103 protein-coding genes and 10 pseudogenes (2 of these 113 only partly in view) are annotated in these 115343 nt (G+C 64.8%); 67 read left to right on the top strand and 46 right to left on the bottom strand.

The genetic code is table 11. The annotated features are described in order from the left end of the window. On the bottom strand, positions 1-342 hold the 5' portion of the coding sequence (locus G4G93_RS26475) for a methyl-accepting chemotaxis protein (protein WP_048445550.1). 1356 nt of this gene lie to the left of the window's left edge; the window shows 342 of its 1698 coding nt (coding positions 1-342); the start codon lies at positions 340-342; its stop codon lies off the left edge, out of view. A 406-nt stretch (positions 343-748) separates the two neighbouring features. On the opposite strand from G4G93_RS26475, the pseudogene G4G93_RS26470 reads away from it, so the two are divergent. After that, a pseudogene (locus tag G4G93_RS26470) lies at positions 749-1849 on the top strand (IS3 family transposase). A 185-nt stretch (positions 1850-2034) separates the two neighbouring features. Here G4G93_RS26470 and G4G93_RS26465 read toward each other — a convergent pair. Continuing rightward, positions 2035-2487, bottom strand: a complete 453-nt coding sequence (locus tag G4G93_RS26465; protein ID WP_048445551.1) for a BLUF domain-containing protein — start codon at positions 2485-2487, stop codon at positions 2035-2037. 227 nt (positions 2488-2714) lie between these two features. Between G4G93_RS26465 and G4G93_RS26460 the strand changes: the two genes are divergently transcribed. Continuing rightward, positions 2715-3188, top strand: coding sequence for a PAS domain-containing protein (locus G4G93_RS26460; protein WP_048445552.1), 474 nt, complete (start codon positions 2715-2717; stop codon positions 3186-3188). 32 nt (positions 3189-3220) lie between these two features. Here G4G93_RS26460 and G4G93_RS26455 read toward each other — a convergent pair whose 3' ends face one another. Beyond that, on the bottom strand, positions 3221-4009 hold the full coding sequence (locus G4G93_RS26455) for an EAL domain-containing protein (protein ID WP_048445553.1): 789 nt from the start codon (positions 4007-4009) through the stop codon (positions 3221-3223). A 169-nt stretch (positions 4010-4178) separates the two neighbouring features. Beyond that, positions 4179-5651, bottom strand: a complete 1473-nt coding sequence (locus tag G4G93_RS26450) for a methyl-accepting chemotaxis protein (RefSeq protein ID WP_048445554.1) — start codon at positions 5649-5651, stop codon at positions 4179-4181. Between the two features lie 1567 nt (positions 5652-7218). Here G4G93_RS26450 and G4G93_RS26445 point away from each other — a divergent pair. From G4G93_RS26445 to G4G93_RS26425, 5 genes are all read left to right on the top strand, one after another. Then, a complete protein-coding gene (locus tag G4G93_RS26445) occupies positions 7219-9879 on the top strand; it encodes an MHYT domain-containing protein (RefSeq protein WP_048445556.1) in 2661 nt (886 codons plus the stop codon). 442 nt (positions 9880-10321) lie between these two features. Then, a complete protein-coding gene (locus G4G93_RS26440; RefSeq protein WP_232389506.1) occupies positions 10322-11068 on the top strand; it encodes a TadE/TadG family type IV pilus assembly protein in 747 nt (248 codons plus the stop codon). Continuing rightward, the gene (locus G4G93_RS26435; RefSeq protein ID WP_269154016.1) at positions 11062-11688 is read left to right on the top strand and encodes a TadE/TadG family type IV pilus assembly protein; all 627 of its coding nucleotides are present in this window, start codon (positions 11062-11064) and stop codon (positions 11686-11688) included. Before G4G93_RS26440 ends, G4G93_RS26435 begins: the two co-directional genes overlap by 7 nt. Continuing rightward, complete coding sequence (locus tag G4G93_RS26430) at positions 11672-13375, top strand: TadE/TadG family type IV pilus assembly protein (RefSeq protein ID WP_083469289.1); 1704 nt, start codon at positions 11672-11674, stop codon at positions 13373-13375. Before G4G93_RS26435 ends, G4G93_RS26430 begins: the two co-directional genes overlap by 17 nt. A 246-nt stretch (positions 13376-13621) precedes the next feature. Next, positions 13622-14041 carry a hypothetical protein gene (locus G4G93_RS26425; protein ID WP_157080681.1) on the top strand — a complete coding sequence of 140 codons (420 nt, stop codon included), beginning with the start codon at positions 13622-13624 and terminating at the stop codon, positions 14039-14041. Positions 14042-14099: 58 nt separating this feature from the next. On the opposite strand, the gene mobF is transcribed toward G4G93_RS26425, so the two are convergent. From mobF to G4G93_RS26400, 4 genes and pseudogenes are all read right to left on the bottom strand, one after another. Then, positions 14100-16997 (bottom strand): MobF family relaxase, encoded by a 2898-nt coding sequence (mobF, locus tag G4G93_RS26420; protein ID WP_053080423.1) that lies wholly within the window; start codon positions 16995-16997, stop codon positions 14100-14102. Then, complete coding sequence (locus G4G93_RS36140) at positions 16994-17140, bottom strand: hypothetical protein (protein WP_232389507.1); 147 nt, start codon at positions 17138-17140, stop codon at positions 16994-16996. Before G4G93_RS36140 ends, mobF begins: the two co-directional genes overlap by 4 nt. Before the next feature lie 191 nt (positions 17141-17331). Further along, a pseudogene (locus tag G4G93_RS36805) lies at positions 17332-17721 on the bottom strand (type IV secretory system conjugative DNA transfer family protein); the annotation flags it as partial. A 574-nt stretch (positions 17722-18295) separates the two neighbouring features. After that, a complete protein-coding gene (locus tag G4G93_RS26400; protein ID WP_157080682.1) occupies positions 18296-18523 on the bottom strand; it encodes a hypothetical protein in 228 nt (75 codons plus the stop codon). 282 nt (positions 18524-18805) lie between these two features. On the opposite strand from G4G93_RS26400, the pseudogene G4G93_RS36130 reads away from it, so the two are divergent. The 3 genes and pseudogenes from G4G93_RS36130 (at position 18806) to G4G93_RS26385 (ending at position 20120) form a co-directional block, all read left to right on the top strand. Then, a pseudogene (locus tag G4G93_RS36130) lies at positions 18806-19270 on the top strand (hypothetical protein). Positions 19271-19482: 212 nt separating this feature from the next. Beyond that, positions 19483-19842: pseudogene (locus G4G93_RS26390) on the top strand (putative toxin-antitoxin system toxin component, PIN family); the annotation flags it as partial. Beyond that, positions 19839-20120, top strand: coding sequence for a toxin-antitoxin system HicB family antitoxin (locus tag G4G93_RS26385; protein WP_048445558.1), 282 nt, complete (start codon positions 19839-19841; stop codon positions 20118-20120). The pseudogene G4G93_RS26390 and the gene G4G93_RS26385, both read left to right, overlap by 4 nt. 158 nt (positions 20121-20278) lie before the next feature. Here G4G93_RS26385 and G4G93_RS26380 read toward each other — a convergent pair whose 3' ends face one another. Next, positions 20279-20902, bottom strand: coding sequence for a recombinase family protein (locus G4G93_RS26380; RefSeq protein ID WP_083469290.1), 624 nt, complete (start codon positions 20900-20902; stop codon positions 20279-20281). A gap of 184 nt (positions 20903-21086) precedes the next feature. Here G4G93_RS26380 and G4G93_RS26375 point away from each other — a divergent pair, with 184 nt between their 5' ends. From G4G93_RS26375 to G4G93_RS26330, 10 genes are all read left to right on the top strand, one after another. Further along, complete coding sequence (locus tag G4G93_RS26375; protein WP_048445559.1) at positions 21087-21569, top strand: toll/interleukin-1 receptor domain-containing protein; 483 nt, start codon at positions 21087-21089, stop codon at positions 21567-21569. Positions 21570-21594: 25 nt separating this feature from the next. Next, entirely contained in the window at positions 21595-21966 is a 372-nt protein-coding gene (locus G4G93_RS26370) for a TIR domain-containing protein (RefSeq protein WP_048445560.1), read from the top strand. A 7-nt stretch (positions 21967-21973) separates the two neighbouring features. Next, positions 21974-22957, top strand: a complete 984-nt coding sequence (locus G4G93_RS26365) for a caspase domain-containing protein (protein ID WP_048445570.1) — start codon at positions 21974-21976, stop codon at positions 22955-22957. A gap of 16 nt (positions 22958-22973) precedes the next feature. After that, the gene (locus G4G93_RS26360) at positions 22974-23258 is read left to right on the top strand and encodes a hypothetical protein (RefSeq protein WP_048445561.1); all 285 of its coding nucleotides are present in this window, start codon (positions 22974-22976) and stop codon (positions 23256-23258) included. 5 nt (positions 23259-23263) lie between these two features. After that, positions 23264-24640 (top strand): metallophosphoesterase family protein, encoded by a 1377-nt coding sequence (locus G4G93_RS26355; RefSeq protein WP_048445571.1) that lies wholly within the window; start codon positions 23264-23266, stop codon positions 24638-24640. A 137-nt stretch (positions 24641-24777) separates the two neighbouring features. Further along, positions 24778-26331 carry an adenylate/guanylate cyclase domain-containing protein gene (locus tag G4G93_RS26350; protein ID WP_048445562.1) on the top strand — a complete coding sequence of 518 codons (1554 nt, stop codon included), beginning with the start codon at positions 24778-24780 and terminating at the stop codon, positions 26329-26331. Then, a complete protein-coding gene (locus G4G93_RS26345) occupies positions 26328-27119 on the top strand; it encodes an E2 domain-containing protein (protein WP_053080424.1) in 792 nt (263 codons plus the stop codon). The genes G4G93_RS26350 and G4G93_RS26345 overlap by 4 nt, the downstream gene beginning before the upstream one ends. Before the next feature lie 59 nt (positions 27120-27178). Then, positions 27179-28090 (top strand): TIR domain-containing protein, encoded by a 912-nt coding sequence (locus tag G4G93_RS26340; protein ID WP_165088702.1) that lies wholly within the window; start codon positions 27179-27181, stop codon positions 28088-28090. 537 nt (positions 28091-28627) lie between these two features. Next, positions 28628-29911: an IS66 family transposase gene (gene tnpC / locus G4G93_RS26335; RefSeq protein ID WP_165088700.1), complete on the top strand. Its 1284-nt coding sequence runs from the start codon at positions 28628-28630 to the stop codon at positions 29909-29911. Positions 29912-30764: 853 nt separating this feature from the next. After that, positions 30765-31652: a manganese catalase family protein gene (locus G4G93_RS26330; protein ID WP_048443128.1), complete on the top strand. Its 888-nt coding sequence runs from the start codon at positions 30765-30767 to the stop codon at positions 31650-31652. A 296-nt stretch (positions 31653-31948) separates the two neighbouring features. Here the strand turns inward: G4G93_RS26330 and G4G93_RS26325 are convergent, their stop codons facing one another. Beyond that, complete coding sequence (locus G4G93_RS26325) at positions 31949-32857, bottom strand: tetratricopeptide repeat protein (protein WP_083469068.1); 909 nt, start codon at positions 32855-32857, stop codon at positions 31949-31951. A 236-nt stretch (positions 32858-33093) separates the two neighbouring features. Between G4G93_RS26325 and G4G93_RS26320 the strand changes: the two genes are divergently transcribed. From G4G93_RS26320 to G4G93_RS26290, 7 genes are all read left to right on the top strand, one after another. Further along, positions 33094-35376, top strand: a complete 2283-nt coding sequence (locus G4G93_RS26320) for a TonB-dependent receptor (RefSeq protein WP_048443127.1) — start codon at positions 33094-33096, stop codon at positions 35374-35376. A 1-nt stretch (position 35377) separates the two neighbouring features. After that, positions 35378-36061 (top strand): Fe2+-dependent dioxygenase, encoded by a 684-nt coding sequence (locus G4G93_RS26315; protein ID WP_048443126.1) that lies wholly within the window; start codon positions 35378-35380, stop codon positions 36059-36061. Next, a complete protein-coding gene (locus G4G93_RS26310; RefSeq protein WP_245239631.1) occupies positions 36058-36750 on the top strand; it encodes a PepSY-associated TM helix domain-containing protein in 693 nt (230 codons plus the stop codon). Before G4G93_RS26315 ends, G4G93_RS26310 begins: the two co-directional genes overlap by 4 nt. A gap of 10 nt (positions 36751-36760) precedes the next feature. After that, positions 36761-37273, top strand: coding sequence for a DUF2271 domain-containing protein (locus G4G93_RS26305; RefSeq protein ID WP_048443125.1), 513 nt, complete (start codon positions 36761-36763; stop codon positions 37271-37273). A gap of 24 nt (positions 37274-37297) precedes the next feature. Continuing rightward, positions 37298-38119, top strand: a complete 822-nt coding sequence (locus tag G4G93_RS26300; protein WP_048443124.1) for a DUF4198 domain-containing protein — start codon at positions 37298-37300, stop codon at positions 38117-38119. Positions 38120-38123: 4 nt separating this feature from the next. Further along, the gene (locus G4G93_RS26295; RefSeq protein ID WP_083469067.1) at positions 38124-39122 is read left to right on the top strand and encodes an FAD:protein FMN transferase; all 999 of its coding nucleotides are present in this window, start codon (positions 38124-38126) and stop codon (positions 39120-39122) included. A gap of 490 nt (positions 39123-39612) precedes the next feature. Beyond that, complete coding sequence (locus G4G93_RS26290) at positions 39613-39861, top strand: hypothetical protein (protein ID WP_157080509.1); 249 nt, start codon at positions 39613-39615, stop codon at positions 39859-39861. 439 nt (positions 39862-40300) lie between these two features. On the opposite strand, the pseudogene G4G93_RS26285 reads toward G4G93_RS26290, so the two are convergent. Next, positions 40301-40915 (bottom strand): annotated as a pseudogene (locus G4G93_RS26285) (IS3 family transposase); the annotation flags it as partial. Positions 40916-40920: 5 nt separating this feature from the next. Here G4G93_RS26285 and hemA point away from each other — a divergent pair. The 12 genes and pseudogenes from hemA to ccmE form a co-directional block, all read left to right on the top strand. Continuing rightward, positions 40921-41632 (top strand): annotated as a pseudogene (hemA, locus tag G4G93_RS26280) (5-aminolevulinate synthase); the annotation flags it as partial. A gap of 191 nt (positions 41633-41823) precedes the next feature. Next, positions 41824-42075 carry a hypothetical protein gene (locus tag G4G93_RS26275; protein ID WP_048443121.1) on the top strand — a complete coding sequence of 84 codons (252 nt, stop codon included), beginning with the start codon at positions 41824-41826 and terminating at the stop codon, positions 42073-42075. Between the two features lie 781 nt (positions 42076-42856). Beyond that, a complete protein-coding gene (ccoN, locus tag G4G93_RS26270) occupies positions 42857-44536 on the top strand; it encodes a cytochrome-c oxidase, cbb3-type subunit I (RefSeq protein ID WP_048443120.1) in 1680 nt (559 codons plus the stop codon). 71 nt (positions 44537-44607) lie between these two features. After that, the gene (gene ccoO / locus G4G93_RS26265) at positions 44608-45354 is read left to right on the top strand and encodes a cytochrome-c oxidase, cbb3-type subunit II (RefSeq protein ID WP_048443119.1); all 747 of its coding nucleotides are present in this window, start codon (positions 44608-44610) and stop codon (positions 45352-45354) included. A gap of 5 nt (positions 45355-45359) precedes the next feature. After that, positions 45360-45509, top strand: a complete 150-nt coding sequence (locus tag G4G93_RS26260; protein ID WP_048443118.1) for a cbb3-type cytochrome c oxidase subunit 3 — start codon at positions 45360-45362, stop codon at positions 45507-45509. 3 nt (positions 45510-45512) lie between these two features. Beyond that, positions 45513-46391, top strand: coding sequence for a cytochrome-c oxidase, cbb3-type subunit III (ccoP, locus tag G4G93_RS26255; protein ID WP_048443117.1), 879 nt, complete (start codon positions 45513-45515; stop codon positions 46389-46391). Positions 46392-46574: 183 nt separating this feature from the next. After that, a complete protein-coding gene (gene ccoG, locus G4G93_RS26250) occupies positions 46575-48074 on the top strand; it encodes a cytochrome c oxidase accessory protein CcoG (protein WP_083469066.1) in 1500 nt (499 codons plus the stop codon). 2 nt (positions 48075-48076) lie between these two features. Further along, positions 48077-48592, top strand: a complete 516-nt coding sequence (locus tag G4G93_RS26245) for a FixH family protein (RefSeq protein ID WP_048443137.1) — start codon at positions 48077-48079, stop codon at positions 48590-48592. Positions 48593-48603: 11 nt separating this feature from the next. After that, complete coding sequence (locus G4G93_RS26240) at positions 48604-50919, top strand: heavy metal translocating P-type ATPase (protein WP_048443115.1); 2316 nt, start codon at positions 48604-48606, stop codon at positions 50917-50919. Between the two features lie 7 nt (positions 50920-50926). Beyond that, positions 50927-51064, top strand: a complete 138-nt coding sequence (gene ccoS, locus G4G93_RS26235; RefSeq protein WP_063838467.1) for a cbb3-type cytochrome oxidase assembly protein CcoS — start codon at positions 50927-50929, stop codon at positions 51062-51064. Further along, positions 51057-52346: an MFS transporter gene (locus G4G93_RS26230; RefSeq protein ID WP_048443114.1), complete on the top strand. Its 1290-nt coding sequence runs from the start codon at positions 51057-51059 to the stop codon at positions 52344-52346. The genes ccoS and G4G93_RS26230 overlap by 8 nt, the downstream gene beginning before the upstream one ends. Further along, positions 52343-52792 (top strand): cytochrome c maturation protein CcmE, encoded by a 450-nt coding sequence (ccmE, locus tag G4G93_RS26225; RefSeq protein ID WP_048443113.1) that lies wholly within the window; start codon positions 52343-52345, stop codon positions 52790-52792. The genes G4G93_RS26230 and ccmE overlap by 4 nt, the downstream gene beginning before the upstream one ends. 19 nt (positions 52793-52811) lie before the next feature. On the opposite strand, the gene G4G93_RS26220 is transcribed toward ccmE, so the two are convergent. Continuing rightward, a complete protein-coding gene (locus G4G93_RS26220) occupies positions 52812-53012 on the bottom strand; it encodes a hypothetical protein (RefSeq protein ID WP_157080507.1) in 201 nt (66 codons plus the stop codon). A gap of 218 nt (positions 53013-53230) precedes the next feature. Here G4G93_RS26220 and hemN point away from each other — a divergent pair, with 218 nt between their 5' ends. Beyond that, positions 53231-54583: an oxygen-independent coproporphyrinogen III oxidase gene (gene hemN / locus G4G93_RS26215; RefSeq protein WP_048443111.1), complete on the top strand. Its 1353-nt coding sequence runs from the start codon at positions 53231-53233 to the stop codon at positions 54581-54583. 67 nt (positions 54584-54650) lie between these two features. Here hemN and G4G93_RS26210 read toward each other — a convergent pair whose 3' ends face one another. Then, positions 54651-54839: a hypothetical protein gene (locus G4G93_RS26210; protein WP_048443110.1), complete on the bottom strand. Its 189-nt coding sequence runs from the start codon at positions 54837-54839 to the stop codon at positions 54651-54653. Positions 54840-55193: 354 nt separating this feature from the next. Between G4G93_RS26210 and G4G93_RS26205 the strand changes: the two are divergent. After that, positions 55194-56165, top strand: a pseudogene (locus G4G93_RS26205) (histone deacetylase family protein). A gap of 22 nt (positions 56166-56187) precedes the next feature. Here the strand turns inward: G4G93_RS26205 and G4G93_RS26200 are convergent. Then, the gene (locus G4G93_RS26200) at positions 56188-56874 is read right to left on the bottom strand and encodes an OmpW/AlkL family protein (protein WP_048443109.1); all 687 of its coding nucleotides are present in this window, start codon (positions 56872-56874) and stop codon (positions 56188-56190) included. Between the two features lie 219 nt (positions 56875-57093). On the opposite strand from G4G93_RS26200, the gene G4G93_RS26195 reads away from it, so the two are divergent. Together G4G93_RS26195 and G4G93_RS26190 are read left to right on the top strand one after the other, a co-directional pair. Further along, positions 57094-57906 (top strand): universal stress protein, encoded by an 813-nt coding sequence (locus G4G93_RS26195; RefSeq protein ID WP_048443108.1) that lies wholly within the window; start codon positions 57094-57096, stop codon positions 57904-57906. Beyond that, on the top strand, positions 57906-58235 hold the full coding sequence (locus G4G93_RS26190; protein ID WP_048443107.1) for a c-type cytochrome: 330 nt from the start codon (positions 57906-57908) through the stop codon (positions 58233-58235). The genes G4G93_RS26195 and G4G93_RS26190 overlap by 1 nt, the downstream gene beginning before the upstream one ends. Positions 58236-58242: 7 nt before the next feature. Here the strand turns inward: G4G93_RS26190 and G4G93_RS26185 are convergent, their stop codons facing one another. Further along, entirely contained in the window at positions 58243-58983 is a 741-nt protein-coding gene (locus G4G93_RS26185; protein WP_048443106.1) for a helix-turn-helix domain-containing protein, read from the bottom strand. Between the two features lie 287 nt (positions 58984-59270). Between G4G93_RS26185 and G4G93_RS26180 the strand changes: the two genes are divergently transcribed. Both G4G93_RS26180 and G4G93_RS26175 read left to right on the top strand, forming a co-directional pair. Continuing rightward, positions 59271-59492 (top strand): hypothetical protein, encoded by a 222-nt coding sequence (locus tag G4G93_RS26180; RefSeq protein WP_157080506.1) that lies wholly within the window; start codon positions 59271-59273, stop codon positions 59490-59492. A gap of 39 nt (positions 59493-59531) precedes the next feature. Beyond that, positions 59532-59783, top strand: a complete 252-nt coding sequence (locus tag G4G93_RS26175; protein ID WP_048443105.1) for a hypothetical protein — start codon at positions 59532-59534, stop codon at positions 59781-59783. Positions 59784-59845: 62 nt separating this feature from the next. Here the strand turns inward: G4G93_RS26175 and ppk2 are convergent, their stop codons facing one another. Beyond that, positions 59846-60889 carry a polyphosphate kinase 2 gene (gene ppk2, locus G4G93_RS26170; RefSeq protein WP_232389511.1) on the bottom strand — a complete coding sequence of 348 codons (1044 nt, stop codon included), beginning with the start codon at positions 60887-60889 and terminating at the stop codon, positions 59846-59848. Positions 60890-60945: 56 nt separating this feature from the next. Next, entirely contained in the window at positions 60946-61191 is a 246-nt protein-coding gene (locus tag G4G93_RS26165) for a YdcH family protein (RefSeq protein WP_048443104.1), read from the bottom strand. Positions 61192-61939: 748 nt separating this feature from the next. On the opposite strand from G4G93_RS26165, the gene G4G93_RS26160 reads away from it, so the two are divergent. From G4G93_RS26160 to G4G93_RS26140, 5 genes are all read left to right on the top strand, one after another. After that, complete coding sequence (locus tag G4G93_RS26160; RefSeq protein ID WP_048443103.1) at positions 61940-62155, top strand: hypothetical protein; 216 nt, start codon at positions 61940-61942, stop codon at positions 62153-62155. Between the two features lie 10 nt (positions 62156-62165). Further along, positions 62166-62423: a hypothetical protein gene (locus G4G93_RS26155; protein WP_048443102.1), complete on the top strand. Its 258-nt coding sequence runs from the start codon at positions 62166-62168 to the stop codon at positions 62421-62423. Beyond that, the gene (locus tag G4G93_RS26150) at positions 62420-63754 is read left to right on the top strand and encodes an NRAMP family divalent metal transporter (RefSeq protein WP_048443101.1); all 1335 of its coding nucleotides are present in this window, start codon (positions 62420-62422) and stop codon (positions 63752-63754) included. The genes G4G93_RS26155 and G4G93_RS26150 overlap by 4 nt, the downstream gene beginning before the upstream one ends. Before the next feature lie 151 nt (positions 63755-63905). Beyond that, the gene (locus tag G4G93_RS26145) at positions 63906-64043 is read left to right on the top strand and encodes a hypothetical protein (RefSeq protein ID WP_157080505.1); all 138 of its coding nucleotides are present in this window, start codon (positions 63906-63908) and stop codon (positions 64041-64043) included. Positions 64044-64143: 100 nt separating this feature from the next. Beyond that, positions 64144-64533 carry a hypothetical protein gene (locus G4G93_RS26140; protein WP_048443100.1) on the top strand — a complete coding sequence of 130 codons (390 nt, stop codon included), beginning with the start codon at positions 64144-64146 and terminating at the stop codon, positions 64531-64533. On the opposite strand, the gene G4G93_RS36120 is transcribed toward G4G93_RS26140, so the two are convergent. From G4G93_RS36120 to G4G93_RS26110, 7 genes are all read right to left on the bottom strand, one after another. Next, on the bottom strand, positions 64479-65402 hold the full coding sequence (locus G4G93_RS36120; RefSeq protein WP_053080242.1) for an HD-GYP domain-containing protein: 924 nt from the start codon (positions 65400-65402) through the stop codon (positions 64479-64481). The two genes, G4G93_RS26140 and G4G93_RS36120, sit on opposite strands and share 55 nt — an antisense overlap. A 29-nt stretch (positions 65403-65431) precedes the next feature. Further along, positions 65432-65932, bottom strand: a complete 501-nt coding sequence (locus G4G93_RS36115) for a hypothetical protein (RefSeq protein ID WP_053080241.1) — start codon at positions 65930-65932, stop codon at positions 65432-65434. 249 nt (positions 65933-66181) lie between these two features. After that, positions 66182-66862: a helix-turn-helix domain-containing protein gene (locus tag G4G93_RS26130; RefSeq protein ID WP_048443099.1), complete on the bottom strand. Its 681-nt coding sequence runs from the start codon at positions 66860-66862 to the stop codon at positions 66182-66184. A 119-nt stretch (positions 66863-66981) separates the two neighbouring features. Beyond that, the gene (locus G4G93_RS26125; RefSeq protein WP_409513830.1) at positions 66982-67338 is read right to left on the bottom strand and encodes a response regulator transcription factor; all 357 of its coding nucleotides are present in this window, start codon (positions 67336-67338) and stop codon (positions 66982-66984) included. Positions 67339-67461: 123 nt separating this feature from the next. Further along, the gene (fixJ, locus tag G4G93_RS26120; protein ID WP_048443097.1) at positions 67462-68082 is read right to left on the bottom strand and encodes a response regulator FixJ; all 621 of its coding nucleotides are present in this window, start codon (positions 68080-68082) and stop codon (positions 67462-67464) included. Next, positions 68072-69598 (bottom strand): PAS domain S-box protein, encoded by a 1527-nt coding sequence (locus tag G4G93_RS26115; RefSeq protein WP_232389512.1) that lies wholly within the window; start codon positions 69596-69598, stop codon positions 68072-68074. Before G4G93_RS26115 ends, fixJ begins: the two co-directional genes overlap by 11 nt. Positions 69599-69704: 106 nt before the next feature. Beyond that, positions 69705-70868: a GSU2403 family nucleotidyltransferase fold protein gene (locus tag G4G93_RS26110; protein WP_053080240.1), complete on the bottom strand. Its 1164-nt coding sequence runs from the start codon at positions 70866-70868 to the stop codon at positions 69705-69707. Between the two features lie 266 nt (positions 70869-71134). Here G4G93_RS26110 and G4G93_RS26105 point away from each other — a divergent pair. Both G4G93_RS26105 and G4G93_RS26100 read left to right on the top strand, forming a co-directional pair. Then, a pseudogene (locus tag G4G93_RS26105) lies at positions 71135-72316 on the top strand (IS3 family transposase). A gap of 277 nt (positions 72317-72593) precedes the next feature. After that, positions 72594-73298, top strand: a complete 705-nt coding sequence (locus G4G93_RS26100) for a Crp/Fnr family transcriptional regulator (protein WP_048443094.1) — start codon at positions 72594-72596, stop codon at positions 73296-73298. A gap of 3 nt (positions 73299-73301) precedes the next feature. Here G4G93_RS26100 and G4G93_RS26095 read toward each other — a convergent pair whose 3' ends face one another. The 5 genes from G4G93_RS26095 to cyoA form a co-directional block, all read right to left on the bottom strand. Next, complete coding sequence (locus G4G93_RS26095; protein ID WP_157080503.1) at positions 73302-73847, bottom strand: hypothetical protein; 546 nt, start codon at positions 73845-73847, stop codon at positions 73302-73304. Positions 73848-73993: 146 nt separating this feature from the next. After that, on the bottom strand, positions 73994-74338 hold the full coding sequence (gene cyoD, locus G4G93_RS26090) for a cytochrome o ubiquinol oxidase subunit IV (protein WP_048443092.1): 345 nt from the start codon (positions 74336-74338) through the stop codon (positions 73994-73996). After that, positions 74335-74967, bottom strand: coding sequence for a cytochrome o ubiquinol oxidase subunit III (cyoC, locus tag G4G93_RS26085; RefSeq protein ID WP_048443091.1), 633 nt, complete (start codon positions 74965-74967; stop codon positions 74335-74337). The genes cyoD and cyoC overlap by 4 nt, the downstream gene beginning before the upstream one ends. A gap of 1 nt (position 74968) precedes the next feature. Further along, positions 74969-76966, bottom strand: a complete 1998-nt coding sequence (gene cyoB, locus G4G93_RS26080; protein ID WP_048443090.1) for a cytochrome o ubiquinol oxidase subunit I — start codon at positions 76964-76966, stop codon at positions 74969-74971. A 21-nt stretch (positions 76967-76987) separates the two neighbouring features. Continuing rightward, positions 76988-78142: a ubiquinol oxidase subunit II gene (gene cyoA / locus G4G93_RS26075; protein WP_048443089.1), complete on the bottom strand. Its 1155-nt coding sequence runs from the start codon at positions 78140-78142 to the stop codon at positions 76988-76990. 151 nt (positions 78143-78293) lie between these two features. Here cyoA and G4G93_RS26070 point away from each other — a divergent pair, with 151 nt between their 5' ends. The 4 genes and pseudogenes from G4G93_RS26070 to G4G93_RS26050 all read left to right on the top strand — a co-directional run bounded on the left by G4G93_RS26070 (position 78294) and on the right by G4G93_RS26050 (position 82350). Beyond that, positions 78294-79616 carry an MFS transporter gene (locus tag G4G93_RS26070; RefSeq protein ID WP_048443088.1) on the top strand — a complete coding sequence of 441 codons (1323 nt, stop codon included), beginning with the start codon at positions 78294-78296 and terminating at the stop codon, positions 79614-79616. A gap of 102 nt (positions 79617-79718) precedes the next feature. Further along, positions 79719-80032 (top strand): annotated as a pseudogene (locus G4G93_RS26065) (transposase); the annotation flags it as partial. Positions 80033-80483: 451 nt separating this feature from the next. Next, a pseudogene (locus G4G93_RS26055) lies at positions 80484-82016 on the top strand (methyl-accepting chemotaxis protein). Beyond that, complete coding sequence (locus G4G93_RS26050) at positions 81976-82350, top strand: hypothetical protein (RefSeq protein WP_157080502.1); 375 nt, start codon at positions 81976-81978, stop codon at positions 82348-82350. The pseudogene G4G93_RS26055 and the gene G4G93_RS26050 overlap by 41 nt, the downstream one beginning before the upstream one ends. 385 nt (positions 82351-82735) lie before the next feature. On the opposite strand, the gene G4G93_RS26045 is transcribed toward G4G93_RS26050, so the two are convergent. Next, a complete protein-coding gene (locus tag G4G93_RS26045) occupies positions 82736-85672 on the bottom strand; it encodes an EAL domain-containing protein (RefSeq protein WP_053080239.1) in 2937 nt (978 codons plus the stop codon). A gap of 3 nt (positions 85673-85675) precedes the next feature. Further along, positions 85676-87451 (bottom strand): cache domain-containing protein, encoded by a 1776-nt coding sequence (locus G4G93_RS26035; protein ID WP_165088694.1) that lies wholly within the window; start codon positions 87449-87451, stop codon positions 85676-85678. A 751-nt stretch (positions 87452-88202) separates the two neighbouring features. Here G4G93_RS26035 and G4G93_RS26030 point away from each other — a divergent pair. The 3 genes from G4G93_RS26030 to G4G93_RS26020 all read left to right on the top strand — a co-directional run bounded on the left by G4G93_RS26030 (position 88203) and on the right by G4G93_RS26020 (position 91982). Continuing rightward, on the top strand, positions 88203-88715 hold the full coding sequence (locus G4G93_RS26030) for a recombinase family protein (protein ID WP_048443086.1): 513 nt from the start codon (positions 88203-88205) through the stop codon (positions 88713-88715). Between the two features lie 71 nt (positions 88716-88786). After that, a complete protein-coding gene (locus G4G93_RS26025; protein WP_157080501.1) occupies positions 88787-89218 on the top strand; it encodes a hypothetical protein in 432 nt (143 codons plus the stop codon). A 1015-nt stretch (positions 89219-90233) separates the two neighbouring features. Then, positions 90234-91982 (top strand): methyl-accepting chemotaxis protein, encoded by a 1749-nt coding sequence (locus tag G4G93_RS26020; protein ID WP_048443085.1) that lies wholly within the window; start codon positions 90234-90236, stop codon positions 91980-91982. A 150-nt stretch (positions 91983-92132) separates the two neighbouring features. Here G4G93_RS26020 and G4G93_RS26015 read toward each other — a convergent pair whose 3' ends face one another. Next, entirely contained in the window at positions 92133-92678 is a 546-nt protein-coding gene (locus tag G4G93_RS26015) for a PAS domain-containing protein (RefSeq protein ID WP_048443084.1), read from the bottom strand. Between the two features lie 247 nt (positions 92679-92925). Between G4G93_RS26015 and G4G93_RS26010 the strand changes: the two genes are divergently transcribed. Together G4G93_RS26010 and G4G93_RS26005 are read left to right on the top strand one after the other, a co-directional pair. Continuing rightward, entirely contained in the window at positions 92926-93135 is a 210-nt protein-coding gene (locus G4G93_RS26010; RefSeq protein WP_063838466.1) for a type II toxin-antitoxin system ParD family antitoxin, read from the top strand. Between the two features lie 41 nt (positions 93136-93176). Beyond that, entirely contained in the window at positions 93177-95966 is a 2790-nt protein-coding gene (locus tag G4G93_RS26005; RefSeq protein WP_053080244.1) for a PAS domain-containing sensor histidine kinase, read from the top strand. A 17-nt stretch (positions 95967-95983) separates the two neighbouring features. Here G4G93_RS26005 and G4G93_RS26000 read toward each other — a convergent pair whose 3' ends face one another. After that, entirely contained in the window at positions 95984-96196 is a 213-nt protein-coding gene (locus G4G93_RS26000; protein WP_157080500.1) for a hypothetical protein, read from the bottom strand. Between the two features lie 1310 nt (positions 96197-97506). Between G4G93_RS26000 and G4G93_RS25995 the strand changes: the two genes are divergently transcribed. Next, positions 97507-98106: a PAS domain-containing protein gene (locus G4G93_RS25995; protein WP_048443082.1), complete on the top strand. Its 600-nt coding sequence runs from the start codon at positions 97507-97509 to the stop codon at positions 98104-98106. A gap of 248 nt (positions 98107-98354) precedes the next feature. On the opposite strand, the gene G4G93_RS25990 is transcribed toward G4G93_RS25995, so the two are convergent. The 4 genes from G4G93_RS25990 to G4G93_RS25980 form a co-directional block, all read right to left on the bottom strand. Further along, positions 98355-98594, bottom strand: coding sequence for a DUF6894 family protein (locus G4G93_RS25990; protein WP_157080499.1), 240 nt, complete (start codon positions 98592-98594; stop codon positions 98355-98357). 197 nt (positions 98595-98791) lie between these two features. Next, positions 98792-100111 carry a putative bifunctional diguanylate cyclase/phosphodiesterase gene (locus G4G93_RS36110; protein ID WP_053080236.1) on the bottom strand — a complete coding sequence of 440 codons (1320 nt, stop codon included), beginning with the start codon at positions 100109-100111 and terminating at the stop codon, positions 98792-98794. Then, positions 100112-101476 (bottom strand): PAS domain-containing protein, encoded by a 1365-nt coding sequence (locus G4G93_RS36105; protein WP_053080235.1) that lies wholly within the window; start codon positions 101474-101476, stop codon positions 100112-100114. It lies immediately after the preceding gene. A gap of 112 nt (positions 101477-101588) precedes the next feature. Beyond that, on the bottom strand, positions 101589-101963 hold the full coding sequence (locus G4G93_RS25980) for a response regulator (RefSeq protein WP_048443080.1): 375 nt from the start codon (positions 101961-101963) through the stop codon (positions 101589-101591). Between the two features lie 334 nt (positions 101964-102297). Between G4G93_RS25980 and G4G93_RS25975 the strand changes: the two genes are divergently transcribed. Continuing rightward, positions 102298-103824, top strand: coding sequence for a sensor histidine kinase (locus G4G93_RS25975; protein ID WP_048443079.1), 1527 nt, complete (start codon positions 102298-102300; stop codon positions 103822-103824). An 86-nt stretch (positions 103825-103910) separates the two neighbouring features. Here G4G93_RS25975 and G4G93_RS25970 read toward each other — a convergent pair whose 3' ends face one another. The 3 genes from G4G93_RS25970 to G4G93_RS25960 all read right to left on the bottom strand — a co-directional run bounded on the left by G4G93_RS25970 (position 103911) and on the right by G4G93_RS25960 (position 105766). After that, positions 103911-104204, bottom strand: coding sequence for a hypothetical protein (locus G4G93_RS25970; RefSeq protein WP_048443078.1), 294 nt, complete (start codon positions 104202-104204; stop codon positions 103911-103913). Positions 104205-104331: 127 nt separating this feature from the next. Continuing rightward, positions 104332-105255, bottom strand: a complete 924-nt coding sequence (locus tag G4G93_RS25965; protein ID WP_048443077.1) for a YsnF/AvaK domain-containing protein — start codon at positions 105253-105255, stop codon at positions 104332-104334. 4 nt (positions 105256-105259) lie between these two features. Then, complete coding sequence (locus G4G93_RS25960; protein ID WP_048443076.1) at positions 105260-105766, bottom strand: YsnF/AvaK domain-containing protein; 507 nt, start codon at positions 105764-105766, stop codon at positions 105260-105262. Positions 105767-106127: 361 nt separating this feature from the next. On the opposite strand from G4G93_RS25960, the gene G4G93_RS25955 reads away from it, so the two are divergent. Both G4G93_RS25955 and G4G93_RS25950 read left to right on the top strand, forming a co-directional pair. Continuing rightward, a complete protein-coding gene (locus tag G4G93_RS25955; RefSeq protein WP_048443075.1) occupies positions 106128-106328 on the top strand; it encodes a hypothetical protein in 201 nt (66 codons plus the stop codon). A gap of 328 nt (positions 106329-106656) precedes the next feature. Next, positions 106657-106938, top strand: coding sequence for a helix-turn-helix domain-containing protein (locus G4G93_RS25950; RefSeq protein ID WP_053080234.1), 282 nt, complete (start codon positions 106657-106659; stop codon positions 106936-106938). 127 nt (positions 106939-107065) lie between these two features. Here the strand turns inward: G4G93_RS25950 and G4G93_RS25945 are convergent, their stop codons facing one another. Further along, positions 107066-107281, bottom strand: a complete 216-nt coding sequence (locus G4G93_RS25945) for a hypothetical protein (protein ID WP_048443074.1) — start codon at positions 107279-107281, stop codon at positions 107066-107068. A 23-nt stretch (positions 107282-107304) separates the two neighbouring features. Continuing rightward, the gene (locus G4G93_RS25940) at positions 107305-107514 is read right to left on the bottom strand and encodes a hypothetical protein (protein ID WP_048443073.1); all 210 of its coding nucleotides are present in this window, start codon (positions 107512-107514) and stop codon (positions 107305-107307) included. Between the two features lie 257 nt (positions 107515-107771). On the opposite strand from G4G93_RS25940, the gene G4G93_RS25935 reads away from it, so the two are divergent. Both G4G93_RS25935 and G4G93_RS25930 read left to right on the top strand, forming a co-directional pair. Further along, complete coding sequence (locus G4G93_RS25935) at positions 107772-108665, top strand: dienelactone hydrolase family protein (RefSeq protein WP_048443072.1); 894 nt, start codon at positions 107772-107774, stop codon at positions 108663-108665. Positions 108666-108934: 269 nt separating this feature from the next. Then, entirely contained in the window at positions 108935-110350 is a 1416-nt protein-coding gene (locus G4G93_RS25930) for an IS4 family transposase (RefSeq protein WP_048444441.1), read from the top strand. 333 nt (positions 110351-110683) lie between these two features. Here the strand turns inward: G4G93_RS25930 and repB are convergent, their stop codons facing one another. The 4 genes from repB to G4G93_RS25910 form a co-directional block, all read right to left on the bottom strand. After that, a complete protein-coding gene (repB, locus tag G4G93_RS25925) occupies positions 110684-111748 on the bottom strand; it encodes a plasmid partitioning protein RepB (protein ID WP_048442896.1) in 1065 nt (354 codons plus the stop codon). A 4-nt stretch (positions 111749-111752) separates the two neighbouring features. Further along, positions 111753-112922 (bottom strand): plasmid partitioning protein RepA, encoded by a 1170-nt coding sequence (gene repA / locus G4G93_RS25920; RefSeq protein WP_048442902.1) that lies wholly within the window; start codon positions 112920-112922, stop codon positions 111753-111755. 214 nt (positions 112923-113136) lie between these two features. Next, positions 113137-114378, bottom strand: coding sequence for a plasmid replication protein RepC (repC, locus tag G4G93_RS25915; protein WP_083469039.1), 1242 nt, complete (start codon positions 114376-114378; stop codon positions 113137-113139). Positions 114379-114558: 180 nt separating this feature from the next. Further along, positions 114559-115343, bottom strand: the 3' portion of a protein-coding gene (locus G4G93_RS25910; RefSeq protein WP_165088692.1) for a replication protein RepA. Its footprint extends 259 nt past the window's final position; the window shows 785 of its 1044 coding nt (coding positions 260-1044); its start codon lies off the right edge, out of view; its stop codon occupies positions 114559-114561.

The following is a 115343-nucleotide window of genomic DNA, read 5'->3' as shown; positions in this document are numbered from 1 at the left end:
CGAGCGACGCTCAGATGTACCTGCAAGGGTGATAGTTCTATCAATAGCGTTATATGTATTCTTTATCGCTTGATCGTAGCGCGCTTTGTAAGCCGCCATTTCGGCCTCGCGCGCCTCGATAATGATGTTGCGATTTTGAACCAGAGCCTCATTCACGTTGATGTGAACGGTCAGCATGCTTTCGAGTCTGGCAACTTGGACATCAACAATATTTTGAGTTCGATCGCTCAAGGCACTGAAAGTTGCATGAGCATAATAAACCAATCCTGTTGCAATTGCCGACACAACCGCTAATGGAATTAGAATTTTTGTGACTATCTTGAGATTGGAAAGCCGCAGCATCTCATTACCCTCTTGTGAGGGTTAATTAGTTGGGCAGCAAACACGAAAGATTGCTTACCGTAACCGTGCATTTCACCGTTAAACGAGGGCAAAATGATGCATGATGCTATGGTCAGAAGCTAATGGTGACCCACATCGGATGACCTGCCATACGGCGTCAGGATCAGGCGGGCAGGAGCAAAGTAGCGGCTCCACCCAAGTCCGGCACTTCCGCGCAAGGTGGCCAGTCCGGGTTCCCTGGCTCGCCCCGCCGGTTCACACAGATGCCGCGCAGCCCAAGTTCATGACGCGCCTTCATGTCCCAGTACATGCCCACCGCCACGTGAACTGACCCTGACCCACGAAACTGGTCCGGGCCGAGCGCAAGATTTTCGGGCATTCTGAACCCTGAAGGAGGGTGGATGCCATGCCTCGCAAACGCTTCACGAACGAACGGATCGCCTTCGCCCTCAGGTAGGCGGAGAACGGTGCAACAGTGGATGAGGTCTGCCGGAAGATGGGCGTGTCCGAGCCGACCTTTTACCGCTGGAAGAAGCAGTTCGTCTGCATAGGCATGTCGGAGATCCGACGCCTTAAGCAATTAGAGAACGAGAACAGTAAGCTCAAACCGTTGATCGCCGACCTGACGTTGGATCGTTCCATGCTGCAGGACGTGCTCAAGCGAAAGTGGTGAGGCCCGCCGTTCGCCGCGAGGTCGCCGGTCATCTGCAGGTGACCTACGGCATCAGCGAGTGGAGGGCCTGCCAGGCTACCGGCTTCGGCCGCTCGTCCCAGCGCTACAGGACCCGCTCGGATCCACAGGTAGCGCTGCGCATGCGGCTGAAGGAGTTGGCAGCTACGCGGGTCCGCTACGGCTACCGGCGACTGCACGTCCTGTTGCGGCGGGAGGGTTGGATCGTGAACCACAAGCGCACCTACCGGCTCTACCGGGACGAGGGGCTGTCGATCCGGCCCAAGCTGCCCAAGCGCAAGCGGGCCTGGCGCTACCGGCAAGGGTGGTCCGCCATCAGCGGCCCCAACGAGGTCTGGGCGATGGACTTCGTGTCCGATGGCCTCTTCGACGGACGTCCGTTCCGGATCCTGACCGTGGTGGACTGCCACACGCGACAGGCGCTCTCGCTGACACCGAGAGCCACCTTCCGCGCCTTCCAGGTCGTGGAGGTTCTCGACGCGCTGATCCGGCTCCGCGGGAGATCCAAAAGCCTGCGGGTGGACAATGGGCTTGAATGTGCCGGGCGGATGCTCGACCAATGGGCTGACCTGAACGGGGTCGAGATCGACTTCTCCCGTCCGGGCAAGCCGACGGACAACGCCTACATCGAGGCATTCAACGGCCGCCTACGGGCAGAATGTCTGAATGCGTCGTGGTTCTTGTCGCTCGCCGATGCCCGCGCGCATTGAGGAATGGAGGTGCCGCTACAACGAGGACCGACCCCACACGGCCCTGGGCGGCTTGACGCCTCGAGCCTTTGCCAACCAAGCTGTCACAGCCCGAGAACTTGCATAGGCCGTGGACCACAAACCGGGGCAGGACCACGTCGGCTCAAAGCCATACTTCAGGGCGGACCACTCCGATGGAGGCTGACCAGCGCTCGACACGGCTCTACCCGGCAACATCATCCGCTGCTGGACCGCGCGAAGCCCCGCCCCGCAGGGCAGAGCTACGGCGAATTCACGATGGGAGACCTTACGTCAACTGGCGAGCTTTTGTCCCTGACGACGGCTCACCTCAAATTCTTGGAGATCCAGCGCGAGGCCAATGATCTGCTCAGACTTGAGGCGGCTAGGCTCCAGCGGACCGCCGAACCCGTGCTGCAGGTAGACTTCCTGTACCTCGGGCGTGCGCATCGCCCCACCCATGGTCCAGTTCGGAAACAGCCTGCCCTGAACGTCACGTACATTAATGATCGTTGCTGCCGAGTGCCGATTATCCCAACCGATCCGGTTGTAAGTCTCCATCACCTTGGCGCGCTCGCCCTCCAGGACCTGCACGAACCAGGTTTTGTCAAAGATCAGGAAGCCCGTGATCCCATCGCGGCTGTTGTTGCGCTGAGACACGGAGAGGATCTCGCGCATGTTCGTCAGCATGGCGCGGTCGCCACCCGACACCGTGTTGCGGCTGTAGTAGACGAGCTGGTGGATCATCGACTTGGTGCCTTGCTACTGATGTCGGGCTGATTATCAAGTGATACAGTGTGGCCAACGCCATTTACGTGGTGGTCCCTTACACTTGACTGTCGGAATATGCTCGACAACCTACTAATAATATATGAATAAGACCCTAGGTGTCAGGCGCGACGGAACTCGTTCTGGAAAGAAAGACTTAACGAATTCTGAATTACCTAAATTCGTGCGACAGGAGGCGCCGGGCTGTGACCATTGTAGATCTCGTCAGGCTGTTCGCTGAGCCGCTCAGCACGGCGATCGTCATGACCGACATTGATCTGGAGCGTCCTGGCCCAACGATCCTTTACACCAATCCGGCGTTCGCACGCATGAGCGGTTACGCCGCTGCGGAGATGCTCGGAGCCTCGCCCAGGCTGTTACAGGGACCGGGGACCAGCATGCAGCAAACCCGCATGATCGCACGCAAACTACGCGCAGAAGGCCGGTTTCATGGCGTTCTGCAGAACTACCGCAGCTCGGGTGAAGCCTACCTGTGTGAGATCGACGTGCGGCCGATCCTCGACGGAGGTGGCAAGCCCCTAGCGTTTCTCGCGTTTGAGCGAGAGGTGGTGCGCCGTCGAGGCAGGCCGTCGCGCGACCCACATGGACGCTACCGCCCTATCGTTCCTGAGACCTTCGATGTGGGCGGGATGTGTGGTGCGCCCGCCCTCTTTGCTTGAGAGGCGTGTACCTTTCGATGCGAGCGACAGCTTCAAGCCGCCTGCGGCTCCACGGCTGTAACGGAGACGCTGTCACTCATACACCGAACAGCGGGCAGAGCCGCGAGTGCTGGCTTGGCGAACAGGTAGCCCTGAAACAAGTCGATGCCCGCCGCGCGCAGCGCCATCAGTTCGGCCTCGGTCTCGACGCCCTCGGCCAGCACCGTCACGCCCAGCTCCCTCGCCATGGTGGTCACGCAGGCGATGATGATCTGACGCGCCGGCGACTGAGCAACACCACGGATCAATTCCATGTCCAGCTTGATCAGGTCGGGCTGGAAGCTCGCAAGCAAGTTTAATCCGGCGTAGCCTGCACCGAAGTCATCTAGCGCGGTCGAGAACCCGTGCTTGCGGTACTCTGTGATGATCCGCTGCACATGGCCCACATCGGCCATGCGCTCGTTCTCGGTGAACTCGAACATGATTTGCTGGTGAGAAAAACCAACGCGGCGTGCCGCTTCCAGCGTCGCGCGGATACAGGCAGCCGGCTCGTAGACGGCATTGGGCATGAAGTTGATAGATAACCTGGTCTCTGTATCAGGGAACAAGGCTCCGGCGAGTTCGATCGCGCGCACGCGACAGGCCTGATCGAACTTGTAGCGGTTGCTCTCGTTGACCTGTCCGAGGACCCAACCCGCACCCTCGCCTGCTTCTCCCCGAACCAAGGCTTCATAGCCCCAGACTCTGTCGCGGGAGACATCAATGATCGGCTGAAAAGCCATTGTGAAGCCGAACGGTAGGGGCGCGCCATCCCTGCAGCCCTGACATCCCGTTTTGCTCATCGTCGTAGCCTCTGCCGTTGCACGGCAACGCTACTGGCCGGGAGTAAAGCTTCTGCGAAGTTTCAGGCCCGCGTGTGCGATCGGCGCCTCGCGGACGTCGTGAATTGAGCAACCAGCGCCGAGATCTCGACGCCAGCGGATCCCGTTGTGGCACGCCGTTGTCAAACCTTCAGGCCGCTGCAGATGCCTCCCGCACGTTAGCCGTGGAGCGGTCAACCTGCTCCGCTGCCTGGGCGATCGCCTCCATGCTCCCGGCCAGGCTGTTGGCCCCGCGCGAGGCGGTTTGCATCGAGGCTGACATCTCGTGCGTGACCGCCGCCTGCTCCTCGACCGCCGCAGCAATCGCCGTCGCGACCTGATCGAGGGTGCGGATCGTGCCCTGGATCGCGCGGATTGCGTCGACTGCCTGCTGGGTCGCCCCTTGTGTCGCGCCAATCTGCTGCCGGATTTGGTCGGTCGCCTTGCTGGTCTGCTCGGCGAGCTGCTTGACCTCCTGAGCCACCACCGCAAAGCCGCGCCCGGCCTCGCCCGCGCGTGCCGCCTCAATGGTGGCGTTCAGCGCCAGCAAGTTCGTTTGGCTCGCGATAGCCTGGATCAAGGCAACCACCTCGCCGATGCGCGAGGCTTGCTGGCTCAGGCCCGACACGATCGTGCCGGTCTCCTGCGCCTGCGTGACGGCCTGCGCGGCGATCTGCGAGGCGTGCTGCACCTGATGGCTGATCTCGGACACGGAGGCGGACAACTCTTCCGCGCCCGAGGCCACAGCCTGAATGTCGCTAGAGACCTGGTGGACTGTGCGGGCAGCGGCCACCGTTTGTGTCGTCACACCGTGCACAGCCTCGCTGATCGCGTTCAGGTCCTCGCTGATGGCGTGAGCTTTCTCAGCGCGGCGCCGGCGTTCATGCACCTGCCCTGTCACGTCGGTGGCGAACTTCACCACTTTGACCAGGCGCCCGTCATCGTCACGGATCGGGTTGTAGGTGGCCTGGATGAACACCTCGCGGTTGCCCTTAGCGAGGCGCCGGTACTCGCCGGCCTGATACTCGCCGCGACCAAGCGCGGCCCAAAACTCGCGATAGGCTGCGCTCTCTCGCTCCACTGGATCGACGAAAATCCGGTGGTGCTGGCCCTGGATCTTATTCAGCTCATAGGCGACAACAGAGAGGAAATTGGTGTTGGCATCAAGGATGGTGCCGTCCGGAGTGAAGGCAATCACGGCTTGCGAGCGATGCAGAGCTGCAACCTGTCCCTCAGTGTCAATGCTGCGCGTCTTCTGCGCTGTGATGTCAGATGCGTAGACAACGATGTGCATCGGTTTGCCATTGCGCCCGAGCACAGGATTGTAAGAGGCGAGGACCCAGATCTCCTGGCCGCCTTTAGCGAGTCGCTTGAACTCGCGAGTCTGCGGCTCGCCTGCGCGCAGACTGGCCCAGAACGCCTCCGCCTTAGTACCCTCGCGCTCGGCAGTGGGCACTAGCATGCTGTGCGACTTGCCGACCAGCTCCTCTAGGCTGTAGCCGACGAGCGCGAGAAAGTTCCTGTTGGCGTTCTGGATGGTGCCGTCGAGGCTGAGTTCGAGGCATGCCCGCGAGCGATTGATAGCGTCGATGAGGGCGCGCAGCCCGGACCGAAACAGTGACATGGACGCGTCCTCGCCTGCAGCGACAATAGCGCTGCGAGAAGCGGGATGTTTATTGGCTGAGATTAAAACAACAGTTAAATCTGCTCTGCGGCATCCCTGGACAATCTTATGTCTTTGAGGTTACATCATGTGACTTGGTCGTGTTTCAAATCGCTGGACGTGGCAGTGTTCGACTTATCTCGATTTGGAACAAAAGGGGTTTTAAATAGAACAAAACTACTAACGGTTAAACTGCCAAGCTCGGAATCCGTGGAACCCCTTCACGACCGATTGGAGTCACAGGATCCATGATGCGAAGAGTTCGGGTTTGCTCTTATACCTTGAAATAGGTACACGGGCACCAGGTTGAATTGAATAGGAACCACTCTGGTGCCTTCCCGTTGACAGCCAACAGATCTCCTTCGTTCACACCTTTATCCTCGCCGGCGGCCGCCGAGAGAGACTTTTTCGTGCTGCCCTCCTTCGGTTATGATACATTTGGACTGACCACTAGGGACTACTGGAGTTTCAATATAGAACACATAAATGACAAATAGAAGAAAAAACCAAACCACATCTCACGCACTGAATTGCTCGGAGGGGCTGGTGTGCGGGTTGCAAGGTGACGGCCTGCGAGAGTTACCCAGGCCGCGCCAGCAGGATGGCCGTTCGGACTGCCATCCGCCTCTGCTCGAACGAGAAGCCTGGCACTGTGACGAAAATCCTAGCCCATTGGTTCTCCTCAACGGCCGCGGCAACGTCGAGGAAGATCCCGGGCGCCATCTTGCACGAACCCGCAGTTGGCCCGGCCAGGTAGGCCAAGGCAGCTGCATCCACCTGCGCGTCCGTGACGATCCCACTCCTGACGAGTGCCCCGATGGTGCGGGCGTTGGGCATGATGTAGACTGGAGGTAGCGACTTGCGAGGGGTGATCGAGCTTGAGGCAGCTCAACGCCTCGTCTGACGCCGGTGTTCCTGTACGGAGCATGCCTGTGCAAACCAGCACAGTAGAGCCGGACTGCCGGAAAGGCGCGCCCGGGTCATGCTCGACCTTGCACCGCGCCGGCCGGCTCGTCACTCTGGTAGGGGATGGTCAAGCGTCGGTCGTGCCGTTGTGCTGCCTCATCCCGCCCATGCGTCGCCAGCGTCGCCGCGATCTCGCGCAGTAATATCGCCGCGCCTTCGGACGGACTTGCCGGAAACGGTATCACGAGCCCGCGCGGTGGAGCCGACGGCTCCACACGCCTGAGCGAAGCCGAAATCCGCATCGCGAAGCAATCGATCGGCTCAAGTACAGGATCTCGTATGAATTCGGCCCGGCCAGTCGATCAGGCTCTCGCGAGGAGACGATGCCGGGCAGCGTGTTCGGCCGCCTGCCGAAACCCCGCGGTATGGAAGTCCGCGACGTGAGCGTCGCTGCTGATGGTCCGGGCACCCGTTGGGGCGGATTTGCGTCCGAGCCATCTTGAGGGCATGAACCCGCGCCCCAGTTAGCATGACGCACCGATATCGCGTTCACGAAGAGGCGTCCGATCCAGCGCCGATGCATGTCCGTGGGCTGGCCTCGTCGTACCCCAGCGGAAATTCCATGGTCCATACCGGCTACGACCCCGCCTTCGTGGCACTCTCCATCGTCATCGCGGTGTTCGCGTCCTACGCCGCGCTCGACCTCGGCGCCCGGGTCCGGAGTCGGGACGCCGGGCCGCGCTGGGTCTGGGGCGCGGGTGCGGCGGTCGCCATGGGCGGCGGCATCTGGTCGATGCACTTCATCGGCATGCTGGCCTTCGAGATGGGAATGCCCGCCGCCTACGATCTCGGCCCGACCCTCCTGTCCCTGTTCATCGCCATCGGCTCGACGGCCGCCGCCCTCACCTGGGTCGCGCGCCGAGGCACCGACGTCCCGTCGCTGCTGGTCGCAGGGCCGCTGATGGGCCTCGGGGTGGCGGCGATGCACTATACCGGCATGGCCGCGATGCGGGTGCCGGGCAACCTCGCCTACGATCCGGCCATCGTCGCGGCCTCCGTCGCCATCGCGGTCACGGCAGCGACCGCCGCCCTGTGGCTGACGTTTCGCCGCAATACGCCGTGGCAGAAGCTCGCCGCGGCGGGCGTGATGGGGCTCGCGGTTGCCGGGATGCACTACACCGGCATGGCGGCGGCGACCTTCACCGCCGAGGAGGCGGGCGCTCACTCCGCGCACGCGGCCGCGCTCGGCGTGAACCAGCAGAACCTGGCCCTGGCGGTGGCCGGCGTAACCTTCGTCGTCCTGTTCCTCGCCATGGTGGCGAGTTCCTTCGACCAGCGCCGAGCGCAACGGCGCCTGCACGTCAGCGAGGAGCGCTTCCGCGCAGCCGTGCGGGCGGTGGACGGGGTGATGTGGACGGCCGACGCCGCCGGCAACCTCGTCGAGGAGCAGCCCGGCTGGGAGACGGTCTCCGGCCAGACCTTCGACGAGTACCGCGGCGGCGGCTGGTCGGCCGCGATCCATCCGGAGGACCTGGCCGAGACGCGGCGCGTCTGGGGCGAGGCGGTCCGGAGCGGGACGCCCTACGTCGTCGAGCACCGAGTCCGCTCGCCGCACGGGTCATGGCGGCACTATTCCGTACGCGCCGTCCCCGTGCGCGATGCCGACGGGGCGGTCCGGGAGTGGGTCGGCGTGCACACGGACGTGACCGGGCGCCACGCCTACGAGACGGCCCTGAGGGAGGCGCGGGATGCCGCCGAGGAGCACAGCCGCGCCAAGAGCCGCTTCCTCGCCAACATGAGCCATGAGCTGCGCACGCCGCTCTCGGCGGTCATCGGCTACTCGGAGATGCTGGAGGAAGAGGCCGAGGATCTCGGGCAGGACAGCCTCTTGAAGGACCTGGGCAAGATCAAGTCGAACGCCCAGCATCTGCTCGGCCTGATCAACGACGTGCTCGACCTGTCGAAGGTCGAGGCCGAGAAGATGGAACTCTACGCCGAGGACATCGACGTCGCCGCCTTCGTCACCGATGCCGCGGGCACCGTCGACGCCCTCGTGGCGAAGAAGGGCAACGTCCTGGTCCTCGACGTCGTCGGCGATGCCGGGCGGGCGCGGACGGACGCGGTGAAGCTACGCCAGTGCCTGTTCAACCTGCTCTCGAACGCGACGAAGTTCACCGAGAGAGGGACCATCACCCTCCGAGCCGGCCGCGAGAGCGACGGGCATGGCGAATGGCTCTGGTTCACGGTCCAGGATACCGGCATCGGCATGAGCCCGGAGCAGGTCGGCCGCCTGTTCGAGCGCTTCACCCAGGCCGACGAGAGCACGACGCGCAACTACGGCGGGACCGGCCTCGGGCTGGCGCTCAGCCGCGCCTTCGCCCAGCTGCTCGGCGGCGACATCACGGTCGAGAGCGTCGAGGGCGAGGGCACGCGCTTTACCCTTCGCGTTCCGGCAGTCGCTCCGGAGCGGGCCGGCGAAGCGGCGCTGGCAGCTCCTGAGAACCAGGCGACGTCGAACGACCTCGTTTTGGTGATCGACGACGAAGCGAGCCAGCGCGAGCTGATGACCCGGTTCCTCGAACGCCAGCGTTTCGCCGTCCGCACCGCCGGGGACGGGCGTACCGGCCTCGATCTCGCGACGTCGCTCCAGCCGCGGGCGATCCTCCTCGACGTGATGATGCCGGAGATGGACGGCTGGTCGGTGCTCGCCGCCCTGAAGGCGACGCCGGAGACCGCCGGCATCCCGGTGATCATGGTCAGCTTCGTCGCCGACGCGTCGCTCGGCGCCTCTCTCGGAGCGGTCGAGGCCGTGCCGAAGCCGGTGGACTGGACGCGCATTCGAACGATCCTGGACCAGTTCCGGACCGCGGACGGCGATGTCCTCGTGGTCGACGATGACACCGACATGCGCCACCGCCTCCGGACGGTTCTGGAGCGCAACGGCTGGACCGTCCGCGAGGCCGGGGACGGGCACGAGGCACTCGACGAGGTCCGACGCGGCGTGCCGCGGCTCGTGCTCCTCGACCTGACCATGCCGGTGATGGACGGGTTCTCGTTCCTCGACCGGTTGCGGGGCCTGCCCGGCTGCGCCGATGTCCCCGTGGTGGTGCTCAGCGCCCGCAGCATCACCGCGGCGGAACGCGATCGCCTGTCCGAGGCCGACCGGGTCCTGCGCAAGGGCGAGGCCAGCCTGCAGGACATCGCCACCGAGCTGCGCAAGCTCGACAATCGCCACGCGGATGCCGAGGAGGTGGTCCTGCAGGACGAGCTGCCGCGACGATGAGAGGCACTCTCTCGACAGGCATCGCCGACATGCCGGCCCTCGACGGCGGCAAAGCGGGGCGAACCGACGATGGTCGATGGTCCGGGCGAAGGAGCTGGCTAAGCCCGAACGGGCGTCGGCGCTGGTGCGCCGGACGCCTTGGCGTCGACCCGTCAATGCCAAGGCGCGAGGGTATAACATCTCATATCACTGCACGAGCGTGCCGTAGCAATCGAAGGTGATGATCCTAATTATAGGCCACAAGAAGAGGTGAACCACGACATTCTCTGGTAACGCATACACGTACACCAAATTCATCGCTAAGCTGCGCCGCTGTTGGCAAGCTATGATTGTCCACAATTTGCTCGATGTGGGCATGCAAAAAGTTTATCGTTTACTTATCTTTAAATTTTTTCGTATTAACATATCTTAAAATGATAATTTAATTAATGTGCGATAGATCATGATGCCGAGCTTACAATCCGCATTTTTTCAGACTTTGTTCTTCTCACGACTTCTCTTGATCGGCAAATTCATTAAACAACCGGCCAACTTTGTTTGTTTATCGGTAGATCGACAGCCGGATCAGTGCCGCACACGATCGAGTGTAAAGCACTCTGAATGCGCGGCTGGCGGCATCTTCATCACCGATTGCCGGGGGAGCGTGGCAGTCGAATTCGCGATCGTGGCGATGCCATTCCTTGGTCTCGTCGGAGCGATCTTACAAGTCGCTTTCCAGATCTGGGCCGCCCAAAATTTCGAACGCGCCCTTCAGAACACCGTGCGCACGATCTTCACTGGACAGTTTCAGCTCGCGAATGCCAGTCAAACTGACGCCGCGACCTTGCTTAGCCTTCTAAAGACTACGATGTGCGGCCCTACCACAGCAACGACTCCGGTGGTGTTCAACTGCCGCAATGTAAAATTCGACGTAAGTACCGTCAACAGTTTCGCGGGAGCCACCCCGCCGAAGCCAATCAATACCAGTTCCGGCACCTGGACCTCTAGTTTTGGAACGAACTACGCCTGTGCTAAGCCGGGAACGATCGTGATGGTCACAGCCGCAGTCCCCTTCCCAACTTTCTTCAACCTTCTCGGCCTCGACACCCGGCAGTTCACTAGCGGCGCCGAAAACGGGTTCAGTCTACTAACCTCGACAGCTGTCTTCCGCACCGAGCCTTACCAGATGACGGGAGCTGCTGCGTGCTGAGGCCCTTCTTCAGAGACCGACGCGGTACTGCCGCGATCGAATTCGCCATGCTGCTGCCCGTCCTGCTGATGATGCTTGCCGGCATGCTGGAGCTGTCCCGTGCCACCGACATGTGGCGCAAGATCACGCTGCTCGCCCGCACTGTTGCCGACCTCGCTTCGCAGGGTGACGCTCAGAACCCACTTACCGCCACGCTCATGAGCGACATCTTCGCCATCGCCCCGCAGGTGATGCGCCCGTTCGATGCCTCTGGCGTGACGGTCGCGGTGAGCGCGATGGGCGTCGATATCACGCGGCTCAACCTCGTACCGCAAGTCTGCTCGTCGACAGCCTCGGCGAGCGCAAGCGCCCGGGCGGTCGGCCCGGCTACCGACCTGATAGTGCCAGACGGCTACCGCACCCAGGGCATGCGTTACGTCCTGGTTGAGGTCAGCGGAAGCTACAAGCCGATACTCGGCGGAGCTTTGGTCAAATTCGTTAATGGCGTCAGTGACAAAATCACATTGTCGGCGAGCGTCCCATGGCCGATACGGGGCGGTCAGACCTATGGCACCAACACCTTCGCCGAGATCGTCCTACCTGGCACAAACCAGAAGACCTGCGATGGTTCAGCACCCTGACTGTTCAGCTACGACGCCGCGACCGCGTTCACGCCTCTGGGATCGCTTCCTGGGTCATCAGGATGGCAACATCACGATTTTGTTTGCCTTCCTGCTTCTGCCGATGCTAATGATGTCCGGCGCAGCCCTCGATTACGGTATGGCGACGCGGCTTGAGACCAAGTTGCAGGCTGCGACCGACGCAGCCGCGATCCTGTTGTGCCAGACGCCCCTGACTGCGACAAGCACAGAACTCAACGCGCTCGCCGTGTCGGCGATGACCGGCCAAATGGGCGCCGCCGGCCTCGTCGTCGACCCTCTGACGATTACCAGCAACCCGCGTCAAATTTTTTTGAAAACCCGCAAGATTTCGACTGCATTTTTCGGTACAATTACCGGCACTCGTTCACTCAACCTCAGTGCGCAAGCGCAATGCGCCACACCCGTCCCAAAGGCATTCGAAATTGCGATCGTCCTTGACAATACTGGGTCTATGAATAGTGCTGGTAACGACGGTGTTACCAAGCTGACTGCCCTTAAAAATGCTGCTAAGAAATTTGTCAGCTATGTGCTCAGTAATCCTAGTTTTGCCGCAGGTACAAAGATTGCTATCATTCCCTTTTCTGCTTCGGTAGCGGTCGATCCGAATACGTACCGCTACTCGAGTTGGGTTGATACACAGGGGCAATCACCTTATCACTGGGGAAATTTTTCCGGTATGGCAGCAGCGGGGTTCACTAGCCGGTTCGATGTATATGCGAAGCTCCAGGCTGCTGTGCCGAGTTGGAAATGGGCCGGCTGCTTCGAGTCGCTGCCTTACCCTCAGAATGTGACCGACATGTCTACTAACGGCAATGCGTCGCTCTACATGCCGTACTTGGCACCGGATGAAGGTGGTCCTGGCTTGGTCGGTAACTCGTATTGGAACGGCAGCTACAGCATTAACAGCTATATCGATGACGATGACGGGTCAACGAGCGGATCCTGCCCGAAACTAGCCTCCAACACTTCATTCGCGATCGCTGAGGGGCGCGCCTGCAAGTACAACACTGTGCGCAACCCTAAAGTTGGTGCTGTGATAGCAGAGCTAGGAAAGAACGGACCAAATTTCGGCTGCACGACTCAGCCACTACAACGCCTGACGAGAGATAGTGTGGTACTTAATACACTAATAGAAAATATGGTAGCCGCTGGCATTACCAACATTCATGAGGGGCTGATGTGGGGCTGGCGCACGATCTCTCCGAAAAGCGTTTTTGCAGACGGAACATCGTACGGCAGCGACACAGTCGGTAAGATAATAGTTTTAATGACTGATGGCGCCAATACTTGGTTAGATAATAGTTCTTCGTACAATAGATCGATTTTCTCGTCAAATCGATATTTTATTAACGTCGACGGCAGTGATCCAGACATTCATTTTCCGTCAAGCTACCAGAACGTAGCGAACGGCACTCAAGCGCGTAAAGCCCTTGACGAGTTAACGCGGCAAGGTTGTACGAATGCCAAGGCAAGTCCGGCCAACATCACGATCTATACGATCGGATTCAGCGTTTCGTCGGATCCGATTGATCAGCAGGGCATAAACCTACTCAAGGACTGTGCATCATCTCCAAGCCAGTATTTCCAGGCTAATGACTCTGGCAGCCTCATCGCGGCGTTCAACCAGATAGCCGCAAATATCGGCAAGTTGCGGCTGACAAAATAATAAAATACGTATTTGTGTATTAAGAATTATAGCATGATTTTACAAATTTATACGAATATAATCATGCTAGAATGAGACTTTGATAATTCCATGATCCTGTTGTTTGACGACGATATGTACGGAGCCACTTCAGATTATATCCGTAGCGTTGAGAACAAACATATTATTTTATGCAATCTATGCAATATATATTACATAATATCGTCCACTGTGGCGTTGTGTAGGCCAATTTTTGTGAGACCCATCATGTCAAAGCAGGTTAACTCAGAACAAAATGAACTTAACCGTCTCAAAGAATTCGCGGCCGCAGGCGTATCACATTTTATTCGCACACAATTTGATAAAATAAATAATAACGCTCCAGAATACAAAGTGGGCGCGAACCATGATGATGAGAAAAGTCAAAACGATAGCAATAAATACAATGCATTTAGGCAACAAATCACACAACAGAACATTGACCGCATAGATAGCCTTGACATAGAAGAGCGAAATATCCGCTTCCGCCTTGCAGTGGAACAGAGTACTTTTGGGTGCAATCATGCCGCTGAATTTGCTCGACTTTTACAGAAGCACAATAGCGTATTCAACGATATGCTCAATTCTGAATGGCGATCTCAATATGAAAAGCAGCGTACAACCATAAAAAATGCTGTCATAGTATAGTCGAGTCCCAATCAATCTATAAATATTATATAAGCCGTTCAAATATGGATTGATCGTGCTAACGCTCAGGCGTGACATCCCTGGCTTGGGCCTCAAGAGCGAATGCAGGACTCGTGGGTGCCCGCTCCAATCCTTGCTGTACTCTCTGGGGATTGTGCCGCCAGGCCATAAGCTGAGGGAACAGCTCTCCGCGCCGCGGCATCAGGTCGATCCGGCGCAAGGCATGCGCCAGCGCGCGCGCCGCAGCAACGGCTCGTCCGATCCCGAGCCCAATCTCTGCCTCTCGTAGATCGACCACCCCGCTTCGCACGAACGCGAGGCGGTCGACTACGTAGTCGGACACGTTCGCCTTCTCCCGGTAGCGTCCAGCCTCCGCGAACAGCCGCTCAAGCAGCATCGACTCCGTTGGGGCGAGTCGCGCATCCGCCTGTCGCTGTCGGCACAGCGCGTCGAGACGATTCCGCTCCACGACCACGTGGGCCTCTTGCCGGTGGCGAGTCAGACCTACGTACGTCTCACGTGCGTCGGCGGAGCTGCCCACGTACAGGACCGCCGCGGCGCTGGTCCGACCTTGGGCCGCGTGCGCCGTGCCGGCCAGCGCAGGCGTGATCCGCGGGGGTCGGCGCGGACCGAACCGTGGCGCGCGGGCCAGCCGTTCCCAAGCCTCCTCCAGGACCCGCCCGTCCTCCAGTTCCAGGCGCAGCCGCACCTGGCCGTCGGCCGCGACCGTCACTTCCTGCACCTCTGCCCGGTTACCATTGCGCACCCCGAGCTCAGGCAGCGTCTCGCCAAACCGCAACCGGTCACCTACCGCCAGCGGCAGCACCACCCGCCGATCCTCGCGGTCGACCGCGCTCACCTCGACCAGATCGGGCCCGAGCCGCCTCTCGGCCCGCAGCACCTCCCGCGCAAGTCGGTTTAGCGCCGCCGCATCACGGTTGCGGCGGGTCACGATCAGCACGTCCTCACCGTGCCGCCCGCGCAGCTCGCGCCACAGCGCGATGACCCGCGCCTGCGCCGCCTCAGCTCCAGAGACCAGCTCGACGCAGCCTCGTCCCGCGTAGGCGCGCAGTCCCGCCTCGGTCTCGCCCCGCGCCATTAGCTCCGAGGCTGCCCGCTGCCACGGCACCTGCTGGCGCCGCACCTGCCCCAGTATGGCTTGGCGACCGCATACCTCCGCCACCGCCCGCAGCGCGCTCGCCCCGGCCACCGACGCAAGCTGGCGGCGATCGCCCAACAATACCACCTTGGCGCTCGCAGCGTGCGCCGCGCTCAGCACGGCCTCGAGGTCGCGCGTGCCGACCATCCCGGCCTCGTCGACCAGAACCAGGCTGTCGGCTCCGAGAGCCGCGTCACGGTCCGCCAGGGCTGCCGGGCCGCGGGCCTGATCGTAGCGCCAGCGCGCGATGGCTCTTGCGGGAATACCGGTGCTGCGCGAAAGCTCATCGGCCGCCACCCAGGACGGCGCCAAACCAACAACCTTCAGTCCAGCAATCCTGGCAGCCTCCACCAGAACGCGAGCCGTGGTGGTCTTCCCCGTACCCGCGCCCGCTTCGATCAGCGACACCCCGTCCATACCAGCTGCCAGGCGCACCGCCTCGGCCTGCTCGGGCGCGATCTGGGGAGCCTGTTCGAGGGCCGCAGCGACCGTCTCAGGGCTGATCCACACTCTCTCCCGCGGTCGCTCGGCAGCGCGCAGCAGGGCCGCCTCGCAGGCCGCGATGCCAGGCGTGGTCCAGCACGCCCCTTGGCTCGGCTCGAGCGCCGCGGAGGACAGGCGCACCAGCGTGCCTTCGAGCTCGAGTCGCGCGAGTTCAGCCTCGACGGCTCCGATGCCGAGCCCGTGCAGGCTTGCCTCCTCGAGGCTGGCCTGCAGCAATGCCGCCCGGGTGATCACGTTCTCGTGCCGCAGCAGTCTCGAGGCAGCTCGGGCGACTGGCGTGGCGCCAGAGATCTCAGGCGGATCGAACACGAGATCGTGCTTCGGCTCGATCTGCTGCGCGAGTTCGGGATCCCGGGCTGCCTCACGGGCACTTCGCCAGAGATCCGTTCCGAGCTCGACCAGCTCGCGTTGCCAACGCGCCTCTAGCTCGACACCGCTCGGCAAGAGGTCCTTGGCTCGCCGCGTGGCCAGGGCCGCGACCTCGCGCTGGGCGCTCGTCGCCTCGGAGCCGACCCGCTCCCGGATCTGGGCGGAGCGCTTCGAGAACGTCTCCAGCACCCTCTCGGCGACCCCCGCCACCTCCCACTGTCCGTTGCCGGCCGGACGGAAGCGCCACCCGAACTGGGCATGCAGCTGCTCGGCCAGGGCCGCCCGGTAGGCGGCGCCCACGCCACGCTGCTGCTCGAACAGCCGGGCGGGGTCGGTCGTGAGGTGGCGCAACGACTTGTAGCGGCCGCTGCTCTCCCCTGGATTGCCTGCGACATTCAGCAACACGCAGTGCGTGTGTAGATTAGGATCGCCCTCGCGGGTGGTGTAGTGGTCGAAAGTCGCCGCGATCAAATCAGCGGGACGGCGGTGCTCGCGCCCGCCGGCGCCGGTGCGCACCACGATCAGGCCCTCGCGTTCGATGAACCGTAGGGCCGCATCAACCGCTGCCCGGTGCGCCTGCTCGATCAAGGCGCGCTGATCCGCATCTCCCGCCGCCCAAAGCGCGCTCACGGATTTGCCGGACGTCATCGTGCAATCGGTTCCGGCATGGTGACCGACGCCAGCCCCGCGCACGAGAGGGCGGCCGGTGCCCGGGTCGAGACCGGCGCAGAGGTCGCGGAATGAGGCGCCGATGATCGCCGCACCGTGACGCACGACGCTCCCGCCGCTCGACCACCACACCCCGCTGCCCTCGGCCTGGTAGTAGGCCTCGCGCCGGTCTGGCCGGGCCTCGTCCTGGGCCTGGGTCAGATAATAGGCTGCCGCCTCGAGCCCGGGCCGCAGGCGCTGCAGCGAGGCAGTCACGGGGTCCCGGCCGGATCGCGATCGGGTCGGTAGCGGCACAGGGCACCGGGTTCGACGGCCTCGGCCGCCGCCTCGATCTCACCCACGGTCTGGGCGAGCTGCAGCAGGGCAGCGTCGACCTGCTCCATGCGCTCGAGCACCACGCGGTGGCGCAGGGCAACCTCAAGGTACTGGTCGATGCAGTCGCGGGCGAGGCTCTCGGGCGTCCAGCCGCGCTGAGCGGCTTCCTTCCGGAGCGAGGCGGCGAGAGCGGCTGGGAGGGTGGCTGGCCGGTCAGGCGCTGCATGCGCTCGTCGAGGAGCCAGTCGAAGGCCTGCTCGGCGGTCGAGATCACATCCTCCTTGCTCTTGGCCTCGCTGGCGATGAACGCCCGCACGGCCCGCGTCGCGAGATCGTTGGCGTTGCCCAGGGCGGCGGCGAGCGCGGGCAGGTCCTTCAGGTATCCGGCCGCAGCGAGCGGCGTGCGCTGATCCGAGCGCAAGGCGGCGAGCACGGCGCCGAGGAAGAGGACGGCGGCGCGGTTGCGGAAGAACTGGCTGCTCTCGCTCGCGCCTGCGGACCCTGGCAGCAGCAGGCGGGCGAGGTGCTGGAGGTAGAGCAGGTCGTTGGCGGGTTGAGTTGCGAGCGGGTTCCACCGGTCGCTACCCCCGACGATGTTGAAGGGATCGAGGCATCGCACGGTACGGCCGAGGCGCCGGCGCCGGATGGCGACGGCACGATAGATCTCGCCCTTGGGGTCGATGACGACGGCCGGCCCGTCCCAGACGCCGAGGTCCGGGGCATGGCGAGGTTGGGGATGATGAGGCCCGAGGTCTTGCCGGTGCGCGGCGGGGCGATGGAGAGGAGGTTGCCTTCGACCTGGACCCGAACAGGTTGGCTGGTGATCGGATCGAGGCCGAGCTCAAGGCCGCGAGCCATCGCGGCGCGCTCGGCGGCGTTGGCGAAGCGGGCACTGCCCAGGACAGTGCGGGGATCGCGCAATCCCGGTCGCGGGGCACTCAGAACGAAGAAGCCGCCGCCGCCGACCACGCCGAGTGCGAGGATCGCCATAGCAGCGACGCCACCATCGGCAAAGGCCCGGTGCTCGCCACGGACCATGTCGACGTAGACGCCGATGCAGGGAAGGATCTCCTTGTGCTGCAGGTCCTCGAACCACCCCTGAGGAAGAAGCAGGGCGTCGTGCCAACTGGTCGGGTCGAACCCGTGTTGGACGACGAAGGCGAGCGGGTAGTAGACGGCGAGGCATGCAATGGTCAGTACGAACACGATGATGCCGCGCCAGAAGCTGCCGATTTGGCTCACGGCTGTGCGCCCATCTTGGTCAGATGATCCTTTTCCGGCAGCCGGGCAATGATATTATCGGCATCGACATTCCTCACGCGCAGGAAAAAGGGTAAGACAGTGGAAAGTGGAAGGTCGACCACCAGCTGAGCACGCCCTTGCAAGGTGTTCGCAACGGTATTTTGATCAACATCATGCAGTCTATAGCCGATATTATTTTCTATGATTTGCGGAAATCGAGTCATGCGCGTCGCGATCTCCTGATCCCATGATCAGTCTCATGGTGGGTATTCAATTTTCGCAAGCTGCTTACGTAAAAATTGATCGAATGCGTGTCTGCGTGATGATCGACATGCGAGCATGAAGATCAATCTGTTTTGGCACGATCGATCTCGGGCGCCAGGTGAAGGTAATGGTGAGGATCTCCGGTCGAAGCGAACGGAAGGCCTGATGTGAGTAGGCAGCTCTTAACCCTGGAGCGTGATAGGCTCCTTGGCCTTGTTAAACCGGTAGATCGGGGAGCATGAATGCCGATCCGGCCGGAGCACCGCTTCTTCTACCCCATCGACTGGCCCCAGCTCTCCGACGCAATCCGCTTCCGCCGGGCGCGAGGACGATGCGAGGCATGCGCACGCCCGCACCTGCAGCGGGTCTTTCATCTCGGCGATGGACGCTGGTGAGATGACGAGATCTCGGGTTGGCGCGACGGTCGGGGTCGTCGGCTCCGGCATCGGCTGCGCGACGAAAACCTGCTCGCTCGGGTCCGGGTCACCAAGGTGGTGCTGGCGGCGGCCCACCGCGACCACGACACCGCCAACAACCAGGACACCAACCTGGCGGCGTTCTGCCAGCGCTGCCATATGCTGCACGACCGCGACGAGCATCAGCGCCGGCGCTGGCGCACCCTGTTCCAGCGAAAGGCTATGGGCGACCTGTTCCAGGGACCGTACCCGGTGGCCTGGCGTCATTCTTCCACGCCCCCGGGTCATTGACGAAGGTAGGGCGCAGGCGCCGCGGCCGAGTCAGGGCGCGACCAACCTTCAAGATGGCTTGCCTACCGGCCATGCCAGCAAGCGCGCGCACGCCTCTACGACGAGGACGGCTCGCCTAATATCCCATGGGATGTTATTATTGTGAGATGTTGCGGGTCGTACTGGATACCTCCGTGATCGCCTCGGCGTTTTGAAGCCAAGCGGGCGCGGGCTTCGTGATCCTCCGAGCGGTTCGCCTTCGGCGCGTCGTCCCACTCGCCACGACGAGTTTGCTCCTCGAGTACGAGGAGGTACTCAAGCGCCCGGGACAGCGCGAGGTGTCAGGACTGAGTTTGGCCGACGTCGATCGGATCCTGGGCGCTCTCGCAGGGGTGATCGAGCCGGTGGACGTTCGCCTGCGCTGGCGTCCGCAGCTGCGCGACACCGATGACGAACTGGTGCTTGAGGCCGCCATCAACGGCCGGGCTGACGCGCTCGTGACCTACAACGTTCGTGATTTTGTGTCGGCTGCGCCGCGCTGCGGTGTGCGGGTGCTGCGGCCGGCAGAGCTGCTGCAGGAGCTGGCATCATGAGCAAGGCTACCTATCCGCTCAAGCTTCCCACCTCGATCAAGCAGGCCGCGGCACGACTGGCCAAGGAGGACGGCGTGAGCCTGAACCAGTGGATTGCGACGGCGGTGGCCCAGAAAGTCGGAGCCGTCGAGACGGCGGCCGAGTTCTTCAAGCAGCGGGCAGAGGGCCATTCGCTCGACGAGCTCGACGCCTTCCTGTCCCGTGTGCCCAACTGCCCGCCGGAGCCCGGTGATGAATTGCCGGAGGGATGGAAGCCCGGGTCGATCGACGGACACTGAGCGGCCAAGGGATCGACAGGCGCATCGCCGGAGCGGCTTGGCGCGTGACGCCGAGGTGCTTGGTTGGCATGGATGCTGACATGCCGAGTGCCGGAAGCACGTTCTCGCCCCTGATCTCGCTGAGGTGGACGGAGGGACGGTTGGGATCCCGGGACACCTCAGAGGTCAGGGTCCTCTTCCAGATCGACCTCGGTTCTCCCTTGGCTATCGCATGAGCCATTCAGGGTCGCCGCAACCTTATTTGCGCCGAGCAGGCGATAGACGCTGGCTCGGCCTATTCTCAGCTGTCGGGCGATCGCTGAGGGACCCACACCTTCCCCTGCCAGACGTCGCACCTCGTCAGCCGAGATCCGGGTTTTGCCGCCCTTGTAGATGCCGGCGGCTTTGGCCTTGGCGATCCCCTCCATCTGGCGCTCTCGCCGCAGGTTGGTCTCGAACTCGGCGAACACCCCGAGCATGTCGAGGAAGGCCTTGCCGGCGGCGGTGCCAGTATCGATCGGCTGTTCGGTGGCGACGAGAGAGGCGCCCTTGGCCTTGAGCTCGCGGACGATGTCCTGGAGGTCACCGAGGGATCGGGCGAGGCGATCGATGCGGGTGACCACGAGGGTGTCGCCGTTGCCGATAAAGTCGAGGACGGTACGCAGCTCGGCGCGTCCGGTGACGGTGGATCCGGTGATCTTCTCGGATCGGATGACGCCGCATCCTGCGGCTGAGAGGGCGGCGAGCTGGAGGGAGAGGTCCTGATCCGTAGTGCTGACGCGCGCGTAGCCGATTTTGCCCATTGTTCGTCTCGCCAGGATCTAGAGCCTCACTTCTACCTGTCTCATGGTCTGATTTGCAACCCTGTTGAGACGGCCGAGGCTGTCTCATGCATCTGTCTCAACAGGGTATGCTGATAGGCGACGCCTGACTCGACAGCTCGACTTGGCTCTGCCATGTTGCCATTATGTTCCTAGGGGGCCAGGAATGACGCCAAAGGTCTTCGTCTCACATAAGCAAGAGGACTCCGAGCGAGCCGCGCTCATAGCTGCCCGTCTCCGGATGGGCGGCCTGGACGTGTATATCGACGTCATCGATGCTCAGTTAAGTAAAAGCGGACCAGATTTGGCTGATTATATACGGATGCGCCTCGATGAATGCTCGCAGTTGCTCGCCGTTATCAGTCCTATTACTCGGGCGTCGTGGTGGGTGCCATGGGAAATCGGGGTTGCCACGGAGAAGGAGCGCTTCCTGGCCTCATTCGTGTCGGACGGCGCGACCGTACCTGAGTTTCTTCAAAAATGGCCGTACCTTCAAAACATGGCCGACCTGGATAGATATATTACGGAGTCTAAGCGCGCGCAGCATCTCGTCGAGACTTACCGGCAACAAGGGTACGGGAGCACGGCGCAGTCGCGCGGTTTCAGGTCGTTCCATAGCTCTCTAAAATCGTCGCTTGGACAGCGGTAAACAACGGGGCGGCAGGAGGCAGAGTTTGTCAACGAAGAAAATTTTCTTCGTCGCATTCGCGATGGAGAACGAACGACAGCGGGATTTTCTTAAAGGTCAGTCGCTGCATCCACGGGCTCCATATAAGTTTATCGACCTTTCCGTGAAGGAGGCCTACGAAACGGATTGGAAGGACAAAGTCCGCACGCGGATACGGCGTTGCCATGGGTTGATCGTGTTGGTCAGCAGGAACTCGCCGCAGTCGACCGGCCAGAGGTGGGAGGTCGCCTGCGCGAAGGACGAAGGCAAGAAGATCATCGGCGTCTGGGCCCACGCCAGCGACCGGACCGAAATCGCTGGCGTGAGGACCGTCGTCTGGAGCGATGCCAACATCGCCGCATTCATCGACTCTCTGTGAGGGCATGATGCGGAAGGCCTTGATCATCGGCATTGATCACTACGATCGCCTCAAGCCACTGAAGGGCTGCGTCGCCGATGCGACCGCCGTCGCCGGCGTCCTCGAAACCAACTTCGACCAGTCGGTGAACTTCACCACGCCGAGGCTCCTGACAGCGACGGACAGAGGCAACCCGCTCGACCGACGGCAACTGCGCACGGAGGTTGAGGCCGTCTTCGCGGGCGATCCCGACGTGGCCCTGCTCTACTTCGCAGGCCACGGTTTCGTCGACGAGACGGGCGGCTTCCTCTGTGCCAGCGACAGCCAGGACGGCAACGACGGCCTCCCGCTGAGCGAAATCATGACGTTCGCTAGGCAGTCGAAGGCGAAGAACAGGATCATCATCCTTGATAGCTGCTACGGCGGCATAGCTGGGAACCGGGCGGGCGGCAGCGGCGTTGCCGAGATTGCCGAGGGGATGACCCTCCTCACCGCGTCGACCGAGAAGGAGTACGCGTACGAGGGCGGTAACGGCGCCCCCGGCGTATTCACCAACCTGCTGGTCCACGCGCTCGACGGGGCGGCCGCGAACCTCGTCGGGGACGTGACGCCGGGCAGCGTCTATGCCCACATCGACCAGTCGCTCGGACCATGGGGCGGGCAGCGACCGGTGTTCAAGACCAACGTGAAGTCGTTCGTGTCATTGCGCAGGGCCAAGCCCCCCATATCCCTCTCTGATCTTAAAAAGCTTGCTTCGCTCTTCCCAGCCCCGGGTCACAGGATCAAGCTCGATCCATCGTTCGAGCCCGAAAGGGAAAGGCCGGACACGGGGGTGGCGCCCAACCCCGCGAACACGGAGATCTTCGCCGTGCTCCAGAGCTACGTGAAAGTGAACTTGGTCCGGCCGGTCGGGGCCCCCCACATGTGGCATGCCGCAATGGACAGCCAGAGCTGCGAGCTGACCGTGCTCGGCGAGCACTACAGGCGGCTGGTGGCCGAGAAGCTGATCTGACCGGGGATGGCAGGCAATGGTTCGCGACCGTGGGGATGACGACGCGCTCATTGAGGAACTGGCGGCCATCGAGCACGAGCGGTGGTCCCACTGGCAGCGTTACGTCCATGCCAAGGCGGTCCGCCGGCCGGACGGGTCGCTGGTCCTGTCCGCCGAGTTGGTCGAGCGATGGGAGCGCCAATTCGGCATGCAGTACGAGGACCTACCCGAGGACGAGAAGGAGAGCGACCGGGAGCAGGTCCGGCGATATCTCCCGGTGCTGAAGCGCTGGTTCCAGGATGACGAAGAGAGGAGTGGGTGAAGTCGATGCCCGAAACTTTCGAAAGTGTGCGCGATCCGGTGCTGTCCCTGTTCCAATCGGCGGTTGCGGAGGTCGCTGAACGCATTGACGCCAAGGCCTCCGGACCGGGTGCACGACGGCTGGAACGGTCGGCCTCGGCGACGTTCAACGATGAGGCGACTGCAATCACGAGACGGGAGTGCGGGCGCGACGCGGGCATCGGGTCCGGGGTGCGGCCTTCCTCGCCGGCGGCGCGGGATCTGTCACCGGTCGATATAGGCAAGGTGTGCGTCGAACTGGCCTTGCGCTACGTGAAGGCCCTCGCCAGTGGCAACCAGGCTGCGCTCGCCGAGGTCGAGGACGAATACAGGACTGGGACCTGCGACGTGGAATGGGTTACGACCCTGCGTGCCTACGCGGGGTATTTCGGTCCGGACGGGAAGCGGAAGCCGATTCCGTACGTCCGGCCCGCGCAGGCCGGTCCGGAGACGCACGAGATCAAGGCCGGTTCGCGCCTTGCGCTCGTAAGCGATTGGGGCACCGGCGCACGGCCGGCCATAGAGGTCTTGAGGTCCATCGCAGGGGAGCACCCGGACGTGCTGGTCCACCTCGGGGATATCTATTACTCGGGGACCAGGAAGGAGTGCGAGGACAACTTCCTCCGCCCGGTGACGCGGGAGTTGCGGACCAAGCGACCAACCCTGGTGTACACGCTGTCCGGAAACCACGACATGTACTGCGGCGGGGTCGGATATTACGATCTGCTGCCGAAGCTGAACGAGGGCTCCCTCCGGCAGCGCGCGAGTTTCTTCTGCCTGCGCTCGGCGGACGAGAGATGGCAGTTCCTTGCCATGGATACCGGCCTGCACGACAACAATCCCCACTCAGTTGCCGATGCCCTGACCCACCTCGAAGACGACGAGCTGGAATGGCATTGCCAGCGGATCGAGGAGTTCGGAGGTCGGACCATACTCCTGTCGCATCACCAGCCGTTCTCCGCGTTCTCGGCCATCGGCGCCAAGCCGGCGCAAGGCAAGAGGAACCCAAGCAACCCCCACCTGATGCGTGCCTTTGAGCGCATGAACAGAGACGGCTGCGTGGCGGCCTGGTTCTGGGGCCACGAGCACTCGCTGGGGATCTACGAGCCGTTCTCGGGAATAAAAGTTGGTCGGTGCATCGGCCACGGCGCCGTCCCGGTGTCTGTCCTCGACAACATCTACAAGCCTCTCGACGACCTGGAGCAGACGCCCGCCATCATTGAGGGCACGAGGCTTCAGACGCGCGGCGGGGTCTTCACCCATGGCTACGCCGTCATCGACGTCGGGGTTGGCTCATGTCGGGCCCGATACATGCAGGTCACCGATGCTGGCACGGAGGAAATATTTTCCGAAGAGATCTCATGACGTTCGGGCGCGGGACCATCGAGTGGCGGCGCCATGTCGTCGGCCCGGTGCAGCGCTGACGTCCGCATCCCTCGATCCACCGCGAAACTCACAATCAGGCCGGTCCTTGCCCGGTCCGTCGACAGGCGGAAGTTGACATGGCACATAGCTGGAAGCGTGACCGGGCGGCCGAACACATCGCCGCCAAGATCAAGGACGTGAAGAAGGTCGAGATCGTCGACTTCAAGCGCGAGATGTCGCTCGGCAACATACCCACCGCGAAGGCCTATCGGATGAAGGCCGTGCATCTCTACGCGGACATCCTTAACCTCGACGACATGCTGAACTGCACGTTGAGCGAAGGGGAGACATGCCACAAGCGAACGCTTCGGTTCCTCGACCTGCACGGTCGAAGCGTGCGCCGCATCCTCAACAGGGCGGATGCGCTGCGCGTCGATTTTCATAACCAGCGGCTGCACGCCGTCGTCCACAAACCCTACGACAGCGACGACGAGGAGGACGGCGGCGCCGAAGCCCGGAGGCTCCATCGCGCGGTCGCCATCGCCCAGCTCGTCATCGACGTTTGCGCGGCCACAGGCGACGACGACGAGTATGTTCCCGCGGCCAGGGTCAGAGTCGGGATAGATAGCGGTCTCGCCCTCGTCGTGAACAACGGCCGGAACGGCGGTCGCGAGCCCTTGTTCCTGGGGGATCCAGCGAACCATGCCGCGAAGTTCTCAGCGGCGGGGTCCGCGGTCGGCATATTCCTGACGAACAACGCCCGGCGCGCGATAGGCCTGACCGAGGTCAAGGAGCCGTCCAAGACCAAGATGACCGCCAGCGAGGTAGCCCTGTCGCAGGCAGACGCCAAGCTCGGCCTCGACGTAGAGGATCTCGCGGAAGAATGGCGCGCCGACCTCGCTAAGAACCCACTCTCCAACTACGAGTTTTCGCGCCACACGCCGCCTTTGCGCACCATAGACATTATCGCGCTGACACCATCCAACTCCCGACGTCAGGAGGCCGTCTCCGTCTATGCGGATATCGATGGCTTCACGGCCTACGTGGCCCGCCACCTGGAAGCGAGGACGTCGGAGGATGTCGTACGCGCCTTGCACGTCATCCGCGCCGAACTCGACCGCGTGATGGGCGTCGACTTCGAGGGCCGGCGGGTCCGTTTCATCGGCGACTGCATCCACGGCTTGCTGTGCGAGGGAACGGCGCAGACGACCGACGACGAGGAGACGGTGAGCACGGCCGTACTGTGCGCCGGTGCCCTTCGGAGCAGCTTCGAGCTCGCCTTGGAGAAGCTCGACGAGGAGGGGGTCGACGTGAAAAAGCTCGGGCTTGCGATAGGCATCGAGTTCGGCCCGATGACCCTGACGCGGCTCGGCGCGCACGGGGACCGCTTGCGATGCTCGGTGAGCCGCGGCGTACTGGCTTCGGAGTCCGAACAGAAGCGTTGCACGGGCACGCAGACGGCCATCGGGCAGGTCGCATACAAATCCGGGACGCAAGCAGTCAGGGACCTGTTCGGCCCGTCCCGGCGCTTCGACGGCCTCGACTACAACGAGGCGGTGGAGGGACTTGCAGCCGACGGCGACCGGACCGCCAAGGCCATCAAGGCCGAGGCGTTCGCCGCCGCGGCGCCGGCGGTCAAAAGGGCTGCCGATCAAGTGGTCACACCCTACGTCGAGGTCGGCGGGGAATGATCCAGCCGGCGGCGGTCGAGATCCTCGCGTCGGCAGCCCCGGCATATGGGATCACGCCGCTTCTCTCGACCAATGGTCTCCTACGCGCGGCCGTGCCCATCCTGATGACGGACGGGAGCCTCCACGGCTACGAACTTGAGGTCCAGGCGAGCGGCGGCCGGCCATATGTTCGGGAGGCGACCTTAGGGGCTCGTCTCCCGGCGTTCTGCCCGATGCGGCACATCAATGCCGATGGGTCGTTCTGCCTGAACTGGGAGCCCTATGAGAACCTAGCACTCGAAGCCACCGCGGAAGGCGCGACATGGTGGGGTGCCGTGTTGCAGTTCCTACGCCTGCAGGAGCGTGCGCGGCGCCTGCGCCGATGGCCGGACCGTCGCGAATGGGCCCATGGCGGCGCTGCCGTACATCAGCGCAAGGCGCTCGAAGCGGCCGCGGCGGTCTCGCCCCGGCTGCGCGACCGGCTGTTCCAAGGACGTGTGGCCACGGTTCGGTCAAAAGGGTGTTCGTCGCAGGGGAGCGCGGTTCGGTTGCAGGTTGACGGCCGGACGATGGCGCGCATCTTCGTCATGCATCGTCGCCCGGCGACGCTTCGGCAAGCCTGCCCCTGCGGGCAGGACGAGCGGCCCTTGACCCTCCGGCGATGCCGCGACCATGCCGGCCGCCTAGTCGAGATCGTCGGCGCGATGCAGGACATGGCCACCGCGGAGCGGTCGTTCTGGAAGTCGTTCGAAGGCAAGGATTGTTGCGGGACCATGGACGGTTGCCCGCTGGGCGTCGCCAGGCCGTGAGGCCCTGGCGCGGCAAAGGCGCATCGGGTGGGTGCGCGTAACAGTCGGGAGGATGTGCCATGCTCGAACGGTTTCAAGGCGAACGGGGCCGGGTGCGCCTCGTGGAAGAGATGGGCCGCCAAAGGCTCGTTACCGGGACGCCTGGCCTTGCCGAAGCCCTGGTCGACGTGGGCGAGCTCGTACGCATCGAACGCGGAACCTCAATCATTGAGCAGGGAGGCACCGACAACGACCTGTTCTTCATCATAGTCGGCAATTTCGAGATCGTCGTGAACGACCATCGCGTTAACATGCGTAGCCGAGGAGATCAGGTTGGCGAGATGGCAGCCGTCGCACCATTCCAGGCGCGCGCAGCGACCGTGACCGCGACGACCGAGGCCGTCGTCCTGAAGGTCAGCGAGGCCGAATTCTCCGTCGTTGCCGACCGGTATCCCGAGGTCTGGCGACGCATGGCGCAGGAGTTGGCGCGACGCCTAGAGCAACGAAACGCGCTGATCCGACCTGCAAACGAAAAGCCGCGTGTATTCCTGTTCTCATCCTCGGAGGCCCTTCCGGTGGCACGAGCCATCGAGAATGCGCTCGCGAACGACCCGTTCCTGACGGTCGTTTGGGCGAACGGTGTCTTCAAGGTGACGAACTACACGCTTGAGACGCTGGAAGAGGAGTTGATGCAATCTGATTTCGCGGTAGCGGTCGCTCACCCCGACGACAAGACAGAAGTCCGCGACGAAGAGTGGCCAACGCCCCGGGACAACGTTGTGTTCGAACTGGGCTTCTTCATGGGGAGCTTGGGACGCCAGCGCGCCATCCTAATGGAGCCGAAGGGCTCGAAACTTAAGCTGCCGAGTGATTTGGCTGGGATCACAACGATTAAATATCAGTTCACGCCTGGCAGCGACGTTAGCGCCCTCATGGGACCTGCCTGCAACATATTACGAGACCACATTTTGCGCCTTGGGCGAAATATTTAATCGACCTAAGCAAACTGATTGCATCTACAGATGCATTGTCCCGTAGTTGGGCGGTACGGGTTTTGGGCGAACTGGAATATCTCGTCCGTCCAGGCTTTGCAGATGGCCATATGGTGTGTGAGTCTGCATAGCGTCTTCACGCGACGGGTGAATATGCAGCTAGCTTCAACGTCGGTGGGATGCGCCCGAATGAAGCTGGTCATTGCTGTCGTAGTTGACCTGGGCACGCTCGCTCCCGCATGCCATCGGCCGTCGAAAAGCGCTTCTTCCCTATGGCGACAGTCTTCTGGTTGTTGCCATAGCGCTTAGCAAGGATCCTAATGCTTTTTTGACTATGCTGCATCGCTCAACCGACTTCCGGTAATTACCCAGGGGATATTTTTTGGCACGCGCGTTTGTCGGCCCGTCCTGTGTTGGGATGGCGGGGGCGGGAGGGTTAATTACCCAGTGGGGTGTCGGGACGGCGCAGCTCGGTCGCGAGAGGGGGCGTCGGACCGTCCCCTTGCCGGACGGCTGTTTGGCTGGTTCCCTGTCGGGATGAGCCGCAGTGACCTCGAGCGCCTGAGCAAGGAGGAACTGATCGAGTTGGTGCTGAAGCTGCACCGGCCCGAGAAGACGTCGCGCACCTCGTCCAAGCCGCCGGCGAGCGACCGCAAGGAGCGTCGCGAGAAGTCCCGCCCGGGTGGGGCCAAGCCTGGACATGAGGGCCACAAGCGGGCGCTGACGCCGGATCCGAATCAGGTGGTGGAGCATCGGCCCTCCGCCTGCTCATCGTGCGGCGAGCTGCTGCCGGCCGATCTTCCGGCCGAGACCGTCAGCGTGCACGAGCGCATCGACCTGCCGCTCGTTCGCCCGGTGGTCGAGCAGCACCGGCGCTTGTGCGTGACCTGCCCGGCCTGCCGGACCCGGGTCGCCGCCCCGCGGCCGGCGGGAGCCGACGCGACGCCGTTCGGGCCACGGCTGCACGCGGTGGCGACGTACCCGAAGACCTTTCAGGCGCTGTCCTACGACCGGTTGCAGGCGGCCCTGTCGGACCTGTTCGGGCTGCGGCTGAGCCGGGGCGGGCTGATGAACCTGCTGCGGCGCGCCCAAGGCTGTTTTGCCGAAGGCCGGGACGCCGCGCTGGCGCGTCTGCGCCAGGCTCCGGTGGTCGCCTCGGACGAGACCGGGGTGCGGATCGAGGGCGCCAACAGCTACCACTGGGTGTTCCGCTGCCAGGACGCGGTCGTGCATCACGCCGCCCCGAGCCGGTCTGCTGCCGTGGTCGGCGAGGTGATGGCCGGGCACCGGCCTTTGGTGTGGATCTCCGACCGGTACTCGGCCCAGCAGGGCCACGGCGAGCACCAGCAGACTTGCCTGGCGCATCTCGCCCGCGACGTGGCCTACGCGGTCGAGGCGGGCGACGATCTGATCGCCTTGCGGCTCACGTGGTGGCTCGACAAGGCCTTCGGGCTCGCCCGAGGGCTGACCGAGTTGGCCGCCTCGACCCTGGCGCGCAAGCGGCGCGAGTTGGAGCAGGACCTCGATGCCATCCTGAAGGCCCCGGCGACGTGCGATCTGACCCAGGCGCTCCAAGCCCGGATGGGCCGGGCGCACGATCAACTCCTGACCTTCCTGGCCTTCCTGGGGCAGGTGGACGTGACCAACAACGCCTGCGAGCGCGACCTGCGGCCGGCGGTGGTCCAGCGCAAGGTGACGAACGGCTATCGGGCGATGTGGGCGGCCAAGGGCGAGGCAGACGTGCGCACCGTCGTCGCCACTGCCGCGCTCAAGACCAAGGCCACGCCCTTCGCCACCCTGCTCACCACCATCACCGCCTGATCACCCCCCACCATCCCGAACAGGACGGGACGACGAACGCCCGCGTCAAAAACACCCCGTGGGTAATTACCATAGGTGAGATCCTATTGATTGCGAGCACTTGCCGCGATCGCTCTGCATAATCTCGCGGCTTGTCTGCAGAAGCATGCTTGAGTGAAGGAGCGCGGAAGAGCTGAAGGCTGTGTCTGTACGAGGCAATTTCGACATGAGAACACATGTCTATGAGGAAAGAAAAATTATGTAAGACCTGCGGCGATTTGCGTTATACAAATAATATTTTACAGCAAAGAGGTGTCGCTGTTCCTAATATTGATACCGCTCGTGTGGAAAGAAAACAGCCAGGGCATGGAACGGTCCATGGGGGAAGGCTCTAATGGACAAGGCAGATAGGATCATCGATTGATTGTCGGACCCTTTTTCTGAAATTTGGATGGCTAACAGGATTTCCTGACAACCTCCGGCACGCGCGGCTGTGGCGTAAGGCGCGTCAGCTCTGGCCGACCCGCCTGCATGTAAGGAAAACGGTCAGACACTGTTGGCGAATTCCGTCTGGGAATGCCAGGAGGCCGGCGCTCGTTGGGATCGCACTCGGGCGAAGCAGCCGCGCGAGACGCCAAGCCGAAAGGCCGCTGGAATTCGACAACAGTGTCCGGTCATTTTTCATACATCTTGGCCACAGGATGGGATGCTGGAATGCCCGCGCGACACCAAACGAATAGCTTAATTTAGAATTACTCTAAGATGAACCCATCGACCGCCTGAACGTTGGAGCGCAAGTCGCATACCCCGGTGGAGTACCGTGCTGAGGGTGCCACCGAGCTCCGACTAGGAAAATTCCAATCAGGAGGCCCCGATGTACTATTTCGACAAGCGCCTGCAGTACCCGGTGAAGGTCGAGAAGCCCGATCCCTTGTTCGCCCGCCAGCTCCAGCAGGCGATCGGCGGCATCGAGGGCGAGATCCGCGTCTGCCTGCAGTACTTCTTCCAGGCCTGGGGCGCCCGCGGGCCGAGCACCAAATACCGCGACATTTTGCTGAACACCGCGACCGAGGAGATCAGCCACATCGAGATGCTGTCGACGGCGGTCGCCCTCAACCTCGAGGATGCGCCGGCGACGCTGCAGGAGACCTCGGTCCAAGGCAACCCAATCGTCGGCGCGGTGATGGGGGGTGAGCAGCCGCGCCACGTGGTCGAGGGCATGCTCCAGCGCCACCTGCTCTCCACCGGTATGGCCGCATTCCCGGCCGATTGCGATGGGGCACCCTTCAACTGCTCGCACGTCTATGCCAGCGGCAACCTCGTCGGCGACATGTTCTGCAACGTGGCGGCGGAGGCGACCGGCCGAACCCTGGCGGTCCGGCTCTACAACTCCACCCATGACAAGGGCATGCAGGACATGCTCAGCTTCCTCATCGCCCGCGACACGATGCACCAGCAGCAGTGGCTGGCGATCATCGAGGACATGGGCGGACTGAAGGAGTCGCTGCCGGTGCCCAACAGCTTCGACCAGTCGAAGGAGGCGCAGGAGTTCAGCTACATGTTCATGGGCACCGAGCGCAACGGCACGCCGGTTCCACCCGGCCGCTACTCGGAAGGCCCATCGATCGACGGCAAGGGCCAGTTCCACTTCAAGGCGTTCGAGCCCCTTGGCGAGGAGCCGGTGCTCGGCCCGGCCCGGCCTGACTCAGGTGCGCAGAAGGAGCAAATGACAGCTCCGCCGGTGACCAACAGCAAAATCTGACAAGGCACGGCATAGCTTCTGCCGGCAAGGCATCGGGCAGGGTTGATTCATCCTGCCCGACGCTCTGCTTCTTAAGAGAAGTGAATGCCTTACCAAGTCGCTGACGTTATATAACAGCTGGTTAGCCGTGCTCGCTCTTCAATCTGATTTTGCCTTTCAGATGATCCTTGCTGCGGGCGTAATGCCCAAGCGCCGCGGTGAGACGGAAGACATGCGGATCGTAGCGGTGGACGAGGCTCTGAAAAATATATTTTACCTTAGACACCATCAAAATCAAAAAATTATCCTATTCGATTTCACGATAACCCTCGAGGCCAGCTATCAACAAGTAACTTCATCAAGTAGGCTGCAATGATAGAAGTCTTTAGGATCCAAGCTGCTTTGTGTCGCTGCAGCGCGTCGCGCTTATGATATGGAAGAGATACTGGCATTTGCATCCCATCGAGTTGCTGCGCACGACTCATCGCATCAGCTATCAATCCTGCCAATCTGGGGTCGGCCACGTCGTTCAACGCGCTGACAATCATGGGCAGGCAGTGCGGGGTGGCATGCGCGAGTGCGGTCTCGAAAGCGGCATGTGCCTCGGCCACCCGATCGTTCTCGGTATGAATCATGCCTAGGTTGAGGGCGGCCCAGCAATCGCCCGCAGCCGTAGCGGCTCGGTAACAGCGGAGGGCAGCCACGCGGTTGACAGGAGTGCCCCACCCTTCTTCGTGGCAGCGCGCCAGCATACCGAGGGCTTTGCTGCTCGCCTCACGCTCGTCGCGCTCAGCCGCTGCCGAGAAGCAGCGAAACGCCTCCGCATGGTCACGCCGCACATCTCCGTACAGCAGCAGGCACCCGGTGTTGTAGAGGCCCCACGCATGCCCGCCCGCAGCCGCGCGGCGATAATGGCTGAGCGCCTCCGCGTGGCTCGCCGGCACGCCCCAACCAAGTTCGTGGCAGCGCCCGACCATGTTGCATGCGTCAAGGCTGCCGATGGATGCAGCGCGCCGGAACCAGGTGAAGGCCGCCGTGGGATCACGCGGCACGCCGTGCCCATCCAGCAGCATCTGCCCGAGAACTACCTGGGCCGAGCGGAAGCCACGCTCCGCGGCGAAGCGGATCCAGCGCGCTGCGCTGTCCGGCGATCCGTCAAGGATGCGGCGCCAGTCGGCTTCCGTGTTGTGGTGCAGCTCCCAGAGCGCAGGTTCTGCCGTACCCATAGATTGTGTCCGCCTCGCGCCGGTGGATCTCACGGCTTCGCCGCTCTCCCGCAGCCGTCACTCGCTTGGAAAAGTAGAATTATTCCATTTAACATCAGACGAAGATTCTCGAGAGAGCTAGATTGTAACTATTGTAGATTGTTGCGACAGCGCATCATACGTGGAAACAGCATATATCATCCATTGCCTCACGCCCACGTGAACGTCTATGCCTCCATTGTTCCTGGAGGGTAGAGATGCGTACGGAGTTGTCGTTTCGAGACGCGGGCACCGTAGGCTCGCTGGGCGTCGGTCTCGCAGCCAGTCTCGGCACGTTCATTCCTTTCGACGCCTACGCTCAGAACCCAGGATCCGCTCCCGTGGATAGCGGGGTAATCCCCCTCGAGGAGATCACCGTCGCGGGCTACGATGGCCGTCTGCCCAACACTCTCAACGCCGATCTCGGGCTGTCCCGCTTTCCCGGCCGCGTTCAAGACACCCCGCAGGCCGTCACCGTGGTGCCAGGCGAGGTCATTCGTCAGCAGCAGGCCACCACGCTTGAGCAGGCCCTGCGCAACGTGCCGGGCATTACACTCAGCTCCGGCGAGGGCAACGGTGGCCTCAACGGCGACCAGTTCCGCATCCGCGGCTTTCAGGCCAAGAACGACGTCTACCTCGACGGCCTGCGCGACTTCGGCGTCTACGCCCGCGACAGCTTCAACATCGGTGACGTCGTCGTCATCAAGGGACCGTCATCCGAGACCCTCGGCCTCGGCACCGCGGGCGGGGCGATCAACATCATCTCGAAGCGCGCCCTGCTGACAGACTTCACGGCCGTCGACGCGCTCGGCGGCAGCGGTCCCACCGCGCGAGGCACCTTCGACATTAATCGAAAGATCGACGAGACCACCGCGATCCGCATCACGGGCGTGGCCCACCGCCAGGACATCCAGGACCGGGACCACACGAAGTCTGATCGCTACGGCCTCGCCGCCTCGCTCGGCTTCGGGCTCGGCACCGACACCACCTGGCACCTGAACTACCTGTTCCAACACAGCGAGCGCACGCCCGATTACGGCGTGCCGACAGTGCAGCGCCCCGGCGACCGCTACGCACGGCCGATCACCGAGTTCGGGCTCGACCGCTCGACGTCCTACGCACGCGAGACAGACCGCGATAACGCCAACGTGCACCTCCTCACTTCGCTGATGAAGTGGACGGTCACGCCTTGGCTCACGGTCACCAATGATACGCGGCTCTCATTCTACAGCCGCAACTTCGCGAGCACGAACCCGCTCTGCACCAACAGCACCGCTGCGCCAGCGACCTTCTGCGCCCGGGACTTCTTTGCAGGCGGCAATCCGTTTGTCACCTACAGCGCCGGCGGTGGCACGGCGTTCGATCAGGACGCCTGGGGTGCGCAGAACGTCACGACCGCGGTGGCTAAGTTCCACACGGGCTTCCTGCGCCACGAGGTGGTGGCCGGCCTCGATGCCTTCTACCAGAATGATCGCCGCATCAACTTCGCGGTGGCTGGCACCCGGCCGAACCAGCGCCTGCTGGCACCCGACCCGACACAATCCGGCTACGCGCTCTACCGGAATTACAACAACCAGCGCGTGGGTGACGGTGCGAACCTCGCCGGCTTTTTCAGCGACCGGATCTGGCTCACCGAGCAGTTCTCGTTGCTTGGGGGCGTACGTGTCGACCGGTTCGTCAGCACCTATGCCACCACCAACACCACGACGGGCATCTTCGGCTCGACGGTCACGGCGGCCTCCACCGGCGTCAGCCCGAAGGGCGCGGCGATCTGGCAGCCGACGCCGGATCAGACCTACTACGTCACCTACGCCAAAGGCTTCTCGCCACAGGGACAGTACGTGGCGAACTCGACCGGCATCGAGGTGCCGAGCACGGCCGCCCTCAAGCCTGAGGAAAGCGACCTCTACGAGATCGGCGGCAAGGTCAGCGTGCTCGGTGGGCGCCTCGGTCTCGCCGCGGCCCTGTTCCGGGTCGACAAGAGCAACAGCTTCGACGTCGATCCCGTCACTGGCGGCCTGATCCTTGGCGCGCTCGATGCGGGTGAGCGGCGGCGCGTCGACGGCTTCGAGTTCACGGCGACGGGGCGGCTCACCGAGGAGTGGAGCCTGCTTGCCGGGTACACGCATCTGAACGGGAAGGTCCTGTCGGGTGCCAATATCGGCAAGGTGGCTCCCTACGTGCCCGAGAACGCCTTCACGTTGTGGACGACCTACGACCTAACCTCGGTGATGCGGTCCCTATGGGACCTGCCCGGCAAGATCACGGTCGGTGGCGGCGTCACCTTCGATGATGGCTACTTCCCGGCCAGCGACAACGTCACGCGGATCCCCGGCACCTTCTCGCTCGACGCGCTGGTCTCCTACGAGACCGAGAACTACCGGATCGCGGTCAACGCGTACAACCTGACGGACGAGTTGAACTATTCGGGTGCCTTCTCCACCCGGGCCATCCCGACCTCGGGACGCACGGTCCTGGTCAGCCTGGGCACGCGGTTCTGAGATGCTCGTCCACGTTCGCAACGTCCTCACAACCGAGGAGGTCGCCCATTGCCGCACTCGCCTCGAAGCGAGTGAGTGGGTCGACGGCCGCGTCACTGCCGGTGCTCAGGCGGCACGCGCCAAGAACAACCTGCAGATCCCGGAGGACGCGCCCATCGCCCGGGACCTCGGCGATCTCATCCTGCGGGCGCTCGGGCGCAGCCCGCTCTTCAACGCTGCGGCGCTGCCCCTGCGAGTGCTGCCGCCGCTGTTCAACCGCTACGATGTCGGCATGGGCTTCGGCGCCCATGTCGACGGGGCGGTCCGGATGGTGCCGGGCGCCGGGATCCGGATGCGTGCCGACGTCTCGACCACCTTGTTCCTCACCGAGCCTGACGCCTACGACGGCGGCGAACTGGTGATCGAAGACACCTTTGGCGCGCATTCGCTGAAGCTGCCGGCCGGGGACATGATTGTCTATCCCGCGACCTCCCTGCATCGGGTCGAGCCGATCACCCGCGGCTCGCGGTGGTCAGCGTTCTTCTGGTCGCAGTCCATGGTCAAGGACGACGGTCAGCGCGCGCTGCTCTTCGCCATGGACCAGGGTATCACCGGGGTTCGGCAGAAGCTCTCGGATGAGGATCCGGCTGCTGTCGCCCTGACGAGCTGCTACCACAACCTGCTGCGCCGCTGGGCCGAGATGTGAGCGACCACGTTCTGCCGCAGGACAGCGCTTTGGTCGCAGGGCACCCGGTGCCGTCCGCCAGCGAGGATCGACACCGTGCTCGGAAGCGGCGGGCGTTCTGGCTGAAGCAGCTCTACGCGTGGCACTGGATCAGCTCGGCCCTATGCCTCGTCGGCATGCTTCTGTTTGCAGTGACCGGCATCACCCTGAACCATGCGGCGCAGTTGGAAGCACGGGCGCGCGTCGCGACCCGCGAGGCGGCGCTGCCGGCCGACTTGCTGCCCCTGGTGCAAGCCCTGCCATCCCGCGGGCGGGGCCCACTGCCGCCCGCTGTCGATGCGTGGCTGAGCCGAGAGATCGGGATCCGGCCGACACCCGAGGCGGAGTTCTCGTCCGACGAGGTCTCGCTCTCTCTACCGCGTCCAGGCGGCGACGGCTGGGTCAGTCTCGCGCGCCGGGGTGGGAGCGTCATGCACGAGGTCACCGACCGCGGCTGGCTGGCCTACCTCAACGACCTGCACAAGGGCCGCCACACCGGCTCGGCCTGGTCGTGGTTCATCGACGGGTTCGGGGCCGCCTGCCTGGTCTTCTGCCTCACCGGGCTGGCGCTGCTCTGGTTCCACGCCGGGCGCCGGCCCGCCACCTGGCCGGTGGTCGGTTTGGGCCTCCTGGCTCCGCTCCTCATCGCCCTGCTGTTCATCCATGCCTGAGGTCCGCCCCTTGCGTTCGAGCGTCACCGCGCTGTTCTCCGCCCTGCTCACGGCGCCTACCGGAGCGAGCGAGCTGACCGTCAGCGTGCAGATCCCCCGCCTCGAGGTTGCCGAGTATCACCGGCCCTACGTGGCCGTCTGGCTCGAGCGGCCGGACCAGAGCGTCGCGGCCAACCTAGCCGTCTGGTACGACATCGCCAAGCCCGGCCGAGAGGGCACCAAGTGGCTCAAGGACATGCGGCAGTGGTGGCGCCGCGTCGGCCGCGAGCTCGAGATGCCGGTGGACAGCGTCAGCGGCGCCACCCGACCTGTCGGGGAGCACGCCCTGCGCTTCTCCGCCGATGCTGCGCCGCTGAAAGATCTCGCACCCGGCTCCTACCAGATCGTCGTCGAGGCGGCGCGCGAGGTGGGCGGACGCGAGATCGTCCGCTTGCCGCTGTCCTGGCCTGCCGGTGAGCCCGGGGCCAAGGAGGTGCGCGGTGCCGAGGAACTCGGTCGTGTCGCTGTCACCCTCACCCCCTAATCGTTGCCTGCTGCGAGGCTCCTCATGCCCCTCCGACCTTTCCGCCGCGCGGCCGTGGCCGCGCTACTCGCCGCCATTGTGCCGTTGTCCTGGCCCGCGCAGGCCCATCGGGCCTGGATGCTGCCCTCGGCCACCGTGCTGTCGGGCGCGGATGCCTGGGTGACGGTCGACGCGGCGATCTCGAACGATCTGTTCTACTTCGAGCACTTTCCGATGCGGCTCGACGGGCTCACGGTGACGGGGCCAGACGGCCGCTCTGTGCCGGTGCAGAATGGCAGCACCGGCAAGTACCGCAGCACGTTCGACCTCCACCTCGACAAACCGGGTACGTACCGGGGGAGCGTGGTTCAGTCGGCCGTGTTTGCCAGCTACAAGCTCAACGGAATGTCGAAGCGCTGGCGGGGCGCCCCAGAGAACCTGGAGAAGGAGGTGCCGCGCGAGGCAGAAGGGCTGCAGGTGACGCAGTCGCAGCAGCGCACGGAGGTGTTCGTCACGTCCGGCAAACCGAGCGAGGTCGCCCCGGATCCCAGCGCTGCAGGGTTGTCGCTGCGTCCCATGACCCACCCGAACAGCCTCGTCTCCGGCGAGGCGGCTCGGTTCGTCCTGCTCCTTGACGGTTTACCTGTGCCGGACGTCGAGATTGAGGTCGTGCCGGGCGGCATCCGCTACCGCGACAAGCTGAACGACTTCAAGCTGCGCACGGGAGCGGATGGAAGCTTCGTGGTGAGCTGGCCGGCGCCCGGCATGTACTGGCTCAGCGCCACCGTGCAGGACGGCAAGGCGACGATGCCGAATGCGCGGCGTCGGGCGACCTACAACGTGACGTTGGAAGTTCTGCCTCCGTAGCGCCGTGCGACGCGTCCTGATCCCGCCCGCTCTGCCTCCGATCGGCTGCGCCGCGCCGGAGGGTACCCTCGTCGCGTGGTCGGGTGAGATGATGGGTACGACCTGGTCCGTGAAGGCCGTCGTGCCTGATGGACATCAGGCCGAGGATGTTCGCACCGGTTTCACGCTGCTCCTCGATGGCATCGACCGCGAGATGAGCCAGTGGCGGCCGGAGTCGGACCTCACGCGCTTCAATCAGGCACCGGCCGGCACATGGGTGCCATTACCAAGCCAGCTGCGGAAGGTTCTCGCAGCGGGGCTCGACCTCGCGCGCCTCACGGACGGAGCCTACGATCCGACGATCGGGGCCCTCACCGACTTGTGGGGTTTCGGCCCGCCGGGCCCGATCCGATGCAGGCCTGGTGCAGCCGCGATCCAGGCAGCGCAGGCGCGGAGCGGCTTTGCCCGCGTTCGCCTTGATCCAGCCTCAGGCGCCGCCTTCCAGCCGGGCGGGATACAGCTCGACCTCTGTGGCATCGCCAAGGGCTACGCGGTCGACGTGGTATCGGAGGCACTCACCGCGCGTGGGTTGACGAATCACCTCGTCGAGATTGGGGGTGAGCTGCGCGGTGCTGGCATCAAGCCGGACCGTACACCATGGTGGGTGCGGTTAGAGGAGCCGCCCGGCAGTGAGCGGCCTGCCACTGTCGTCGCCCTGCACGGGCTCGCCGTCGCAACCTCGGGCGACTACCGACGCGTTCTCTCATGCGAGGGAGAACGCCATGGTCACACCCTTGATCCTCGCACCGGAGTTCCGCTCTCGAACGGACCGCTTGTCGCCACAGTCCTGCATGCAGCGTGTCTGGTCGCAGACGTGGCGGCCACTGCGCTGATGGTGCTGGGTCTCGCTGACGGCTTGGCCTTTGCGGAGCGCCATCGCTTGGCAGCACGCGTGATCACGCGAGCAGCAGATAATCAAGCGCATGAATATACGAGTTCGATATTTAAGAGAATGCTATCATAGTCAGTTAATAGTATAAAAATTCGACATACTTGGATAAGTGGATACGGAAACATGCCATGAGACGACGTCGATGCACGATGTGATTGCCGCGCAGATGTAATCACGTTCTATACGCCAAGCTTATGCGAGCGCCGAGCGCCGAGCGCCCGCGAGTGCAATCAATAGCACGCCGCTAGGAACCGCCCCCTCATCAGGACTTCTCGGCGGCGCTCGCATAGGGGAGGCGTATGGACCCAGCTTCCATGGCTGTTATGTCACAATTTAAAAAATTGAGAGATCATGCTCACTCCAGCCTGTGCTGGATTGCGCCTCTCGATCGAGATCATGCATGCCCGCTTCAGGTTCGATTGGTCCTTGCTGGCGTACCACGCCATGGCAATCACATGTACGATCATCGATGTATCTTTGTTGAAACGCTCTAAAGTAAATAGCCGTCACATCGTTTGGCAGAACCGACTTATTGCGCTAGTCATCCCAGATGGCCCGCCGCGTGAGCTACCAGATCTTCGACACACCAGACGGACGCTTTGCCGTCACGGTGACTATCGAACCGGACAAGACGATGGTCCGAACCGGCTTTGCGACTCAGGCTGAGGCCGGAGCTTGGGTGGAGGGGCTGCGGGACATCATGACGGCCCTTGGGGCCCCCGTGAGCCTCGCCTTTCCTGAGTATCCCAGCTCCCTACCCCTGAACGATGTGCTGGCCTTCATCCGCGATGCACCGAGCGAAGCCGACTGATTGCCACTGTCCGGCACGTCCGGCTCAGATACCCATACCTTAAAACGGCCAAGGTTTGCGGCGAGGAGTTACCCCTTGCTGCCGCAATGAGCGGCACGACAGGCCATACCCGGCACGCTGATGCCATCGGACCCGCAAGGGTCGATGGATACAAATCAAGAACCAAAGCGGACAAATAATAAACATAGCCGGCTGACTGTTAGTTCGTCAGCTTTGGCCGCCCTTCAGATCCGCTGAACCTCCTTCGGATCGAGCTACAGTTTCCGGCTCACAGGGCGCGGCGTCGGTCTTCGAAAATCACAAATCGTTGCGCTTCTGCCGTTCCGGATAGCAGGCGGCTTCAAGGTTCAGGGTGATGGTGCAGAGCTGCGTTCCTGCTTCGTCACGGACATGACGGTCCCCCGGATCTTGGTCCGGCCGAGGGTTGAGCCTCCGGCTCTCATTCGGCAGCCTCTCGGGCCGCCGCCAAGGCGAATTCCTGGGGCGTCCGCCACCCCAGGGCTGTGTGAGGACGGCTCTCGTTGTACTGCCGCCGCCACGCCTCGATCTTGGCCCTCGCGTTGGCCAGCGACAAGAACCAGTTCGCGTTCAGGCACTCGTCGCGCAGCCGCCCGTTGAACGACTCGACCAGCGCGTTGTCGGTTGGCTTGCCAGGCCGCGAGAAATCCAGCGCGACGCTGTTCTCGTAGGCCCAGCGATCGAGCGCCTTCGAAACGAACTCAGGCCCATTATCGACCTGAATCGTCTCCGGTACTCCGCGCAGGATTGCCAAGCGGGCAACGACAGCCACGACCTGCTCGCCCTTGATGCCCTGATCCACCTCGATCCGCAGAGCTTCGCGCGTGAAGGCATCCACCACCGTCAAGGCTCGTAGCCAGCGGCCGTCGAAGAGCGCGTCGGAGACGAAGTCCATCGACCAGCGCTCGTTGGGCCGCACTGGGGCAGGCCGACGCTCTCGGTGGGCCGCGCTGACGTGCCGGCGCGGCCGCTTGAGCCGCAGGCTCAGGCCCTCGTCCCTGTAGAGCCGGTGGACCCGCTTGCGGTTTACCCGCCAGCGCGAAGAAGATCTTCCGCCACAACGATCTCCAGCACCTGGAGGAGCTGCTTCAGGAGGCCGGCGACCGGCCGAAGCTGATCGTGTTCGAGTCGGTCTACTCGATGGACGGAGACGTGGCGTCGGGCGGCAAGATCTGCGACCTCGCCGACCGCTACGGCGCCATGACATACCTCGACGAGGTCCACGCGGTCGGCCTCTACGGCCCGCGCGGCGCCGGCATCGCCGAGCGCGACCGGGTGATGCACCGGGTCGACGTGATCGAGGGCACGCTCGCCAAGGGCTTCGGCTGCGTCGGCGGCTACATCACCGCCTCGGCGGCGATCTGCGACGCGGTGCGCAGCTTCGCGCCCGGCTTCATCTTCACCACGGCGCTGCCGCCCGCGTTGGCGGCGGCGGCGCGCGCCTCAGTGCGCCTCGCGCTCGCGCACCGAGCGCGAGGCGCACCAGCGCCAGGCGGCGGCCACCAAGCTGGCCCTGAGCGCGGCGGGCCTGCCGGTCCTGGAGACCGAGACCCACATCGTGCCGGTGATGGTCGGCGACGCCGAGCTGTGCAAGGTGGCGGCCGACCGCCTGCTGGAGCACCACGCCATCTACATCTAGCCGATCAACTACCCGACGGTGCCGCGCGGCACCGAGCGCCTGCGGATCACGCCGTCGCCGTTCCACGACGAGGCGCAGGTCAGCAAGCTCACCGCGGCGCTCGCCGAGACCTGAGACGCCCTCGGCATCCCGCATGCCGGCACCGCTTTCGTCGAGGCCGCGGAGTAGCCCGTGCGAGCACCTTGCACGGAAATCCGAAGCGCCCGGAGCGGCGGCATCGCGACCGTGCGTCGTCCTTGATCTATCCCAAGGCCAGGCTTCCGGGACCGTGGAAAGTGAGCGGCGTTCAACCGGAGAGTACCTCGATGGGCGCCCCTCTATCCCTTGCGTGGAACCCGATCTGGGCCTTCGCGACGCTGTTCGTCTCGGCGGTCGCCGTAGGGGGATTGGCCGTGGCCGCCGCGTTCGCGCTGCTTGCCGTGACCTTGGTCCTCAATGCCGGAGGCTTCTTGTTCTACGCGCTGGTCACCGGCACCAAGATCCTCGCGCCCCTGGTCCTGGCGGCCATGATCCTGCCGAGCGGGCTGCTCGGGTTCTGCCGCTCGCAACGGGGTTGAGGCGACCCGTTCGTCCAGCCATCGCCGGCGGCCCCGCCCGCGTCCGGCCTACGGTCCCGAACGATGCCGCGGGTCCGGCGCGACGATAGCACGCCTGTCTCGGCCCGGTGCCCGGCCCGTCGAGGCAACACGATGAACGCTGCTACACGGCGGCTCCCGTCACCGCGGAGGGTACCGACGGGCCCTCCGCTCGTCAGCCTCCGCTATCCCGGCCTGTCGCTGCAAGATTGCCGCGGGGGCGTTTGCCGCCTGACGTGGGCGCCGCGCGGTAGCGGCTTGGCGACGCTGCAGAACCTGCGCGGACACGCCATCGCCGTCTTCGCCACCGCATCGACGGCAAGCTCGATGTCAGCGCGGCCCAGAACGTGAGCGACAGGATCACAGCGCAGCCGTCGGGCGGCACGCTGCCGGACGCGGTCGTCGCGGCCGCCGTCCGGCTCGCGCGGGACGTGGGACATGCGCGCCTCGCCATCAAGCCCGCGGAAGGGGGCGCTAGTGCACTGACGCCTTCAAAAGGTACATAGTTCGTTGCGATTTCCGCTGCGTTTGCAGGCGGTTGGCGAGATCGGGCGTGGTGCTTTCGTCGGCGTCAGTGCACTAGCGGACGACGCCGATACCCGGCCCGAGCGGGCTTCGTGGAGGAAGGACAACTACCGGTTCGGGCGCCGCCCGCCGGCGGGCGGCACCGCGGCAGGCCGTTTGATCGAAATCAAGGCTCCGGGCCACCCAGCCACCTAAGCGCAGGCGTAGCCGTTTTTGCGCGAGGCGAATCGAGCGAGCCATGGCCGCGACACCAGCATCCAAGTACATGACCGAGGGGGAGGTCGGCCTAAGCCTGGCTCTTCTCACCGGCGCCTTCCTCTGCGCCCTGGCCTCGGCCCGCGCGGTCGACGCGCCGTTCTCCGTCCATATGGGCGTGTTCGCGCTCGCTGCGGTGGCGGGCATCGCCGCCATCCTGAAGCGCTACGAGGGACGGTCGGTCGAGGCGCCCCCGCAAGAGATCGACGGCAAGCCCAACTACAACATCGGACCGATCAAGTTCACGGCCGTCGCAGCGATGGCCTGGGGCATCACCGGCTTCCTAGTCGGATGCATCATCGCCTTCCAGCTCTGGGCGCCGTCCCTCAACCTTGGCCTCGAATACGCGAGCTTCGGCCGCCTAAGGCCGCTACACACGTCGGCGGTGATCTTCGCCTTCGGCGGCAACGTCCTGATCGGCACCTCTTTCTACGTCGTGCAGCGGACCTGCCGGGCGCGCCTCGCGGGCGAGCTCGCGCCCTGGTTCGTGGTGCTCGGCTACAACCTGTTCATCGTCGTCGCCGGCACCGGCTACCTCATGGGCGTGACCCAGTCGAAGGAATACGCCGAGCCCGAATGGTACGCCGACCTATGGCTGACCGTCGTCTGGGTCGCCTACCTCCTCGTGTTTCTGGCCACGCTCCGCAAGCGGACCGAGCCGCACATCTTCGTGGCGAACTGGTTCTACCTCGCCTTCATCGTCACCATTGCGATGCTGCACATCGTCAACAACCTCGCGATGCCGGTGAGCTTCCTTGGCTCCAAGTCGTACCCGATGTTCGCGGGCGTGCAGGATGCCTTGATCCAGTGGTGGTACGGCCACAACGCGGTGGGCTTCTTTCTCACCGCCGGCTTCCTGGCGATCATGTACTACTTCGTCCCGAAGCGCGCCGAGCGGCCGATCTACTCATATCGTCTATCGATCATCCACTTCTGGGCCCTGATCTTCATGTACATCTGGGCGGGGCCGCACCACCTGCACTACACGGCCCTGCCGGATTGGGCGCAGACGCTCGGCATGACCTTCTCGATCATGCTGTGGATGCCGTCCTGGGGCGGGATGATCAACGGCCTCATGACGCTGTCGGGTGCCTGGGACAAGCTGCGCACCGACCCCGTGCTGCGCTTCATGGTCGTCTCGCTAGCCTTCTACGGCATGGCGACCTTCGAGGGGCCGATGATGTCCATCAAGGCCGTGAACTCGCTCTCACACTACACGGATTGGACCATCGGCCACGTGCATTCGGGTGCGCTCGGCTGGGTCGCCTACATCTCCTTCGGCGCGCTCTACTGCCTCGTCCCGTGGCTGTGGAACCGGCGTGAGGTCTACTCGCTGAAGCTCGTCGAGTGGCACTTCTGGGTCTCGACGCTGGGCATCGTGCTGTACATTACCTCGATGTGGGTCGCAGGCATCATGCAGGGCCTGATGTGGCGCGCCTACAATGCCCTGGGCTTCCTCGAATACTCCTTCGTGGAGACCGTCGAGGCGATGCAGCCCTACTACCTGGTGCGGGCGCTGGGCGGCGTGCTGTTCCTGATCGGCGGGCTGATCATGGCCTACAACCTCGTCATGACCATCGCGGGCAAGACCGCGGTCGAGAGCAAGCCGCTGCCCGGCGGCGAGGTGCTTCCCGGAACCGTCGGCCTCGCTCCGGCGGAGTGAAGTCTCCGGGCCGCCCGAAGGGGCGGCCCGTCCGCAAACGCGTCACGCCCGTCACATACGGAAGAAGTCCGATGGCCACCGCCCAGCCCGGCCTCTGGAAGAGGCACGAGATCTTCGAGAAGAACTCCATCATTCTGCTCATCGGCGCGCTGCTCGTCGTGGCCATCGGCGGCCTCGTCGAGATCACGCCGCTCTTCTACCTGAAAAGCACCGTCGAGAAGGTGGAGGGAGTCCGCCCCTACACGCCGTTGGAGCTCGCCGGCCGCAACATCTACATCCGCGAGGGCTGCTACCTCTGCCACAGCCAGATGGTGCGCCCGATGCGCGACGAGATCGAGCGCTACGGCCACTTCTCGCTCGCCGCCGAGAGCATGTACGACCACCCCTTCCAGTGGGGCTCGAAGCGGACCGGCCCAGATCTCGCCCGCGTCGGCGGCAAGTATTCCGACCAGTGGCACCGCGAGCACCTGAAGGACCCGCGCGCCGTGGTGCCGGCCTCGATCATGCCGGCCTACGCCTTCCTCGACCGGCCCCTCGACGCCGACGCCATCGCCGACGACCTGAAGGCCAACCGGGCGCTCGGCGTGCCCTACACCGACGAGATGATCGCTCTGGCCCGGACCGACCTCAAGGCGCAGCTCGATCCGGACGGTGCCGGCGCCGCCGACCTCCAGCGCCGCTACCCGGGGGCCACCGTGCGGGACTTCGGCGGCGATAAGGGCAAGGCCGCCGAGATCGACGCGCTCGTCGTCTACCTGCAGGTGCTCGGCACGATGGTCGACTTCAAGATCTACGAAGACAAGAAAAACCTCAGGTGAGTGCCATGACGTACGAGAACGCTTCCGCCTTCGCCCAGACCAGCGGCCTCCTCTACTTCGTCGGCATTTTCCTCGCCGTGATCCTGTACGCCTTCTGGCCGCGCAACCGCGCCCGGTTCGACGCGGCCGCCCATCTCCCCCTGATCGAGGACTGAGCCGTGGCCGATACCGCCAACCCCGGCAAGCCGCCCGCCGGCCCGGAGACCACCGGACACGAGTGGGACGGCATCGCCGAGTACAACAATCCCCTGCCGCGCTGGTGGCTTTACGGCCTGTACGCCACCATCGTCTGGGCGATGGGCTACTGGGTGCTCTACCCGGCCTGGCCTATGGTCAGCGGCTACACCGGCGGCCTGCTCGGCTACTCCCAGCGCGCGACCGTGCTCGACGAGGTCGAGGCGGTGCGCCGGGAGCGCGACCTGCGCGGTCAATCGCAGCTCGCGAGCGCCTCCGTCGCGGAGATCCGCGCTAATCCGGCCCTGCTGCGCCTCGCCCTCGCGACTGGCAAGGCGGCGTTCGGCGACAACTGCGCCGCCTGCCACGGCACCTCGGCCACCGGCCGCATCGGATATCCGAACCTCCAGGACGATGATTGGCTCTGGGGCGGCACCCCCGAGGCGATTGAGCAGACGATCCGCTTCGGCGCCCGCTCCGGCCACGGCGAGGCGCATGTCGGCGACATGCCGGCCTTCGGGCGCGACGGCGTGCTCAAGCGTGACGAGGTTGAGGCGGTGGCAAGCTACGTGCTCTCGCTCTCCGGCAAGCCGGGCGTGGCCAGCGCGAGCGCCGAGAAGGGCGCCGAGGTGTTCGCGGGTAATTGCGCCGGCTGCCACGGCGAGGCCGCCAAGGGCAATCCCGAGATGGGGGCGCCGAACCTCACCGACCCGATCTGGCTCTACGGCTCGTCGCCCGAGCAGGTCGTCGCCACGGTCACGAACGGGCGTAAGGGGGTGATGCCTGCTTGGGAGGGCCGCCTCGACCCGGCGACCATCAAGTCGCTGGCCGTCTACGTCCACGGCCTGGGCGGCGGCCAGTAGTCGGGAGGCAGGTCCGGCCGGCCGGAGGGGGACGGTTCGGGTCTGGCCTCCCGCGAGCCCTGTCCGGTGCGACTGGCACCGGACAGGGCTCGAACCTGCGCTTGAGCGAGATCAAGGCAGCCGCCCCGAGCCGGACCTACGACCGACGGAGCCGGCCGCGTCGCCGGACGGAACCTTGCACCCATGTCCCTCGCCGAGCCGACAAGACCAGCCCCCGTGCCCAGACCCCGACCGACCACGAAGTTCGGCCGGCGCGCGACGCGGGCGGCCATCCCGGCCGTGGACGGATCGCTCTACGCCGCGCGGACCAAGATCCAGCCGCAGCTGGTCCGCGGCACCTTCCGGCGGATCAAGTGGGCGGTGCTCGTCGTCGCGCTCGGCATCTACTACCTCGTTCCCTTCCTGCGCTGGAACCGGGGCCCGGGCGAGCCGTCTCAGGCGGTGCTGCTCGACCTCGACAAGGGCCGGTTCCACTTCTTTTCCATCGAGCTGTGGCCGCAGGACGTGACCTACGTCATGGGTCTGCTGATCCTCGCGGCCCTGGTCCTGTTCCTGATGAACGCCGTCGCGGGCCGGGTCTGGTGCGGCTACCTCTGCCCGCAGACCGTCTGGACCGACCTGTTCCTCGCCGTGGAGCGCCTGATCGAGGGCGACCGCCGGGAGCGGCTGAAGCTCGACGCCGCGCCCTGGTCGATGGAGAAAATCGCGCTGCGGACGATGAAGCATTCCATCTGGCTGCTCATCGCCTGGTGGACCGGGGGTGCCTGGGTGCTCTACTTCGCCGACGCGCCGACGCTGGTCGTGCAACTCGCCACGTTCCAGGCGCCGGCGCCAGCCTACGTCGCCATCCTGACGCTGACCGCGACCACCTACCTCCTCGCCGGCCACATGCGCGAGCAGGTCTGCACCTACATGTGCCCCTGGCCGCGCATCCAGGCCGCGCTCACCGACGAGCACGCCTACAACATCCTCTACCGCGACGCGCGGGGCGAGCCCCGGGTCTCGGCCAAGCAGGCCACCGCGCTCCGCGCGGCCGGCCAGCCCGCCGGCGATTGCGTCGACTGCTTCGCCTGCGTCACCGCCTGCCCGGCCGGCATCGACATTCGCGACGGCCTGCAGATGGACTGCATCCAGTGCGGCCTCTGCGTCGACGCCTGCGATACGACGATGGGCAAGCTCGGGCGCCCTGCGGGCCTGATCGGCTACGACACCGAGGCCAACCGCCGGAGCCGCGCCGCCGGCGGCGGCCCCGTGAGCCGGATCGTGCGCCCGCGGACCGTGCTCTACGTGGCCCTTGTCGCGGGCATCGGCGGGTTCATGCTCTACAGCCTCGTGACGCGCAGCTTCATGGGCCTGAGCGTCCTGCACGACCGTAACCCGCTCTACGTGACCCTGTCCGACGGCAGTATCCGCAACGGCTACACGGTGCGGCTCAGCAACAAGCGCCCCGGCGAACGACACTACGCGCTGGCGGTCGAGGGCCTGCCCGGGGCGCGGGTCGAGGTTGTGGGCGGCTTGGCCGCCGACCTGCCCGTGCCGTCCGATGCGACGCAGGAGTTCCGCGTCCTCGTCTTCGCTCCGGCCGGCGCCGAGCCGGCAGCCTCCGCCCCCCTGACCTTCCGCATCGCCGACGCCGCGACCGGCGAGACGGCCCGCGCGCAGGACACCTTCAAAGCCCCATGACCATGCCGACCATCGCCTCGCCGCGCCCATCGCGCGCTCCCGGCCGACTGACAGGCCGCAAGGTGCTCCTGATCTTCGTCGCGTTCTTCGGCACCGTCGCCGGCGCGGACGCAGTCCTGGTCACGTCCGCCTTCCGGACGTGGTCCGGGTTGGACGAGCCGTCCCCCTACCAGGCCAGCCAACGCTACAACGCCGAGTTGAGGCGGGCGGCCGAGCAGGACGCCCTCGGTTGGCGCCTCGACGCGACCGTCGTCCGCCTTCCCGCTTCGGTCATGTCGGTGAACGTCACCCTGGCCGATGACGGAGGAAAGCCGGTCCGGGGACAGTCGCTGCAGGCCCGGCTCGAACGCCCGACCGACAAGCGCCAGGATGTGGGCGTCGACCTCGTCGAGATCAGCGCAGGGACCTATGCGGCCCGGGCCGAACCGGTCGCGAGCGGGCAATGGGACCTCGTCGTGGAAGTCGCCGGACCGAAGGGTGGCGCGTTCCGGCGCAGGCACCGGATCGTCCTGGACTGAGGGTCTCTCCTATGTGCTGCACCGACATGGCGCTCGCCTACGTGGAGGCCCACGCCTCCTGGAGCGAGGCGAACACCCGGCCCTCCCTGGGCCGGGACTACACCGCCTTCGTCGCCACCCTGCCGGACGGCTCGGCCCGCGCGGAGTTCGCCGTCGAGGGCGTGCGCTGCGCCGCCTGCATGACCGCCATCGAGCGTGGGCTCGCCCCCTTGCCCGATGTGGCCTCCGCGCGGCTGAACTTCTCAGACCGGCGCCTCGCCGTGACCTGGCGGCGTGAGGTCGAGCCCGACATCCCTGCCGTCCTCGCGGCGCTCGCGGCGCTCGGCTACACCGCGCAGCCCTTCACGCCCGGCAGGCTCGCGGACGCGGAAGCCGCCGAGACGAAGCGGCTGATCCGGGCGCTGGCGGTGGCGGGCTTCGCGTCGATGAACGTGATGCTGCTCGCCATCTCGGTCTGGGCCGGCAACGTCTCGGACATGACGCCGGAGAACCGCGACCTCTTCCACTGGATCCAGGCGGTCATCGCCCTCCCGGCCGCCGCCTATGCCGGGCGGCCCTTCTACGAGGGGGCCTTCCGCGGGCTGAAGGCAGGCCGCGTGACGATGGATTTCCCCATCACCCTCGGCGTCGTCCTGACCCTCGTGATGTCGGTGGTCGAGTCGCTGTCGGGTGCCACGCACGCCTATTTCGACGGCGCGGTGATGCTGCTGTTCTTCCTGCTGATCGGGCGGGTGCTCGACCAGACCATGCGCCGGCGGACCCGCGCCTTCGCGGAGAACCTCGCGGCGCTCCGCAGCGAGCGCGCGACGCTGGCCGAGCCGGACGGCGGCCTGCGCGATGTCCCGCTCACGGAACTTACCCCCGGCGCGCGCATCCTGGTCCGGCCGGGCGAGCGGGTGCCGGCCGACGGCGTCGTCGAGCACGGCGCGTCCGACCTCGACCAGAGCCTGGTGACCGGCGAGACCGCCGCCGTGACCGTGCGCGGCGGCGAGCGCGTCTTCGCGGGCGCCCTCAACGGCAGCGGCGCCCTGACGGTGCGGGTGACCGCGGCGGCAGGCTCCACACTCCTCGACGAGGTCGAGGGCCTGATGCGGCGGGCCCTGGAGGCGCGCTCGCGCGTGCTCGTCCTCGCCGACAGGGCGACACGCCTCTACGTCCCGCTGGTCCACGCGGCTGCCGCGCTGACCCTTGTCGGCTGGCTCGCGGCGGGCGCCGGCTGGCACGCGGCGCTCCTCGACGCCGTCGCGGTGCTGATCGTCACCTGCCCCTGCGCGCTCGGCCTCGCTATCCCAGCCGTGCAGGTCGTGGCGGCCGGCGCCCTGTTCCGCGAGGGCGTCCTGCTCAACGACGGCACCGCGCTGGAGCGCTTCGCCCAAGTCGACACCGTGGTGTTCGACAAGACCGGCACCCTGACCCTGCCGGAGCCGGTCCTGACGGCCGGCACCTTCGATCACGATTCTTTGGAGACCGCGGCGAGGCTCGCCCTGTCGAGCCGGCACCCGATGGCCACGGCCCTGGCCGTTGCGGCCGGGGGCTCGGAACCCTTCCCCGGCGCCGAGGAGGCGGCCGGGCTAGGTGTGCGCGCGCAAGTTGATGGCGTGGAGTTGCGGCTCGGCTCCGCTCTCTTCTGTGGGGCCGAGGCCGAGGCTGCCGCGGCGCTGGAGGCCGACCCGGAGGCCTCGGTGATCTGCTTCCGAGCCGGGGACGGGTCGCCGGCCGCCTTCCCGGTGCGTCAGGGCCTGCGCCCGGACGCGGCCGAGGTCGTCGCCGGTCTCGCGGCGCTCGGCCACCGCGTCCTGGTCCTGTCGGGCGACCGCGCCGCCGCCGTCGAGGCGGTCGCGCGCAGGCTCGGTGTCGCCGAGTGGGAGGCGGGTCTCGCCCCCCGGGACAAGATCGCTCGCATTGAGGAACTCCAGCGGGCCGGCCACCGGGTCATGATGGTGGGCGACGGCCTCAACGACGCGCCGGCGCTCGCCGCCGCGCACGCCTCGCTCTCGCCGGTCACCGCCGCGCATGTCAGCCAGGCCGCGGCCGACGCACTGTTCCTGGGCCGCGGGCTCGCCCCAGTCCTGTCGGTACTGACAGCGGGGCGGCGGGCCCGGCGGCTCATGCTGCAGAACCTGTGGTTCTCGGCGGCCTACAACGTGCTCGCGGTCCCCTTGGCGGCAGCAGGTCTCCTGACGCCCCTGTTCGCGGCGCTGGCCATGTCGGGCTCGTCCCTCGTCGTCACGGCGAACGCCATGCGAGCCCGCCTTAAGACGAAGGCCTCCGCGGGACCGGCCACGCTTCGGTCGTCCGCCGCGGTCCCCGTCGCCGGAGCTGCCTGAGGCCGCCATGACCGTGCTCCTCCTCGTCATCCCCATCGCCTTGGCGCTCGGCACGCTCGGGCTGGCCGCCTTCCTCTGGGCGCTGCGCAGCGGCCAGTACGACGACATCGAGGGTGCCGAGTACCGCGTGCTCAACGATGATTGACCTCGCCCTCGCGCAGCACCGGCCGGATGCCGTTCGGGTCCCGCACCGGGCCTGGACCGTGGCGGCGGCAACCTGCCTCGCGCTCCTAGCCGCGGCGACGGCGGCCGGTGTGCCGAACGTGCTGATTTTGCCCCTCGGCCGGGAGTTCGGCTGGGACGTCGCGACCCTCTCGGCGGCCGCAGCCGTCCGGCTCGCCGCCTTCGGTGTGGCGGGACTGCTCGCGAGCCCCCTGACGAACCTCGTCGGCCTGCGCCGGGTGGCCCTTGTCGGCCTCGCCATGGCCGCCGCCGGGCTCGTCGACTCGCTCACCATGACGCAGGCCTGGCACCTCATGCTGCTCTGGGGCGTGCTGGTCGGTGCCGGTGCGGGCTTGGTCTCCCTGGTGCTCGGCACGACCGTAGCGGCGCGCTGGTTCGCGGCCCGGCGCGGCCTCGTCATCGGCCTCTTCGGCGCCGCCGCGACGGCGGGGCAGCTGGCGACGCTGCCGCTCCTCGCCGCGGTCACGGACGCGCACGGCTGGCGCGCCTGCCTCCTCGTCCCGTGCGCCCTGCTGGCGCTGGGGGCGCTCGCCGTCCACGCCCTCGTTCCGGAGTGGCCCGAGGATGTCGGCCTTCGACCGTACGGTGCGCGGGAGGTGGGGACCGGTACGCGAACCGTGGTCCCCCGGTCCGGGCAGGGCTCCCTGCGGGAGATTGCGGGGTCGGGCCCGTTCTGGGTCCTGGCCGGCAGCTTCGTCGTCTGCGGCGCGACCACCGCCGGCCTCGTCCAGGTCCATCTAGTGCCGTTCTGCGCCGACCTCGGCGTCGGGCCGGTCCCGGCGGCCGGCCTGCTCGCCGGGATGGGCCTGCTGAGCTTCGTCGGGTCGACGGCCGCCGGCTGGCTGTCGGATCGGTTCGCGCCCGGCTGGCTGCTGTTCTGGTTCTACGGTCTGCGTGGCCTGTCGCTCGTGTGCCTGCCCTTCACGGACCTCTCGTTCGTCGGGCTGTCCCTGTTCGCGACGCTCTACGGCCTGGATTGGGTCGCCACGGTCCCTCCGACGGCGAGGCTCCTCCTGGACCGTCTCGGCCGCGAGCGGGCGCCGACGACGCTCGGCTTGGTGTTCGCCGGGCATCAGCTCGGCGCGGCTGCGGCCGCCTACGGCGCGGGCGTGTCGCGGATCGGGCTGGAGAGCTACCTGCCGTCGTTCCTCGCCGCGGGTTCGCTGTGCCTCCTCGCGGCCTGCGTCCTTCCTGTCGCCTGCGGAGGCAATCCCGACGGCCCGGAGGCACAGGCTGCGCCATGACCCGCCGCAAGTCTCGCCGCCTCGTCATCATCGCCGTCTGCGGAGCCGTGCTGGCCCTCGCGGTCGGCCTCGTCCTGTCGGCGATGAGCGGCTCCATCGTGTTCTTCCGCTCGCCGAGCGAGGTCGCCTTGCGGGGGCCGGCCGTCGGCGCGCGGTTCCGCCTCGGCGGCCTCGTGCAGGAAGGCTCGGTGGTCCGCGGCCGCGACCAGCGCGTCGCGTTCGCGGTCACCGACACGACCGCCACGGTGCCGGTGACGTACCGCGGGCTGCTGCCCGACCTGTTCCGCGAGGGCCAGGGCGTGGTGGCGGAAGGAGCCCTTGACGCGGACGGGACCTTCCGCGCCGACTCGGTGCTCGCCAAGCACGACGAGACATACATGCCGCGCGAGGTCGCCGGCGCCCTCAAGGCGCAGGGGCACTGGCAGGGCGGCCGGTCCGCCCCCTAGCGGCGGCCGGCACGGTCCGTCACGAGATGGCTTCGAGGTCGGCGACCGTGATGACGCCGCGGGTGTCACGCGCCTCGGCGTTTTTGCGCGCCTGCAACCGGGCCAGGACGTCCTCTCGCAAGGCCGCCGCGCGCCGTGCGGTCCCGGGTGAATCGAAGCGTCCTGGCCACCACAGGTCGCCCTCGACGATGGCGAACCGACCGCTGTCGACCTTGAGCACCCTCGGCACCTCGAACCCTCCCAGCCTGAGCAGGTCGCCGCGACGGCCGCGGGCGTTGCCTGTGAGCGCGGTGATGCCCTCCGCGCCGCGCCCGAGCCATGACCTCGATCAAGGCGGCCCGCCTTTGAGCCACATCAAGGCGGGGCCCCGGTCGGAAGCCTACCGCGGACCGAGGGTCGGCTCCCCGGGCGGACCGGCAAACTTGACGAGGTGCGAGCATGCGGGAGGATCTGAGGGCGCTCTATGGGGAGGAGCGGCTGCCCCGCTACACGAGCTACCCGCCGAGCCCCCACTTCACCGCCGGCATCGGTGCCGAACGCTACGCGGCGTGGCTGGCTGAAACATCCCCTACGGCCAACGCATCGCTCTACCTGCACGTCCCGTTCTGCAGGTCCATGTGCTGGTACTGCGGCTGCCACACCAGCATCACCCGGCACGACGCGCCGATCGCCGACTACGTCGGCCTTCTCGGACGGGAGATCGGGCTGGTCGCCGCGCGGTTCGAGCACGCGCCCCTGGTCCGCCATGTCCACTTCGGCGGCGGCACCCCGACCGTGATGGCCCCGGAGGCGTTCGTCGGCCTCGTCGCGGCCCTGCGGGCCCGCTTCCCCTTCGATCCGATGGCCGAGGTCGCCGTTGAGATCGACCCGCGGACACTCGTGCCCGCGATGACCGAGGCACTCGGCCACGCCGGCGTCACGCGCGCGAGCCTCGGCGTCCAGAGCTTCGATCCCGTGGTGCAAGAGGCGATCCGCCGTCGGCAGGGCTTCGACGTCACCGCCGCGGCGGTCGTCGGCCTCAGGGCCGCCGGGGTGCGCGGGATCAACCTCGACCTGATCTACGGCCTGCCGCACCAGACTGTCGAGTCGTGCGTCGATACGGTGCGGCAGTGCCTGGAACTGCGCCCCGACCGCCTCGCGGTGTTCGGCTACGCCCACGTGCCCGCCTTCAAGAAGCACCAGCGCCACATCGACCAGTCCAGCCTGCCGGACGGGCGCGCGCGCCGCGCGCAGGCCGAGGCCATCGCCGAGACGCTCACCGCTGCCGGGTACCGGCGGATCGGCCTCGACCACTACGCCCTGCCGGACGACCCGCTGGAGATCGCACAGGCGGAAGGTCGGCTGCGGCGGAACTTCCAGGGCTACACGACGGACTCGAGCGACGCGCTGATCGGACTGGGCGCCTCGGCCATCGGGCGGCTTCCGCAAGGCTACGTCCAGAACGCGCCGGGGCTGCGCGCCTACGCCGAGCGCATCGGTCAGGGCGAGCTCGCCACGGTGAAGGGCTACGTGCTGACGCCGGATGACCGGCTTCGGGCGGACCTAATCGAGCGGATCATGTGCGACTTCGCCGTCGATGTCGGGCAGGCCTGCCGCGCTCACGGCCGCGACCCGAAGGCATTCCTCGCGACGCTCACGCGGCTGCCGACGTTGGCCGACCATCGGCTGGTCCGCTGGGACGGCGAACTCCTGGTTATCCCAGCGGAAGCCAGGATCTTCGTGCGGAACGTCGCCGCCTCCTTTGACGGGCATCTCGGGACTTCCGGTGCCTTGCACAGCCGCGCGGCGTGACCGGCACGTCGGGCGACGGTGCGGCGGGGGCCCACACCTCGTGGCAGGGGCCGCCATGCCACGTCTCTCAGAGCAGACTGCCGTCCGCGACGGCGGCCTGCCCCCGCAGGAGCAAGGCTTTGATGCGGTGGTCCCGCACCATCCGGCGCAGGAGCCGCAGGGCCGGCAGGGTTCCGGTCGGATCGAGACGGTGGGCCTTGTCGGACAGGTTATCAGCCACCGCCTCATGGGTCCGCGCGCCCCAGAGAAGGTTCATCCGTGCCTCCGCATCCGACGACGGTTCGGCTGGACGCATCGAAGAGGGGAGGTTCGAACGGCCCATGGCGGTTTCTCGGGCTGGAGGAGGCGAAGATCGATGGAAGGCGTTCCGGCCCAGCCAGCGCCTCGGTCACGGGATCTGCCTGGCCCTTGGCCTTCCCGCTTAGTCGTCCCTATCCCCCGGCCTATTGATCCAGGTCAAAGACCGGCCCCTTGAGACAGGCTTGGCCCGGTTCGGGATTCGGCGCACCCGAAGATCGCGGTGGACGTTATGGATCCGTAACGTCTCCCCGGACGTGACGGGCCATGCCGTCGAAGACAACCACGACAGGCGCCGCCCGGGAGGCAACGCTTGGCGACACTGCACCTCACCCACACGGCCGCGCTTACCGACCTCGGTCCGCCCTGGCATCCTGAGCGCGCCGACCGCATCCGCGTCATCGAAGGTTGCCTGGAGCGGCAGCGCTTCTCGGCGCTCGTGCGCGAGCAGGCACCCCGCGCCGCGCTCGACGCCCTTCATCTGGCGCACGACGAGGCATACGTCGCGGCAACACTCAGCGGTCTTGAGCGCGGTGGCCTTCCCCATCTCGACGGCGACACGCATGCAGGACCGGGAACTCTCGACGCGGCCTTGCGAAGCGCCGGGGCCGCCGTGCAGGCGGTCGACGAGGTCATTACCGGGCAGGTCCGCAATGCCTTCTCGGTCATGCGTCCGCCCGGGCACCATGCCGGACGGGCACGCTCAGCCGGCTTCTGCTTCTTCAACAACGTCGCGGCCCGCCACGCCCAGGCCGTCCACGGCGCGGGACGCGTCGCCATCCTGGACTGGGACGCCCATCACGGGGACGGCACCCAGGAGATCTTCTGGGACGACCCGACCGTCCTGTTCTGATCGACCCACCAATGGCCCTTCTACCCCGGCACCGGTGCGGCGTGCGAGCGCGGCGAGCACGGCAACGTGGTCAACGTGCCTCTTCCGGAAGGTGCCGACGGCGAGATGTTCCGCGCGGCACTGGAAACGGCGGTGCTGCCGCGCATCGCGGCCTTCGAGTCCGACCTCATCCTGGTGTCGGCCGGCTTCGACGACCACTGGCGCGACCCGCTGGCCGGGTTGGACCTTACGGAAGACGACTTTCGCTGGGCGACCGAGCGGCTCGTCGACGTCGCCGACCGCGTCTGCAGCGGCCGCGTCGTCTCGCTGCTGGAGGGTGGCTACGACCTGATCGGCCTGGCACGCTCGGCCGCCGCCCACGTCGAGGCTCTGATAGAGCCGCTTTTGCACTGCACCGCCCAGGCGACGGAAGCCTCCACGGTCGCAGCCTAGCAAGGCGCTCCGGCCGACCTCTTCAGAACCGGTAGGTGATACCGGCGCCGACGATCCACGGGTCGATGTCGACGCGACCGCGGACCGCGCCGGCGTTGAGCTTCACCTTCGTGTCGAGGAAGAGCTTCTTCACGTCGACGTTCACACCCCAGTGCTCGTCGAGCATGTAGTCGAAGCCGACTTGCAAGGCGGGCGCGACGCTGTTCGAGAGGCGAAAGCCGGTGAAGCCGCCCCGCTCCCGCTCGCCGAAGAAGATCGAGTAGTTCACGCCCGCGCCCACATACGGCTTCAGCGGGCCGAACCCGTCGAAGTGGTACTGCAGGGTCAGCGTCGGCGGCAGGATCCAGGTGGTGCCGATGCGGGTGCCCGCCAGGGTGCCGGCACCCTGGATGCCGTGCCGCGTCACGCCCAGGATCAGCTCGGCGGAGACGTTTCGGGTGAAGAAGTACGAGATGTCGAGTTCCGGGATGGCCGAGTCGGTGATGGCCACGCCGGCGCCGGAGAGCGGGGCTCCCCCGGCCGAGAGGCGGGCGCCCGCGTCGGGCAGGACGCCGAGCGCACGCACGCGCACGAGCCAGGGCGACCACGTCGTCAGCGCCGGCTCCAGGGTCGGTGCCGCGGCGAAGGTCGGCAGGTCGGCGGCGTGGGCGCCTGGGAGGCCGCAGGCCAGTATGGCGGCCGTGGCGACGAGGAGGGTTTTCTTGCGCATGGTTTCGTTCGGTCTCGGGACAGGGCCGCGTTCGGCTGCGCGTCCACTCGCCCATCCCGGAACCAGACGTCTTTGATCGAGGTCAAACGGCCAAGCTTGTCCGGGCTCGCGCAGCGACCGCCCCGAAGAGCCAGCCGGTTTTGCGCTGGATCAAGGATCATCCTCATGGATCGGTGAGACAGCCTTCAAGGATCTTCCATCCCGAGCCGGAGACGTTCAATGTCCATCGCCAGCATCATGGTCGCCCTTGACACCAGCGAGGCGGCCGCCCGCCGCGTCGGCCTCGCAGCGGACCTCGCGCGACGCTTCGAGGCCGCGCTCACCGGTGTCGCGGCCCGTAAGCTGCCCAGTCCCGGTCCCACCGGCGACCTCGGGGAGGCGCAGGCCGCCTACGACGCGGAGCGCGCCAAGCTGGCCGGCGAGCTCGACCGGGCCAGGGACGTGTTCCAGGCGGCTGCCGGAGGCGACCTCCGCACCGGCTGGCGGCAGGCCGAGGACGGGGCCGAGGCCTTCCTCGTCCGGCAGGCGCGCGGCACTGACCTGCTCGTGGTCGGACGCGACGCGCCGCGCGCGGCGCCCAACGCCATGGTGCCCGACCCGGGTGCGGTGCTGATGGAAGCCGGGCGTCCCGTGCTGGTCGTGCCGCCGGGCGTCGAGCACCTGGCCGCCGCCCGCATCGTCATCGCCTGGAAGGATGCGCCCGAGGCGCGTCGCGCCGTCTCGGCCGCGCTGCCGTTCATCGGGCGCGCGGACCAGGTCTTCGTCGCGGCGGCCGGCAGCGATGCCCGCTTCGAAGGCGCCGAGGAGGTCTCCGAGTTACTGTGCCGCCACGGGGCGCACATCACCATGAACCTGCTGGACGCCCCGGGCGGCGCGGTCGCGGACGCGGTCCTGCGCTTCGCGAAGCGTGAGGAAGCCGACCTGATCGTGATGGGCGGCTACGGCCACTCGCGGCTTCGGGAATGGTTGTTCGGCGGCGTGACCCGGGACATCCTGCGGGCCTCCCCGCTCTGCTGCCTGATGAGCCACTGATGGGCACGGCACCTGCCATCGCGACGGCGTCCGCGCTCCTGATGTGCCTCGCGGCCGTCCCCGCCGCCGCCTGGGACGAGCGGGTCAAGCGCGGCCGCGCCCTGGCGCGTACGGAGTGCGCACGTTGCCACGCCGTCGGCCGGACGGGGGTAAGCCCGCTCCGGCAAGCCCCGCCGTTCCGGACGCTCCACGAGCGCTACCCGGTCGAGGACCTCGCCGAGGCGCTCACCGAGGGCATCCGCACGGGACATCCGACCATGCCGGAGTTCCGCTTCGAGCCTGATCAGGCGGAGGCCTTGATCGCCTACCTCAAGACGCTTGAGCGGTGAGGCGGCATCAACCAGCCGCCATCGCCTCCAGCCGCGGGAGGTCGAGCAGGCGCACGCCGCCGGGCACGAGCAGGATGGCATGCGCCCGGTCGAGGCGTGACAGCATGCGGCTGACCGTCTCGATGGTCAGCCCGAGGTGGTCGGCCATGTCCTGGCGGCCCATCGGCAGTTCGACCGTGACGGACGAATGGCCGGCCCGGGCGTAGCGAGCCCGCAACGACAGCAGGAAGGTGGCGACCTTCTCCTCGGCCGTCCTGCGGCCGAGGAGAAGCATCTGCTCCTGAGCGAGGTTCAGCTCGTGGCCGGCCCGCTCGTGCAGGCTCCTGAGCAGGTGCGGCTTGGTCTCGACCACGGCGGCGAAGTCCTGGCGGGCGAAGCGGCAGGTCTTCACCGGCCCCAGCGCCTCGGCCGAGACCGAGTGGCGCTCCTGCAGGGCGAGGCCGAGGAAGTCGCCCGGCAGGGCGAAGCCCATCACGTGGCGCCGTCCGTCCGGGAGCAGGCGGGTGAGGCGCAGGGCTCCCTCGATGACATTGAAGACGAAGCCTGCCGGCTCGTCCTGGCCGAACAGGGCCTGGCCCTTGTCGAGGGTGAGGTGGTGGCTGAGCGCCTCCAACTCCTCCAGTTCGTCCAGTTCCAGGACCGAGCAGACGCTGATCAGGCGCACCTTGCAGTCGGCGCAGCCGTTCTCGGAGCGCCCATGGTGGCAGGCATGGGGGATCCTCCCGCACGAGCCCGTATCGACCAGCATGCCGCCTCCCGCACGGTCGGGTCTGCCGGGCCCCTCCCGGTCGTTTCCCGCCGCGCGGAGGATGAGCCACGGGACACGCCGTGCATTGATCCAGCGCAAGGGCGGCACGGGGCGCGAGGCACCGTCCTCGGCACCGTTCGCCTCGCCCGCACGGCTTGCGGCCGAGGCGGACGGTGCCGACACTGTCATCGGCCGGATTCGCCTCTCACCGCGTTGCGCCCGCGGGCGCCATTCCAGGGCGCACGACGGAACCGACGATGTCCCGACCGAGAGTTCGGAGCGCACCCGTGAGATATCCTCGGTCCGACGAGGCGCCCAGTAGGTCCCTTCGCCCGCCGGCCGATGCCGTTACCCTGCGGCTCGGAACCGTCCAGCTCGTACCCGTGCTCCTCCTCGCCATCGGCGGCGTGGCGGGCGTGGCGCTCGCGCTGCGGGCGCATTTCCTGAACGTCGCCGGCGTCGTGCTTCTCGGCCTCCTGGCAGCGGCGCTGACCGCCTTCTCGGCTTGATGGTCGTGGCGGCTGGCGACGGGCCGGGCGCCGTACACGGTGGTCGTCGACGGCATCCACGACGGCCGAGGGCTCATGATCCGGTGGCGGGAGGTGACCAGGGTCAGGCGCGTCCGGCACCGCAGGACCTTCCTGACCGCGCTGCGCCTGTACGATGGCTCCGGCCTCCAGGCCTCGATGGAGACGTGGATGCTGCGCGGCGGCGACCGCGAGGTCCTGGCGGCGGTCCGCAGGTTCTCGCCACGCGTGGCCGACATGATGGCCGCGGCCGAACGCGAGGCGGCGACATGAGCGGGACGGAGGGCGCTCCGAACGTCTGCTCGGTTCACCGGTCAGGCGGCCTCCCGGAGCTGTCAGCCACCCCGCCGCATGTCCGGGTGAACGGCCCGGTCGAGCAGGCCCGCATGCTGGCCGAGGACGGCCCCGGTCGAGCCGACGATGTGTGGGTCGGGCCCGTGCACGACGTGCGGATCGCGGTCCGGGTAGGGCATCGCGGCCAGGAAGAACTGCATGGCGTTCAGCCGCGCCCGCCGCTTGTCGTCAGACTTCACCACGGTCCAGGGCGCGTCCGCGGTGTCGGTGTAGAAGAACATCGCCTCCTTGGCCTCGGTATAGGCGTCCCACTTGTCGAGGGAGGCCCGGTCGATGGGCGACAGCTTCCAATGCTTCAGGGGATCGCGCTCGCGCGCCTCGAAGCGGCGCAGCTGCTCCTCGCGCGTGACCGAGAACCAGAACTTGACGAGGCGGATGCCGGAGCGGACCAGCATGCGTTCGAGTTCGGGCGCCTGCCGCATGAACTCCAGGTACTCGTGCGCGGTGCAGAACCCCATCACGCGCTCGACGCCGGCGCGGTTGTACCAGGAGCGGTCGAAGAACACGATCTCGCCCGCGGCGGGCAACTGCTGGACGTAGCGCTGGAAGTACCACTGCGTGCGCTCACGCTCGCTCGGCTTCTCCAGGGCGACGACGCGGGCGCCGCGCGGGTTGAGGTGCTCCATGAAGCGCTTGATCGTGCCGCCCTTGCCCGCGGCGTCACGCCCCTCGAAGAGCACGACGACCTTCTCGCCCGCTTCCTTGACCCAGTTCTGGAGCTTGAGCAGCTCGATCTGCAGCGGCAGCACGTGCGCCTGGTAAGCCTTCTCGGTCAGGCGCGTCCTGTAAGGATACTCGCCCGTCTCGAAGGCTCGGCGGACCGCCTCGGGATCGTGGCGCTCTGCGAAGGCCGACCGCGACGATCCGGGCTGCACTTCCGCGTCCGCATTCCGGCCGTTCGCGTCGGGTGCCGGCAACCCATCCGGCGGCACCCGGTCCGCCGCTCGGGACGCCGCCTCATCCTCTGGGGTCGCGGACTGGCCGAGGCCGATCATCGTGGTCCGCTGTCCCGTTGCGTCCGTCATGTTCGTCACCTCCATTGCCAGCGCCCAAACGGCGGCTGCGGACCCCGTCCCGTGCCTCAGGCGGTCACTGCGGCGAGGGCGCGGGCGATCTCGTCCTTGAGATGCAGCCGCTCCAGGCGCGAGGCCCGCTCGGTCTCCTCGGACACGGGCTCGATGCGCTCCTCCATTCGGTGCAGGGCGCGGTTGACGACGTGGTAGCGCTCGACCAGGTCCGCGAACCGGTCGTCCGCATGCTTCAGCGCCTGGATGCGGCCTGCCTGGCCCGGGAACTCCGCGGCGAGGTCGTGAGGGACGTGCGACATGCGTAAGCTCCTTGCGAGGGGCCTCGTTCGATCAAAGGACCCGCGGCGACGTACGCGCGGCTCCGGCCCCGTGGACGACATCCTGGCCGAGCCGGGGCCGCGCCATCCTTGATCCAGCGCAAGGTGCCATCGCACCGTGTTCAGGGATGTTCGTCGCGCGTCAGGCCCAGGAAGCCGCACTCGTGCAACCCGGGCGCCGACCACGTGACGCCGGCGGGATGTCCATGCGGCGATGGGCCAGCCTCCGACGCGGGACCATCGGCGACGGCCCAGGCCAGGCAGGCGAGTGCCGCAGCCCCCTTCGTCTGGGACGCGGCCGCCCCCGGAGGCCTTGTGCCGCGTCCCGGCGATGGTACGGCCGGGATACCCCGTTCGGCGGGATCATGACGTGCAGGCGTCCCGCGGCGGGCGAGACGATGCCGTGCAGCGGCCTGGCCGATCCGCACGGCGGCCACCGTCTCGCCGGACCTGATGATGGCCCCAGCCTCGACGAACCGCCGCTCCGGCACGCTCTCGGGCAGCATGTTTGTGGATCATGGAACCTCGTCCACCTGGACGTCAGCCCTCATCGTCTCCCACTTCCAGGCCCGTCATGGGGCATGACGTTGGGAAGGGGGGCACAACTGGCGGCACCGCCGCGTCCCGGATCGCTCACCGATGGCCTGGGCCATCGCATTTGCGATGGATCAAGGCGGCATGACCGCGTCGACGATACCCCCTCCGGCATCGAAGCCAGCGGGGGCGCGGGATGCGCAAGTACCTTGTCACCTTCCACAAGACCGTTCCCGACGACATCGGCCACGACCATCGCGTCGTGCAGCGGCAGGCGGTCGTGAGCGCCGGCTCGGACGTCGCCGCCGCCTACGCGGCCAAGGCGATGTTCCGCGAAGCCGCCGGCGTGTCCGACTGGCGGCTGCGGGCCGACACCTGCGAAGTTATCGAGCTCACCGAACAGGCCGCCTGACGGGATCCAGATGAAACAAGAATCGACTGCGCGCGTGCATTGGCGGGGCCGCCAATGGGCGGTCACCGATTATGGGATTGAGGCCCTCGACGATATGTACCACGTCCCGTATTCCGAGATCCGGGATGCCGATGCCGGACCGATGCCTTGGCTGGACGCCCTCTGCCGCCGCTACGGCACCGACCGCGACGACCTGGCCGCGGCCCTGCGGGTGGCGCGCGCGAAGCGTCCCGGAGCCGCTGCTGCGCCGCTGGAGCCGGCGGCGTGAGCGCTTCCGCGCTGCCAGCAGCTCGGGAGCTCGACGATCCTGAGGCGCCGAGCCCCGCTGTCGGGCCGTCGAAGCCGCGCCTGCTGCGCGTCCTCGGACCCGGCCTGATCACCGGCGCCTCGGACGACGACCCGAGCGGCATCGCCACCTACGGGCAGGCCGGGGCGCAGCTCGGCTACGGCCTGTGCTGGACCATGCTCTACACCCTGCCGCTGATGGCGGCAGTGCAGATGGTCTCGGCCCGGATCGGCCGCACCACCGGCTACGGCATCGCCGGCGTGCTACGCGCGCACTACCCGAACGGCCTGCTCCAGGCCGTCGTGCTGCTGCTGCTGGCGGCCAACATCTTGAACCTGGGGGCCGACCTCGGCGCCATGGCGGACGCGCTGAACCTGCTGCTGCCGGGCCCGCGCTGGCTCTACGTCGTCCTGTTCGCCGGCACCTGCGTGTTCATGCAGGTCGTCCTGCGGTACGCCCGCTACGTCGCCGTCCTGAAGTGGCTGACGCTGAGCCTCTTCGCCTATCTGGGCGTCGTGATCTTCGCCCACGTCTCCTGGCGGGACCTCGGAATGGCGATGGCCCTGCCGCGGCTTGACGTCAGCGATGGCAGCCTCACCACCTTGGTGGCGCTCTTCGGGACCACGATCAGCCCGTACCTCTTCTTCTGGCAAGCGGCGGAGGAGGCCGAGGACCTGCACGCCTTCCCGCGGCGGAGGGACCTGCTGCACGCGCCCGAGCAGGGCCGGAGCGCCCTGCGTCGAATCAGGATCGATACCCTCGTCGGGATGACCTTCTCGAACCTCGTGGCGCTCGCCATCATGGTCACCGCCGCCGCCGTGCTGCACCCGAATGGCGTCACCGCCATCCAGACCTCGTCCCAGGCCGCGGAGGCGCTGCGTCCGCTGGCCGGCCCGTTCTCGGCGACGGTCTTCGCGCTGGGCGTCGTCGGGACCGGGCTGCTGGCGGTGCCGGTGCTCGCGGGATCGGCGGCCTACGCGGTCGGCGAGGCGCGGCGCTGGCCCGTGGGCTTCGGCCGGCGCCTCCTGGAAGCGCGCGCCTTCTACGGCACGGTGGCGCTCGCGACGCTGGTGGGCATGGTGATCAGTCTGGGCGCGGTCGACCCGATCCGCGCGCTCTACTGGAGCGCGGTGGTCAACGGCGTCATCGCGGTGCCGGTCATGGCGGTGATGATGCTGGCGGCGGCCCGGACCGACGTCATGGGCGCGTTCGCGGTGCGTGGGCCGCTGAGGCTGCTCGGGTGGCTGGCCACAGCCTGCATGCTGCTCGCCGTCCTCGCCATGCTGGGCACCGCTGCGCTGCGCCCGGCCTAGCGCGGCACCGGCCCCTTGGCCACAAACGGGCCAGGGTGCGGCCGCGAACGGGCCGGCCTTGTTCCAGATCATGGACCGACCCCGGGCCCCCCACTTCTACTGAACGGGTGAGTTCACCAGGATCCGGCCATGCCCGATCACCTCCGATCCGTTGCACCGAGCGTTCGACCGACGAGCCCCCGCCCGTACGGGGAGCGACCTCCCGCCCGCGGACGACGCGCAGGTCAAGCTGGCGATCTGCATCCTGGTCATCGCGGCGGTGCTCTACGTCGTGTCCATCGCGACGTGAGACGCGCCACCTCACCCGCGGTCGCGCGGCAGTGCCGACCCCTCCGCCTGACCGAAGGGTCGCCCGGCTCGGCGGTACCCTGAGACCCCTAGAGGCTGCCATGTCCACGCCCGACCCCTTCGATCCCTTCGGCGTCATCACCTCGATGAACGGTTGGTGTTGTCTCCTGGGGGCAGCACGGGAACTCGGCGACATCGACGCGGAGATGATGGACACGCTGCTTGAGGCGAACGAGCCTGGCCCGGCGTCCCTGTCTTCGGAAGCCGTCGCGAAGGTCCGCAACCTGGTGAGGCTGATGCGCAGCCTGGATCTGGACCCCGATGCCATCCGGCTGCGCGAGCCCGGGGCCATGCGCACGCTTGAGGCAGCCTGTCTCGGCTGCACGGAGAGGAACCACTGCACGCGCGAGCTACGGGCCGGGACGGCGGCCGGGACCTATCGAGGGTTCTGCCCGAACGCCGAGCGCCTCGACGGGCTGCGCGAGGCCTGAGCCATCGCCGCCGTTACGTCCGGCGTGACCGGCGACCGGTCCCGCGCCGCTCCCGGCGGGAAGGGGCATGATGCACCGGGGCGCGCCGGCCGTCGTCCTAACCTCGGCCCCCGCGCTTCGGCTGCGGCGCCATCCACGCACGTTCGCCACCGTGCCGAAGACGTGGTGGGATTCCTCGTCCTTACGCTTGCCGAGGTGGCGAACGCGCCCGGGGGACCGCTGGCCGGTCGGTCCGTCGGCCCCCGGCTCGCGTCCGGGGCCGCGCCGCGCACGCTGCTTTTCCCGTGAGCGGGGCGCCCGTTACGCCTCGCGGGCCCCGGGCTTCCTGCCCGGTTCGAAGATGAGCTCGACGCCGGCCCGCTCCAGGGCACGCCGCACGGCCCGGACCGTCTCGGGCGGCGGGACACGCCCTCGCCCTCCAGCACGGTGTAGGCGGCCTCGCCCGATATCGGCGGCTTGTAGGGGCGGCACTCGATGAGCTCCCCGAAGATGTCGCAGATGGTGACGATGCGGACCATGTCGGGGATCTCGTCGCCGCGAAGGCCGTCCGGGTAGCCGGACCCGTCGAGGAGCTCGTGGTGGGACCGCACCACGGCGAGGAGCGCCTCGTCGTAGGCGGCGTCGCGGAGAAGCTCGTGGCCGAGGACCGGGTGCGCCCGCATCGCCGCGAGTTCCCCTCCGTCGAGCCGGGCCGGCTTATTGAGGATGGCGAGCGGGATCCGCGACTTCCCGACGTCGTGCAGGAGGGCCGCTTCGGTGAGCCTGCGGCAGTCGTCCCGGCGCAGGCCGAGGTGGAGGCTGAAGCCGGCGGCGAGGCCGGCCACGAGGAGGCAGTGCTGGTGCGTGGCGTCGTCGAAGCGCCAGACCACGTCGAGCCAGGCCCGCAGGTCGGAGCGCCTCAGGGCCCCTCGATCAGGGCTGCTCCGGCGGAGACGACCTCCGGGACGACGGAGCCGCCGCGGGCGAGCTCGAAGATGCGGGTCAGCATCCGCCGGCCCCGGCGGCCGCCTCCGGCACGGTCGCGGGCGCCTCCGGCGCGGGCAGGAGCGGCGAGACGGCCTCTGCGAGCCGGTGGCGACGCCCGGCCCGGGGGCAGGATGCCCGCGGCCCCGAGCGCCATGGCCTGGGCGCGGGCGCGCGAGGTGTCCTCGCGCAGCAGGCAGACGTAGGGCGTCCGGCGCGACGCAAGGCGGTCGAGGTGCAGCTTGAGGCTCGCGACCGGCGCGGAGCTCGTGAAGGCGATGTCGCTGATGACGGCCCGGACGGTGGACCGTTCGGGCGCGAGGCCCACTTCCGCGGGGTCGAGCAGGTCGATGACCCGGCTGGGACCCAGCGCGTCGAGGCTCCGGGCCAAGCGCGCGGCGCGCGCGGGCGTGTCTGTGAGGAGGAACTGGCTCAAGGCTATCCTGCGGACGGCCTCCACCTCGGCCGCTTTCCACCGGCCGCCGGAACCCGCGATTATACGGAGCGGTTCGAGGTGAAAATTTAAATCTATTGAAGAAAATCCGGGTTTCCTCGAAAGAACCGGTTGCAGATTGACCAGTTTTAGGTCGCCCGCCGCCTCGGCGGCAGTCAGATGGCGGCGAATTTGCCACGCACCTTCGGCAACGGGAGCATCCGGTCCCGCCGCCGACGCGGGCACCTCAGGTCAGGCGGCGAGCCGGGCCAGGGCTTTGGCATCCCGGACGACCACCATTCGGCGGTTTGGCGGCAGGGCGATCAGGCCGTCCCGCTCCAACTGCGTCACGGCGCGCGAGACGCTCTCGACGGTCAGGCCCAGGTGGTCGGCCATGTCGGTGCGCGACATCGGTAGTTCCATCGCGGCCCCGCCGCAGGCCATCCGCCGCGACATCGTGAGTAGGAAGGTCGCGATGCGCTCCCGGGCCGACTTGCGGCCGAGCAGCATCATATGGTCCTGCGCCCGCTCCAGGCCGCTCATCATCGCGGCCACGACCTCCCGCGCCAGCGCGCCGTCGCCGCCGGCCAGCGCGCGGGGCTCGCGGCGGTGGACTTCGAGCTTGGCCTCGGTGACCGCTTCGGCGTTGAAGCGGTGCTCCGCGCCAGTCTCAAGGCCGAAGATGTCCCCTGGCAGGTGGAAGGCGTCGATCTGGCGGCGCCCATCCGAGAGGAGCTTGTAGGTCCGGACGACGCCCGAGACGACCTTGTAGAACATGCCCGCCCGGTCGCCCTCGGCGAAGATCTCCGCCTCCGCGGCGACGGTGCGGCGCAGTCCGGCCCGCGTCTCCGTCGCCGGGAGCGGGACGGCGCGGCCCGCCAGCGACGCCGCGAGGACGGGCGGGAGGCCGGCGGTGGCGAGGGCGGTCTGCATGGGAGCCTCCGGGGTGCGGAACGTGGCTCCATGGCTACGCCTCGGCGGACGCAGGTAAAATTCCGGTCCCTCCCTTAAGAGGCTCCCCTAAGGGGTTTTACGGAGGCGCGGCACGCCCCTCAGGCTGTCGCCACGAGCGCGTCCCGAATGCCGTCGAGCAGGGTTCCGTCTTCGAGTGGCTTCTCAACCACGCCGTGGAAACCCGCACGGCTCGCGCGGTGCCGCAGGTCGCCGGTGGGTCGGGCGGTGATCAGGATGGCTGGAAGTGCGACGTCCCGGTCGCGCAGGCGCCCGACGAGCTCCAGCCCGTCCATGCCAGGCATCCAGTAGTCCACCACGAGGCATCCCGTCCGCGGCAGTGCCGCGTCGCGGAGCAGCGCGGCGCCGTCCTCGTAGAGGCGCACGTCCAACCCTTCGAGTTCGAGGGCGAACTTCAGGGAGTTGCGGACGGCGGCGTCGTCGTCGACGACGAGCACCGGTCCTGTTCGGTTTGGCATTGGAACGTCCGATTCAGTGTCGTCCTCGCGTAGGTCGAACGACGAGCCGTCGCCTTGATCTGCCTCAAGCGCGGCGTGGCGGCCAAGTCCGCCCGGCCGGCGTCAGCCGCCGCCGGCCGGATGCCCGGCGGCCAACGCCATGCGGACGAGTTCGGACAAGCTGCCGGCCTGCAGCTTCGACATGACGTTGGCCCGGTAGATCTCCACCGTCCTGGGGCTGATCCCCAGGTCGAGGCCGATGACCTTGTTGGCCTTGCCCGAGACCAGGCCATCCAGGACCTGGCGCTCGCGCCCGGACAGGGCGGCCAGGCGCTCCCGCACCGCCTTGCTCCCGGCGGTGAGGTCCGCGTTCCTCTCCGCCTGCGCGAGGGCGGCCCGGACGCTGGCGAGCAGCACCTCGTCGTCGAACGGCTTCTCGATGAAGTCCCGGGCCCCCTCCTTCATGGCCTCAATGGCGAGCGGCACGTCCGCGTGCCCCGTCATCACGATCACGGACGGCATCGCCCCGCGCTGCCGGAGGCGCCGCAGCAACTCGATGCCGTCGAGGTCGGGCATGCGCACGTCGGTCAGGACGCAGCCCGAGACCTCAGCAACGCCCTCCAGGAAGGCGACGGCCGATTCGTGCACGCGCACGGCCAAGCCGTCCGTGGCGAGCAGGAAGGCGAGCGAGCGCCGCACCGCGGCGTCATCATCCACGACGTGCACGAGCGCGTCAGCCGACATGCGTCAATTCCTCCCGGTCGAACGTGCGCAGGGTGAAGCGGAAGGTGGTTCCGCCGTCCGGGCCTGGCCCGGCCTGGATCTTGCCGCCGTGCGCCTCGACGATGGTGCGGCAGATCGAGAGGCCGACGCCCATCCCGTTCGCCTTCGTGGTCACGAAGGGCTGGAAGAGCTGCGCCGCCACCTCCGGCGCAATGCCGGTCCCGGTGTCGGCCACGCGCACCTCGACGAGACCCTCCGGGGGCAGGGCCTTCGTGGCGACGACCAACTCGCGCCGCGGTGCGTCCTGCATGGCCTCGATGGCGTTGCGGATGAGGTTCAGCAGCACCTGCTGCACCTGGATCCGGTTGGCCAGGATCAAGGGCGCGTCCGGGTCGAGGTCGAAGCGCACGTGCACGCCCTTCTCCCGGGCGCCGACCAGCGCCAGCGCGCTCGCCTCCTCGATCAGCTTGGGCAGGCCCTCGATGTGCCGCTCGCTCTCGCCGCGGGCCACGAACTCGCGCAGGTGCCGGATGACCTGCCCGGCCCGCAAGGCTTGGTCGGCCGCCTCGTTCACTGCGTCCGCGAGCATGGGGACCTCGGGGCCCTCCATGCGGCTGAGGAGCCGGCGGCAGCCCTTAAGGTAGCTGGCGATGGCGGTCAGCGGCTGGTTGATCTCATGCGCGAGGGTGGAGGCCATCTCGCCGAGCGCGGTGAAGCGGGACATGTGCACCAACTCGGACTGCAGTTCCTGCAGGCGCGTCTCGGTCTGTTTGCGCTCGGTTAGGTCCCGGATGAAGCCCGTGAAGTAGCGCTCGCCGCCCAAGCGCATCTCGCCGACCGACAGCTCCATCGGGAAGGTCGAGCCATCCTTGCGCTGGCCGACCACGACGCGGCCGATGCCGATGATGCGCCGCTGCCCGGTCGCGAGGTAGCGGGCCATGTAGGTGTCGTGCTGGGTGCGGTAGGGCTCGGGCATCAGTAGGCTGACGTTGCGGCCCGTGACCTCGTCCTCCGCGTAACCGAACTGGCGCACGGCGGCGGCGCTGAACGACTTGATCCGGGCCTGCTCGTCGATGACCACCATGGCGTCCGGCACGGTGTCGAGGATCGAGCGCAGGTGCGCCTCTCGCGCGCGCAACGCCTCTTCCGCGGCGACCCGCTCCGTCAGCCCCCAAACCACCTTGGTGTAGCCCAGGACCTCGCCGTCCGTACCGCGCAACGGCATCACCAGGACCTTGGCGGCGTAAGGCCTGCCTACGGAATCCAGACGTATCCCCTGCTCCTCGTAGCGGCCGGTCTCGCGCGCGATGGCGAGGATGCGGTTCGCCTTGTCGGCGGCCACGTCCGCCTCCTGATGGAAAAGCGTCAGCGTCCGCCCGACGACCGCGTCCTCGCGCCAGCCGCTGACGTGGTCGGCGCCGGGGTACCAGGCCGTGACGCGGCCGTCCCGGTCGAGCGTCATGACGGCGACCTCCGTTGCCGCCTCGGGGCGGCTCGCGCCGCTGGCGGATTCAGCCGCCGCGCTGGAGGCTGTCACGTACTCCAAGCTATCCTCCGATCAGAATTTGTCGCACGACATGCAATCCGCCGGTCCCGTCGACGCCGGCGAGGGCCTCCTTCGTGAGGCCGGCCAGCGAACCCGCCTATCCGTGCCCGATGGGATTGGTGGCCTCCCTGCTCACCTCCTCTTCCATGTCCTCGGCGGGCTGACGGTTCGCAGGGGAATGCCGGGTGTCCATCTGGATGTCCGCCCCAAGTGCCAGAGCGATGCGCGGCGGCAGCGAGGCGAGGCCGCGCGTCGCCTTCTCCCGCCAGGCCGCCCCCCGCTCGCAGAGCTCTTGCCATAGGTCCTGCAAGTCGTGGGGCCGTGCCTTCGACAGTATTGTGATCAGCGCGGCGGCCTGGTCGAGGTCCTTGCGCGACTTCGCCTGGCTTTGGGCATCGTCATGGCGGCGCATCTGGGAAACGATGAGCTTGTGGAGTGCGTACCGCGTAGGGTCGGGAACGTTGATCGGGATGCCCGCGCCGTGCAGGGCGACGCTGTTGACCTCCTGGTAGAGGAGGAAGTCGAGGTAGCGCAGCATCTGCGCGTCGGACCTGATCGCGGGAAGGGCCGCGACCCTGGATGTCTCCGGACCCCGCATAGGGCTGAGGATGTCCACGGAGAAGATCTCGTCGCGTCCCCGCCGCAGCGCATAACGCTGTGTCCGACGTCCGTCGAAGGCATCCGGGACCGCCTCGAAGCGTGGGTCGACGAAGCGCAGCACGCTTTGCAGGTCGTCGTCGATCCTGTCCTCGACCGCGATGGCGATGGTCTGGAACTGGCCGACGTCCAGGTCTCCCGTGCGGCTCAACGTGGCGGCAAGCCGGTGCCCGAGGAGGCCAGGATAGGTCTGGAAGGCCATGGACCCTACCACGACCGCACGCAGCCGGAAGACACCGGCTTCGGCCATCGCCGCGAGGATGTCGCCCGACATGGTGTCCGGGACGGGCAGGCGGGCCGCCCGCAGGGCGCGGACCAGGTCACGGCGTTCCCGCAGGTTGTCGGCGTGATCCTTGAGCGTTTGCAGGCGCGTGCGGGTCTGTTCGTTGTCGGGGCCAATATAACGGGCGGAAGGGCGCCTTCCTTGCTCCGTGGCCGGCTGCCAGTACCAGTACGAGCGACCGCGGACCTCTCGCGCGTAGGGTGAGCCGCCTTTGGAAACCAGGTCGCGTAGGTTTCCCGTCCAGGCCCGCTCGACGAGGTCGGCGAACATCGACTGGAGCGCAATGGGAAGGCTCTCCGGCTCATTGGAGCGCGCGTTCATTGTAGGCACCCCCTCGAATTGCCTACAACGTACGCCGAGGCGTGGCGTCCTGCAAGCCGTTGTAGGCAATTCCTTTGATCGCCTGCAATAAGCTCAAGGGCGAGAGCACGGGTTGCCGGACCCCGTGCTCCTGCGCCTGCACGACCTCTCCACCTATCGGGACAGGCCGGCGCCGGCCCGCCGGGTTTCCGACTTCGCGATTGGTCAGCCCCCGTCGGAATGGTCCGCCCTGAAGTATGGCTTTGAGCCGACGGAGGACGGACGCGATGGGAACGAAGAAGCACAAGCCGGAAGAGGTGGTGACCAAGCTGCGGCAGGTGGACGTGCTGGTCTCGCAGGGGCAGAGCGTGGCTGACGCGATCCAGGCGATTGGCGTGATCGGGGTCACGTATTACCGCTGGCGCAAGGAGTTCGGTGGGCTGAAGTCCGACCAGGTGCGCCGGATGAAGGAGCTGGAGACCGAGAACCAGCGGCTGCGCAAGGCGATCGCGGATCTCACGCTCGACAAGCTGATCCTGCAGGAGGCCGCCAGGGGAAACTTCTGAGCCCCGCGCGCCGACGCGCCTGCATCGAGCATGTCCGGACCGTGCTGACGGTCTCCGAGCGGCGCGCCTGTCGCGCCCTTGGGCAGCATCGCTCGACGCAGCGCAAGGTGCCGCGGGGGAGAGACGACGAGGCGGCGCTGCTGGCCGATCTGGTCGAGCTGGCGCGCCGGTACGGCCGCTACGGCTACCGCAAGATCGCCGCCCTGCTGCGGGCGGCAGGCTGGCTGGTCAACGACAAGCGGGTCGAGTGGCTGTGGCGGCAGGAGGGGCTCAGGGTGCCGGCCCGTCAGCCCAAGAAGGGCCGATTGTGGGACGGGGATGGCTCCTGTGTCCGGCTGCGGCCCGAGCACCGCGACCACGTCTGGTCCTACGACTTCGTCGAGGTGCGCACGCATGACGGGCGCAAGGTCCGCCTGCTGAACGTCATCGACGAGTTCACCCGCGAGTGCCTGGCGATCCGGGTGGCCCGCAAGCTCAAGGCAGCGGACGTGATCGATGTGCTCTCGGACTTGTTCATCCTGTGTAGCGTACCTGCGCACGTTCGCTCTGACAATGGACCGGGGTTCATCGCCCAATCTGTGCAGAAGTGGATCACCGCTGTGGGTGCAAAGGCAGCCTACACCATGCCTGGCTCACCGTGAGAGAACGGGTACGCGGAGAGCTTCAACGCACAGCTAATAGACGAACTGTTGAACGGCGAGATCTTCCACACGCTAAAGGAGGCACAGATCATCATCGAGAGCTGGCGGCGACACTACAATGGGGTGCGCGCGCGGCGCATTGGGCTACCGACCACCAGCCCTAGAGGTATTCGTGCCAAGCTTGCCCGCTTGGCAGGCTGCGTTCACCCGACCGGCACCGCCGGCCAAGCCACGCGTGGAGCAAGCGCCAACACTGCACTAACTTTGAACCTGGACCACCTCCTGGAGGCCGATCAGCAGCTCCATTGCCATATAAGGTATATTCCTATTGCGCCTTTTCGTATCGGTACGCATAAAAAGTGTGACTTGAAGCCAGCTGCATCGCCTACTGGCGGAGAAGCCTGATGTGACCATGTGGAGCTTTTGAAGTCGCAATCAATGCACAAGCCAAATTAATCCAGACGCTTATGCTTCTGGCGACGCAAATATATAAGGTCTCATGAACCATGCTCTCGTAGTTTGAAGGGGACAGATTGCAAATGAACAATCTCTGCGCAGGCTGCGCTGTTCGTGATCAAGCGTTGTGCGGCAGTCTCAGCGATGAAGAGCTTACGGCGCTGAATAGTGTCGGCCGTCGCCGCCATGTCTCGGCAGGCACCACTGTAATGTGGTCGGGCGCCGAAAATCTTCTTTGTGGCAATCTTCTAGACGGGATTTTGAAGATGGCCGCAGCTGCAAGTGACGGACGCGAGCAGATCGTTGGTCTTCTCTATGCAGCTGACTTTTTTGGCCAACCCTACGCAGATGAAGTCGACTTCACGATCACGGCTCTGACCGACGCGGAGCTCTGCACGTTCCCCCGGGGAGCCTTCGAGCACGTTCTCGAGCATCATGTGCGCCTGGAGAACCTTCTGCTTCAGCGCACTCTCAAGGCGCTCAACGAGGCGCGTGGACGCATGCTGACGCTGGCCCGCATGTCCGCCACGGAAAAGGTGACTAGCCTGCTGCTCGAAATGGCTGCGCGTGCGGGACCCTGTGGGTGCTCGGCGAGCCATGGCGGGCCTGTGACGTTCGACCTTCCATTGACGCGAGGCCAGATGGCGGACGTGCTCGGCATCACCATCGAGACCGTGAGCCGGCAGCTGACAAGGTTGAAAGGTGCGGGGCTGATCGCCCTTTCAGGCAGCCGAACCGTGGCGATTGCTGATCTTGGTGCGCTCAAGACGCAGATATCTGCGGCCTAAGCATCAGGCCACCCGACGACAGAGCCCATTGATCAGCAAAGACTTTCCGTCAGGTGTCAGGCTTTCGTGGCCGAGCATGAGGATTGCAAGCTCCTCGAGTACCATCGCCTGGCGACTCGCGGCGAAGAAGCAGCGCAGCATGTAGCCAAACGTCTCAGCCGAAATCCTCGCGTTGGCAGTCGGTGTGGTACCAAGCGCAGCAATCAGATCCTGCGCATGGATCAGGTCGTCGATGTGCCGAAGATCGACGTGATGTATCAGAGCCTCCGCCAGAGGGCTCTGAAGGGAACGACCGAAGGTCTGGGTGACGAGAAGATCCTCGTGTTCCGCCGCACGCTCGACATACGCTTCGAGCGCCTCTCGCAACCGCCCGGCCTCCATTTCGTTGGGCCAGACAGGAAGTTTGTCGGCACAGGCTTCGAGTTGATCACACAGGTGCGCCAGCCGCTCGTGCCGAGCAATGAGATCATGTAGTTCAGCCTCTGGAATGCCAGTCCCGTCTCCCAAGGAGGACACAACGTTGTACGTAAGAGACTGTAATGCGCTCATGAAGCTCTCCTATGCAGGGTAGCTTGCTGCTGCCCCAGCCGCGATCGCACCTTGTTCAACGAGCTGGAGGCCAGGCAGGAACACCTTCTTGTCAGAGGATTTCCCCGCAACGGCCTCGTCGTGGTCAGCGCGCCCGTACCCAGGCGCTAGGGCATCGGCATCATGTTTGTGTTGAGGTGGTACATCACCCAAACGGAGCCACCGATCGTCAGGATCACAATGACCGCTGTGAACAGGAAGGCTAGTAGCGTCCATCCCTCCTCGGATTGAGTGTCGAGGTGGAGGAAGCTGACGACGTGAACGACGATTTGAACGAGTGCGAGCGCGAAGATAATCGCTGCCGTCCAGCCCGGATCGTGCAGCGGCCGAGCCATGACCAACCAGAACGGAATAACAGTGAGAATGACCGCAAGCGCACAGCCAGTCCAGTAGCTGCGACGGCCATGCCCGCGGTTACCGTCACTAGCGACGTGCAGAGAATGAGTGCTCACCGGATCACTCCATACAGGTAGACGAAATTGAACACGCCGATCCAGATGATGTCGAGGAAGTGCCAGAACATCGACAAGCAGACGATCCGACGCTTGATTTCACCGTTAAGTCCATTCTGACCAATTTGGACCAGCATCACCGCGATCCAGATCAGCCCAACGGTGACGTGCGCGCCGTGAGTGCCAACCAGGGTGAAGAAGGCGGACAGGAACGCACTGCGTTGCGGGCCGGCACCCTCGGCGATCAGGTGTGCGAACTCGTAGAGTTCCACACCAACGAAGGCGGCGCCGAGCAGCCCTGTCACCGCGAGCCAGCGCCTCGTCGAGCTGAGCCGGCCCGCTTCCATGTGGGGGATGGCCTGCCCGAAGGTGATTGACGAGGCGAGGAGAAGCGCTGTGTTAAGGGCAACAAGAGGTATGTCGAAAATCTGCCGTGGGACAGGCCCTCCAGCATAACTGGTGCTCACCACGCCGAACATAGCGAACAGCGAGGCGAAGATGAGAGCGTCGCTCATCAGGTAGATCCAGAAGCCCAGGATCGTGGCGCCGCCACCATGATCATGATCTTCCTGGTCCAAATGGTGCCAGGTGATAGCAGACTCTTGGGTGTTGAGTGCGCGATCAGTCATGTCAGGCCTCCATACCAAGCAGCCGCTGCCGCTTGCTTTCCGTTCGCGCGACCTCATCCGCGGGGATGTAGAAGTCCCGTTTGAAATTGAAGGTGTGCCCGACTGCAACGATCATCAGGGCGATGAAGCTCAAAGCAGCGAGCCACCACATATACCAGACCATACCGAACCCGAGCGTGAACGATAGACCAGCGATAATCACGCCTGCGCTGGTGTTTTTCGGCATGTGGATCGGGCGGTAGCCGCTTGCAGGACGCTCGTAGCCGCGCGCCTTCATGTCGTACCAGGCATCCAGATCGTGCACGACGGGCGTGAAGGCAAAGTTGTAGGCGGGCGGCGGCGAGGTGGTGGACCATTCGAGGGTCCGACCGTCCCACGGATCACCCGTCGTGTCGCGCAACTTCTCGCGCTTCACGAAACCCATCACGATGCTCATCACGAAGCCGAGGATGCCGACCAGGATGATGAGGGCGCCGATGGCGGCGATGACGAAGTAGGGTTGGAAGCTTGGATCGTCGAAGTGGCGGACGCGGCGGGCGGTACCCATCAGCCCGACCACGTAGATCGGCGTCCAGGCCACCCAATAGCCGATGACCCAGCCCCAGAAGGCAACCTTGCCCCAGAACGGGTCGAGCTTGAACCCGAACGCCTTCGGGAACCAATAGACGATGGCCGCAAACAGGCCGAACACGACGCCGCCGATAATGACGTTGTGGAAGTGCGCCACGAGGAAGAGCGAGTTGTGGAGCACGAAATCAGCGGGTGGAATGGCGAGCAGCACACCCGTCATGCCGCCCACCACGAAGGTGAGCATGAAGGCAACCACCCACATCATCGGCAACTCAAACCGGATGTTGCCGCGATACATTGTGAAAAGCCAGTTGAAGATCTTGGCCCCCGTGGGGATCGAGATCACCATCGTGGCGATCCCGAAGAACGAGTTTACAGCCGGACCTGCGCCCATGGTGAAGAAGTGGTGCAGCCAGACAAGATAGGACAAGATGGTGATGACGACGGTTGCGTACACCATCGATGAATAGCCGAACAGTCGCTTGCCGGTGAAAGTGGAAGTGATCTCAGAATAGATCCCGAACGCGGGCAGGACAAGGACGTAGACCTCCGGGTGACCCCAGATCCAGACCATGTTCCAGTACATCATCGGCGCGCCGCCGCGATCGTTGGTGAAGAAGTTCGTCCCGACGTAGCGGTCCATCATGAGCAGGAAGAAGGCGGCGGTGAGCGCCGGAAAGATCGCGATTGCCAGCACGTTCGAGCAGAGCGCGGTCCAGCAGAAGACCGGCAATTTCATCATGGTCATGCCGGGTGCGCGCATCTTGACAATGGTCGCCACCATGTTGATCGCCGACAGCGTCGTACCGACGCCAGCGATCTGCAAAGACCAGAGATAATAGTCGACACCAGTGTCTGGACTGTAGTCGAGACCTGCTAGGGGAGCGTAGGACAACCAGCCCGTGCGGGCGAACTCGCCCACGAAGAGCGAGAGCATGGTGAGCGCCGCACCGGCAGCCGTCAGCCAGAAGCTCAGGTTGTTGAGGAACGGGAAGGCGACGTCGCGCGCGCCGATCTGCAGCGGCATCACGTAGTTGATGAGCCCGACCACCAGCGGGATCGCCACGAAGAAGATCATGATCGTTCCGTGAGCGGTGAAGATCTGATCGTAGTGGTGGGCCGGGAGGTAACCCTCGTTACCGCCGAAAGCGATAGCCTGCTGGGCCCGCATCATGAGCGCGTCGGCAAAGCCGCGCAGCAGCATGATGATGCCGAGGATCACGTACATAATGCCGATCTTCTTATGATCGACGCTCGTGAACCATTCGCGCCAGAGATAGCCCCACAAGCGGAAGTAGGCGATAGCACCTACAATGCTCAATCCGAGCAGCGCGACGACGATGAAGGTGCCGAGCAGGATCGGCTCGTGGATCGGGAACGACTCCAGGCCGAGGCGGCCGAAGATCGTCTTGATTAAGGTGTCGGTCATAGCGGTCTCAGGGGCGAGAGATCAGGCGCGCGGCGAGCGCGGAGCGCAGATAGCCGGAAGCGGATCGGTGGCTGACTGGTCTCGGTTCTTGGGATCGCCCGGCTTGAGCTGGCCGGGTGGCTCGGGCTGCACGGGCTTGGTGACGTTCGGGCTCGTGCCCTTCTCCTGCGGCGCCTTCTGCAGAGCGGGCTTGGCCCGCTCGCCCGTGAGCGGCTCGGCCTCGCGACCGGAGGGCATGCCGTGCCCCATGTGCGAGTCGTGCGGGTTACCGCCGCCTGCCTGCATATCCTGACGCATGATATCGATCATGCAGGGCTTGCCGGGCTCGATGCAACGGTTGACTGCGCGGTCGAACAAACCCTCCTGGACCGGGGCGAAGCGCATCACCGGCACCTTCTCGCTCGGCTTCACGAGCTCGAGCATCTTGGGCAGGTCCAGGGAGTTGCCCGAGGCCTTCACCTCTGCCACCCAGCGTTCAAAATCGGCTGTCTCGACGCCTCGCAGCTTGAAGCGCATGTCGGAGTAGCCGCGGCCCGTGTAGTTGCCGGAGTAACCCCAGCTCTCACCGGGCTTGTTGAGCACGGCATTCAGCTCCGAGCGCATCGTTGGCATGGCGTAGATCATGCCGGCGAGGGTCGGGGCGTAGAAGGTATTGAATTGGTCCGTGGAGGTGATGAGGAAGCGCACCGGTACGTCCACGGGCAGCGCGAGCTCGTTCACGGTCGCGACCCCGAGGTCGGGATAGATGAAGAGCCACTTCCAATCGAGCGCTACGACCTGGACGATCAGCGGTTTCGTATCGGCTGGGATAGGCTTGTCCGCCGAGATGCGCTCCAAAGGCCGAAACGGATCAAGCAAGTGCGTGCTCGTCCAGGTCACCGCACTCAAAGCGATGATGATGAGCAGCGGACAGGACCAGATCACCAGTTCGAGCGTCGTCGAGTGATCGAAATTGGGATCGTAGACCTTGTTCGGATTGCTTGATCGGTAGCGGTAGGCAAACACGACGGTCAACACCATCACCGGTACGATGATGAGGAGCATAACGGCGACCGAAAACAGGATCAGGTTACGCTGCTGAAGCGCGATGTCCCCGGTTGGGTTCATCGTGACCATGTTGCAGCCGCCGAGCAGGAACGGCAAAACGAGGGGCGCGAGGCCAAAGGCCCGTTTCATGAGACGAGATCCAGGGCTGAACATGGCTCCCGGATAGAGGTCTTGGAGCCCGCGGACTTTGACCGCGGTCAAAGCTCGTCGGAATGGCTGCCTCTATGGCGGTCGAGAGGTCCCGTAGTCGCGTGACGGAACGGACGAGAGGATTGAAGGAATGGCTGCCACACCCGCCAGTGCTGCGAGCTCGACACCCCTGGAGCGCGACGCCCGGCTCGTGAACGCGAGAGAGCATCGGGTCCGGCCCGGCGAGATCGCAGTAGGCGTCATCATCGGGCGGTCGTCGGAGTTCTTCGACTTCTTCGTCTACGCGATCGCGTCGGTACTGGTGTTCCCGTCGCTGGTTTTTCCGTATGCCGACGCCCTGACTGGCACGCTCTACTCCTTCGCGATCTTCTCGCTGGCGTTCATCGCCCGGCCTTTTGGTGCGTTCCTGTTCATGTGGATCGACCGGCGGCATGGGCGCGGAGTCAAACTGACCACGGCACTCTTCCTGCTGGGAGGCTCGACGGCCGCGATGGCGTTTCTGCCGGGCTATGCGCAGGTCGGCCATGTCGCCGCCGTTATCCTGGCCCTGCTCCGGATCGGACAGGGCTTCGCCCAGGGTGGCACGTGGGATGGGCTGCCATCGCTCCTCTCGCTCAATGCACCACCGGAGAGACGCGGCTGGTTCGCCATGATCCCTCAGCTTGGGGCACCAATTGGCATGTTCGTGGCCAGTGCCCTCTTCGCGTTCCTGCTGGTGACGCTGAAAACAACTGATTTCCTCGAGTGGGGCTGGCGCTACCCGTTCTTCGTCGCCTTCGTCATCAACGTGGTGGCATTGTTTGCCCGCTTGCGATTGATTTCCACCCCCGAGTTCGAGCGGCTGTACGAAAGCCGTGAGTTGCAACCTTCTCCTCTGGCGAGCCTCCTCCGCGAGGAAGCGCGAACGGTCGTTCTCGGTGCCTTCGCGCCGCTTGCGAGCTTCGCCCTCTTCCACCTTGTCACGGTATTCCCCTTGTCATGGGTCGTCCTCACATCGAGCGAGGCGCCGCTGCGCTTCCTTGTGATCGAGTTGGTAGGAGCTGTTGTCGGTTTGGTGGCTGTGATCGCATCCGGCATCCTTGCGGATCGCTTCGGTGGCCGGAAAGTGCTTGCCGTCTCAGCAGCCCTCATTGGAGCCTATAGCGGGTTTGCACCGCAACTGCTCAGCAAGGGCCCGGGCGGCGAGTGGTCATATGTGTTGCTTGGCTTCGCCCTGCTGGGACTTGGCTTCGGCCAGTCGTCTGGGGCTTTGAACTATAGATTTTCTTCCAAGCACCGTTACACGGGTGCGGGAACGACAGCCACGGCCGCGTGGTTCATCGGAGCCGGCTTTGCGCCGCTCGTCGCCTTGCTGCTGGCAAGCTCCTTCGGACTGATCTCAGTAGGTGCCTACCTCCTCTCCGGAGCGGTGTGCACACTTGCAGCGCTCGCGCTCAACCGATTGGAAGATTAGGAATACTGTTGCGCACGAGCGCACGACGTCCCCCCATAGCTCTGGTTCAGCCTGAGTGCGAGTTTTCCGGTTTTGTGAGCCCATGACGGGAGGAGCAGAGCCGTGAAGAAGAACAGGTTTACCGAGGAGCAGATCGCCTTCGCCCGGAAACAGGCTGAGACCAGGACACCGGTGGCGGAGGCGCTGCGCCGGATTGGGATCTCCGAGCGGACGGTCTACCGCTGGGAGAGTCTCTACGGCGGCTTGGGCACGGGCGAGCCACAGCGCCCGAAGCAGATGGAGGAGGAGAACCGCAAGCTTAAGCGGTTTGTGGTCGATCTGAGCCTCGACAAACACATCCTGCAGGACGTGCTCGCAAAAAAGCTCTGACGCCTGCTAGCCGACGCGAGCTCGTGCACCAGGTTCATGAGGCTCATCTGCTCCTGCCCGCTTGATGCTAGTGCACTGACGCCGACGAAAGCACCACGCCCGATCTCGCCAACCGCCTGCAAACGCAGCGGAAATCGCAACGAACTATGTACCTTTTGAAGGCGTCAGTGCACTAGCGCTGTATGGCAGGCCATCCGCTTCGGGTCGCGATTAGATTTCGACCGTAGCATCATACATCATTAAACCTTCATTTAACGGTGAAATGTAAAGTTATGGTAAGCAATTTTTTGTGTTTGTCATCCAAGTTATTAACCTTCACAAGAAGTTGATGAGATGTTGCGACTTTCCGATCTCAAGATAGTCACGAAGATATTAGTTCCATTAGTGTTTGTGTCGACAATTGCAACAGGACTGGTGTACTATGCTCATACAGCCTTTAGCGCTTTGAGCGACCGAACTTAGAATATTGTCGATGTCCAGGTTGCCAGACTCGAAAGCATGTTAACGGTTCACATCAACGTGAATGAGGCACTAGTTCAGAACCGGAACATCATTATTGAGGCACGCGAAGCCGAAATGGCAGATTACAAAGCTCGCTACGATCAAGCCGCAAAGAATACATACGACGCAATTGATAAGACTATCACTCTTGCAGACACATCAGAGCGTCGCTCAACGCTCAAGGATTTGCGTAAAGAAGTCGAAGCATTTTATAAAACTCTAGACCGGTCGGCCGAAGCAGGACTTAAGAGCGAGCCTGCTACGGCGAGCGAAATCGCTCTTTTTGAGGGCGCTGCTGCTCGCACGAAAGTTCGGTAGTTTGTTCAATCTCGCCTTAATATTCTTACAAGTGAGTTGACAGACGCAAAGCGTGACGCACAGGAAAAAGCGGACGCCGCCACGATGCGACTGACCGTGTCGGCCATCGCAGGGTTGTTTCTGACCTTTGTTCTCGCTATTTACATTACTGCCTTCGGCATTACTCGCCCACTCTCGAACTTGGTTGGTGTCCTGCAAGGCATGGCCAAAGGCAACATCGAGGCTAAGATTCAAGAGTCGGCCCGGCGAGACGAGATTGGTCTCGTGGGCAAGGCGGTTGAGGTTATCAAGGCTCTGGTGGCGCAGAAGGCTGCCGAACAGGCCGAGATCAAGCACATCGCCGATGAGGCCGCGACCGTTGAGCGGCGGCGCGCGACGGCTGAACTCGCCGACGTCTTCGAGCAAGCGATCGGCGGCATCGTTGGCATGGTCTCTGCCTCTGCGACCGAGTTGCAAGCCACGGCCTCTACGATGACTGCAACCGCCGCCGAGACGGCTTCGCAATCTACGACTGTTGCGGCAGCAGCCGAGCAGGCAGCGTCTAATGTCAGCACCGTGGCGGCGGCATCAGAGGAACGAGGCGCCTCCGTTCAGGAGATCGGGAGGCAGGTGCAGGGCTCGGCTTCCCTCGCTCAGGTTGCCGTCAGCGAGGCGGATCGCACAGCACTCCTCGTCGAGGAACTCACCGTGGCCGTCACGAAGGTGGGCGACGTCGTCGGGTTGATTTCTACGATCGCAAGCCAGACGAACCTTCTGGCGTTAAACGCCACCATCGAGGCGGCTCGGGCAGGCGCTGCTGGCCGGGGCTTTGCGGTAGTAGCCGCCGAGGTCAAGGAACTCGCCGCGCAGACCTCCCGGGCAACGGACGAAATCGGAGGGCATATCGGACGTATCCAGGGTGTGACGGGTCAGGCGGTCTCAGCCATTGGCTCGATCACGGCGCGCATTCACGAGATCAACGTGGTGACCACGACCATCGCCTCGGCGGTCGAGGAGCAGAGTGCGGCGACGCAGGAAATCGTGCGCAACGTCGCCCAGGCAGCCACCGGGACGGCCGAGGTGACCTCGAACATCGTCGGCGTCGCCTAGGCGTCAGAGGATACCGGCGCTGCGGCCAGTCAGGTGCTCGCCTCCGCGTCTGAACTCTCCCGACAGTCCGAGCATCTCACGAATGAAGTTCATCGCTTTCTTCAATCTGTTCGCGCTGCATGAAGGTTCGAAGATGGCTGACATCTGTATTTTCCCTGAAAAATGCATGAGTGATCATCAAGCAGACCGCTTGTGTTTCGAGTTTTCCAAGGCAGATATCGCAGGTGTTGATCTTGGATCCCGAACTAAGCATATGCGATCGCTCAGTCAAGAATTGGATCTGACCTGCGACATAATTCGGTCAGAGATAAAAAAGATAGAGGATATGTTGATCAACCTTGATCTTCCTCATGAGGGCATAGGAGCACTGGCGCGAAGCGTTATAGCAGATGCAGAGAACATAAAGAAAATCGTCTTCATGTTTGCCGATGTAGCAACACAACAAGCATCTCCGTAGTTTTCTCGTAGTGTCATGCGTGACACACGCGATGATCTATGCCGGGCAGGCGGTTCGATGCACTTGCATTGTAACAAGGAGCCTGCCCGGCCATATCCCCAAATGCGGGAAGTTCATCGATCGACGTCATCCACGTAGCTTTTGCGAAGATAACTTCAAAGATCGCATTCAACGGTCTGCGCAAATAGCGGTTTGTGATGATGAGAGGAGATGACAATGGCGCGAGTGTCGCCTAATAACTGGTATAGAGGCAATTCAGAATGATACAACAATTTTAAATAAAATTAGTGTGCACGGGCGAAATCTATACTATCACTTATGTAATGACATCGATTGCTTACGGATAAGTCCGCAAGGTTCGCCGCCCGCTTTGCTACCAAGTCATTTAACTTTTCGAGGCATGAGATTTTAGGGTATGTAATTCGAGCAACCGCTGGGGTTTACCAAACAGGTAACCCTGGACCTGTTCGCAGCCTTCTGCACGAAGGACCGCGAGTTGCTCCTGTGTTTCAACACCTTCGGCTGTGACTGTCATGCCCAGACCTCGTCCCAGGCTCACGATCGCGCGCAGGATCTCCATCGCCGCCGTATCCGCGATCGAGACGAGGAAGGAGCGATCGATCTTGATGCGACCGAACGGGTGCTGGCGCAAGTAGCTCAGGGAAGAATACCCGGTACCAAAGTCGTCTAAAGCCAAATGAACTCCGATACTCCGTAGACTGGCTAAAACATCTTTCACCAAGGGACTATCGCCGAGCAGAACGCTCTCGGTAATCTCCAACTCCAGCCGATCAGGTGGCAGCGCAGCATCGGACATGGCCGCACGAACGGTCGCGCCGAAGCTGGCGTGCCGAATCTGGATCGGCGAGATGTTGACCGCGACCCGGACATGCTCGGGGAGATCCCGCGCGTCCCGGATCGCCGTCCGCAGCACCCACTCGCCGAGCGGCACGATCAGACCCGTCTCCTCGGCAAGCGGGATGAACTCTCCCGGCGAGATCAGACCGCGTGTCGGATGTCGCCAGCGCACCAGCGCCTCGACCGCCACGACCTTGCCCGAGGCAAGGTCCACGATCGGCTGGTAGTGCAACTCGAACTCGCCTCGACGCAGGGCGAGACGCAGATCGAGTTCGAGGCGCCGCCGCTCCTCGGCCGCCTGATCCATCCCGGGCTCGAAGAACCGGTAGGTGTTCCGGCCATCGTGCTTGGCGCGGTAGAGCGCGAGGTCGGCGTGACGCAGCAGGCTCTCGGTATCCTGACCGTGCCCGGTGCTGATCGCGATGCCGATGCTGACGCCGATACCAATCTGCTGCCCGTCGATCCGGATCGGCTCGCGCACGACCTCGACGAGGCGTTCGGCAAGGTTCCTGACGCCCTCCAGGCGCAGCGCCCCGCCGAGCAGGATCGCGAATTCATCGCCCCCGAACCGCGCGACCGTGTCCTCGACGCGCAGCGCGGCCCGGAACCGACGCGCGACCTCGCAGAGCAGGGCATCGCCCGCGAGATGGCCGAGGCTGTCATTGACCGCCTTGAAGCCATCGAGATCCAGGACCATCAGCACGCAAAAGCCTCCATGACGGCGCACTTCCGCCAACCGCTGCTCGACGCGCTCGCGGAACAGCGCGCGGTTTGGCAGGTCGGTGAGCACGTCGTGGCGGGCCATATGGGCGATCTTAGCTTCGGCCTGCTTGCGTTCCGTGATGTCGACGCTGATGCCGAGGACGCTGATCGCCTGCCCATCGGGTCCCGTCGTCACACGGCCCATGCTCATGATCCAGCGCTGGGATCCATCCGGCTGAGGTACGCGGTACTCGATCCTGAGGGTCTCGCCCGTCTTCAAGGCTTGCTCGACCTCGACTGCCAGGGTCGTCAGATCGTCGGGCTGGATCGCCGCCGACCACTCGTCGCGTGTTACCGGGGAGGTGCGATCCTCGGGAAAGCCGAACAGCCGCAGCGCCTCCGGCGAGAGTACCGCGCTGCCGTCGAGCAGGTTCCAGTCGAACAGACCCGCCCCCGCCGCCGCCTGGGCGAGCCGGAGGCGGTCCGTCGTGACCCGCAGCGACTCGTGAGCCGAGATGATGTCTTCGATATCGAGGGCCGTGCCCAGGTACTCGACGACCTCGTCTCCCTTGCGAACAGGAGTCATCACCAACTTGTGCCAGCGGTAGGCGTCGTCCCAGCGGCGAAGACGAACCTCGATGTCGAAGGGCTGGCCCTCTGAGCAGCAGCGAGCCCACTCGCGCGCGACGCGCTCGGCATCGTCGGGGTGGTTCCGTTGGACCCGGGCCGTGCGCGCCGTGCCGATCTCACCGAAGTAGTCCACGAACCGCGTGTTGCGGTAGAGCAACTCGCCATCGCTGACGCGCATGACCCAGACCATTTGCGGCAGCCCATCAGCGAGGACGCGGTAGCGCGCCTCGCTTGCCAGGACCTGATGCTCGGCCCGCCTGCGCTCGGTGACGTCGCTGTACGTTCGTACCGCCCCGCCCGCGGCGAGCGGCACCGTGCGGATCTCAAGGATCCGGCCATTGGACCGTTCGCGCTCGTAGACGTGATGGGTCCTCTCCAGTCCGGAACTCTTCACCCACTGTCGCATGAACTCGGGCGACTGGCGGAACTCGTCCTGATCGAGTTGGTATTGACGAACCTGCGCGAAGGTCGGCTGCGCCCGCATCATCTCGGAGGGCAGGTCGAGCATCTCCATCGCGCGACCGTTGCAAACCCGAACGACGTCGAACTCGTCGACCATCATCAGGCCCTGGTCCATGTGCTCCAGGGTGGCGTTGAGGACAGAGACGGTCTCGCTGCTTTTCCGCTCGGCGTTCGCCCTTGCGCGTCGCGTTTCGTACTCCCGCAACTGAGCGACGACGACTTCACCGAGGTCGCGAAGCTGGTCGATCTGCTCCGCGAGGAAGGTGCGCGGCCACGTGTCGATGACGCAGAGTGCGCCGACCCTGAGCCCTGGGGCAAGGACCAGGGGAACGCCTGCGTAGGCTCGCAGGCCGGGATCTCCGGTCACGAGCGGGTTGTTCCGGAACCGGATGTCCCGAGCGAGGTCCTCGACGATCAGAACGTCGTCGCTGAGAATGGTATGGGCGCAGACCGCGACGTCGCGCGGCGCATTCTCGACCTCAAGGCCGCACTTGGCCTTGTACCATACGCGGTCGTGCTCGACGATTGAGACGAGGGCGATTGGCGCATCGAAGATCCGGCGCAAGACCCGACAGATCGCGTCGAATTGCGCCTCGGGCCCTGTGCCGACAGCAGCCAGTCGATGAACAGCTTCCAGGCGCTCGCCTTCGCGATCCAGCATGTGGTGCATAGTCTACGCACTTTTCAGAGCATCGGTGGACTGGGAGCGCCGGTCATGACCCTGATAGAGCTTGCTGGTGCTGCCCTTGCGGCGGTCCATCGGACCCACCCGGAGCGCGTGTACGAAGGCGCGAAGCTGCTCCTCGATCAGCGAGGATTGCGACAGCATCGCCTTGGTCACCTCAAGAACCGCGCCCGCATGCTTCTCCGTCTCACGCGCTCCCGAGCGCACCTCCGAGATGTTCAGGGCGAGCTTCTCTGTCCCATCGGCTGCCACCTGCACGCTGCGGGCGATGTCGCCGGTCGCGGCATTCTGCTGCTCGACGGCCGAGGCGACCGCCGTCGTCGCCGTCAGGATGTCGTGCATCATCGTGACCAGTTGCTCGTTGGCCGCCAGGACATGGCGCGTGGTGGCCTGGATCTCGCCGACCCGAGCGACGATCTCGTCGCTGGCGCGCGCTGTCTGACCCGCCAGCATCTTCACCTCCGAGGCAACCACGGCGAAGCCCTTGCCTGCCTGCCCGGCGCGCGCCGACTCGATCGTCGCGTTCAGGGCGAGCAGGTTCGTCTGTGAGGCGATCGACTGGATCGACCCGATCACCGCCGCGATGCGCTCGCCGACCTCCGCCATCGCGTGCGCCTGACGCGCGGATGCCGTCGCGGTCTCGCTTCCCTGGCGCACGATCTCGGCTACCCCCTGCACCTGCCGGGAGATCTCCTGGATCGAACTTGAGAGTTGATCGGTGGAGGCCGCTACCATCGTGACGTGCTCGGAGGTCTGGCCCGACACTGCTGTCGCGGCATCGGCCTCCTGGGAGGTCTGGGTCGAGATCGACGTGAGGGCCTCGGCAGTGCGCTGCATCTCGGCGGTATTGCCCGCAACGGTGCTCACGACGTTGCGCATCGCGCTCTGGAAGGCGGCAAGGCTGGCCTCAAGCTCTCCGTTGCGCTTGGCCTTCTCGTGCTCGGTTTGCGCGGCCTCCTCCTCCAGGCGCTCGCGCGCGATGGCGTTGTCGCGGAACACCAGCACGGCCTTGGCCATGGCGCCGATCTCGTCGCGCCGGGCAACGGACGGGATCTCCTGCTGGAGGTTACCATCCGCCAGCCTGCGCATGACGCTCGCCAGATGACGGATCTTCCCGGCGATCGAGCGCCCGATCATGACGGCGAGAAGGGCAATCAGTCCCGCCGCGAGAACGACGCCCTTGAGCAGGCCGAAGAGCGCGGTGCGAACCTGAGCCGCGGTATCATCGGCGTAGACGCCGGAGCCGATGACCCAGCCCCAGGGCTCGAAGCCTTTGACGTAGGACAGCTTGTCGACGGGCTGGTCCTCGCCGGGCTTGGGCCACTGGTAGGGCACGAACCCGGCACCGGACTTGCGCACGACCTCGACCATTTCGACGAAGAGGGTCTTGCCGTTCGGGTCCTTGGAGGTTGTGAGGTCGGTGCCGTCGAGCTTCGAGCGGGTCGGATGCATGATCATGCGTGGGTGCATGTCGTTGACCCAGAAGTACTCGCTGCGGTCGTAGCGCATCGCCTTCAGGGCTGCTGTGGCCAGATCCTGCGCCTGCTTACGGTCAAGCTTGCCGGTGCGTTCTTGCTCGGCAAACCCGGCGACGAGACTGTGCGCGGCTTCGACCAGTTGGCGGGTCTTCGTCATGCGCGCATCGACAACGGCATCGCGCAGGGCGAAGCCCGCGAGGACAACGATGACTGCGATGCCAAGAACCGCTGCGGCTGTGAGGACGTGAAGTTGTGTCCTGATCCCGAAAGACAATTTCTCCTCCATGGGCTCGACCCTTCTCGCGAGTGCGCTTCCCATCGCCGATAGTTCCGACGCGTGTCTTTCATTCAACTTCAGAAATAATTTATGAATGCTGAATCAATTGGAAAATACTCATAATTATTTGGTTGAACGAATTATATAAATCGGTATAGTCTTTTTCTCTCCGCGACTGGAGATGCTGTGCTAACGATGACGCTGAGAAATCTTAGTTTCCAGAACCGAATAATGAGTATGCGCGGACAAGCTGAACTTGCCGCCCTCATTCACCGCCGCCTTTTCGGATGATCGATCATCGTCAGATCTGGGTCAGGGACGACGTCTAGGCACGGATAGCAGCTAGCGACGTGGCCGCCCTGATCCGGACCGAACTACGGGATCGAGCGCCTCTTCAAGTGGCATGCCCTTTCGGAGGCGCGCGTCAAGCGTCTTGGGTTTGAGCCCCTCGGCCTGAGCTATCTGGGGACAGTCATCTCCTGGCCGTTGTGCGTGTACCGCTGGACGAATGCGCGCCCGCGGCTCGCCTGCCCCTTGGTGCCCCAAACCCCAGAGTCGTCGCGCCGCGACGCCCGAGGTCATTCCGGCAGGGCTCGACGCGGCGGCGCGCACCACGCGCGTTGGCGGGATGCCCGGCATAGACTCGATGGGGGCAAGGTTGAAGCCCGGGCAGATTGTCAAGCAGGATCAGCGACTGTGCACAGCTATTTGGCGGTTTGAGCCGCTGGAGGCGGCGAACTTTACACGATCAAACGAACGTATGATGCGGCCGGAGTTGATCCGGGCACGCGCCGCCGCCAACAAGCACAAGGCGACGTTGATCGTCGCCCGCCTCGATCGGCTCAGTCGCGACCTCGCCTACATCGCAACCTTTCTGCGCGGCGAGCGGCGCGGCAGGCGCTACGTTGAGACACCCTTCACCGCCGTCGACATGCCCCATGCCGACCGCCCGATGCTCCAGATCATGGGCTGGTTCGCCGACGTCGAGCGCCAGAAGATCTCGGAGCGCACCAGGGCTGCCCTCGCGGCTCTCAAGGCGCGCGGCGTGACGCTCGGGAGCCCACAGCCCGAAATCGGTTCAAGGGCGGGCGTTGCTGCCCGGCAGGCGCGCGCCGAAGCGTTCAAGCTCAAGGTTCGGCGATCGATCGAGGATATTCGAGCACGCGGGATCACGACCCTTAGCGGGATTGCGGCCGAACTGAATGCACGCGGCATCGGCACGCCGAACGGCAGCGCCTGGACCGCGACACAGGTCAGCCGGGTACTCGCCTGACCCGACCATACATACTTGCAAGAATGACAGTGCCACCTGCGGGACCTGCCTGTGAGATGACCTTGGACCCAATGACAACCAACATCGCCGCTTCCCTTCGGAGCGTCCGGCGGCGCATTGCCGAGATCGAGATGCGCTCGTCGGCACGCGCCGCCGGGATCGAGAAGCTCTATCAGATGGGGGAGAGTTCGTCGGATGCCGAGGCTGACCTCTATGATGATCTCGACACTCTCCTGCTCCTGCGGGTCCAGCAGTGGACGCTCCAAAGCATGCTGGAGCACGCTGGGGGCCCCACGGAGGAGGATCTCAGTATCATCCAGGCGAAGATCGCCGAGATCGAGCAATTGCGCGGTGCTCTCGAAGAGCCGCCTGAAAACCACGCGGGGATCGTGTCGTTCCGCGCAGTTACCCATCTCATGCGCGAACTTGATGACACTCTTTCGGTGTTGCGAAAGTCGCAGGTTCGTCCAGGATTGATGCAACGAGGTGACATCAGTCCCTGAATTTTAGCATGAGCTTCACTGACGATCGGGCGCGTTCACGAATTACGTTAGGCATCGTGCCCCCCCTCTACTCATCCGACGAGGATGCTGTCAGGCTGTGCCGTTTGCGCGGGTAGTTAGTAACCTTCAGCCAATATCGTGATGATCTTGTTCAGACAAGATGTAGCTTGACTGTTAGATTTCGGCGACATCGTTCGGGAACTCTTTGCGTGAGGCGCGCGTTAGGCTTTCGAGAAGAGTCTTCATCTGTCTCCTCAGTACAGCGCGCCCGTCAAGGTCCTAACCCTCTGGCGGGCGCTCTGCCGTCCAAGAACTCCTCCGAGCGATTACCACTCATTACCCCTCCCTTTGTGCGAGTACAGGGTGAGAGATGAGGCACCCGAACATAGCCTCATCTCTCATGATTTTCCCTGGCGCCACCAAAATGAGTACGGCGTTGCTGCCGCTGGCTGTGGATGCTGATGAACGCTTGCAGTGAAGCCGAGAATTTGTCGAAAACGTTGTCGACTAGGCCAACAGGTCTAATGCGCTTCGGTCTTCGATTTGACCGAAAGCGCACCTTTCATTAACGATTGCAAGTATAGTTGCTGGTATAATCCGGAACCAGACTCTGGGTCACGCTCTGGCGCTCGCCGAGCACCACGCTCTTCGACTGCATCCGCATGATCGTTCAGACGCCGAGTGGTCGGGCCTTACGGAGCAAGGCGCTCGTCGTCGGCTTCGTGCTGCTCTGTGGACTTGCACCTGTCGTCCTGGCGCTGTGCCCCCGCCCTGGGGAGCCGGTCGCCGTCGTGACCTTCGTTCCAGACGCGCCGCTGCCGCGTGCGATTACTGCTGCGGGCGGACAGATCCTCTGGTTGTCGACCCACGGCCACGTGGCCGTCCTTCATGCCTCACGTCCTGATCTCGTTGAGGCCCTGTACCGCGCTGGCGCGACCCTGGTGCTGGCTGCTTCCCCCCTGAATGGCTGTCTCCCTACCGCCGCTACGTCCTCCTTTCGGCAGGCTCCACGCTCATGACCACCCCCAACGGCCTCGATCGCCTTCGTCGCGCATTCCTGCCCGTCCTGCTCACCGGGCTCGGCTTGCTCTATCTCGCCGTCGTCGTCGCGGCGTGGATCACCAGTGGGCAACCTCTTGCTGTCGCGAGCGTGGGCGGGGCGCTCCTCAGCGTGGTCTTCATCGCGGCCTACCAGTCAGGCGCTGCGCTCGTCACCCGTCATCTCTCCTCCGCCGCCACGATGGCCCTGGTCGGCCTCCTCGTGTTCTCCCTGGCGGGGACGCACCTCCAGATCGACATGCACATGGTGTTCTTCGCGGCCCTGGCCGTGGTCGCTGGCTGGGGCTGCTGGTCATCTGTCGTGATCGCGACGGCTGTGGTCGCCGTGCATCATCTCGCGCTCAACGTCGTCTACCCAGCCGCTGTGTTCCCGAACGGGGCCGACTACGGTCGGGTCGTCCTGCACGCCGTCGTCATCCTGATCGAGGCTGCCGCTCTCATCCTGGCTGCACGTCAACTGACCCGCGCCATCGCTGAGTCCGAGCAGGCAGCCGTCGCGGCTGCGCAAAGCGCGACGGCGCAACGCCTCGCTGAGCAGACCGCGCAGCAGGAGCGTGGCTTCGAGGTTTACCGGCAGCACTCCCTGGCCGAAGTGGTCACAGGCTTCCGGGATCACCTGATCGAGGTCGAGCGGCAGGTCGAGGAGCAGACGATCGGCATGCGCGAGACCGCGTTGGCCTTGAGCGGCGTTGCCACGCAATCCAGCCGACAGGCGTTGCAGGCGCGCTCAACCGCGACCGCCATCGCGCAGAACGTGCTCTCCGTCTCTGCGGGCACCGAGGAACTGAGCGCCTCGATGGCGGGGATCGTGACGCAGACTGGACAGGCGCGCGACCTGATCCAGCGGATCAGCGATGAGGCCCGAACCACCAACGTCGACGTTCGGGAACTCGCCGCGACGGCCGAGCGGATCGGAGCCGTGATTGGGCTGATCAAGGCGATTGCGGATCAGACGAACCTACTGGCCCTGAATGCCACGATCGAGGCCGCACGGGCGGGCGAGGCGGGACGTGGCTTCGCCGTCGTTGCGGCCGAGGTGAAGGGCTTGGCATCCCAGACGATGCGAGCCACGGACGAGATCGTCACGCAGGTCAGCGCGATCCAGGGCTCCACGGGCAAGACCGTGAGAGCCATCGATGGGATCGCCTCCTCGATGCAGGAGATCGAGGGCCTGACGGTCGCGATTACCCAGGCCGTGGCCGAGCAGCAGAGCGCCACGGCTGAGATGTCACGGACGATCGCACGGGTGGCGCAAGGCAGCACGGATGCGCGCGAGGGGGCCGAGGTTGTGGCCCACGCAACGCAGGAGACGCAGCAGCACGCGGAGGAGGCTCTGGGCGTGTCCCAGACGCTCCGGACTGTTGCCCAGACCCTGACGCACTCCGTGGAGGAGTTCGTCAGCGCCGTCACCCGTGATCTGTCTGAGCGCCGTGAAGCCCTGCGCGTACAACTCGACGAACCTGTGATGGTGCGGATTGATGGCCGGGAGAGTGCCAGCCGCCTCTGTGACCTCTCGCAGTCAGGCGCGCGCATCACCATCGTGCCGGGCCTTGCAGTCGGTAAGAAGGTCGACATGACCTTCGCAGATGGGCAATGCGTTCAGGCCGAGGTGATGTGGGTCTCAGCCGAGATGGCAGGGATACAGTTGATGAAGAGAGTCAGGCACCCAGCCTTGACGCATGCGAACAAGGCTCATGCGGCGTAGGAATGGTTCAGGGGCTTAGGGTTTATGCATGGATTAAGCTCAACTGAACCGCCTGCACGCTTTCGCCGACTTCGACATCAACTATCTCCACCTCCGCCCAAGTTCGGCCCCTCCCGCTCGCATGCAGTTCAGGTCTGACCCGATCCGGCTTCAGTGAACATTGCCGCCGTGGGTGGCATGCCCCTGCTGGGACAGAAGCTTTCCGACCTGGAACAGGGAGATCTCGATCATCTGCATCAGCACGGTATCTCGCGCAGCTTGCGCGGCGCTGTGTGCCAGCATGAGATGATCGGCAACTCGATCAAGGGGGCTGAGCGGCTCGAACCCGGGTGACGGCTCTGGCGGATTGAACACATCAAGCTGGGCGTCCGCCGCTGTCGGCTGGTGCTCGCCGCCACTGCTCAGTGATCCGAGATACCCTAGGAACACCGACGTGTCCGGGCTGAATGACGGGATCGCACTGCTGCGGACCCAGATGTACTCGGACGTCCTGGATCGCAGCCGATACGTCATGGTGAAGCTCGCGGCTTTCGCAAGAGCCTTCATGAAGGCTTTCGCAACGAAATCCCGGTCTTCGGGGTGGATCATATCGAGCCACCCGCTCCCACATGCCTGTTCGGTATCCTGACCGGTCATCTCCTTCCACTCGCGGCAGACGTATGCAATGTGACCACGCTGATCGGCCGCCCAGATCATCCGACGCCTCCCACAACACTGCCTTACCCCGCCTACGAGGTCTGAGCAAACGAGCGGCATGGCTGTAAGATCCGCGGGGGCATTCGACGTTGTCTGAACCTCCTCACTGCACCATTGGCCTCTCACGCCTGAAAGGAGCGAGCGCGGGCCAGTGAAACCTGGGGGCCAGTCCCGCTCCCGGAACCTTACTGCCCCGTTGGCACTTGTTGGCTGTCCCGGTAGGAGGGGCACCAAAGTACCGGCATCCATGCGTCAAGCCAGAACCATGAACGTGTCCCTCAGCCCCGAACTGCACGCCTTCGTTGCGGACAGGCTTGCTACGGGGCGGTTTGCCAGCGCCAGCGAGGTTGTGCGGGCGGGCCTGCGCCTGTTGCAGGAGGATGAACGCAGGCGCGGCGCACCTCAGGGCGCGATGCCATCCTCCGTCTCCGGAGAGGGCGGCAGGACCGCCCTGTGACACCTGTTTTCCTGGCGGGCGGCGGCGGGACCGGCGCTCTGATGCGTGCAGCGGACTGGTCCGCCACTCCCCTCGGCGCTCCTGACGGCTGGCCTGCCGCTCTCAAGGCCCTCGTCGGCGTGATGCTCGGCTCGCACCAGCCGATGCTCATCGTCTGGGGGCCCGAGCACATCACGCTCTACAACGACGGCTACGCCGAAATGTGCGGCACCCGGCACCCGGCAGCCCTGGGCCGCCCCTTTGAGGACCTCTGGCACGACATCTGGGAGCAGGTCGAGCCGATCCTCACGCGCGCCTACGCGGGCGAGGCGACGCACATGAGCGACATCGCCTTCACCATGCACCGCAACGGCTACCCGGAGGAGGCCCACTTCGCCTTCGGCTACACGCCCGTGCGTGACGGGGACGGTGCGGTTGCAGGCATGGTCTGCGCCTGCGTCGAGACCACGAGGCAGGTCCTGGCCGAGCGGCGCCTGCGCGAGAGCGAGGCGCAGGCGAAGGGCGTGCTCGAAGGCATGGCCGAGGGCTTCCTGCTCCTCGATCCTGAGTTTCGCGTCATGCAGATCAACGCCGAGGGCTTACGCCTGGAGCGACGCTCCGCGCCTGAGGTCGTCGGACGCACGCTGTGGCAAGCGTACCCTGGCTCCGAGGACAGCACGATCGGCGGCCTCTACAGGCACGCGATGGCAGAGCGGGTTCCGGTCAGCCTGACCCACTCCTACACCTGGGAGGACGGGCATCAGGCATGGTTGGAGATGCGCGCCCACCCCGCGCCTGATGGCGGGCTGGCGGTCTTCTACCGCGACGTCTCGGATCGCGTTCGCGCCGACCGGGCTGTGAGCGAGAGCGAGACGCGCTTTCGCAACATGGCCGATCACGCACCCGTGATGATGTGGGTCACGGACCCGGACGGTGCATGCACCTATCTCAACCGGCGCTGGTACGAGTACACGGGCCAGACGCAAGCCACTGGTCTCGGGCTCGGCTGGCTTGATGCCGTGCACCCCGACGACCGCGGCTGGTCGGGCGAGACGTTCCTGGCCGCTAACGCGAGGTGGGAGGCATTCCGCCTTGAGTACCGCCTGCGCGGCGCGGACGGGCAGTACCGCTGGTTCATCGACGCGGCTGATCCGCGCCTGGGCGAGGATGGCACCTTCCTCGGCTACATCGGCTCGGTGGTCGACATCCACGACCGCAAGCTGGCCGAAGAGCGCCTCGCCGAGATCACGCGTCGGCTCGACGCCGTGCTGAGCAACACCACGATGGCCATCCTGATGATGGATGAGCGGCAGCAGTGCATCTACATGAACGCCGCTGCCGAGACCCTCACCGGCTACACCCTGGCTGAGACACAGGGACGGCCTCTGCACGATGTGGTTCACCACACGCGACCTGACGGCAGTCCCTACCCGTTGTGCGAGTGCCCGATCGACCAAGCCCTTCCTGAAAACGAGCAGGAGCAGGGCGAGGAGATCTTCGTGCACAAGGACGGCTCGTTCTACCCCGTCGCGTTCACCGCGAGCCCAATCCGCAACGACGCCGGAGTGCCGATCGGCACGGTGATCGAGGTACGGAATATCGAGCAGGAGTTGCGGGCCAAGGCGCAGATGGACGCCTTCAACGCGACCCTGGAGCAGCGCGTCACCGAGGAGATCGCTCAGCGCGAGAAGGCCGAGGAGCAACTCCGGCAGGCCCAGAAGATGGAGGCGGTGGGTCAGTTGACCGGAGGCATCGCTCACGACTTCAACAACCTGCTCGCAGGCATCTCGGGCAGCCTCGAACTGCTCCAGTCACGCATGAGCCAGGGCCGCCTCACTGACGTCGACCGCTACATCGCCGCGGCTCAGGGAGCCTCGAAGCGAGCCGCTGCCCTCACACACCGCCTGCTGGCCTTCTCTCGCCGCCAAACGCTCGATCCCAAGCCGACCGATGTGAACCGCCTGATTGGGGGCATGGAGGACCTGCTTCGTCGCTCGGTCGGACCTGCTGTCGAGGTCGAGGTCGTGGGGGCAGCGGGTCTGTGGCCCGCGCTGGTGGACCCGAACCAGCTTGAGAACGCGCTGCTGAACCTGTGCATCAACGCCCGCGATGCGATGCCGGATGGCGGTCGCATCACCATCGAGACCGCCAACAAGTGGCTGGATGAGCGCACTGGGCGCGAGCGCGATCTTCCACCCGGCCAGTACCTGTCGCTGTGCGTGACCGATACCGGCACCGGCATGACGCCGGAGGTGATCCAGCGCGCCTTCGACCCGTTCTTCACCACCAAGCCGCAGGGTCAGGGGACGGGCCTGGGCCTTTCGATGATCTACGGCTTTGCCCGTCAGTCGGGCGGGCAGGTGCGGATCTACTCGGAGGTGGGCCAGGGCACGACGATGTGCCTCTACCTGCCACGTCACTACGGCGATGCGCAATTGGTTGAGAGTGGCGCTGATCTCTCCGACGCGCCTCGCGCCGAGCAGGGCGAGACGGTGCTGGTGGTCGACGATGAGCCGACCGTGCGCATGCTGGTGACAGAGGTTCTGGAGGAACTCGGCTACGCGGCGATCGAGGCGGCGGATGGTGCGTCGGGGCTGAAGGTGCTCCAATCGGACGTGCGCATCGACCTGCTCGTCACCGATGTCGGGTTGCCGGGTGGGATGAACGGACGCCAGATGGCGGACGCGGCCCGGGAGCGTCGGCCCGACCTGAAGGTGCTGTTCATCACCGGCTATGCGGAGAACGCTGCTATCGGCCACGGCCACCTGGAGCCCGGGATGCAGGTCCTGACCAAGCCGTTCGCGATGGAGGCGCTCGCGTCTCGCATCAAGCTCCTGATCGGCGGCACCTGATCGCCCTGCGACGCCTCTCAGGCCGCACGGGACGCCTCCTCGATGGGGAGCCACAACCCGATCGGTGCACAGGCATTTCCGAAATCGAGAACAAGCTGTCGTAGCTTTTTTGCAGACGACCTCGCTGAAGCGGGCATGTCGATGGTGTCACCCACGGCCTTGACCGTGCCGGACAGGATCAAACTACCCAATGTCAGACATACGGGAGATTTCTCGGTGAGTTGCTGCATGGCCTTCCTGAAGCATGGTTGTTCGTCAAACAACGCTTGCGGGCCGGATCGGCGGCATCAAGCCTAATCACAAGCTTAACGGCAGTTTACTAGATTGTGCATGCAACCGGCGGCAGGCCGATGCGGAGGGAGTTACCCTGGAACCGCACTCTGCCAGCCCACGTTGAGTGTTGCACGACAGTGATCTTCATCGAGGCCAGAACGCCCAGCGAGGTCCTAACCCTCCGCTGGGCGTTCTCGTATTGGAAGGTTTGCGGTTGACGGAGTGATGATGAAGTCACCGAGCGTTTCAGAGGCGGCTCGATCCCTACGAGACGCTCTCGCGACTGAGGCAGCCGCCCGAGAGACAATGGCGCGTGAAGGCGCGGAGTTGGCTCGTGCTGCCGACCAAGGTGGTGATCCAGGTCTTGCGGCAACCTTGCGCTTCTTCACTCGCCATACCAGGGTCAGAGCGCTTGAGTTGAGCGGTACGGAAGCAGCACTCGGCGAAGTGCTCGCTGCTCGTGAGTAGAAGGACGAGTAACTCGACTTGCTCGTTCAGGAGCCCTTCGTCGGAACAGGTCGCGCGTAAGCTGCGTTGAGCTTCTGCAAGCAAGCGTCGGTTGCTTCCCTCAGCACAGCGCGTCCGTCGAGGTCCTAACGCTCTGGCGGGCGCGCTGCCGACAAGGCTCCGCCGGGCGCGTTCGGCGCCTCATGTGGTTTGAGGGAATAGGACCAAGGTACGAAGCATACAATCAAACGCCTCACCTCGCCTGTTCCGCCCTCGCGACTTCACGAATAAATTCGAGGCATCGCTGCCGCTGCTGTTGATCCTGGATGCCAATGAAAGCTCGCACCAACTCCAGGCACTCGTCTGGCTGAGGACAATCCGTGTGTGTGACGAAAGTGTCACTGGTGCTTCTGCGCTGCTGGGAGACATCGGAGGTCAGGTTCCAGGACCTTGACGCCGATTGGCTAAGAGCTTCTCCAATCTGGTGCTGTATCCTTTCCGCCTTTGCTACCATGGCTGCCGGTTCGGGCGGGTTTCCTGAGTGCCGCCCGAGATGTGACATGCCCTTCGTGGCGGTCTGATCTGAGCCAGGAAGGTCGACCTGTTCGGCATCGTTGCTCATCCCACAGGCGGGCAGGCCAGCCTTATCCTTCATCTGTCCATCTCCACCCGTTTCAATAAGGACACCGCTCCTATGTGGCAGATGAATGGCGGGCAATAACATAGCGCACGTTTCAATACAGACATTTGCATCGATCGTTGTATCTGGCTTAGCCATTGGAGATCGGGAGGTAACGGTTAGTTCGAAACGGAGTAAGGCATGAACGTGGTAGGTGTGGGCGGCAGCGTGAGTTCGGTCGGCGTGCCGTCCGTTGGTACAGAGGCAGTCGGATCCTGGGAGTGGAACATCCGGGCCGATCGGTTGTACGCGGATGATCATGTTGCGCAGTTGCTTGGTAGTAACATCTACGCCACGGAAGCGGGCACTCCCCTGTCCGGTTTTGCTGCCTGCATCCATCCTGATGATCGGGCCGCTGTCATCGAGCGGATGATGAACGGTGCCGCCAAGGGAGTCGCGTTTGTCGCGGAGTTCCGCATCGTGACTGCTTCCGGAGAGATGCGCTGGGTTCTCGCGCGTGGGCGCTACGATCTGGGTGAGAGCGGCGAGCCGCTCCGAGGGCGCGGCATACTCCTCGACATGACCGGGAGCCGGTTGAGTGACCAGCCCTATGGATGCCGGATCGGTTCACCTCCGGAAGACCCCCTGGAACGTGCGGCGGACCACTGTCTGGCGGCCCGCAAGGCCATTCAGGAGGCCGATCGACCTTTCCTGCTGAAGCTTGTGGACATGCTGCTTCTGGAACTCGGGCGCACTCTGGCCACGCAGTCGAAGAGAAAGCACCAGCGGACGATGTGCTGACACACGGCACGACTAGTAGGGCATGATCCGTCGCCTACGAGGCTCGAACACTCGATCCGAGGATCTCACATCGCCTCGCGCGATATGGTTGCGCGAGTAAAATACTACTTCTAAACACCGAGTGAACAGATAGACTCAGATTGTTGTGCCCAACGTATTTATGAGTTGTGTCGCGATACGGGTATTCAAATCGTGCTCAATTGACAAAAAACTCAAGAAATAGCAATAAAATCTGATCGATCTACCGTTTATTCGGATAATCTTTTAATCCATAACTTCAGCGATGCTGCAAAAATTGATTTTCCATTTGCATCTCTGACAGACACCGAAAGTGAATGCTCGTCCTGATGATCGGAAACATCATCGCGGACGATGTCGGGCAGAAGCTGCATCGCTGCGCGACGTACTTCGGCGAGATCGGCATATTCAGCACTGATCACATCCCGTGCCGGTCCGCCATCGTTGATGTCAAAGAAATACTCGGGCAACTTATCCTCCATCTCTGCCGCGCAGAGAACGCAATCGGCTCCTAAAGCTGAGTTCATGACACAGTCAAGGATGGAGATTGGATACGTTATCGCTGTGAGATGTGCGCCCACATGGGTTCGGTTTCGGTGCCCTGCGACACTGCGGGTTGCGATAGATGCCCAATTGATTGGGAACGAGCTTGTTGCAGAAGCGAATACTACCTCCCGCGTGGATGCGCTCTGCCCTGTCGCGCGAGTGAGGGCTCAGCCGTGCTCTTGCGCAGTCGGCTCCGGAGTTCTCCGCATGGGCAGGGTTGGCCGATGAGGAATCCCTGCACCTCTGTGCAGCCCTCCGCCTGAGCCATGTCGAACTGCTCCTGCGTCTCGACCCCTTCGGCCGTGACGATCATGCCGAGCCCCCGGCCGAGTGATGCGGCGGCCCGCACGATTGCTGCCGCTTCGGCCTTACTGCCCTCTGTGAGGAAGGAGCGGTCAATCTTCAGCTTGTCGAACGGGAAGCGGCGCAGGTAGCTCAGGCTGGAGTAGCCGGTCCCGAAATCATCCAGAGCAATGCGCACGCCAAGGCTCCGCAGATCGTGCAGCACCGCGCTCGCTCGCTCGTCATCGGCCATCAGCACGCTCTCGGTGATCTCAAGCTCCAGGCGCTCAGCAGAAAGCCCGGATGCGTCGAGGGCGGCGCGCACAGCCGGAAACAGGTTACCGTGCCGCACCTGCACGGTTGAGACGTTCACGGCCACCCGCACGTGCTCGGGCCAGCGCCGTGCTTCGTGAGTCGCGGCCCGCAACACCCACTCCCCGAGCGGGACGATCAGCCCCGTCTCCTCGGCCGCCGCGATGAAGGCACCCGGCGGCACGAGCCCTCGTGAGGGATGGCGCCAGCGCACCAGCGCCTCGGCCGACGCGATAGTGCCGGTCGCGACGTCGAGGATCGGCTGGTAATGCAGTTCGAACTCGCCGCGTTGGAGCGCGCGTCGCAGGTCGAGTTCCAGTCTGCGCCGCGCCTCCGCCTCCTCGTCCATCGCGGGCTCGAAGAACCGAAAGGTGTTTCGCCCCGCGTCCTTGGCGCGATACAGTGCGAGATCGGCTCGCTTGAGCAGCACCTCAGCCTTATCACCGTGGGCCGGGATGAGCGCGATGCCAATACTGACTCCGACCTCCGCCTCGTGGGCGCCGAGGATGATGGGTGCCTGCACCGCCTCGATCAGACGCCCGGCGACGAGCATCGCTCTCTCGGGCCCGTCACTCTGGTGGAGCAGAACGGCGAACTCGTCGCCGCCGAAGCGGGCCACGATGTCCTCGCCCCGCAGCGTCGCCTTCAGCCTGTGCGCGATCTCGCGCAGCAGGGCATCACCGGCGAGATGCCCGAGCGTGTCGTTGACGGCCTTGAAGCGGTCGAGATCGAGGCACAGCACCGCGCCCGACCCGCCCCGACGTTCCAGTTCAGCCAGCCGCTGGTCGAGGCGCTCGCGGAACAGGACGCGATTGGCCAGTTCGGTCAGCGCGTCGTGCCGCGCCATTCAGGTCACCCGGCTCTCGGCTGTCTTGCGGGCACTGATGTCGATGTGGGTGCCAACCACGCGCAGGGGGGCTCCTGCCGGGCCACGTGCGACGACTTTGCCCCGCGCCAGGATCCAGCACCAGCCTCCATCCTTGCGGCGCAGGCGATACTCGCTCTCGAAGCCGGGTGAGCGCCCCTCCAGGTGCTCGCCCATCCGCAGCAGCGCCTGAGACTTATCGTCCGGGTGCAGGAGGTGCACCCAGGTGTTCCGATCGACGCGAAGCTCGCCCGGCTCGTAGCCCAGCATCGTGCACCAGTGATCGGAGATCCAGGCCGCATCGGTAACGACGTCGTAGTCCCACAAGCCGTCACTGGCGCTGTCGAGCGCCAGGGCGAGACGCTCCTCGCTGGCTTTCAGGGCGGCCTCACTCGCCCGTAGCGCCTCCTCGGCCCGTAGACGATCCGTATGGTCAAGGCTGATCCCGGCAATGCGCACAGGTCGCTCAGCCTCGTCGGTGATGACACGGCCGAGGCCAAGCACGCAGCGCTCACCGCCGTCGCGCAGCGGCACACGGAACTCAACTCTATAGGTCGAGCACGTGGCCACGGCGCGCTCGATTTCCTGGCGCACCCTTGGCAGGTCGTCGGGATGGATCGTGGCCATCCACTCATCGAGCGTCACGATCGAAGGGTGATCCTCGGACAGACCGAGGTGCCGCAGCGACTCGGGAGAGAGGTGGGCCCGGTTGTCGAGGAGGCCCCAGTCGAACAGGCCCGCTCCTGCCGCCTCCTGGGCAAGGCGCAGCCGCTCCGTCACGGCGCGCAAGGCTTCATGAGCGGAGACGCTCTCCCGTGTCACCTCGTGCAGGTGCAGATGCGCCACAACGATGCGAGCGAGATCCTGAAGCTGGCGGCGCTGCTCGGGCGAGAACGGGCGCGGCTTGGTGTCCATCACGCACAGGCTACCGACCCGGACGCCGGGCTTCAGCACCAGCGGAGCGCCCGCGTAGAACCGAACGCCGTGTCGGCCGGTAACGAGCGGGCTCTTGCGCACGCGCTCATCGTGTCCCGCATCCTCAATGACGAGCACATTGTCGGAAAGGATGGTGTAGGTGCAGAACGCCGCATCGCGCGGCGTGCCGTCGATGTCGAACCCGCACCGGGCCTTGAACCACTGGCTCTCCTCATCAACGAGGGACACCAGAGCAATCGGCACGCCAAAGAGTGCCTGGGCGGTGCGGCAGACGGCATCGAAGTGCTCCTCGGGCGCTGTGCCGAGGATGTTGAGCGACCGCAGCGCCTTCAGACGGTCCGTTTCACAGGGTGGCAGAGAGGGCACCGCAACGCTCCAACGGATCCTCTCCGCATCCGGCAAAGGGATCATTCAGCGCATCAGTGCCATCGTGGTTGCTAACAGGACCTAAAATCAACCTCCAGTTGAGAATTGCTAACGGCTGGGTGGATCCGATCCTCCAGCCGATCTCAGCACGGTCCCCTCACCCAGCAGCCGCGATCGCTCGTAGAACGGCAGGAGCCCGATATGGTTTGGTAACGAACTGGCCGTCATCGGGCACGTCGTCGGGGTTTGGCTGAAAACGTCCCGACGTGATCACTAGCCGGATGTGCGGCCAGCGCTCCGCCACACGCTGAGCCAGCACGAAGCCGTTCATCGAGCCGGGCATGTCAACATCTGTAAAGAGGACACGGATGTCGGACCGTTGCTCCAGGAGTTGCCAAGCTTCATCAGCATTGGTTGCCTCAAGTACCGCGATCCCAGCATCCTCCAGCATCTCCGTGGCCATCATGCGCACCAACTCGTCGTCCTCGACGATCAGGACAGGCGATATGGCGGCTGATGGCGTGACTGACATGCTCTGCAAGGTACGTTGATGCAGGTTAACCCGGTATGAGGGATGTGGGCCGGGAGTGCCATCCTGTCCAGCTATCACATCGTGCAACACGTCCTTCGCAGGACCTCAGTAGCTTGCCTCGGCCCCTTCAGAGCGGAACCGGCGCCGGTTGTTGGTCAGGGGTGTGAAGCGCGAGTAAGGTCATGGGCCGGGTGCTCTCAAAGCCACGCCATGTGGACGCGTGACTGCTCACGAACCTTCCAAGTAATCACAATTACAAGTTGTGTTGCTGCTGACGCTATCGTCGCGGTAAGAGCGTAGCAGGATACCAGTCAGATGGCCTGGGGAAAGGGCAATGAAGAAGGGGCCTGCCCAGGTTCAGGCACTTGCAACGTGCTCCTGGTCAGAGAACGAGCGCGTCGTCGCATTGCGCGCCTACGACATCCTCGACACGCCGCCGGAACGGGCGTTCGATGACATCTGCACGATCGCCGCACAGGTCTGCCGGGCACCGATCGCCGTCGTCAACCTGATCGAGAACACCCGGCAGTTCTTCAAGGCCGAGATCGGCCTGGGTGTCCGTGAGACGCCGCTCGACATCTCGATCTGCGCTCACGTTATCCGTCAGCGTGGTCTCGTCGTGGTGCCGGACACCACCCAGGATCCCCGCTTCGCCTGCAATCCCCTAGTCACGGGCAATCCCCATCTGCGCTTCTACGCCGGGGCGGTGCTGGAGACCCGTGACGGGCTTCCCATCGGGACCGTCTGCGTTCTGGACCACACCCCACGCCCGCAGGGTCTGACGGGAGAGCAGGCCGAGGTGCTTCAGGCGCTTGCCCGTCAGGTGATGACCCAGCTTGAGCACCGCCGCCTCCTGATCACCCTGGCGCAGCGCGAGGCCGAACTGGAGCGGGTGCAGGAGATCGCGGGAGTCGGTGGCTTCGAGGTCGACTTGAGTCAGGGCTTCAGGAGCCTGCGCTCGCCTCAGTACCTGCGCATCCACGGCTTGCCTCCCGAGGCGGCCAGAGAGACGCATGAGGCGTGGCTTCGGCGCATCCATCCTGAGGATCGTGAGAGGATCGAGCGTCATTTCGTCGAGGCCGTGCGGAGCAGCGATACTGACTACCGCGCAGAGTACCGCATCATTCGCCCGGGCGACGGCGCGACCCGCTGGATCTCTGCCTCGGCCCGGATTGACCGTGACGTGAACGGGCGAGCGGTTCGCCTGATCGGCGCCCATCGCGACATCACAGAGCGGAAGGATGCTGAGGAGGCACGCGAGCTTCTCACCCGCGAGTTATCACACCGGATCAAGAACATCTTCGCGGTGGTAGGCGGGCTCGCTGCGTTGACGGCGCGCGGGAACGAGGCGGCCAGGAAGTATGCTGACGACTTCCTGAAGCGCCTGCGGGGCCTCGCATTGGCCCACGACTACGTTCGCCCCCATAGCCCGTCATCGAGCCACTTGCCCTCGGATCAGACGATCCAGGGCCTGCTTCGGACACTGCTTGCTCCCTACGCCGAGGACGCTCACGAGCGCTTCATCATTGAGGGAGACGATGCACGGGTCGGCGAGAAGGCCGCGACAGCCATCGCCCTGATCATGCATGAGCAGGCGACCAACGCGGTGAAGTACGGCGCCCTGTCGACGCGTGCCGGACACGTCACGATCCGGCTACGATGCGAGGGGGATACGCTGCATCTCGTCTGGCAGGAGCGGGGTGGTCCCGCCATCGCAGGGCCGCCCGAGCGAAGCGGGTTCGGAACCACGATGTCGGTCCGGACCATCGAAGGTCAGCTTGGAGGCGAGATCCGTCACGAATGGCGGCCGGAAGGTCTCACGATGTGCATCAAGGTGCCGATCGGAAGCCTCGCACAGTAGCGCTCACCTCAAGCCCTGGTAAGCATATTCTGCCAAGTCGAAACGGGCTCATCTCACATCCCTTGCGCTCGGGATACCTCAGCGGGTCAGGCAGTTCTGCGGGTATCAGGCACCAGGGTCAGTGGTGGACGACGCGAGCGCACAGCAACTTGAACTTCACTGAGTCCCTGGCTCTCGTTCATGACGCATATCCGATAGCCGAGTTGCTGGGCCACGGCCCGTGCTTGGTCGACGTTGGCCGTCGAGATCTGGCAGGAGAACGCCTGATCGCCTCGCGCGAGACGTGCGACCAGCAGGCCGATCTCGACACCCTCGTTGAACTCCTCGTCCCGACCAGGAAACCGGAGACGGAGCCCGTCCTCGACCTCGATATGACGCATCTGTGCCAAGCCTCCAGGGGCTATGCTCCCGCTGGAAGGTTAACCACGACACCAAAAAGCCCCTCCTTTGCAGGCGGGGCTCTTCCTTATTCGCTCGTGTGTGGCAGTCGTGCCGCGGTACGGGACTTCAGCGGCGCGTCGGATCCGTCGTGCCGGTGCGGCTGACCTGACCGCGTGCGTCCTCGACCTCAACCTCGGTGTGGCGCACCTTGTCCGATACGGTCTCGGTGCGCTGCTCGACCTCCTTGCGGATGCCGATCTCCTCCTTCACGCGCACGTCCTTCGAGACCACCGCCTCCTCGCCGCGCTCGGTCGCCTCGATCGTCCTCTCGGCCCAGAGCCGCTCGTCGCCGGGTGTCGGCGCCCGATCGACAGGGCGACGCTCGACCTGCACGCGCTCGTCACGCAAGGTGACCTGCTCCTGCACGGGCGTCTCCACCACGTAGGACCGCACCCGCACCCGCCCGCTCTCGGCCACGCGTTTGCCGACCCGCAGTTGCTCCTCGACGACGGGAATGACCTCGTCGCGGCCCGCTGTAGCTTGCGTCGTGCCCGAGGCCGCAGTCGCGCCCGTGCTCGCAGCCGTCGTGCCGACCCCGGCGGTGGCAGCACTGGCCGTGCCTGTCGTGCTGGTCGTGCCGCCTACGGCGGAGTTCGTGCTCGAAGTGGCGCTGTAGCCGCTCCAGCCCTGCTTGCGCCACTCGGCTTCGCGCTCATCGAGATGAACGGCCCCGGCACTCTCCAGAACGTCGAGGATCCCCGCTGCCTGGGCCTCGTCAGCGCTGATGATCAGCATCGTGCCGCCGCGGCTCATGCCCTCGGTATAGGCGTAGCGGTCCTCCTCCGGCAGGAACAGGTCCTTGAGCGAGGCCCAGAACCCGCCCTCATCCTTCTGGTAATCGTAGGAGGTGCGGTTGGCCGACGAGTAGGTGCCCTGGCTCTCGGGCGAGAGACGCATATTGGTCCGAGGCACCCCGGCCTGACCGAGCTTGTTGATGGCAGCTTCGGCCTCGCTGCGGGTGTCGAACATGGCGGTGATCGTCTGCTGCATGGGACTATTCCTCGTTGATCGTCTTGGGCGTGATGGTGCCATCGGGATCGATGCGCTCGACGATGGCGTGCTGCTTGTGCACCGTGACCGGGACCTCGACGTCCTGGCCCATGGTGGTCTGGTGGATGTGGATCTCTTCCTTGAGGACGAGGCGCTTCTCGACCACGAGGACTTCTTCGAGAACGGGGATGATGGTGACCCCTGCCTCGGTTCTGACCTGGGGAGCGACCTCTCCTTCCTTGATCACCCGATCCACCGGTACACGGGTCACACCGACAGCATCACTGCGAAGCGTCTCCCGGAGGATCTGCTCGGTGACTTCCGTCTGGGTTCTGACCCGCACGCGACCCGTCTCGACGAGGCGCCTGCTGACGTGCGCTGTCTCTTCCAGCAACGGAATGACAGCATTCTCGTACTCCTGAGCCGTGGACTGACGCGTGTGCTCAGGCTCGTTGGAATGAGCTTCACCACGAACGAGATCGTCTTCGGCTGGATTTGATCTGCCGTTCATCGTGGTCGCCCCGTTCCGCGTAAGAACTCGGCTGGGAACGATCGAGTTCCACCTTCATGTTAATGAAATTCACATCGGCAAAGCTTCAGACCGGAACGAATTTGCATGGAAACAATTGGACACTTAACCGCGTGCCATGCGTGTGGTGGCGGCGTACTCGCGCCCATTGGTATGTTCGAGATGCAATAGCGAGGCGGCGGACATCGATGACACGTTCGGGCGAACTCCCTCGACAGGGCGGCGCGGCACGTGGCCGAGGCGGAGGCCCGCGCTCCTCCTCTGGGGGCACGAGCCGCACCATGCCGCGCAGGCCCGCCTACCTAAAGGTCTAGGGCGATGGACGCACGACGCGGCGGCTGAGGTGAACCTCGAAGACCTTGACGGCGACGACGCCCAGGCGCGCGACGCAGGCCCGTTTACCTCGCTCGCTCGCATCAGTACCGTCGAACGACCCAACGACCCCGCCCTCCTCACCAATTGCGCCAAGCTGTTCGCCGGGGGATCGCGGGCCGCGAACACCCGCGAGGCGTACCGCTTCGATTTTCGGCACTATGAGGAGTAGGTGAGGCGCGTCGGCCTCGACGCCCTGCCCGCAGCACCACAGTCGAAGCCAGCCGCCTTCGCGACCTCGCTCAAGCTGTCATGGAGACCTTCGATGTCGGATCTCTCGAAGTTGCTGGCGCGCAGGACCACGGGTGCGAACCCAGGACGTCGACCGAGTCCACTCCGGTTCACCCGTAAACCTCGTCCTTGAGTGGTCCCAGGCGGATGGAATGCCCGACACGCCGCAGGCAGCCATCGTCCTGGCGCGCCGCCGCATGACCCTGCGCGGGGCCCACGCGGCCCTGACGCGCCTGATCGACGTGGGATAGGCGGTTGTCGAACTACCGATGGTCGAGAGTGTCGAAGCCGTCATACGGGAGTTGGCCGCGACGTACATCCGCGCGGCCGTCTACCGGCCTCCCGAGCGGGTGAACCCTGCAGAGGTGCGCGAACGTCTGCATCTCACACAGGAGCAGTTCGCGCTGGCGTTCAGCCTCGATACGGCGACGCTCCGCAACTGGGAGCAGGGCCGCTCAGAGCCTGACCGAGCCTCGCGGAACCTGCTGGCCATCATCGCCACGGATCCGGGTGCCGTAGTGGGATTGCTGGCGCGATTGCGAGACGTTTAGCGCGGGGTCAACCAGCAAAGGCTGACCACCGTCGACGAGATGCGTCTGTCCCGAAGACAGACAGGCCAAGGCTCACGACGGCGACGGCTTCTGAATATAGAGGGCCGTGCCGGGTAGGTGGTCAGGGTCAGGCGGCAAGAAGTGCTAGATCGGCGACCTCGCAGCTATCGGCGCGCAGGCGCCAATCGACGACCCGCATCGCCTCGCAGAACCGCGCCTTCGCCTCGTAGAGGGCTGACACTTCTGAGCGCGCAGTGATAATCACCCGCTGCTGCACGATCTGATGGTCGCACCCGCAGGAGTCCGAGACGACTTTGTGGAAGGTGACAAGATATTTGTGCATTGCCTAACTCCACTTCTCTCTGATCAGAGCGCTAACTGCATCAGGCAGGTCGTGAGCAGCGCGGCGCCCATCGCCAATGCGAGCGCCTGTGCGCTGGCGATCGAGCGATACCCTGAGATGTCCGTGACAATCGGGCGTGCCTGGGTCTGGTGCGACGGCGGCGCCATCACCAGGACTGAACGTCGCCCTTCGGCCTGCGCCATTGTGGCGGGACTCATGCTCAGGATCGTCATCGAAGCCTCTCGGTTTCCAGGGCGAGAGCATTTTGCGCGAGTCGATCAGCCGGGCTTTGATCTGGCGCAAAACTGCCGAGATGATTTCAGATATCTGTCGTGTGGTTGGAGGCGCGCTCGCGGTCGGCGGATGCCGTTCCCTGTGCTCGCGAACTCGCCCTCTGATTGAGCGTTCCCGATTGCGATCTGCCCGCTTTCAACCAAGTTGGGCATGCCGCACGATGCGAAACGCCGCTGGCTCCTGGTAGAGAGTGCAAATGGGTAAGGTTCGCGGAGGGAGTGCCCGGCTGGTCCAAGCGAAGCTCGCCCGAGCGCTCGTTGTTGGACTGGCTTTCCTGACATCCTTGACCTCCGCGGCTGCGTGGGAGCGGGTCGCCTTCCCCTCGAACGATGCCGACCTGAGCGCCTCGGCGACAGCGACGACCATCACGGGCTACATCTTCCGTCCGGCAGGGGCCGGACCCTTTCCGGCGGTCGTGGCCCTCCACGGCTGCGCGGGCCTGCTCACCCCCGGCAGCAGACACCTTGCGGTGCAGCACCGGGAGTGGGGCATGCGTCTGGCCAGCCTCGGCTACATCGTGCTCTTTCCCGACTCCTTCACGGCCCGCGGGCTCACGGGGGTCTGTCGGTCGGTGGATGTCATCCTGCCAGGGCGAGAGCGCACCCGGGACGCCTACGGGGCCCTTCGCTACCTACAGGCTCAGGCGGACGTTCGCCCAGAAGCGATAGCCTTGATCGGCTGGTCCGAGGGAGGTTCGACGGTGCTGTGGGTGGCGAGCGCTTCGACGAGGGCTCGCCCCAAGGACTTGCGGTCGGACTTCCGGTTCGGGATCGCGCTGTACCCGGGCTGCCAGTCCGCCTCGCGGGTGGGGATCACACCCGCGCTGCCGGTGCACCTGTTCGTTGGCGAGGCGGACGACTGGATGCCTGCCCACTTCTGCGAGGCGCTCGCGGCTCTCCACGCCAGTAGAATCACGCTGACGGCGTACCCCAAGGCGCCGCACGGCTTTGACGCGCTGAACCAACCGCTTCACACGCTGACCAATGTCGAGGCTGCGCCGAAGGGCACGGTCACTGTAGGCACGGAGCCGAGGGCCCGGGCTGACGTGCTGGCGCGTGTCCCGGCTCTCCTGGAGCAACTGCGGCGCTAAGATCCTCGCGGCCTGTTTCAACCCCGTTCTAACTTCTGGCTGATCGCGCTGGGTTGGTTAGCGGCATGTTGTTTGTCTTTCACGAGTTACAGGGTTCCGATTTCTGGTCGGCGAAAACCCGCAACGCGTATCGCTTGGCTCGCACAAGGGTAAGCGCTCGGTGACGCTTCCTTTTACCCACATCTATGGTCAAGCTTGGAGCGTTGCGGGATCGGCCTCACCGGTGTTTGGTTGAGAGGCACCTGAACCCTTGGAAGACGAGGTGTTCCATGCCCGTTGCCACACGGTGCCGGTGGGAAGAGGAACTCGCCGGTAGCACTTTCGCCGATGCCCGCCTCGAGCAGCGTTTGCACCGGCTCGTCGGACAGATGGACCGCAGCCTCGGCGCCAGCCTGCCGTTTGCCTGCCAGGACTGGGCCAGCACCAAAGCCGCTTACCGTTTCTTTTCCAACGAACGGGTCAGCGAGGCGCAGATCCTGTCGGGCCACTTCGCATCGACACGCGAGCGTGTGCGGGCCAGTGACGGCCCTATACTGGTCCTCCAGGATACGACCGAGTTCACGTTCCAGCGCGAGAGCCATGAGGCCGTCGGGATCACCCGCACCGTCAACACTGGGCGCGACAAGGCAGGTCAGGTTCGCATGCACACGCTGTGTGGCCTGCTCATGCATGCCTCGCTCGCGGTGACCACTGACGGCCTGCCGCTCGGGCTTGCAGCGGTGAAGTTCTGGTCGCGGCAGAAGTTCAAGGGCACGAATGCGCTCAAGCGCAAGGTCAATCCGACCCGCGTGCCGATCGAGCAGAAAGAGAGCTTCCGCTGGCTGGAGAACCTTCGCCAGTCCACATCGCTGTTTGCCGCGCCGGACCGTTGCGTGCATGTCGGTGACCGCGAGAGCGACATCTACGAATTGTTTTCTCTGGCCCATGACCTCGGCACACACTTCATCGTGCGCAGCTGCGTGGATCGGCTGGCCGGTGACGGCCAGCACACGATCGCCAACGAGATGGATGAGGTCGCCGTCCAAGGCCTTCATCGGGTCGAGGTTCGCGATCAGCGAGGGCGGCTCGTCACCGCCTCGGTCGAACTCCGCTATCGCCGCATCACGGTTCTGCCGCCGATCGGCAAGCAGAAGCGCTATCCCCCGCTGTCACTCACCGTCCTGTACGCACGTGAGCCGGAAACGCCGAAGGATCGTCCAGCGATCGACTGGCGGCTGATCACCGACTTGCTCGTGGACAGCCCCGAGCAGGCCGTCGAGAAGTTGGATTGGTATGCCCGGCGCTGGAAGATCGAGGTGTTTCACCATATCCTGAAGACAGGCTGCCGCGCCGAGCACGCGCGGCTGCGCACGGCCGAGCGCTTGGTCAAGCTCATCGCCGTGTACTGCATCCTGGCGTGGCGGGTGTTCTGGACGACCATGATCGGTCGCTCGGCGCCGCAAGCAGACCCGCACCTCGCCGTGACCGACCACGAGATCGCGCTGCTTGACCGTCTCGTGCCCGACTCGCCGGCCGGTGAGCGATCCCTCTTTGCCTACGTGGTGAAGGTTGCGCGCCTCGGTGGCTACCTCGCCCGCTCACGCGATCCGCCGCCCGGCAATCTCGTCATATGGCGTGGCTTTGCACGGCTCACCGACATTGCGCTCGGAGCCGCCCTCGCCCAGACATCCCCAGGATGTGGGTAAAAGGAAGCGTCACCGAGCGCTTACTCCGACCATCACCTCGACCGACCATTACAGGATGCGCTCGGCGCCCAGATTCAGGCAGTAATTTGTCCCTCATGGACGATGGTGATGATTGCGAAGTCGAGAGCGCTGTCGACGATCGCCTGGTAGTCCACACCGTCCCAGGCGGTGAGGTGGCCGCATCGGGGCAAGTTCCCGGGCCCGCTCACGGTTTGTACCCGTCGAAGGCCGCTAATGCCGTCGAGGCAAGCTTCCAGCGGACGGTGGAAGCATCCAATTGATCCTAGCATAAGGGGGAGTTCGTTCGATGCTTGAGGAAGATCGCGCCGGGGTTCACGCAGGACTACAGGGCTTTTGAGAACGTTCGCGTTGGAAAGCCGCGAAGAACTCAGGTAGGCGTTGGATCAAGAAATCGCCGAACTCTGGATGAAGCGTCTCATCGATGATCAGACCCACGGTCGTGGGCGTTCGCTCAATCCGGGCTAAGTGGCTCCCCTCCCCCGTCAGCCCCTTAATCGTCGCAAAGGATGATTCTGGAGGTGGTGCAGGTTTTACAGCTTCGAATATCCGCTGAAAGCGCATATCGGAGGAGAGGATCGTGAAGGTCTCTTCAGCGATGATCTCGTGCGTGCGCGCCTGCATGTCCGGACTGGCGAGCAGATCCGCCAGACGCATCCACCGACGTCGACCTGTTTTCGGTGCGGGGCCCACCGCCGCAACCACAAAGTCCGGCACTGCACGCCGCACCGCGATCAGGCGCGACAACTCGGTCTTGTCGACGAGTAGGGCAGCCATGATCACGTCCCGTCCGTGCCCGAGTCGTTCCAGCGTCAGGGCGAACGCGGCCCGCTCGATGAAGCTGAGGTCCTCCCGAGCGTTGTTCTCTTGTCCCTGGGTGACGACGAGTTCGGCGTCTGTGAGCGTTTTGACCAACGCGCGGACGGGTCGGCCCAGAGCAGCAGCGGCGCGGAGCCGACGATGACCGAACGCAACCTGGTAGCGTCCGTTAATCGAGGGATGTGGCCTCACCAAAATGGGTGTTTGCTGCCCTTGCGCGCGGATAACCTCGATAAAGGCGGTCTCGACTGTGCTATCGACCACCGGCAGTCGATCTGGGGCTGGTGAAGGATCAACGAGCTTGGGATCGAGATCGACGGCGACACTCCCAGACTTGAGCTGGTCCTCTACGAGGCGCGCAGACCCGGCCTGAGCAGTCAAACGTTCGAGCGAACGACTCATTGCACCGACGGCGCCTCGGCCCGCGAAGCTGGGAAGGAGCGGAGAGGTTCCCCCTTTCGAGTGCTCAGGCTCCGAAGCAGCCGCAGGTGAGTTGACCGCGGTCAACTCGGCCGCCTCGGTAGAGTCGAAAAGACCGGCGAGAAGATGCTTGCGGGACATCCGGTCAGCGTCCCCACGCCGTGCGAATCAGCGATTCGATCTCACCATTGACCGCGTTCAGGCTCTCCACGGCTCGGTCATAGGTCGCACGGGTGAACTGGTCACGGCTGACTTCAAACAGGGTTTGTTTGGTAATGCCAGCATCGGACACGGCCGTGCTTTTCAGCATCGCGTTCGTGAGCACGCGTTCCCCGAACAATGTTCGCATGAAAGCAACCATCTGCGTCTGAGGACTATCAGTTGGTTCGTAACGCGTGATGAGATAACGCATCCAATCGTAGTTCATGTCACCGCCCGCTTTAGCGACCACCCCGAGCATCTCGGAAGTCATCAACAAGAACTGGCACATCGACATAACATCGAGCATCTGCGGATGCACAGTGACAAGTACGCTAGTGGCCGCACACAACGCCGAGAGTGTTAGGTAGCCAAGCTGAGGTGGGCAGTCGACTACGACGACATCGTAGCGCGAGCCTACTGGTGCGAGTGCCTGTGCAAAGCGTGTGAAGAACAAGGAGTCCTCATCGCTTTGCCGAGTGAGGAGCGCGCGCGGAGTCTCGTGCTCGAACTCCATCAACTCGAGGTTACCTGGTACTAGATCAAGACCGGGAAAATAGGTCTCTTGAATGACATCTGTCAAAGGAAGACGTGCGTCATCGTATCGAATTGCCGCGTAGAGAGTTTCGTTATCTCGCACATCAAACTCAGGTTGTATCCCATGCAAGGCAGATAAACTTGCCTGGGGATCAAGATCGACTGCAAGGACCCGATATCCTTGAAGGGCCATATGTTGAGCAAGATGTGCCGCGGTCGTTGTTTTACCTGACCCCCCTTTGAAGTTTACGACAGCAATGACTTGCAGATGTTCATTGGCTCGGCGATCCTTCCGGTAACGCCGCCCGGTTTTTGCACTCTCATCGAGCACCCCACGCAACGCCTGAATATCTTCGCTTGAGTATGAACGCCTACCGGACGGTCCTATCTCGGGAGCAGGCCCCTTTCCGTCGAGAGACAGGCGCCGCAGGTAACCATCATCAACGCCAATGAGGCGAGCCGCTTCCCCGGATGAGAAGCGTCTCAGCTGTTTTCGGGCCTTGGGCGGGAACAGGCGCTGCCGATGCGACTGAAGTTTCGCCGACAATGCCTGCGCGTCGCTGGCGATCAAATCATGCATCGCCAGCGCGGCTGAGAGTGAGGAAGGTGAGGCGGCGAGCGCCGCGGAGTTGGTCACGGTTCCGAACTCCTGTCACGGTTTTTGCGGCGGCTATCGCCGCCCTGCCGTGAGACCTGCATAGGAAAGGTTAACAAAATGTTAACGGCCATGCCTTTCATTACACCACACCTTCCACGGCATATGCGCGTCACGACCGCGGCCGAGTTGACCGCGGTCAACCGGTCTGCCGAGGGAGATCGCCATTGGCTTTGGCTCCGACGGACGCGTTCTGCAGCCGCCACAGGGCGAGAAGCATCGGCCAAGCCGAGAATCCCTCAGATCGTGCTTTACGCGTTAAAGCCCGCAGGTAACCTCCCGGCGCGTGAATCACCGCAGCGCGTTGAAGGATTACGGACAACACGACTAGGGCCTGTTCCTGTCCCATAGCAGCGACAGCCTCGCTCCAGGCACTCGGACTGATTCCAAGTGATGGACGAACGACTTGGACAGCAGTCAATAAATCAGACCAATCCCTGATACCACTGCGTGCGTACAGAACCACTTCAGGACAGGCTTGGAGCACCATTGGCAACGGGAATGAACGAGGCGCGGTCCGCGTCGCTTCCGGATCGAGCTGTGCGGTACCGGCCAGGCTTCCTCGGAAGCGCTGTTCAGATTCTTTAGCAGGATCTGTTTTTGAACTCTGATAGTGGCGCTCACTCTGAGACTCATTGGTGCTCATTTTCGTAGTTTCCAGTGCCTCAGACAGCCACTTATCCACCTCTTCACGCAGCGCCCGCAGCGCCTCGGCTGCTGCTTGAAGAAGGGGCTTGGCAGCGCTACGCCTGGGCATGCCGCCGAGTTCCATGAACCGATCCGTCAGCGTCGACCACGGACCTGGCCAACGTACTTCCGCGGCCATGGCGAGGGTCTTGATGATATCGCGGCGATGTAGGGCGATCTGCTCGCGCAGGAGCACACACGCTCGTGCTGCCATCCGAACCTCCTGTGCGAGATCTGCGAACTCCGAAGCCCGTGCAAGCAGCGGCGTCAGATCGAATCCAAAGGCTTGTGTGATTGCCCCATCGGTATCACGGCGTGCGTACCGCTTACCGTTCGGGCTATCGCGCCGAATTACCAGACCAGCGTCGACGAGCTGGGACAAGGCCCGCCGCAGCGTCGCTGGGGAGGGGCCATGCGACCGCATTAATAGCTCGCGGTTCGAGGGAAAGACCACGAGTTCCGTGCCCGGTGCTAGCGCCGTTTCTGGATGGAATGTGAGCAGTGCGCTGAGAACCGCGAGAGCACGGTCCGATACAGCGAGACGGTTCTTCGCCTCGGTGATGTCGCGGAAAATGCGCCATTTGTGCGCGACGGCGTCTTCAGGGCAGGCCTTAGCCGTTGACTGCGCAGCCATCATGGCGAGCGAGAGTGGCCGCCGTCCGAAGGGCGTCGTGGGTTGAGATCCAGGATGCATCGTCCTCGCCTGGGTTGAGGCAAGAGAACAGCGTCCGCCGAGGCGAAGCCACGTCGTACATGCTTGACAGCGATGTCCGGGAATGATTCTCTGAGGTTGTCCAGACGACAGAGAGGGCTTCCGGGGCGATTGTCTCGGGGGCCTTTTCTTTTGCCAGATTGCTCCGTTCGGGGTTGAAGGCTAATCGACTGCCAACGCGACGCGGTGAGCGCGGTTGGCAACGGAATCGTTGGTGGGAGACTGGCGCGTCAGCGCAGCCTCTACCGGAACTAGCAGACCCACTTCGCTCTCGCAGCCGCCGGTCTGATCCACGACACGTGCGGCTTTGCGAGATCGCGACTTCGTAGAGGTGCGACGGGCTGCGCTTTTGGCCATCGCGACGAAGGCACGACGCAGCTCGGCGGGCTCCGAGTGTCGCAGCACAAGTCCTTCTCCCGTCATCGCGACATTCGCCTCAGGATAAGCGTCGAGCGTTCTCTTGATCGACTCCGAGAAGGCTTGCTTGAAGCGTGAGGCGAACTCAGAGGAGCCGAACTGGGCCATCAGATCGCGCCAGGTCAGCAGTTCGCTCTCACCGTGGGATAGAAGAGGCAAGCGGTAACAAAGATAGACCAGAATATCGATTGCCATAGCGTTGTGTGCGACTTGCTTTAAACGCGCTGTCGGCACAGGGATCGAATGCCGCGTGAAGCGATCGTAGGCGTTCTGGCTGAGCATCAAGGCTTCCGGCCAGCGCATAGCGCTGTGACCGCCCGACGCCCAGACCTCAAGATCATCGTCCTTAAAGGCGCCCCCTTCGATCAAGCTCTCGCGCTTGAAGACGTGTCCACCCTCATCTCCATTTAGGATCATCGTGAAGATAGGAAAGCTGAGACGGACCAGCTGGTCCTTAGTCGGACCAATCGATCCCCGCTCTCCGCCTGTGACAGGCAGTCCAACCGCTTGCAGCCACTCTGTGATCCGGC

Origin of the sequence: Methylobacterium sp. DB0501 (genome assembly GCF_011043735.1) — a bacterium.
Classification (GTDB): Bacteria; Pseudomonadota; Alphaproteobacteria; order Rhizobiales; family Beijerinckiaceae; genus Methylobacterium; species Methylobacterium alsaeris.
Note: the sequence above shows the minus strand (reverse complement) of the source record. Positions and strands in the feature narration are given on the sequence as shown.

Coding starts and splice junctions, on each gene's coding strand:
- G4G93_RS26465 (WP_048445551.1), bottom strand. CDS start 2,487: ATGATCCACCAGCTCGTCTACTACAGCCGCAACACGGTGTCGGGTGGC.
- G4G93_RS26455 (WP_048445553.1), bottom strand. CDS start 4,009: ATGAGCAAAACGGGATGTCAGGGCTGCAGGGATGGCGCGCCCCTACCG.
- G4G93_RS26450 (WP_048445554.1), bottom strand. CDS start 5,651: ATGTCACTGTTTCGGTCCGGGCTGCGCGCCCTCATCGACGCTATCAAT.
- G4G93_RS26445 (WP_048445556.1), top strand. CDS start 7,219: ATGGTCCATACCGGCTACGACCCCGCCTTCGTGGCACTCTCCATCGTC.
- G4G93_RS26440 (WP_232389506.1), top strand. CDS start 10,322: ATGATGCCGAGCTTACAATCCGCATTTTTTCAGACTTTGTTCTTCTCA.
- G4G93_RS26430 (WP_083469289.1), top strand. CDS start 11,672: ATGGTTCAGCACCCTGACTGTTCAGCTACGACGCCGCGACCGCGTTCA.
- G4G93_RS26425 (WP_157080681.1), top strand. CDS start 13,622: ATGTCAAAGCAGGTTAACTCAGAACAAAATGAACTTAACCGTCTCAAA.
- G4G93_RS26400 (WP_157080682.1), bottom strand. CDS start 18,523: ATGACTCGATTTCCGCAAATCATAGAAAATAATATCGGCTATAGACTG.
- G4G93_RS26385 (WP_048445558.1), top strand. CDS start 19,839: ATGAGCAAGGCTACCTATCCGCTCAAGCTTCCCACCTCGATCAAGCAG.
- G4G93_RS26380 (WP_083469290.1), bottom strand. CDS start 20,902: ATGGGCAAAATCGGCTACGCGCGCGTCAGCACTACGGATCAGGACCTC.
- G4G93_RS26375 (WP_048445559.1), top strand. CDS start 21,087: ATGACGCCAAAGGTCTTCGTCTCACATAAGCAAGAGGACTCCGAGCGA.
- G4G93_RS26365 (WP_048445570.1), top strand. CDS start 21,974: ATGCGGAAGGCCTTGATCATCGGCATTGATCACTACGATCGCCTCAAG.
- G4G93_RS26360 (WP_048445561.1), top strand. CDS start 22,974: ATGGTTCGCGACCGTGGGGATGACGACGCGCTCATTGAGGAACTGGCG.
- G4G93_RS26355 (WP_048445571.1), top strand. CDS start 23,264: ATGCCCGAAACTTTCGAAAGTGTGCGCGATCCGGTGCTGTCCCTGTTC.
- G4G93_RS26350 (WP_048445562.1), top strand. CDS start 24,778: ATGGCACATAGCTGGAAGCGTGACCGGGCGGCCGAACACATCGCCGCC.
- G4G93_RS26345 (WP_053080424.1), top strand. CDS start 26,328: ATGATCCAGCCGGCGGCGGTCGAGATCCTCGCGTCGGCAGCCCCGGCA.
- G4G93_RS26340 (WP_165088702.1), top strand. CDS start 27,179: ATGCTCGAACGGTTTCAAGGCGAACGGGGCCGGGTGCGCCTCGTGGAA.
- tnpC (WP_165088700.1), top strand. CDS start 28,628: ATGAGCCGCAGTGACCTCGAGCGCCTGAGCAAGGAGGAACTGATCGAG.
- G4G93_RS26330 (WP_048443128.1), top strand. CDS start 30,765: ATGTACTATTTCGACAAGCGCCTGCAGTACCCGGTGAAGGTCGAGAAG.
- G4G93_RS26325 (WP_083469068.1), bottom strand. CDS start 32,857: ATGGGTACGGCAGAACCTGCGCTCTGGGAGCTGCACCACAACACGGAA.
- G4G93_RS26320 (WP_048443127.1), top strand. CDS start 33,094: ATGCGTACGGAGTTGTCGTTTCGAGACGCGGGCACCGTAGGCTCGCTG.
- G4G93_RS26315 (WP_048443126.1), top strand. CDS start 35,378: ATGCTCGTCCACGTTCGCAACGTCCTCACAACCGAGGAGGTCGCCCAT.
- G4G93_RS26300 (WP_048443124.1), top strand. CDS start 37,298: ATGCCCCTCCGACCTTTCCGCCGCGCGGCCGTGGCCGCGCTACTCGCC.
- G4G93_RS26275 (WP_048443121.1), top strand. CDS start 41,824: ATGGGCGCCCCTCTATCCCTTGCGTGGAACCCGATCTGGGCCTTCGCG.
- ccoN (WP_048443120.1), top strand. CDS start 42,857: ATGGCCGCGACACCAGCATCCAAGTACATGACCGAGGGGGAGGTCGGC.
- ccoO (WP_048443119.1), top strand. CDS start 44,608: ATGGCCACCGCCCAGCCCGGCCTCTGGAAGAGGCACGAGATCTTCGAG.
- G4G93_RS26260 (WP_048443118.1), top strand. CDS start 45,360: ATGACGTACGAGAACGCTTCCGCCTTCGCCCAGACCAGCGGCCTCCTC.
- ccoG (WP_083469066.1), top strand. CDS start 46,575: ATGTCCCTCGCCGAGCCGACAAGACCAGCCCCCGTGCCCAGACCCCGA.
- G4G93_RS26245 (WP_048443137.1), top strand. CDS start 48,077: ATGCCGACCATCGCCTCGCCGCGCCCATCGCGCGCTCCCGGCCGACTG.
- G4G93_RS26240 (WP_048443115.1), top strand. CDS start 48,604: ATGTGCTGCACCGACATGGCGCTCGCCTACGTGGAGGCCCACGCCTCC.
- ccoS (WP_063838467.1), top strand. CDS start 50,927: ATGACCGTGCTCCTCCTCGTCATCCCCATCGCCTTGGCGCTCGGCACG.
- G4G93_RS26230 (WP_048443114.1), top strand. CDS start 51,057: ATGATTGACCTCGCCCTCGCGCAGCACCGGCCGGATGCCGTTCGGGTC.
- ccmE (WP_048443113.1), top strand. CDS start 52,343: ATGACCCGCCGCAAGTCTCGCCGCCTCGTCATCATCGCCGTCTGCGGA.
- hemN (WP_048443111.1), top strand. CDS start 53,231: ATGCGGGAGGATCTGAGGGCGCTCTATGGGGAGGAGCGGCTGCCCCGC.
- G4G93_RS26210 (WP_048443110.1), bottom strand. CDS start 54,839: ATGAACCTTCTCTGGGGCGCGCGGACCCATGAGGCGGTGGCTGATAAC.
- G4G93_RS26200 (WP_048443109.1), bottom strand. CDS start 56,874: ATGCGCAAGAAAACCCTCCTCGTCGCCACGGCCGCCATACTGGCCTGC.
- G4G93_RS26195 (WP_048443108.1), top strand. CDS start 57,094: ATGTCCATCGCCAGCATCATGGTCGCCCTTGACACCAGCGAGGCGGCC.
- G4G93_RS26190 (WP_048443107.1), top strand. CDS start 57,906: ATGGGCACGGCACCTGCCATCGCGACGGCGTCCGCGCTCCTGATGTGC.
- G4G93_RS26185 (WP_048443106.1), bottom strand. CDS start 58,983: ATGCTGGTCGATACGGGCTCGTGCGGGAGGATCCCCCATGCCTGCCAC.
- ppk2 (WP_232389511.1), bottom strand. CDS start 60,889: ATGACGGACGCAACGGGACAGCGGACCACGATGATCGGCCTCGGCCAG.
- G4G93_RS26165 (WP_048443104.1), bottom strand. CDS start 61,191: ATGTCGCACGTCCCTCACGACCTCGCCGCGGAGTTCCCGGGCCAGGCA.
- G4G93_RS26160 (WP_048443103.1), top strand. CDS start 61,940: ATGCGCAAGTACCTTGTCACCTTCCACAAGACCGTTCCCGACGACATC.
- G4G93_RS26155 (WP_048443102.1), top strand. CDS start 62,166: ATGAAACAAGAATCGACTGCGCGCGTGCATTGGCGGGGCCGCCAATGG.
- G4G93_RS26140 (WP_048443100.1), top strand. CDS start 64,144: ATGTCCACGCCCGACCCCTTCGATCCCTTCGGCGTCATCACCTCGATG.
- G4G93_RS26130 (WP_048443099.1), bottom strand. CDS start 66,862: ATGCAGACCGCCCTCGCCACCGCCGGCCTCCCGCCCGTCCTCGCGGCG.
- fixJ (WP_048443097.1), bottom strand. CDS start 68,082: ATGTCGGCTGACGCGCTCGTGCACGTCGTGGATGATGACGCCGCGGTG.
- G4G93_RS26110 (WP_053080240.1), bottom strand. CDS start 70,868: ATGAACGCGCGCTCCAATGAGCCGGAGAGCCTTCCCATTGCGCTCCAG.
- G4G93_RS26100 (WP_048443094.1), top strand. CDS start 72,594: ATGAACAATCTCTGCGCAGGCTGCGCTGTTCGTGATCAAGCGTTGTGC.
- G4G93_RS26095 (WP_157080503.1), bottom strand. CDS start 73,847: ATGAGCGCATTACAGTCTCTTACGTACAACGTTGTGTCCTCCTTGGGA.
- cyoC (WP_048443091.1), bottom strand. CDS start 74,967: ATGACTGATCGCGCACTCAACACCCAAGAGTCTGCTATCACCTGGCAC.
- cyoB (WP_048443090.1), bottom strand. CDS start 76,966: ATGACCGACACCTTAATCAAGACGATCTTCGGCCGCCTCGGCCTGGAG.
- cyoA (WP_048443089.1), bottom strand. CDS start 78,142: ATGAAACGGGCCTTTGGCCTCGCGCCCCTCGTTTTGCCGTTCCTGCTC.
- G4G93_RS26070 (WP_048443088.1), top strand. CDS start 78,294: ATGGCTGCCACACCCGCCAGTGCTGCGAGCTCGACACCCCTGGAGCGC.
- G4G93_RS26050 (WP_157080502.1), top strand. CDS start 81,976: ATGAAGTTCATCGCTTTCTTCAATCTGTTCGCGCTGCATGAAGGTTCG.
- G4G93_RS26045 (WP_053080239.1), bottom strand. CDS start 85,672: ATGCACCACATGCTGGATCGCGAAGGCGAGCGCCTGGAAGCTGTTCAT.
- G4G93_RS26035 (WP_165088694.1), bottom strand. CDS start 87,451: ATGGAGGAGAAATTGTCTTTCGGGATCAGGACACAACTTCACGTCCTC.
- G4G93_RS26030 (WP_048443086.1), top strand. CDS start 88,203: ATGATGCGGCCGGAGTTGATCCGGGCACGCGCCGCCGCCAACAAGCAC.
- G4G93_RS26025 (WP_157080501.1), top strand. CDS start 88,787: ATGACAACCAACATCGCCGCTTCCCTTCGGAGCGTCCGGCGGCGCATT.
- G4G93_RS26020 (WP_048443085.1), top strand. CDS start 90,234: ATGACCACCCCCAACGGCCTCGATCGCCTTCGTCGCGCATTCCTGCCC.
- G4G93_RS26015 (WP_048443084.1), bottom strand. CDS start 92,678: ATGATCTGGGCGGCCGATCAGCGTGGTCACATTGCATACGTCTGCCGC.
- G4G93_RS26010 (WP_063838466.1), top strand. CDS start 92,926: ATGCGTCAAGCCAGAACCATGAACGTGTCCCTCAGCCCCGAACTGCAC.
- G4G93_RS26005 (WP_053080244.1), top strand. CDS start 93,177: ATGCGTGCAGCGGACTGGTCCGCCACTCCCCTCGGCGCTCCTGACGGC.
- G4G93_RS26000 (WP_157080500.1), bottom strand. CDS start 96,196: ATGCAGCAACTCACCGAGAAATCTCCCGTATGTCTGACATTGGGTAGT.
- G4G93_RS25995 (WP_048443082.1), top strand. CDS start 97,507: ATGAACGTGGTAGGTGTGGGCGGCAGCGTGAGTTCGGTCGGCGTGCCG.
- G4G93_RS36110 (WP_053080236.1), bottom strand. CDS start 100,111: ATGGCGCGGCACGACGCGCTGACCGAACTGGCCAATCGCGTCCTGTTC.
- G4G93_RS36105 (WP_053080235.1), bottom strand. CDS start 101,476: ATGATCCCTTTGCCGGATGCGGAGAGGATCCGTTGGAGCGTTGCGGTG.
- G4G93_RS25980 (WP_048443080.1), bottom strand. CDS start 101,963: ATGTCAGTCACGCCATCAGCCGCCATATCGCCTGTCCTGATCGTCGAG.
- G4G93_RS25975 (WP_048443079.1), top strand. CDS start 102,298: ATGAAGAAGGGGCCTGCCCAGGTTCAGGCACTTGCAACGTGCTCCTGG.
- G4G93_RS25970 (WP_048443078.1), bottom strand. CDS start 104,204: ATGCGTCATATCGAGGTCGAGGACGGGCTCCGTCTCCGGTTTCCTGGT.
- G4G93_RS25965 (WP_048443077.1), bottom strand. CDS start 105,255: ATGCAGCAGACGATCACCGCCATGTTCGACACCCGCAGCGAGGCCGAA.
- G4G93_RS25960 (WP_048443076.1), bottom strand. CDS start 105,766: ATGAACGGCAGATCAAATCCAGCCGAAGACGATCTCGTTCGTGGTGAA.
- G4G93_RS25950 (WP_053080234.1), top strand. CDS start 106,657: ATGGTCGAGAGTGTCGAAGCCGTCATACGGGAGTTGGCCGCGACGTAC.
- G4G93_RS25945 (WP_048443074.1), bottom strand. CDS start 107,281: ATGCACAAATATCTTGTCACCTTCCACAAAGTCGTCTCGGACTCCTGC.
- G4G93_RS25940 (WP_048443073.1), bottom strand. CDS start 107,514: ATGACGATCCTGAGCATGAGTCCCGCCACAATGGCGCAGGCCGAAGGG.
- G4G93_RS25935 (WP_048443072.1), top strand. CDS start 107,772: ATGGGTAAGGTTCGCGGAGGGAGTGCCCGGCTGGTCCAAGCGAAGCTC.
- G4G93_RS25930 (WP_048444441.1), top strand. CDS start 108,935: ATGCCCGTTGCCACACGGTGCCGGTGGGAAGAGGAACTCGCCGGTAGC.
- repB (WP_048442896.1), bottom strand. CDS start 111,748: ATGTCCCGCAAGCATCTTCTCGCCGGTCTTTTCGACTCTACCGAGGCG.
- repA (WP_048442902.1), bottom strand. CDS start 112,922: ATGCATGATTTGATCGCCAGCGACGCGCAGGCATTGTCGGCGAAACTT.
- repC (WP_083469039.1), bottom strand. CDS start 114,378: ATGCATCCTGGATCTCAACCCACGACGCCCTTCGGACGGCGGCCACTC.